The following is a 115,343-nucleotide window of genomic DNA, read 5'->3' on the forward strand; positions in this document are numbered from 1 at the left end:
ACTTTCATTTTGAGCCCTATCCCTTTTGGCTGATTTATACTCAAAGTTTTCACTTAGGTCCCCATGAGCACGTGCTTCTTTAAGATCTCCATTTATTTTACGCCTTACTACCACCTTGCGATATTCTATTTCTTCTTTAAGTTTATTTATGGCCTCAATTGTTAGGTAGTTGTACAATTTTATCATTCTCTCTTTCTACAGATATATCATATATACTATGATAACACTTATAAAAATATATTTCCATATATATGAATTATTACAATTTAATTTATACTTATCCTAATTATAGAAGTAAGCAATCTATAGTATATAATATTCTAATTTAAATATGCTTAATGTTTAGAAAAATGGTAATAATATAAATGAAAATAGTTAGAAACACCATATAGGAAAATTTGGTAAAAATTAATGTTTTCCATATTGGTATTTGGTACTATTTAATTTTTGAATAAACTTTTGGAAAGGAGAAATGTTACAATGCCCGATAAAAATATAATTTGCAAGGATTGTAATAAGGAATTTGTATTTACTGAAGGAGAGCAGGCTTTTTATAAGGAAAAGGGGTTTGAAAATGAGCCACAAAGATGTCCAGAATGTAGAAAAGCCAAAAAACAGCAAAATAATAATAGAGGCTTTAGAAGATAATTCAGTAAGTAGTAATCCTATAGGAAGTAATTCCTATAGGATTTTATCTTTAATAGCCGTAACTTTTATTAGAATGGATATTTGAATATTTGCGTTCTGCACGGAAGAGCATACCTTCCATAATATCCTTATATCTTTGAGATACTTGAGGGCATACTGTAAGTATACTATCTATAACATAATCTATATTACTATCGTTTACTTTTTTTACATTAATATTTTGAATATCTTCATTATCTTCATCACAAATTGTAGTTTCCTCATTCAAGGAATTGTATATAGTACTTACAATAGGTGATTGCATAATTTCATCACTTTCTACACAATTTTGTGAAAAGTACAATTCTCCATCAATAACCACAAATTGCCCATAAACATATTCCTTTTTACATGTGCCTACCTCCCCCTGTGAATTACAGGGACAATCGTATTTTGTATGCTCTACATGTTTTATGTCAACTATATAATTAACCTCTTTTCTCGTTAAAACACACCTTACCTCAAGATCTAGCAATCTTTTCTTTATGTGCTCCGAGAAATCTTCTCCTAATTCTGAAATAAAGCGCTTCATCGATATTGTTTTTTGCATCCTATAATTTTTTTTCAATGTATTATTCTCCTTTTCTTATAATATTTTTGTATGAAAATTCACAAAGTTTGCATTGAATGAATTGTTATAAATGTAGTTTTGAAGATTAATATAAGACAAAAACCACCTTTATAAAGATGGTCACATTTGATGTATATATTAAGATTCGTAATGTATTTATTATTAAATAAAAATATAATTATATTTGCTATGTTTTCGGCTTGAAGATATTTATATTTCTTTTCTACATCGAACTGAACTTTTGCACCCTTCTCAAGATTCTTTTGAAATTTTTATACCTATACTATTAGTATATCACTATAATCAAAAATTAACAAAAAACTTTTATTTTTGTAACAATTGTTACCGATTAAAGTGGATTAAATAAGTATAATTTAAAATGTAAACAGGAGATAAATATAAAATTAACTTATATAAAATATTAAATTTTTAGGAGGAATGAATAATGAGTATGTTTTGTTATCAATGTCAAGAAGCTGCAGGATGCAAGGGTTGTACAATAAAAGGAGTTTGTGGTAAGACTGAAGATTTAGCAAAAGCACAAGATTTATTGATATATATATTAAAAGGAATATCAGTGTATAGTGTCAAAGGAAGAGAAGTTGGTTTAATTAATAAAGAAGTAGATAAATTTATAACAGAAAGTTTATTTGCTACTATAACTAATGCTAACTTTGATAGAAATGTATTTATAGAAAGAATTAAAAAAGGATTAATATTAAGAGAAGAACTAAAGAAACAAGTTATTAAGGCAGGAGCAGATTTAGGAAATTCAAATTCAAATGAAAATTGGTTAAATAAGATGCTTTCATTTGTAGGATTAAAGAGAGAAGAAGAGGCTAAGCTTCCAGATGCAGCTACTTGGTTTGCAGATAATGCAGAAGAATTAAATAAAAAGGCAGAAACAGTTGGAGTATTATCAACAGAAGATGAGGATATAAGGTCATTAAGAGAACTTATAATATATGGAGTAAAGGGTTTAGCAGCTTATGTTAAACATGCAAATCATTTAGGATATGAGGATAAGGAAATAAGTGGGTTTATGCATAAAGCATTAGCGGCTACATTAGATGACACTTTAACAGTTAATGATTTAGTAGCATTAACATTAGAAACTGGTAAGTATGGTGTAGATGGTATGGCACTTTTAGATAAGGCTAATACAGAAAGCTATGGGCATCCAGAATTAACAAAGGTTAATATAGGTGTTAGAAATAATCCAGGTATATTAATAAGTGGACATGATTTAAGAGATTTAGAACAATTATTAAAACAAACAGAAGGAACAGGAATAGATGTATACACACATAGTGAAATGCTTCCTGCTCATTACTACCCAGCATTTAAGAAATATTCACATTTTGCAGGTAACTATGGAAATGCATGGTGGAAGCAAACGGAGGAATTTGAAAAGTTTAATGGCCCAATTCTTATGACAACAAATTGTTTAGTGCCACCAAAAGATTCATATAAAGATAGAGTTTACACAACAGGGGTTGTAGGATTTGATGGAGTAAAGCATATAAATGGAAATAATAAAGGAGAAAAGGATTTTACAGTTATAATCGAACATGCTAAAAAATGTGCAGCTCCAATTGAATTAGAAAAAGGAGAAATAGTTGGCGGATTTGCACACAATCAAGTATTTGCATTAGCGGATAAGGTTGTTGAAGCAGTAAAGAGTGGAGCAATAAAGAAATTCTTTGTTATGGCGGGATGTGATGGACGAGCAAAGAGCAGAAATTACTACACAGAGTTTGCTGAAAAACTTCCAAAAGATACAGTTATTTTAACAGCAGGATGTGCTAAGTATAAATATAATAAATTAAATTTAGGTGATATTGGAGGAATTCCAAGAGTGCTTGATGCGGGACAATGTAATGATTCATATTCATTAGCGCTTATAGCATTAAAGTTAAAAGAAGTATTTGAATTAGAAGATATAAATGAATTGCCAATAGCTTATAATATAGCTTGGTATGAGCAAAAAGCTGTAATAGTATTGCTTGCATTATTACACTTAGGAGTTAAAAATATTCATCTAGGACCAACATTACCAGCATTTTTATCTCCAAATGTAGCTAAAGTTTTAGTAGATAACTTTGGTATAGGCGGAATAACAAATGTAGATGATGATATTAAAATGTTCTTAGGATAAACAGAATTCTAAGCTTCAGAGGGAGTTTTTACTCCCTCTGAAGCTTAGAAATCGTTATCCAGGGACGTAGCCGCTCTTTACTTCCACTTTGAAGAAGATGGGAGTATTAGAGCGGGTAGTCATCGGATAAATAATTAAAAGTGCTGTTTCAAAATTTTATTTTGGAACAGCACTTTTGTTATTGAAATAGCTTAATTTTTATTTCTAGTTCCATTTTCAGCATATTGTTTACTGGAATTTCCTCTATTCATATAACCGTTTTTAGCGTTTCTACTATTATTAGTTGAAGACTCTGCAGCTTGATTTATGGTTTTCATAGTTTTTTTAACTGACATAAATATTCCTCCTAGATTTTAATTCTAATAGAATTTCTATATTATTATTCCGTATATAAGATTTATTTATTCCTAGGATATTATCTTTAACATTGCTTGCTACGGCATTACCAAGAATTTCTTCATATTATTAGATATTAAAATAAAATGGAAATTAAATATTTAATTTCATAAGAATATAAAACTAAATTGTGCAGAGTATATGTTATATAAAGAAAATTTTATGGCATGGAGCAGAAAAGTGATATGAGAATAGGATTAGTAAGACATTTTAAAGTAAATTTAAAGAGAAAAAGTTTTATGACTTCAGAGGAGTATAATCAATATAGTGCTGAATATGATATAGCAGAGGTTTTAGAAAATGAGATTGTTATAGATAAAGAATGGGATAAATGCTATTGTAGTAGTTTGCCAAGAGCTGCTTATACAGCAAAAACCATATATCACGGACCAATTATTAAAACAGATAAATTAAGAGAAATCTCTGCAGCAGCTTGGATAAAAACTAATATACCATTACCATATCAACTTTGGTCACTATTAAATAGGGTAGCATGGATTAGAAATAGTATCTCTCAACCAGAGGGAAGAAGGGCTAGTTTGAAGAGAATTAATGAAATTGTTGATGAAATATTAAAACAAGAAGATAAAAATATACTTATTGTAAGCCATGCTGGTACAATGTATGAAATAAGAAAGATACTTATTAAAAAAGGATTTGAAGGAGAGTGGTTTTTAAAGCCTAAGAATGGAAGACTATATATTTTAAAAAGATAAAAATTATAAATAACTAAAATATAAGTAAAAGTGAGAATCACTCACTTTTACTTAAGATATAGATTCAATTTTGCATATCTCTGTACACATGTTACTACAATTACTACATATTTCATCACAACATTCTAAATGAATCAATACATCTGAATTTTGAATTCTTTTTTCGATACTATTTTCTATATTATCACATATTTTATGTGCCATCTTAACTGACATGCTTTCTGGAACTACTAAGTGTAAATCAATATATTTTGAATTACCAGCTCTTCGGGTTCTTAAATTATGAAAGTTACAGTATAGAGAATCATGTAAAGATATTTCTTCTTTTATAATATTAATTTCTTCATCTGATAATTTAATATCTAATAAAGGATTAAAAGCTTCTTTTAATAAATCTATAGCTTCTTTTAAAATAAAGATTGCTACAATTATTGCAACAATAGGATCTAAAAAGTTTAATTTAGTTATCCATATAAGGGACAATCCTATTCCAACTCCTAAAGAGGTATACACATCTGCCTTTAAATGAAGAGCATCTGCTTCCAAAGCAATAGAATCTACTTCTTTTGCTACTTTATAGAGTTTTTTAGAAACTATAAAATTTATAGCTGCAGCAACAAACATTACTACAAATCCAAGACCGATAGACTCAACTTCTTGTGGATGAAGTATCTTTTTTATGGCCTCAAAGATTATCCACATTGAAGCTATGAATATAAGTAAGGCTTCTATAACCCCAGATATATTTTCAACTTTTCCGTGTCCATAAGGATGATCTTCATCGGCAGGTTTGTCCGATAATTTAACTGAAAAATAAGCAATAAAGGATGCTATTAAATCCATAGTTGAGTGTATGGCTTCAGAGATAATACTAACAGAGCCAGTAAAAAATCCTACTATAAGTTTTAGCACTATTAAGCAAGTGTTAGAGAGTATGGATAGCCTTGCCACTTTTATTTTAGCATTCATTTTTTATACCTCGCTTTTATCATTTGATAATAAAACACTCATATAATATCTCAAAAATACAGTAATGTCAACAGTTTTATACGAATATTGGTATCAATTGATAATGAAATTCGTTATTGGTATTTAATGTGAAAGCGCTTTTGTGTGAATAAGGAAAAGTGTAAGAAATAGTATTAGAGAATAGATCTAAATATTAAGTAGAAAATAGATATACAAGCAACGGATAGTTTTAAAACAATTTTATAAAAAGGAGATAAGATATGAAAAAACATAAGATATTATTAATTATTGGTTGTATTATTTGTACTATAGGATTTAACTGCCCTAAAAGTATTATAATGAATTGTAAAAGTATAAGTGTAAACAATATGCTAAATTTAAAAGGAAGTAATGATAAAAATATAATGAAATTTAACAGTGTAGATAATATAGACTTATCTGAGGTCACATATTTTATTTCGGAAAGTACTAGAGATCCAAGACTCAATGAAGCTATTGCTAAAGCATACAATTTGGAAAAGGGTAAACACAATATTAGGTACTATTTTAATAGAGTTCAACTTAATAATGATATGGAACCAGAAACTTTTGTTTATTTTATAGGATCAGAACTTTGTGGAACGGGTGGATGTAGTGCAGCGATTTTTTCTTGTAAAAATGGGGAGTATGAGTTGCTTTCAAAATTTACATTAGTTAATAATCCAATATTAATAACTAATAATTTTACTAATGGATATCGAGATATTATAATGTTTGTTTCAGGTGGAGGAATAGAAGACTCCTATAGAATTATGAAATTTGATGGAAGCAGGTATCCTGAAAATCCATCCATTCAACCTAAAGTGAAGCCAGGAACAAAGTTAATAGGTCCAGCTATAATTGCAGATGATATCACGAAAAATTTAGGAATAGAATTTTAGATAACTATAAATTTACAAGTGTTTTATGGAAGTATAATTTTGAAAGATAAAAAATTAATAGTTATTGTTTTCTCTACAATAAAATTTATTTTGAATTATTATTAGGAGTTATGATAAACTTATGTCTAAAATAAAGAAATTGTGAGATTAAAAATTAGGAGGAAAATATGATCAAAATATGGGGGAAATTAATTAATAATAATAAAATCATAAAGGATGAAGTAGCTATATCTGATATTGATGGAGATTATCAAGAAAATTTAAAGATTTGTATTACAGAGCTGTGTAACAGGTTTGATATCCCTAAACCATATTGGTTACCAAGTAATATGGATGAATTTAATAAAAGAGGGAAAACATCTTTTGATGAAGATAATTTTATAGAAGAATTAAATTTTGATAAGTTTACTATAGAAGAGTTAGAAGTAGAAGAATAGTATTTTTCATTTTATATATAATAAGTATACATAAAGATGTCTTTGCAAATAATAAAAATAAAATAGAGTTGTTTTCTACAAAGAAATGGAGGACTTAACATGTATACTGGAATAGTTAAGTGGTTTAATAATGAAAAGGGGTATGGATTTATTTCAGCTAATGATGGAAATGATGTATTTGTACATCATTCTCAAGTTAAGGAAAAGGGACATAATAAAGATTTGCATGAAGGACAACAGGTAACTTTTGATGTAGTAGAGAGAGAGAAAGGACTACAGGCTATAAATGTTCAGAAAGTAGAATAATAGTAAAAATTTAAAGCCATATGTGAATTAAGTTTACATATGGTTTTTTATTTGTTTAAAATTATAAGAAATATTTAGTATTTTGTTAACATGTATGAATTTTAAAATATGATATAATTTAAATTGGCTAGTATTAATTTTAAGTAGACAATTTGAAAAAATATATGATCTTCATTAGGAGGAATACTATGGAATTGGAAATGTTTGATTTTATAGAAAAATCAGGAAAATACTTAGAAAATTGCAGAGATGAGTTGGAAATTGCTTGTAATAATATAGAATTATATTTTCAAGAAATATTATTATCAAATAATGAAGGATATTTAAATATAAATTCAAGAATAAAATCGATTTCAAGCTTAGAAGAAAAGATACTTAGAAATAACTACTATAAAAAATATAAATGTCCAGAGGAACTTTTTTCAAATCTTTCTGATTTAATTGGGGTTAGAATTGAATGCAGATTCATTGAAGATGAGAATAAAATATATAAGATGTTAAAAAAACATTTTGATAAAGTAGATTCAAAAGGGTACTATTATAATTTAGAAAAGGATACTATAAAATTAAAGTTAAGTGAAAAACAGCCACAGAATCAGAAAAATGGATTTAAAATATTTAGAATTGATGGAGTGTATGAAAGTACTAATAAAACCATAAATTTTGAATTGCAAATTAAGTCGCTAGTAAATATATTTTGGGGAGAAATTGAGCATAAAATAATATATAAAAACAATAGCTATATTCTTGTAGATGAATTTTTTAAGGATATGATGAGTTCTATTAAGAAGAATCTTTCTATGATAGATAACCAACTTTTAATTATGTATAATCAAGCTAATAAATTAAATACTATTGACCCAATTATTAGAAAGGCTCAGTTGGAATCTGTAGTTTCAAAAATAATTTATGATATATTTTCTGTAAAGATGAAAAAGAGTATAGGATTTATTGTGGACTTTAGAAAGTCTTGCGATGCTATAATGAAGTATATTTTTCATACAAATAATACTGAAAATATACAGGACTATAACAAAGCTCTATTAAATATATTATCTAGAATAAATGATATAGGAAAAAATCCAATGGATTTCAATAATGAAATAAAGTTTGAAAAAGAAGTTTATTTTGATGATAACTTTAGCGATATTATTGGAAGCAATATATTGGAATTAATAAATAAGGATTTCCAATGGAATATATTTTTTAGAATATTATTTGAAATAGAACTTGGAAATAATACTGAAGATTTTCAAGCTTACATAAAATTTATTAGAAGTAGGTTTTATTATAATGATTGTTTCCTAGAATTATATAAATTATTTAAATCAGAGGAAGCAGAAATAATAATAAATACTTTAATGGAAAACGTGGCTTATAGTTTTAAGGATGTGGATTCCATAGGCTTTATATATGATTGTAACATAGAGAAAATAAAAGATGGTATAGAGGATATAGTAAAATTAATATGTGCAAATATCAATTCGTTTGAGGAATGGGATAAATTCAAGAATATTTACTTAGAGCTACTAAAATTAAAAGTATTATCAGTATTTCATTGTAATGTTAAAGTAGATAAAGTAAAGGATTATATGAAGAAGATTAAGCAATATCCAAATACTAAGATAGAAATAAGGACAAGCATTCTAGAATGTTTAGACAAGTTAGAAACATCCGATGAAATTGAGGCTAAAGAAGTAATAAAAATATTTAAGATTTAATTCAGGGGACAGTTCTCAATTTAGTTATCAAAGCGTTGTATTGATAACTAAATTGAGAACTGTCCCCTATTTTTGAAATAAAAAATTTTATAATATAGCTTAAGATAATAAAAATGATATATACTATATAATGATAAAATTTATTTGTATAGGAGAGAATAGGATGAATTATACACTAATTGCCACATCAACTTTTGGCCTGGAAAAGGTAGTAGCAAATGAATTAAAAGAATTAGGATATGAGGATTTAACTATAGAAAACGGTAAGGTAACCTTTGAAGGGGATGAAATGGACATAGTTACTTGTAATATGTGGCTTAGAACGGCAGATAGGGTGCTTATAAAAATGGCAGAGTTTAAAGCTGAGAGTTTTGAGGAACTATTTCAGGGAACATTAGCAGTAAATTGGGGAGACATTATACCTATAACAGGTTTTATGCATATAGTTGGAAAGTCCGTTAAATCAAAACTTTTTAGTGTTCCAGACTGTCAATCTATAGTAAAAAAAGCTGTAGTTGAAGCTATGAAAAGAAAGTATAGAAGGGACGTATTTCCTGAAAGTGGGGCTGAGTATAAAATAGAAGTTGGGATACTTAAGGATATAGTAACTTTAACACTTGATACAACAGGTCCAGGTTTACATAAAAGAGGGTACAGGGAAATGGCAGGAGTAGCCCCAATGAAGGAAACTTTGGCCGCTGCCCTTGTACTTTTAAGCAAATGGGAGCCATCAAGAACACTTGCTGACCCTTTCTGTGGATCAGGAACAATTGCAATTGAAGCCGCTATGATAGGTAAAAATATAGCGCCAGGACTTAATAGAAGTTTCGTATCTGAACAATGGGATATAATTTCCCAAGATTTATGGGAGGATATAAGAAGATATGCTAAGAATTCTATTAATGACAAGGAATTTAGAATAATGGCTTCAGATATTAATGGAAGAGTGTTACAGACTGCAAGGCAGAATGCCAAAAAGGCAGGAGTAGAGGAGTATATCGCTTTTCAAAAGCTTGATGTAAAAGACTTTTCTTCTAAGAAAAAGTATGGATTTATTATAACAAACCCTCCTTACGGTGAAAGAATTGGAGAACTAAAAGAAGTTGAATGTTTATATAGGACTATGGGGGAAGTGTTCCAAAATTTAAATGATTGGTCATACTTTGTAATAACATCTCACCCGGAATTTGAAAAGTGTTTTGGTAAAAAGGCTGATAAAAATAGAAAGCTTTATAATGGAAGACTAAAGTGTTACTATTATCAGTATTTTGGAAAAGGTCCAGAAAAAAAGAAAACATATTATGAGAAAGTATGATAAAAATATATGAGGTAAAAGAGATATGAAAGAATGGAATTTCAAGTATTTGAATTTAAGTGAAGAAATATTAAAAGCTTTAGAAAAATTAGGATATGAAAAACCATCAGAGGTACAAAAAAAAGTTATTCCTGTTGCCTTTGAAGATAAGGATATTATAGTAAAGTCACAAACTGGTAGTGGAAAGACAGCTACTTTTGCTATTCCTATCTGTGAAAAGATAGAGATTGAACAAAGGGAGCCACAGGCATTAATACTTACACCAACTAGAGAATTAGCAGTGCAAGTAAAAGAGGATATTTCTAATATTGGAAGGTTTAAAAAGATAAGATGTGCTGCTGTTTTTGGTAAACAACCTATGACTACTCAGGTAAGAGAATTAAAACAAAGAGTTCATGTTGTAGTTGGTACACCAGGAAGAACTTTGGATCATATAGAAAGAGGCAATGTAAACTTAGGAGAGATAAAGTATCTTATTATAGATGAAGCAGATAAAATGTTAGATATGGGTTTTATTGATCAAGTTGAGGCTATTATAAAAACTTTGCCAGGCAATAGAGTAACTATGTTATTTTCTGCAACTATGCCTAATGAAATCGAAAAATTATGTGATAAATATATGGTTAATCCAATGAAAATAGAGATTAGTGGTAAAAGTTTAACTACGGAAAAAATTCATCAAGTATATTATGAGGTTGAAGAGAATAAAAAATTTAGTCTTCTAAATAAGATAATTTATTCTGAGACACCAGATAGTTGTATAATATTCTGTGATACTAAGGAACAGGTTGATGTAGTGGCTAAAAGTATGGCGGATAAAGGTTATTCTTGTAGTGGATTGCATGGGGGCATGGAGCAAAAGGATAGATTAGATACCATGGAAAGATTTAAAAGAGGGGAATTTCAATTTTTAGTAGCAACTGATGTAGCAGCTAGGGGAATTCATATAGATGATATAACTCATGTTATAAATTATGATGTTCCTATGGAAAAGGAAAGTTATGTTCATAGAATTGGAAGAACTGGACGTGCAGGAAATGAAGGAATGGCTATAACTTTTGTATCGCCTAGGGAATTGAAATTTTTAAATCAAATTCAGGAATACATAGGATATAACATACCTCAAAGGGAAGGCCCAACAGAAGCGCAAGTTGAAGAAGGTAGAAAGACTTTTGAGAAAGAAATTAAGTTTAGGTCTAAGAAAAAAGTTACCAAAGACATAGAATTAAATAAGGAAATCACAAAATTATATATTAGTGCTGGAAAGAAGAAAAAGGTAAGACCTGGAGATATACTTGGAGCAATTGCAAGTATTGAAGGGGTCAGTGGAGAGGATATTGGAATTATTGATGTACAAGATAACTTTTCATATGTTGATATATTAAGTGGAAAGGGAAAGTTAGTTTTTGAAAAACTTCAGAATATGACGATAAAAGGGAAAAAAGTAAGGGTGGAGAAAGCAGAAAAATAAGCATTATTTTATGCAGGATACAGTTGAAAAAATAATAGCATTTGCTATTGATTATTTTATATAAAGATGTTATTATGAATAAGTAGTTGTAATTAAGCAGCTGCAGAGTAAAAGATTTAATATGATGAACAACATTCCCTTCTTTTAGGAAAGTAATGTGAATCGGATTTTAAATCTTAATTATAAAAGGAGGAATGTTGAAATGGCAGATAAGACATTAGTTTGTAAAGATTGCGGAAAAGAATTCATATTCACTGAAGGAGAACAGGCGTTCTACAAAGAAAAAGGATTCGAAAATGAACCACAGAGATGTGCTGATTGCAGAAGAGCAAGAAAGCAACAGAACAACAATAGAGGATTCAGAAGATAGTATAATTTTGTACTATATGCCCTATAAGAAGAAATTCTTATAGGGTTTTTTGTTTTTTGATTTAGCTAGTTAGTAGGTTAGTAGGGACAGTTCTCAACTATTAGTATTAGAAATATAACAGTAATAATAGGAGATGATAGGCAGTAAAGGTAAGGTAACGGGGACAGTTCTCAGTTATTGATGATATTTGAATATGGGACGGTAGTTTTGGCAATAATATTAGCTAAAAACTTAAAAGGAGAGATTGCATGCCAAGAACCGCACGCATTAAAAATAATAACTGTATTTTTCACATAATGGTAAGAAGTATAAGTGAGATTTCCTTATATAAGGAGGATGAAGATAAGGATAAATACTTAGACTTGATAAAAAGATATAAGAATATATTTGGATTTAAACTATATGGATATTGCTTGATGAGCAATCATGGTCATTTAATAATAGATGTAAATGGATCAGATATCTCTAGAATAATGCATTGTATAAATCAGTGTTATGCTCAATACTTCAATAAAAAATATAAAAGGCGAGGTCATGTTTTCCAAGATAGATTTAAAAGTAAAATAGTAAAAGATAATAGATATTTAATTACACTATCAGCATATATCCATAATAACCCTTTAGATATAAAAAAATATGAGAAGTGTCCTGAAAACTATAAGTATTCAACATTAGGCATATATCTAGGCATTAAAAGAGATATACTCGAAATAGTAGAAGAAGATTTTATAATGCAAATGTTTCATGAAAATGTGAAAAAGGCAAGAGAAAAGTATATTAAATTAGTCTATAAATGTGATGACAAGTTTATAAAGTCTGATGTAGAATTTAAAAATGAAAAAAGTGAATATAGAAGTGAAAGGGCTATATTGGCACGTAACCACAGCCCCCAAGAGATAATAAATTTTGTAACAGAATATACAGGAATTGAAAAAAGAAAGATACATTTTAAAAATTTAAGGGAAGCAACAGAAAGTAGAGCGTTAAGTGTACTATTAATGAGATATTATTGCAATTATACTTATAAGGATATATGTAAAGTTATAGGAAATGTAACTTTATCAACAGTTTCAAGGTTATGCTCTATTGCCGTTGATGCTATTTATGGTAGTGAAAAGTATGCTGATATGATAGATAATTTTTTGGAAAGTCAAGGTGCATAAAAAACGCATAAAAGAATCATGTGAATATTTAACAAATAAAGCGATATAAAAGAAAATTTTTTGGAAAAATAAAACATAAAAATTTAATAATTAAATGGACAAGCTATCCTACATTTGATTTTATCACACTAAATGGGTTAGCTATTTTTATTATATATAGAATATAAAAGATAATATACAAAATTTGTAGAAAAATATACTAATTTATTAAGATTTAAAACAATAAAGAACTGTCCCTTATTGACAGAAGAAAATGTAGATGTTAAAATCAATTTGTATGAACGATGTAAGAAATATATAAATTAATATTCGTATTGTAACGAAAAATCAGAAATAATATATAGAAAATTGATATGATATGAAGGAGGATACAAATGAAAAGAAAGTTGTCTTATGTTTTAATTATTCCAGGATTGTCTATTATATTATTTTTTTTAATTATGCCTCTTATAAATACAATTTTTCCGACATTTTTAGCAAATGAGAGTTTCAGTTTGGAAAAATACAGTAAATTTTTTAATGATAAGTATTTTATGCAAATTTTTAATAGAACCTTTAGGATATCTTTAATATCTTCTTTTGTATGTATGATGTTAGGTGTACCAGTTGCTTACTTCATTTCAAGAAGTTCAAAGAAGGCAAGGGGATTATTAATAGCATGCACTGTATTTCCTATGCTAACCAATTCTGTTGTTAGATCTTTTGCATGGATGAACATTTTAGGAAAGAATGGTTTGATAAATAAAATATTAATGGATTTTAATATTATAGAACAACCATATAAACTTCTTTATACAGAATTTGCAATCATAGTAGGATCTGTGTATTTGTTTTTGCCATTAATGATCGTATCCCTAGTTGGAGTTATGGAAAATATAGATAATGATTTGTTGGAAGCTGCAGAAAGTCTTGGAGCTAACAGATTAAAGGCTTTCTTTAAGATTATATTTCCTTTAAGTATTCCTGGCCTTATAGTTGGAACAGTACTTGTATTTACAGGAGCTCTAACTGCTTATACTACACCACAACTTCTTGGTGGAAATTCAAATATGGTTCTAGCTACCTTGATTTATCAAAAAACTATGAGCCTTGGAGATTGGAATGGGGCAGCAGTAGTATCCACTGTAATGATATTAACAACTCTTTTAGTAATAGGTACTATAAATAAATTAGCATCAAGACTAAATGAAAGAGGTGTATAGTATGAAAAAAAGCAAGTTTTTATTAGTTTTTTCTATATTAGTGTACATATTTTTATTTGCACCATTAATTATAATTGGTGTAACAGCTTTTGGGGGAGAAAGTTATATAGCATTTCCACCAAAAAGCTTTAGTATAAAATGGTTTGTTAATATATTTAATTCAGAAACTTTTATGGCTACACTAAAAACTAGTATGGAGATATCACTTATTGCAACAGTTTGTGCGTTGATTTTAGGAGTGCCTGCTGCTTATACATTAAGCAGATTCAATTTTAAAGGAAAGAGTATTTTAAAAAATTTCTTTTTTTCTCCAGTCATTATACCTGGAATTGTAGTAGGATTTTCACTGTTTCAGTTTATGATAATAAAACTAAAATTGCCTATATATATAAGTTTATTAATAGGACATACCATAGTCATTATTCCATATATCATTAGAGTTATAGGATCAAGCCTTGAAGGATTTGATTATGCAATAGAAGAAGCTGCCATGAGTTTGGGTGCAGGAAAAGTTGAAACCTTTTTTAAAGTTGTATTTCCTAACATTACTTCTGGAGTTATTGCAGCTTTTATGTTAGCTTTTATTAACTCATTTAACAATGTTCCGGTATCAATATTTTTAACAGGACCTGGTATCAGCACATTGCCTATAAGCATGATGAACTATGTAGAATATAATTACGATCCTACAGTATCTGCTCTTTCGGTTTTATTAATGATTATGACTATAATTGTAATGTTTATAGTAGAAAAAACTTTAGGATTAAGCTATTTTTCAAAGTAATATTTGGAGGTAATACTATGGAATTAATTAATTTAAAAGATATAACTGTTTCTTATGATGGAAAAAATAATATTTTACAAAATTTAAATTTAAAAGTAGAGAAAGGACAACTAGTTTCACTTCTTGGACCAAGTGGATGTGGAAAGACTACCACACTTAGGGTTGTAGCTGGATTTATAGAACCAAATTCAGGACAATTTATTTTTGATAATACGGACTATACAAAAATACCTGTACATAAAAGAAACTTTGGACTAGTTTTCCAAAGTTATGCATTATTTCCCCATTTAAATGTTTTTGATAATGTAGCCTTTGGATTAAAGATGAGAAAAGTAGATAAAAAATCTATTGAAGAGAATGTAAATAGAATTTTAGAAGTAGTAGATATGAAGAATTTCGCAAAACGATATCCAAAGGAACTCTCAGGAGGACAAAGACAGAGAGTAGCTATAGCAAGATCTTTAGTTATACAGCCTAATTTATTACTTTTGGACGAGCCTTTAAGTAATCTGGATGCAAAATTAAGATTAAAAATGAGGGTTGAAATAAGAAAGTTACAACAAGAATTAGGTATAACAACTTTATTCGTTACACATGATCAGGAAGAATGTTTTTCTATATCAGATAAAGTAGCGGTTATGAATAAAGGAGTAATTGAACAATTTGATGCTCCTGAAAATATATATTCAAATCCAGCTACGGAATTTGTTGCTAGATTTGTAGGGTTTGAAAACTTTATAGACTTAAATCCTTTAGGGGATAAAAGCTATCAAGGAATGGGTGGCAGCAAATTTAAAGTTGAATGTGAAGCGAAAAGGAATGAAAACATAAAGGGAACTATTAGACCAGATGATATACAAATCCTTCAAGAAAATAAAGATGAAAACACAATAGATGGTGTTATCGAAATAAGAACTTATTTAGGAAAGGCTTATCAATATAATGTAAAAACAGAAATTGGTACTTTAGTTTTAAATGAGACAAATGATGTAGTTTATAAACAGGGAGATAAGGTAAAGCTTTATCTACCATCAAATAAAATAATTTTAGTTTAAATTTAGGAGGATAATTATGAAAAGAAGATTTATAGCATTATCATTAGCCTTAACTACTGTATTAACTTTTACTGGTTGTGGTTCATCAGGAAGTAAAAAAGAAGGAAAAAGTGAAGAAAAGAAATTAGTTATATCTACTTGGGGATTAAATGAGGACAAACTTAAAGAAAATGTTTTTAAGCCTTTTGAGGAAAAGAATAATGTAAAAATAGTATTAGAAACAGGTAATAATTCAGAAAGATTAACAAAATTAAAAAATAACCCTAATTCAGAAGTTGATTTAATGTATCTTGCAGAATCATTCTCAGAGCAAGGTATACAAGAAGGATTGTTTGATAAAGTAGATTATAGTAAAGTATCTAATTCTGAAAAGATAAATCCAAAAGCAAAATCAGTAATAGAAAGCGGATATGGTCCAGCTTATACACTAAATAGAATAGCTATAGCTTATAACCCAAAGAAATTAGGATTTGAGATAAAATCATGGAAGGACTTATGGAGACCAGAATTAAAGGGAAAGATTGCAATACCAGATATAACAACAACTTTTGGTCCAGCAATGGTTTATATAGCAGGAATGAAGGCTGGTGTTGATGTTAAAAAAGATAAAGGTGAAGCAGCATTTAAACAGTTAGAAGCGTTGAAGCCAAATGTAGTAAAAACTTATAGCAAATCTTCAGATTTAACTAATATGTTTGCTAGTGGAGAGATTGTAGCAGCAGTAACAGCAGACTTTGTATATGGAAATATAAGCAAGGTAGCTCCAGATGTAAAATATGTAAATCCAGTTGAAGGAGCTTTTTTAAACTTCAATACAATAAATATAGCTAAAAACTCAAAAAATAAAGAACTAGCTGTACAATTTATAAACTATGCTTTAAGTGCAGAAGTACAAAGTAGAACAGCAAAGGGACTTGAAGAATCTCCAGTTAATGTGGACGTTAAGCTTTCAGCAGAAGAAAGTAAAAATTTAACCTATGGAGATATAGTAGGAAAATCAAATACTATAGACTATAAATTTGTTAATCCATTAATGAAAGATTGGATGGATAAATGGAATAGAATATTAAATTAATACTCTATAAGGAGAGAAAAATGGAAGTAGATTTATTAATTAAAAATGTAAAAGTATTTAATGTTTATATGAAAAAATTTATAAGTGAGGATGTAACAGTTCTAGATGGAAAGTTTTTTTATATAGGCAAGGACCAGGAGAATAAACTAGAACCTAAAGAGATAATCGATGGGAAAGGAAACTATTTAATTCCTGGATTAATAGATATTCATATGCACATAGAAAGTTCTATGACTACTCCATTTCAATTTTCTCAAGGGGTAATACCTCATGGGGTCACCACTATAGTGGCTGACCCTCATGAAATTGCCAATGTATTTGGAATTGAAGGAATAAAGGCCTTTATGAATAATGATAAACAAGTTAAGATAGATATTTTTTATGGCATTCCAAGCTCAGTGCCTTCCACATCACCTTACCTTGAAACTACAGGTGGAATTATAAATGATAAGGAAGTAATTGAGCTTTTAAATTATAATAAAATTCAATGCTTAGGAGAGGTAATGAATTTTAAGGAATTAATAGAAGATGAAAATTCTATAATAAATAACATTATAAAGGCTATAAAAGAGAAAAAGCCCTATCTTCCTTTAGAAGGACATTGCCCTAAAATAGAAGGGGTAGAACTTGCTCAATATATTTACAGAGGAATTGATGGAGATCATACTCAGCAGACCCCGAAGTCTTTAAAAGAGAAAATAAAAAATGGAATGTTTATGGAAATTCAAGAGAAGTCTATGACATATGAAAACTTAAATTACTTAATTGAAAATAATTTATATGAACATTTTTGCTTTGTTACTGATGATGTTATGGCCGACAAACTATTAGATGGTCATTTAAACAAGTTGGTGAAAAAGGCCATAGAAATGGGAATGAAACCTGAGTTAGCTATATATGCAGCTACGTATACTCCTGCTAGAAGGATGGGATTTAAAGATAGAGGAACAATTGCACCTGGAAAAATTGCTGATTTTATTATTCTTGACAATTTAAAAGAATTTAAAATTGAAAAAGTATATAAAGAAGGACAAGCTATTTATAACGGATGTGTAGAATATAAAGAAGAAAAAGGAAGCTTTCCTGAGTATTTTTATAACAGTGTAAATTTGAAGAAATTATCTACAGAAGATTTTAAAGTAACAGCACCCATAGAAGATGGTAAAATAAAATGCAAAATAATTAATGTGAAAAATAATACCACTTTTACAGAGGAAGAGGATGACCTAATAGAAGTAACAGATGGGATATTAGACTGGGAACAATCATCATATTGCCTAATTGCGGTTTTTGAAAGGTATGGAAAAGGTGAAGGAAAAGTTTTTGGATTAGTTGAAGGAGACGTAATAAAAGAAGGAGCCGTTGCTACTACATGGGCTCATGATCATCATAACTTAATGGTTATGGGAAGAAATATAGAAGATATGATGCTTGCTGCAAATCGCATTATCCAAACCCAGGGAGGATACTGTGTAGCAAATAATGGAGAAGTTTTAGCGTCTATAGAATTACCTGTAGGAGGAATTGTATCAGAAGAAAGAATTGATATATTTGGAGAAAAGCTTAAGAAAGTGCGAAATGCATTAAAAACATTAGGGTATAACCATAATAATGAAATAATGTCATTTAGCACACTATCTTTACCAGTTAGTCCAAGTATTAAAATTACAGATAAAGGATTAATAAGAGTAAAAACTCAGGAAGTAGTTCCTTTATTTTGTCAATAATAAATAAGGAGATAACTATGGATAAAATTTTAATTAAAAACGTTACAATTCTTACTATGAACAAGAACAAAGAAATTATAGAAAATGGAGTAGTTGTAATAGTAGGCAAAGAGATAATAGATATAGGGGACAGTTCTCTAGAAAGTAAGTATAAAGATTTTTTCATCATAGATGGCAATGGGGGTATATTAATGCCTGGAATGGTAAATTGCCACAGTCATGTATCTATGGTACCCTTCAGAAGTCTGGCAGATGATGAGGCAGACAGACTAAAAAAGTATATATTCCCTCTTGAGAAAAAATTAGTAGATAAAGATTTGGTATATAATGGGGCAAGATATGGAATATGTGAGATGTTACTATCTGGAGTTACAACATTTTGTGATATGTACTATTATGAAGATGAAGTAGCTAGAGCGGCAAGCAGATTGGGGATAAGAGCCATTGTTGGAGAAACAATAGTGGATTTCCCATCTCCAGATTCAACTGAGCCTTATGGAGGGCTAGAATATTGTAAGGAGTTTATAGAGAAATGGCATAAAGATGAATTAGTAACGCCTGCGATAGCTCCTCATGCTCCTTATACCAATGACAGTGAGCATTTAATTGAAGCACATATGCTTTCTCAAAAATATAATGTACCGCTTATAATGCATGTAGCAGAAATGGATTATGAATATAAAAAATATAAAGAAGAGTATAATATGACTCCTGTTGAATACTTGGATAGCTTAGGTATATTAGATAAAAACTTTATTGCAGCACATTTAGTTTTAGTTAATGATAAAGATTTAGATATATTACAAAAAAGGGAAGTAGGAGTATCACATAATGTTGGTGCTAATTCAAAAGGAGCTAAGGGAGTAGCGCCAGTTGTAAAGATGTATGAAAGAGGAATGAAAGTAGGTCTTGGAACTGATGGACCTATGAGTGGAAATACTCTTGATATAATAACGCAGATGCCATTAGTTGGAAAGGTACAAAAGCTTTTTAATAAGGATAGAACCCTATTACCATCCAAGAATATTGTAGAAATGGCTACAATAGGAGGGGCGAGGACACTTAACATGGAACATTTAATTGGAAGTATAGAGGTAGGCAAAAGGGCAGATTTAGTTATTTTAGAAACGGAATCAGTTAATATGCAACCTATATACGATTATTATTCTACTATAGTTTACTCTGCTAATCCATCTAACGTTGATACTGTAATTGTGGATGGTAGAATTATAGTAAGAAGTAAGAAAATTTTACGTATAGATTTTAACGATATTAAAAGAAATTTGTTGAACATGAAAGATAAAATACTTTGTATGATTAAAGAAATTTAAAGTGGTGTATCAGTTATGATTGCCAATACACCACTTTGTATATAATAGATTTAAATATAGGTATGTGTAAAAAGTATGAATCAAATTTTTAAGTATGAGAACACATATTTAAAAAGTATTTGTGAAACTCTAAATTATCTGTAAGTTCCGGGTGAAAGGATGTAGCTAACATATTATTTTGTCTTGCAGCTACAACATTACCATGAATTTTGTGTAATACTTCCACATTATTGAAGGTATCTGTGATAAATGGGGCTCTTATAAAAACTAAAGGTATAGGATCACAAGAAACTTCATGAATAATTTCTGAGGTCTTAAAGCTATCAATTTGGCTTCCATATGCATTTCGTTTTACCTTTATATCCATAACTTGAAGATGCTTATTAGTTGAATCTTCAATATCCCTTGCAAGAAGTATCATACCAGCACAGGTACCCCATACAGGAAATCCAGAAAGAATTTTTTCTCTTAAGGGTTGTAGCATATTTGTTTCTCTTAAAAGTTTTCCTATAGTTGTGCTCTCACCACCTGGAAGAATGATTCCTTGTATATCTTTTAATTGATCAATATTTTTTATTCCAATTCCTTCATGACCAAGTGCTTCTATGTGATGGATATGTTCAATTACTCCTCCTTGTAGTGCTAATACTCCTATTTTCACCTTTACCAACCTCTTTGTGCAAACTTATCTTTAATCTCGCTTAATTCTAAACTATTCATTGCTTCACCTAGGTTTTCTGAAACTTCCGCAATAATTTTTGGATCATTATAATGAGTTGTAGCTAAAACTATTGCTTTTGCCATAACTTCAGGATTTTGAGATTTAAATATTCCCGAACCTACAAATACACCTTCTGATCCTAGTTGCATCATAAGGGCTGCATCTGCTGGAGTAGCTATTCCGCCTGCGGCAAAGTTTACTACAGGAAGTTTACCATTTTGCCATACATATTCTATTAGATTTAAAGGTGCGCCCATTTCCTTAGCTAATGACATTAATTCTTCCTTAGGAGCATTCTTTACTTTTCTAATTTCATCCATCATACATCTCATATGTTTTACAGCTTCCACTACATTTCCAGTACCAGCTTCTCCTTTTGTTCTTATCATTGAGGCACCCTCACCAATTCTTCTTAAAGCCTCACCAAGATTTCTTGCACCACAAACATATGGTACCTTAAAATCCCATTTGTTTATATGATAGGAGTCATCGGCTGGAGTTAGAACTTCACTTTCATCTATAAAATCTATTCCTATTTCCTGTAATATTTGTGCTTCTACAAAATGACCTATTCTAACTTTAGCCATAACTGGTATAGAAACAGCTTGTTTAATTTCTTTAATCATTTTAGGATCAGACATCCTAGCAACGCCACCTTGCTTTCTTATATCAGAAGGCACCCTTTCAAGAGCCATTACTGCACAAGCACCTGATTTTTCTGCAATTATTGCCTGCTCTACATTTACCACATCCATGATAACTCCGCCTTTTAACATTTGAGCTAAATTTTTATTAAGTTCATATCTTTCCATAAAAAACCCTCCCAAAACATAACTTTGTATTGTTATAATCTAATTATAGTAAATATTCAGAGAATAGAGTAGTGTATCGATACATTGTATTGTGATATACAGCAAAGTTAGTATGCAAATGATAGTGTTAATTTTTATCAAGTTTTTTATGAAGATTTGTGTTAATATTAGTTATAGTTATTTTGAAAGGATTGGTCACATGAGTAAGATATTAGTATTAGCTGAAAAACCTTCTGTTGGAAGAGATTTAGCTAGAGTTTTGAACTGTAATAAAAAAGGTAATGGTTATTTAGAAGGAGAAAAGTATATAGTTACTTGGGCTCTTGGACATTTAGTTACATTGGCAGATCCTGAGGCTTATGATGAAAAATATAAATCTTGGAGAATCGAAGACTTACCAATGCTTCCTTCTAATTTAAAGCTTGTTGTTATAAAGCAAACTGGTAAGCAATTTAATATAGTTAAAGAACAAATGAATAGAAAAGATGTAAATGAGATTGTTATTGCTACAGATGCTGGACGTGAAGGTGAGTTAGTAGCTAGATGGATAATAGAAAAAGCTCATGTACATAAAAAAATAAAACGTCTTTGGATTTCTTCTGTTACAGATAAAGCTATTAAAGATGGATTCAATAAATTACGGGACGGTAGGGAATATGAGAACCTCTATGCTTCTGCTGTTGCTCGTTCGGAGGCAGACTGGATTGTAGGAATTAATGCTACTCGTGCGTTAACTTGTAAATTTAATGCTCAGCTTTCTTGTGGAAGAGTTCAAACTCCAACCCTTGCTATAATTGCTAAAAGGGAAGAAGAAATTAAAAACTTTAAACCTAAAACATTTTATGGCATTACAGCCGTAGCTAATGGTTTAAAATTAACTTGGCAGGATAGTAAAACTAGAGATACAAAAACTTTTGATAAGGGAAAATCCGATAAAATAATTCAGACATTAAAAAATAAAAATGCCGAAGTTATAGAAGTAGATAAGACCCATAAAAAGAGTTTTTCTCCAGGATTATATGATTTAACAGAACTTCAGAGGGATGCTAATAAAATTTTTGGATATTCAGCAAAGGAAACACTTTCTCTTATGCAAAGACTTTATGAAAGTCATAAGGTATTAACTTATCCAAGAACGGATTCAAGATATATTTCCACAGATATAGTGGATACTCTAAAGGATAGAGTTAAGGCTTGTGGTGTAGGACCTTATTCAAAGGTAGCTTTTAAGGTTTTAAAGAATCCAATAAAGGGAAGCAAATCTTTTGTTGATAATAGCAAAGTATCGGACCATCATGCTATTATACCAACAGAACAGTCAGTTTCTCTAAGTTCATTAAGTGATAAGGAAAGAAAAATATATGATTTAGTAGTTAAAAGATTCTTAGCTGTGTTATATCCTCCTTTTGAATATGAACAGACTACAATAAAAGCTAAAGTAGGAGAGGAAATGTTTATTGCTAAGGGAAAAACTGTTATTTCTCAAGGTTGGAAAGAGGTTTATGAAAATAAATTTGATGATGATGATTCAAAAGAGGGTATTTCAGAACAAATGTTACCAAGCATAAATAAAGGTGATGTTTTGAATGTATCTACGATTTCTCAAAGTAAAGGGGAAACTAAGCCGCCAGCTCCATTTAATGAAGGAACTCTACTCTCTGCCATGGAAAATCCAATAAAGTATATGAGTAATGAAAGCGAAGCCTTGAAAAAAGCTATTGGAGAAACTGGAGGACTTGGAACTGTGGCTACAAGAGCTGATATTATAGAAAAATTATTTAACACCTTCTTAATTGAAAAGAAGGGTAAGGATATTTTTATAACTTCTAAGGGTAAACAGCTTTTAGAGCTAGTACCTGAGGATTTAAAATCCCCAACATTAACTGCACAGTGGGAGCAGAACCTAAGCTCTATTGCTAAAGGTTCTCTTAATAAAAATGCATTTATCAATGATATGAGAAACTATGCAAAAGTAGTTGTTAACGATATAAAAAATAGTCATGAAAAATTCAAACATGATAACCTTACAAGAACTAAATGCCCAGAATGCGGAAAATATATGTTAGAAGTTAACGGTAAACATGGAAAAATGCTTGTGTGCCAGGATAGAGAGTGTGGTTATAGAAAGCCAATCTCTAAAATTACTAATGCAAGATGTCCTAATTGCCATAAAAAATTAGAACTTCAAGGAGAAGGTGAAGGAAAGATATTTGTGTGCAAGTGTGGCTACAAAGAAAAACTTTCTGCATTTAATGAAAGAAAGAAAAATGATAGTGGTAAAGTTACCAAAAGAGATGTATCAAAATATTTAAAGGAACAGAAAAAGGCAAATAACGAGCCAATCAATTCAGCATTAGCAGAAGCTCTTGCTAAGTTAAAGTTTTAGTTAGGAAATTAGGGGACAGTTCTCAATTAATAAGCAATAAAGTTATAAATATGAATTTTAATCATATTAAGAGAAAACTAATGAAATGTTTTTAGAAATGAAAAAAGCTTAAGGTAAGATAAACCCTATAAGAAAGTTTATATTCTTATAGGGTTTTTAATTTTATTCGATACGAGGTTTTGCAGGGTCACATCCAGGATGTTTTACGGTAGAAGATTGAGATAGTTTAAATTGATAGTAACATTCCTCGCGATACATATGATCTAGCACAAGAGGTGCTAAGGTTCCAAGTACTTTTTTCTCTAGAACACCTAGCTTTAAGTTCTCTAAAAATTCTTTAAAGCAATTCATTTCAGAATTAGCATTTTCATTGAGAGCATCTAAAGCCGGAAATTTACATAAACCTGTCCTCATATAGCCTTTAAATTCAATGGCTTGTAAGTATAGATTATCAAAAGTTACAGCAAATTTTTTGCTAGATTCAATTAATTTTTTTTCTGTCATATCAAGGGAAGCTGAAATTGAACTAGCATGCCCAGAACCATCAGGAAGCCATAATAGATGATAATGTATAGGACCTGTTAAAAAGGTTCTGTTGTTAAAATAACAATTTAATACATGTAAATACTCTTCTAGCTCATTTATCATATGATTTAGAAAAGTTGGGGGCATATTAAATGTAATTTTACCAGCTATTTTTTTAGAAAGTAGATGAAGTTTGAAAGCTTTTAATTCTTGAGTAGCTGTATAAGCTGATTTTGTTAGCTCATCTAAGTTTCTTCCAGGTAAAGTATTTCTAGCAATGTTTAATAGGTTATCAAATAGACATTTAAAATATTCGGTTTTCTTAACCAAGCTTGCTTCTGTACAGGGTAATGCATTAATTATGAAGCGAGTGTGATCTCCTAAAATTTGTAGCCAAAAGCGATGTTCAAATAATATTTCGTTATTATAGGTATTCAAATTACTCCTCCTAATAAATATCCACTATCTATGTTATGCAAATTATTAAAAATTGTGCATTTCTATTGTTAGTGCTTATCTTTTTATTGACTTTTTGGTATAGGTAATTTACTATAATATAGTTAATAAAGTTAACTATTAATAGAATTAATTATTAATAAAATGTATTATTTTAATTATATAATTTTCAGGGAGGAAGTAGATATGGAAGATAAAAATTTAGAAAATATGGTGGATAATATTTTTAGTATTTATCCTATGATTTATAAAAACTTAATGAAAACAACTCATGAATGCATGAATATAAGCATGCCTCATGCCCACTATCAAATAATATTCATTTTGGAGAAATTTGGGGACCTTTCAGTTACTGAAATATCTAAAAAAGTTTGTATATCTAAACCACAAATGACTGTACTAATTGATAAGCTCGTAGAAGATAAGCTTGTAGAAAGAAAACATAGTTCAAATGATAGAAGAGTAATAAATATATCATTAACAGAGAAAGGTAAACAATTTGTTCAACAATATAAACTTGCAGCTAAAAGCAACATGAAAAATAAATTAAGAAGTCTATCCGAAGATGATTTGAAATCTTTATATTCAGCTTTAGATGTAGTAAAGAATATAACAAATAAAATAAAGGAGAATACGTAATATATGAATAATTTAAGCAAAAAAAGAGTTACATTTGTTTTAATAGGAGTTATGCTTAGTGTGCTTTTAAGTTCATTAGATAGTACAATTGTAGGTACCTCTATGCCTAAGATTATAAATGAATTGCATGGAATGGATCAGTATACTTGGCCATTTACAGCATATATGCTTTGTTCAACTATAACTATACCTATTTTCGGTAAGTTAGCAGATATATATGGGCGTAAACCAATTTGGTTTATAGGTATAAGTATATTTCTTATAGCTACAGCACTTTGCGGATTATCTAAAACTATGATGCAGCTTATTATATTTAGAGGGCTTCAGGGTTTTGGTGGTGGTATATTAATGTCTAATTCATTTGCCATTGTAGGAGCTATGTTTTCACCAGCAGAAAGGGGAAAATATATGGGGTTGGTAACTGGAGTCTTCGGATTATCTAGTGTTATAGGACCTGCTGTTGGAGGATATATAACTGATAATTTAAATTGGAGATGGGTATTTTATGTAAACTTACCTGTAGGAATACTAGCTATGGTAGTTATGTTTTTCGCATTACCTAATGTAATTGATAAATCTGTGAAAAAGGTTGTAGATTATTTAGGAGCATTAATGCTTATACTTGGATTAGTTCCTATGCTATTAGCATTTACTTGGGCAGGTAAGGATTATTCATGGGGTTCAGTGCAAATAATTGGAATGTTGGCATTTTCAGTAGTCATGTTTATAGTTTTTGGATTTGTAGAATCTAAAGCAGTTGAACCAATAATACCACCAAGTTTGTTTAAAAACTCTACATTTAATATATCTACTTTTGCAGCATTTTTAACTAATGGTGCTATGTTTGGAACAATAACATTTATACCACTTTTTGTTCAAGGAGTTATAGGAGCTAGTGCTACTAATTCAGGAATGGTTACAACTCCAATGACTTTAGCATTAGTTATCGCAAGTATAATAAGTGGACAATTAATTTCAAGGACGGGAAAGTACAAAGTTTTAGGGTTGATAGGATTTTTAATTGCAGCAGTAGGAATGTTTTTTATGGCATTAATGGGTACAAGTACTACCAATTTACAAATAGTTATAAACATGATTATATTGGGGGCAGGTCTTGGAGTAACTATGCCAATATTTAATATAACTGTACAAAATGCTTTTCCATCAAATAAACTTGGCACTGTAACATCAGCAGTTCAATTCTTTAGAAACATAGGAGGAACAATAAGTTCAGCGGTATTAGGAACTGTAATGTCCAATGCTATGAATGATGGTTTTACAAAGATGGACTACAGCAATGTTCCAACTCAAATGAAAGTTATATTTAAAGATGCTCAAGCTTTTACCAATGCAGATGCTATAAAAGCAGTAAGGGATCATTTACCACAACAAGCTAGAGTATTTTTTGATAGTATGATGATACAGGTTAAAGAAGTAATTGCCAATTCAATTCATGAAGTTTTTGTTATATCAATATTTATATTAGTAGCTGCTATAGTTATAACTTTATTCTTAAAAGAGACTCCTTTAAAAGGATATTCACAAGATAAGGAAGAAGCGGCATAATTATTATTTTATATAGCATCTCATAGTTATTTTGATATGAGGTGTTTTTTCTTTTTTAAAAGTTAAAAATTTAAAGGAAACTTAGAAAATAAATTTCATATTATGGCAATAGAGAGTATTTTTATAAAAGGAGAAAAATAAGATTTATGCTAAATTGTAATTTTTATAACCCCAGCATACTTTATGCTAATATAAAGAAAGGACGTATAAAGGTAAATGGAATTGGTGTAGTAAAGACTCAGCCTAACATAGCTATTATAAGCTTGGGAGTTGTAACAGAAAATAAAAATTTAGAGGTTGCGCAAGGAGAAAATGCTGAAATATCTACAAAGGTTATAAATGGACTAAAAGATATGGGCATACCTAATAAAGATATAAGCACAAAAAATTATACCATTGAACCTCAGTATGATTATGTTGAAGGAAAGCAAATATTTAGGGGATACAAAGTAACAAATATTTTGAATGTAACTATAAGAGACATTAATAGGGTGGGAGAGATAATTGATACTTCAGTTAAAAATGGAGTAAATGTTATAGATAACATAAAGTTTACTATAGATAATATGTCTACTTATTACAGCAAAGCATTAAATTTAGCAGTAAAGGATGCTATGAGAAAAGCTGTGGAAATTGGGAATACTTTAAAAGTTAATGTGAATGAAATTCCAACTAGTATTGTAGAAGAAAGCTACGAAGAAATTATTCCACAGGCAACTATGGTTAAGATGTACTCAAGTTCTACTCCTATAATGCCTGGAGAAATTAATATTACAGCAAAGATAGAAAGTATTTTTAACTATAGCTCATATATGTATTAAATCTAAGAAAAAATTTAAAATATTATCAAAAAGATAGTAAGTTAAATCTAAGGAGAGGATAAGATTTTTAATTTTATACAATCCTTAGATTTTTGCAGGCTATTACGGAATTATTGAGAACTGTCCCTGATAGTATTAACATTACTGTGAGGAGCTATTTGTTAACATACTTTTAATATAGCAGTTTAACAGTTGGCAATGAAATATTATATGTAGTAACATATAATAAGAATATAAATACGTGAAAGGTGGCTTTAAATGGACCAACTTAAATCTATTAGTCTAAAGTTTCAAGCTGTGGGTACATTACCTAAATTTGTATTAACTATAATTTTATTAATAGGGCTTTACATTATCAATAAAGCTGTAGTTAACTTTATTAATAATATAAATTGGAGTTCACAAAGAACAATAAAATTTAAAAAGGCATGTTCTGCTTTTATAAAGATAATATTTTTTGTATTAATAACGCCTATTTGGGTATATGAATCTAAAGATATTTTAACATTCCTAGGACTTTTCTCAGCAGGTATGGCTTTTGCTTTTAAAGATTTGGTATCCAGTTTTTTAGGATGGGTAATAATAAATTCTCATAAGCCTTTTGTAGTAGGAGATAGAATTAAAATCGGGGATAGTGTAGGCGATGTGTTACAAATAGATTGGTTTTATACTACTATAATAGAAGTTACTCAAAATAATAAGATTTATGGACAAAGTACTGGAAGATTAACTAATATTCCTAACATAAAAATACTTTCAGCAGAAGTAATAAGTGAAACTAGCACGTTTCCATATACTTGGAATGAAATACAGTTCAATCTTTCGTTGGATAGCAATTGGCAAAAAGCTAAAGAAATAATAATTAATGTAGCAGGCAAGGAAATTGGGAACATACAGGATGAAGTAAAAGAATCTTTAGATGTAGCTTCTAAGACTCATCCTATATACTATCAAAATCTTTCTCATACTGTGTATACTTCTATTGATTTAGGAAAGATAGTACTTACTTTGAGATTCATTTGTGGATCTAGAAATTTTAGAAATTTGGAGCATAGTATAGTTGAGAGTGTACTTATAGAGTTTAAGAAATATGATGATGTACAGCTTATATAACTAGTAAAATATAGAGTCCATTTTAAAGTTATATAAAAGTTATATAAATATAGAGAGTGAAGAATTATGAATACAAATAATATGATAAAAAACTATTTTCCTGCATTAACGCACAAAGAGTTTAAAAATTTTTGGATAGGATGTATGATATCCCTAATTGGTACATGGATACAAAATACTGGTCAAGCGTGGTTAGTGCTTACACTTACTAATTCCTCATTTAAATTAGGAATTGTAAGTGCGTTGCAATTTACACCTGTACTAATATTTTCTCTTTTTGCAGGAGCAGTAATAGATAACATTCCAAAAAGAAAAATTTTGCTTTTTACACAAACTGGTTTTATGATATTAGCATTTATTCTTTGTTTCTTGGTATTAACAAATAAGGTACAATATTGGCATGTATTGGTTTTAGCATTTCTATTAGGTTGTATAAATACATTGGATATGCCTACTAGACAATCATTTATGATAGAATTGGTAGGTAAAGAAGATTTAATAAACGCTATAGCATTAAATTCTTCTGTATTTAATGGTGCTAGGCTTATAGGACCTGGAGTTTCAGGGATTATGATCCATTATTTTGGATTTACTTTATGTTTTTTTCTAAATGCTTTAAGTTTTATACCATTAATATATAGTATATATAAAATAAATATAAAAGAAAATAATAAATTCTTTGATAAGAAAAAAAATATAATGAAGGACGTTAAAGAAGGTATAAGATATATATGTAAAAATCCAATTATATATAGAACGGTTATAATTATTGCTATAGTGGGTACTTTTGCCATGAATTATAGTGTACTTATTCCGCTTCAAGCAAAAATGGTTTTAAATCAAGGCTCAAAGGAATATGGATATTTGATGTCTTGCATGGGAGCGGGTTCATTTATTGCAGCGGTGTTTGTAGCAGCTAAAAATAGATCTGGACCAAAAAGATTACTTCTGTATTTTAGCGGAACCGCAATTTCTTTATTTTTAGTTGGAATAGGGTTTACTAAGTCATTTACGGTAAGTGCAATACTTCTTTTCTTAATAGGAATATTTAATATTTTGTTTACCACTACTGCTAATTCAAGAATACAATTGAATGTTTGTGATGAGTATAGAGGAAGGGTAATGAGCGTTTATTCATTAGTATTTACTGGGGTTACTCCTATAGGTAGTATATTTACTGGGTATGTAAGTACTAAATTCAATGTTCCCTTTACCTTTATATTAAGTGGAATTGTCACAGTCATTTTTATATGGGTACTCTTTGTTATACCTAAAAAAAATTCTGATTCGAAAACAGTAAAAGCATAGATTTTCTATATAAATTATTAAGTCATCACATTTATTAATAAGTGTATATAATATATTTCGTGGTTCTTATTATACAAGGGAGGAAATGCAAATGCGTAAAAGTATAATAAAGGAATTTAAAGAATTTGCAGTAAAGGGAAATGTTATTGATTTAGCAGTTGGTGTAGTTATTGGAACAGCCTTTGGAAAAATAGTTTCATCTTTAGTAAATGACATTATAATGCCTGTAGTAGGAATTTTAATTGGAGGAGTTGACTTTACTAAATTAGTAGTAAAAGTAGATGGAGTAAATGGAAAAGAAGTACTAATAAAATATGGCCAATTTATTCAATCTGTAGTAGACTTTTTAATTATATCTTTTTCAATATTTTTATTTATTAATATTATAAATAAATTTAAAAAGAAAGAGGAAGAAAAACCAAATGTTGTTGAGCCTACAAAGGAAGAAATATTATTAACTGAGATAAGAGATATTTTAAAAGAAAAAAGTGATATAGAATAATAATTTTTATATAAGAAAGAATGAATAGAGAAAAATTTTTCTGTTGTAGTTTAGAAAAATATCAATATTCATTCTTTGTTTTTGTTTTCAAAGTAAGGGATTTTATATTGTTGCACCAGATAAGTTTTCTATGAGTAGGGTAAGTAATTCATCTGTAATTTGAGGAAAATCTTTATAATATAATCCTACAGCATAAAATTCTTCGGGAGCAATTAAGTATATAACTTCATCAACCATGCTTTTCAATTTATAAAGGGTACTTTTAGGTAATACAGGTATAGCTATAATAATTTTTTTAGCTCCTTGTTTTTTAAGAGACTTTATCGCAGCCATAATAGTAAAACCTGTAGCAATTCCATCATCCATTATTATTACTGTCTTATTTCGTATATCTACAAAAGGTCTATTACCTCTATAATCTTTTATTCTTCTGTGGATTTCTGTTTTTTCTATTAGCACTTCATTTTTTATGTATTCTTTGGATATATTAAAAGTTTTTTCATAATTTTCGTCTACAAAATAAGTTCCATCAGAACATACAGCTCCTATAGCAAATTCTTTATTATGAGTTGCTCCTATTTTTCTTGTAATAATAAAGTCCCAAGGAAAGTGAAATTTTCTTATAGATTCATAGGCTACTTCTAGACCGCCTCTTGGTATTGCTAATATGATTGGATCTTCTTCTTTAAATTTTTCAATTTTTAATGAAAGTTGCTTACCAGCATCTTCTCTATTTAAAAACATATTATCAGCTCCTTAATATCATATAGATAGTGTAAGTTAATTAGTATTTTTTATTCTACTGAGGGGGAAAAGATAAATTATTAGACTTCTTTTTATAAAAACTGAATTTTTAAAATTATTGAAAAAGTGCAATATATGTAATAAAATTATATATAAGGTAAAATTTATAAAATGGATAGGGAGAGAAAATTTAAAATGAGTATAAGGGAAATTAAGAGTAAGCTTCCAAATGAAATTATGGATATGTTGTATGAATTATATTCCCCTATTGAAGTAGATGAAATTTTAAGAAGTTATAAAGATGGAAGAAGAACAACCTTAAGAATAAATACATTAAAAAATTCTATGGGACAGGTTCTACAGGAATTAAGAAAAAGAGGAATAAAGTTTTCAAATTGCAGTTTTATAAAGGATGCACTAATTGTCGGTGATTATAGGGAATCTGATATAAGTAAGCTTCCATCATATAAAGAAGGAAGAATATATCTTCAGAATTTATCTAGTATGCTGCCGCCTATGTTTTTGGATATTGAAGAAAATATGGATATATTAGATATGTGTGCATCACCAGGAAGTAAGACTACTCAAATGGCAGCTTTAATTAATAATAAAGGTATAATAGTAGCTAATGAAATAAATCCAATTAGAAGAGAAAGATTAAAATATAATGTGGATAAACAAGGAGCAAAATGTGTACAAGTTATAGGAGAGGATGGAAAAAAGTTAGGTGGAATTTTTAAAGAAAGGTTTCACAGGGTACTTTTAGATGCACCTTGTTCTGGTGAAGGAACGATATATATAAAAAAACCAGAAAGTTATAGAAAGTGGAATAAAAGGACTATGATGAAAAATTCTAAATTGCAAAAAAGACTATTGGAAAGTGGCGTTAATGCATTAAAAAAAGGTGGAATTTTAGTATATTCAACCTGTACATTATCTCCAGAGGAGAATGAAGAGGTAATTAATGAGATAATGTATAGATATACTAATTTAAGAATTATGGAGATGAATTTCAAATTAAAAAACTCTAGTATGGGCATTACAAGTTATAAAAATAAAGTATATCATCCAAGCTTAAGTAATGCATTAAGGGTATTACCTAATAAGGACATGGAAGGTTTTTTTGTATGTAAAATAAGAAAAAATAGAGATTAAATAGAAATATAATTAATAATTAAGTATCAAAACCTTGGAAGTATAAGTTCAAATCTTATGCCTCCAAGGTTTTTTTATTCAAAAAAACTTTTTCTTAACATATATTTATATAGAAAGAAGTAAATAAGGAGAGGAAATTTTAAATGCATGTCTATTGTAAAAGTGAAGGACTAATAAAGAAGAAAAAAGGTATTGAGAGAAATTATTATATAGAACCAATATGCTGTAGAAATTGCGTAATGCGAAAGGCTTGTGATGAAAACTTATTATTTTTATATATAATGAATGGATTAAAATCCATTACGGAAATTTATAGACACATGCAGGATGAAAATATAAATGTAAATCTTGAAAAGCCAAAGGAGTTTACCTTAGAAGAGCTTTCTAAATATGATGGCACTATGGGGAAACCAGCCTATGTAGCTGTAAATGGAACGGTATATGATGTAAGTAACGAAGCTAGTTGGGGAGGAGCTAGCCACTTTGGACTTATTGCAGGTAAAGATTTAACAGCTCAATTTAATGGATGTCATGGTAACGCAAGCATATTATCTAATTTGCCTAAAGTAGGTACATTAAAATCTTAGGAATGATTTTAGGGGGAATCAAAATGAAAGAAGAAATAGGTTGTCCATTAATATCTTATAAGGAAGTTACTGCTAAGGTACTTTCAGAAGAGGCCATAAAACTTATGAGAGAAGGAAAGGCAAAAAAAATTAATGCAATGTGGCTAGAAGTAACAGGATGCTCTGGAAACATCATTTCATTTTTAAATGGAGAAAATCCAGGATTAATTTATGTATTAACACAATTGGTTAACTTAACCTATAACAATAGCCTTATGGGAGAAGAAGGAGAAAAGGCATTTCAAATATTTTTAGATACCCTAAATACTGAATTTATTTTACTAGTGGATGGAGCAGTTTCTACTAAGGAAAATGGACTATATAATATTGTGGCTAAATATAAGGGAAACAGTATCACTGCTTTGGAAGCAATAAAAATGGCAGGAGAAAAGGCAAAATATGTAGTTGCTGTGGGTACTTGTGCTTCTCACGGAGGAATTTCTGCAGCAAGACCTAATCCTTCAGGCAGCAAAAGCGTAAAGGATGTATTAAATAGAGAAGTTATAAGATTACCTGGCTGTCCATGCCATCCAGATTGGGTAATAGGAACATTAGCTCACCTGGTGGCTTATGGTAAACCAAAATTAGATTCACTAGAAAGACCTGTTATGTTTTATGGAGCTACCATTCACGACTCTTGTACAAGAAGAGGATATTTTGAAAAGGGTATATTCGCCAAAAAACTAGGAGAAAAAGAATGCATGTTTAAACTAGGATGCAGAGGTCCAGTTACAAGAACGGATTGTCCAAGAAGAAAATGGAATGGATATGTAAATTGGCCTATAGGAGATAATACACCCTGCATTGGTTGTGCACAGGCATATTTTCCAGATGGGATGGAACCGTTCGTTAGATATTGATTTTTGAATCAATATCTAACAATGAAGAGTTAAGAGTGAATAAAGAGGGGGGTTCTATGAGTAAAGTTATAAATGTTGATCCTATAACTAGAATGAGTGGTTTTTTGGAGATAACTGCTAAGGTAGAAGAAAATACAGTTATAGATGCTGCCACTAGTGGATTACTATTTAGAGGATTTGAAAAAATGCTTAGAGGAAGATCGCCTCTAGATGCCATATATTTTACTGAAAGAATATGTGGTATCTGTTCTACAGCACATAGTATGGCATCTACTTTAGCATTAGAGGATGCCCTGAAGATATCTCCTAATGAAAATGATAAGTATATTAGAGATATATTACATGGTTTTGAATTTTTACAAAATCATATAAGACATTTCTATCTGTATATTACACCTAGCTATGTTAAACTTCCAGACATCAACCCTATTTCACCTCAAGATTCTAAGGACTTTAGATTACCAAAAACTTTGGATGAAAAAATAAGTAAAAATTATATAAGAGCTATAGAATACAGTAGACTAGCCCATGAAGGTTTAGCAGTTCTAGGAGGTAAGGCTCCTCATAACCACGGAATTTTTGTAGGTGGAGTTACAGTAAATATTGATGCTTATAAATTAGAAAAGATAAGGTCTATTATTTTAGCAATAAAAGAATTTACTAATTTGATGTTAGAGGATGCGTATACTATTGCAAAATATTATCCTGATTATTTTAAGAAGGGCATAACTTATCCATATTTTATGACTTATGGATCATTTAATAATTATTATGAAAAGGACTTAATTTATGTAAATCCTGGAGTAAGCATTGATGGAAAAGTTTATTCATTAGATTCAAATAAAATCACAGAAAATATACGATATGCTTGGTATATAAGTGATAAAAATGTAAAAAAACCTGGACAGGATGCTATAGAAGAAGTAGATATTTCGAAAAATGATGCATATAGCTTTATTAAGGCACCTAGATATGAAGGTTTGCCTATGCAAGTAGGACCTTTAGCTAGGCTTGTCATAAATGGAGAATATAAAGGTGGTAATGGAACTATGGATAGAATAATTGCCCGGGCAATAGAAACTAAAAGAATTGCGGAGATTATGGGAAAATTATGTCAAAGGGTGCAGCTTAAAAATAATAATCAAGGAATTTATTCTATCCCTGATAAGGCATATGGAGTAGGACTTATAGATACTACCAGAGGAGCTTTAGGGCATTGGGTATCTATAGAAAATAAGATAATCAAGAATTATGATCTCATTACTCCTACTATGTGGAATCTTTCGCCTAAGGATGAAAAAGGATTATATGGAGTAACAGAAAAAGCCCTTGTTGGGACGGAATTAAAAAATACAGAGGATCCTATAGATTTAGGAAGAATAGCTAGAGCCTTTGATCCCTGTGTTTCTTGCGCTACTCATGTAATGGTAGATGGAGAAAAAAATATGGGAATTAGGATATTGTAATATGGCTATAAAGATTATTGCTATAGGGAACATACTGATGGGAGATGATGGGGTAGGAATTAGAATTGGAGAAAAAATAAAGAATGAATTGAAAAAGATAAATATAGAAGTAATAATAGCAGAAACAGATTTTCAATATTGTGTTTCGAGAATACAACAGGGGGATTTTTTATTTTTATTGGATGCTTCTATAATGGGGAAGAAGCCAGGGGAAATTACAGTTATACCAATAGAAAATTACATTTATAAAGGAGATTTATATTCTCAGCATGGGTGTAGTTTGCTTACACTAATTAATTTATATAAGAAAGAAGTAAAAGGATATATCATAGCTATTGAGGTAGAAGAAATTAAATTTAGTTTAAATCTTAGTACAACATTAGAAAGTAAATTGAATAACATAACAGAAGAAATCATAGAAATAATAAAAGAAGTTTTAAAATGTAATAATTTGTGGGAGGAATTGCTATTAAACCGCAGGGATTATTAAATTTATTAACTAATGTACCACAACAAGTATTAACTAAATTAGTTCAGTTATCAAAAAATGAAGAAGTATTGCAGGGCAAGGTTGAGTTAACAGTTATTTATGCGGCAAGACCTGAGCAGGTAGCTCAATCTGTAGGAAGATTAGGAGGAAGTTTTGAAGACTTAGGATATAATTTTGGCATAATTACATTGAATGCAGAAGATGTAGAAAAGATATCCCAAGTACAAGGTATACAATATGTAGAGTTACCTAAAACTGTTTATACCAGTGATGCAAGCAGTAATAGAGCTGCTTGCGTAGATACATTACAAGATTTATATGGATTAACAGGTGAAGGAGTATTAGTTGGATTTATTGATTCCGGTATAGATTATACTCATCCAGCATTTATAGATGACAAGGAAGAAACGAGAATAGATTATATTTTGGATTTTTCTCAAGGGGGAAAGGTGTGGAATAGAACGGATATAAATAACGCTCTTAAATCTCCCAATCCACTTAGTGTAGTTCCAGAACAGGATACTTTAGGTCATGGCACTCATGTAGCAGGTATAGCTTGTGCTGGAGGAAAAATAAACAAACAGCTTTATGGAGTAGCATATAAAAGTTCTATAGCAATGGTTAAAATAACTCCGGGAGGAAAGGTTAGTTACTCAAAAGATACCTTAATTATGAGAGGAATAAAGTTTTTAGTAGAAAAAAGTAAAGAATTAAAAAAACCACTAGTAATAAATTTAAGTTTTAGCACTAATGATGGTTCTCATGAAGGTAGCAGCTTATTTGAACAATATATAAATACAGTATGCAGGTTGGAGGCTATTACATTTGTTATAGCCTCAGGAAATGAAGGAGATAAGGCACATCATGTAGGAGGAACTGTACAGGAAAAGCAAAGCATTCTTATGAACATTGCATCAGATGAAATAGGGATAATACTGCAAGTATACAAGGATCTTCAAAATAATTTTACACTTGAAATAGTAAATCCATCAGGAGTAAGCTCTGGTGAAATTGCATTGGATCAAGGATATAAAGAAGGAAAAATTGGAGAAGACAGATATTATATATATAATACTGGTCCAAAACCATACAATATAAATGGGGAGATAATTATAAGTTTGTTGCCAGTAGGAAATTATCTTACTTCCGGTGAGTGGAAGTTAAACATTACTTGTACAGATGAATATAAGGGCAATTATAATATATGGATGCCTATAAGTGAATCTTTAAATCCCAATACTAAATTTTTACGTCCTAATGTATTCAATACGTTAGGTATTCCTGCCACAGTTAGCAATGTGATTTCTGTAGGAAGTTATGATTATAGAACAAATAATATTTCTTCTTTTTCAGGTAGAGGAGCTTTATCATCAAATACAATTAAACCAGATTTGGTAGCTCCAGGGGATGAAATATTATCCACAGTACCAGGCAAAACTACAGATACTAAAAGTGGTACTTCTATGGCAACACCTCATGTAACAGGTATATGTGCACTATTTGCTGAATGGGGAATGGTAAAAGGCAATGATCCATTTTTATATGGGGAAAGACTTAAGTATTACTTGCTTAAGGGTGCTAGAAGAAACAGGCCTGGAGTAATTTATCCAAATCCAACTTGGGGATATGGTGAAGTATGTGCTAGAGATGCTTTTGAGTTATTAAAACTTTCAAGGGGGGATATTTCCCATATGAATTATATTAATAGAGAAATGAAAAATGGAGATAAAGAATATAATAATTATGTAATTGAATATGATGGAGATATAGTAAAAGCAATTCAAAATATAGATTATGCTAAGGTATTTATATTAGATGAAGACTTCGCAATATTATCTGTGGAAAAAGGAAGAGAAACAGAAGTGTTAAATAATGTTCCTCAGATAGTGTATGTAGATAGAACGTACATTTTTACATTGATGGAGACTCAACCAGTAGATGCAGCAAATATTACAGAATTTCATAGTAGTCCATATTTAAATTTAACAGGCAGTGGGGTCTTGGTTGGCATAGTAGATACAGGTATTGACTATTTAAATAGTGAATTTACTTATGAAGATGATACCACAAGAATCGAAAGAATGTGGGATCAAACTGATGATAAAGGACCATCACCAATAGGGCTTCCATATGGAACAGAATATAAAAGAAATCAGATAAACGATGCTATTAAGGCATCAAAAGGGGGAAGAGATCCGTATAGTATTGTAGGGATGAGGGATACTGTAGGACATGGGACACAAATGGCTGGACTTATAGGAGCTAGAGGTAAGAGTAGAGAAGTCATAGGAACGGCACCAGATTGTGAATTTGTAATAGTAAAGTTACGACCTAATAGTCCAGAGCAGGTAACTAAAATGATGGGTTATAATTTTGATAAGGTACCTACTTATGATACAACTAATATAATTACAGGTATAAAATATTTGACTCAGGTAGGAAAAGAACTTAATAGGCCTATGGTTATATATGTACCATTAGGAAGTAATAGAGGTCCTCATGATGGTAATACTGTTATAGAAAGATATATAGATAACATATCAAAGGTTAGGGGATTAGTGGTAGTAACTGGCTTAGGAAATCAAGGAGATACAGATACTCATACATCAGGAATTTTAGAGAAGACTGGAGATACAAAAACTATAGAAATAAGAGTAGCACCTCTTCAAAGACATTTAACTTTTGAAATATGGACTAAAAAGCCTAATAAAATTTCACTAGGAATAGTTTCACCTTCAGGGGAAAATGTAGAAAGAATCCCCGCAAAGCTGAAGGAGCAGGAAGAAATAAGTCTAGTTTTTGAGGGAAGCAGGATATTTGTAGAATACTTTTTACCAGAAGAGCTTACAGGAGATGAACTTATAAGAGTTAGAATTGATAATATAAGAGAAGGAGTATGGCAGTTTAAACTTACAGGGGATTTTATAGTAGATGGAAGATTTGATGCTTGGTTACCTCAGTCACCTTTATCTGAAAGCGGTACTAAATTTTTAAGTCCATCGCCTTTTACTACATTACAAACTCCCTCTACTAGTGTAGATGTTTTATGCTGCGGATTTTATAATCAAAGCAATAATTCAATTGTGGCCCAATCTTCACGAGGATATACTAGGGATGGAAGAATAAAGCCTGATGTAGCTGCTGGTGGTATAAATGCAAAGACTACATCTATAGGTGGTGGAGTAACAACAGTAAGTGGTAGTAGTGTAGGGTCAGCTATTTATGCAGGGGCATGTGCATTACTTTTTCAATGGGGTGTAGTGGAAAAAAATGACCCTACTATGTATGCAACAAAAATGAAAACTTATTTTATAAGAGGGGCTACAAGAAGAAAGGGAGATACTTATCCTAATTCAGAATGGGGTTATGGAATATTAAATTTACGGGGAGTATTTGAAAATATAAGACATTTAGATGAGAAGATGAGAGGGTATAAGAAATTTAGTACAGGAGAGGTATATATAAATATTCCTTTAGAACTTCTATGATTTTAAAATTTAATTTGTAATTGTGATAAATTAAATTATAGTGACAATAAAATAAAACAAAGCATACTATATTATGATAATAATATTGAAGGAGCACTTTCTTTAAATGGCAAAAGGAGCATTAAAAGTTCAAGTATGGAAAGGTGATTCCTTTGTACCTGTGGAGAATACAAAGGTAACAATTGTGCAATCGGGAAAAACTCCTCAATCAACTATAGAGAAAACAGATAGAACAGATTCCTCAGGATTAACTGAACCGGTAGAGTTAAACGCGCCACCTATAGAGGTATCTCAAAGACCCAGTAATCAATTACCCTATAGTCTAGTAGATTTAAAAGTAGAAGCTGATGGATTTGTTCCAATAGCTATAAGGGGGTGCCAGGTTTATCCTGAAAGGGTTGCTTATCAGGAATGTAGGTTAGTTCCTAGAAGTTCCCCTGCTGCATCTAGATTAAGACAAGGAGAAGAAATAATAAATATACAACCTAATGCTTTAGTAGCTAATTTTCCACCTAAAATACCAGAAGATCCAGAAAAGCCTCTTCCACCTCCTAGTAGTGGTTTTGTTGTGTTGGACCAACCTGTAGTACCAGAGTTTATTGTAGTACATCAAGGTCTTCCGGATGATCCTTCAGCTGCAAATTATACTATGCGATATAAGGACTATATTAAAAATGTAGCATGTTCTGAAATATTTTCAACTTGGCCTGAAAGTACAATAAGAGCTAATGTTTATGCAATTATATCCTTTACTTTAAATAGAATATACACTGAATGGTATAGGGCAAAAGGAAAAGATTTTGATATTACAAGTTCAACTGCATATGATCACGCTTTTAGTTATGGAAGAAATATTTATGAAAATATAGTTAGAGTAGTAGATGATATATTTTCTACTTATATAAAAAGACCAGGAAAGAAACAACCTCTTCTTACCCAATATTGTGATGGAGTAAAGGTTCAATGTCCAGGGTGGATGACTCAATGGGGAAGCAAATATTTAGGAGATCAAGGTAAAACACCTTACGAGATACTTACTAATTTCTATGGCAGTGATTTAGGATTAGAAACAGCTAAAGAAGTAGCTGGTATGCCAAGATCTTGGCCAGGATATATTCTAACTGAAGGAACAAGAGGAAGAGATGTAAGGACTGTTCAAACTTATTTAAATAGAATTTCCCAAAACTATCCTGCTATACCTAAAATGGCAGTAGATAGTGTTTATGGTCCTTCCACTACAGCTTCGGTAAAGGCTTTCCAAGAAATATTCTCATTACCGCCTTCAGGTAATGTAGACTATGCTACTTGGTATAGAATTTCCGATATATATGTAGGGGTAACAGGTATAGCAGAACTAAGAGGAGAAGAAAATTGCAGAGATCATGAATACTGTAAGGAAAAAATTTTTATTCCACCGGTACCATTCAAGGACAGGGATAGTAAGGATATGCCGTACACATACTATCCAGAAGATTGATTCAGATTACAGAGGACGGAGCGCAGGTTATAGATTGTGGGGCCAGATTTTTGCTTAACAAAAACCTGGCCCTATAATTTAAATTAAATAGGTTCATACATAATCTCAAAGTAACCTTGTGGATGATGACAAGCTGGACAAATGTTAGGTGCTTCTACGCCTTCATAAATATATCCACAGTTTCTACATTTCCACTTTCTAGAGGAGTCTTGTTTATAAAGTTTATCATTTTTTAATCTATCCAATAAATCTAAATATCTTTTTTCATGAGCAGTTTCAATCTCAATGATTTTTCTAAAAGCCATTTCAATTTCAGGAAAACCTTCTGCTTTTGCAGTATCGGCAAAGGAAGGATAAGCAGTTCCCCATTCTTCTTTTTCACCTTCCGCTGCATATTGAAGATTTTGTTCAGTATTTCCATATCCTACTGGATACTCTGTATCAACCTTTATATGAGCTTTACCTAGTCCTTCTACTAAAAAATTAAAAAATGTTTTAGCATGGGCTTTTTCATTATCGGCTGTTTCTAAAAATATTGCAGCTATATGCTTATGCCCTTCTTTATCAGCGACTTTAGCATAATATGTATATCTGTTTCTAGCTTGAGATTCTCCAGCAAAAGCTTTTGCTAAATTATCGGCAGTTTGTGTTCCTTGTAAATTTTTCATTATAGGTTCCCCTTTCATATTCTTTTTTAATAATTAAGTTTAGTTTAGCCAAAATGTGTATTAATTATTATTTAAGCTTTTCTGTAGTGGCAACGGAGGAAAAGTATCCTTATTTGTGATCTATACTCTATAATCTGTACTCTGAAAAAAGTGTATTGCACTTTTTTATGTTATTATAGTGAATAACAAATTGAAGTATTGTGGATAAAATAATACAATTGAAGTAAGAGATTAGGCACATTAAAATAAATAGCCTAGCATACTGACTTATTTATTTTTTAAATGTGGCCTTATATAGTGGAGAGTTGAAAACTATGGATAGAGTTATTATGCATGTGGATATGGATGCTTTTTTTGCATCAGTAGAACAAAAAGATAACCCGAATCTTAAAGGAAAGCCAGTAATTGTAGGGGGGATAGGAGAAAGAGGAGTAGTAGCTACTGCTTCTTATGAAGCTAGAAAATATGGAGTACATTCTGCTATGCCAATGTATATAGCTAGAAAAAGGTGCCCTTTTGGAGTATATCTTCCCACGAGGCATGAAAGGTATAGAGAAATTTCAAGAGAAATATTTGAAATACTTTATTCTGTAACATCTATAATAGAGCCCTTGTCCATAGATGAAGCATACTTAGATATAACAAATGTATCAATTGACCCAATAGAGGTAGCTTTATGCATAAAGCAAAGAATAAAGGATAAGATTGGATTGACTATTTCTGTGGGGATTTCTTATAACAAATTCTTAGCTAAACTTGCATCTGATTGGAACAAACCTAATGGAATAAAAATGATAACAGAAGAAATGATCCCTAATATACTAAAACCTTTACCAATAAGTAAGGTTTATGGAATTGGTCAAAGATCTGTTCAAAAGTTACATAATATAGGTGTGTTTACTATAGAAGATATGTATAAATTATCAAAGGAATTTTGTGTTGAGTATTTTGGAAAGTTTGGGGTAGAAATATATGAAAGAATAAGAGGAATAGACAAAAGGGAAGTTAAGATTGATAGAGAAAGAAAATCTATTGGGAATGAAGTAACCTTAAAGAAAGATATAAAGGATAAAGAAGAAATGAAGAAATATTTAAAACACTTTGCTCATAATATAGATATTAGCTTAAGTAAAAAGAATATGATAGGTAAAACAGTTACAGTAAAAATAAAGACTGCTAATTTTATTAGCCATACTAGAAGTAAAACATTAAATTATTATATAAAAAATGAAGATGATATTTATTGTATTGCCTGTGAAATATTGGATGATATAGAGTTTGAGGATGATATAAGATTAATAGGACTTACTTTATCAAGTTTAATGGAAAATAAAATTAAGCAATTAACACTAAATGATTTTCTGTAAAATAAAAAGTATGTTTGATTATATTTTAATTTTTAAATATAATATTAGTACATCACATTATAGTGATGTGGGAGGGAGAGGGAAAAATAAAAAAGGAAGAGAGAATTGAGCAAAAAACTTAATAATTTATTTAATTTAAAGGAACAAAATGCTACAGTGAAAGGAGAAGTAATAGCCGGACTTACAGCTTTTTTTGCCATAGTGTATATTATTGCTGTTAATTCATCTATACTTTCAGATGCAGGATTACCTGTAGAAGGTGCTATTATTGCTACGGTATTATCTTCTTTTGTAGGATGCCTGATTATAGCTTTTATGAGTAATGCACCAGTTATTATGGTACCAGGTATGGGAGTAAATGCATTATTTTCATACACTATAGCAGGAGTAATGGGATTATCTTGGCAGCAGGCTTTGGCAGCGGTTTTTATATCAGGAATTGTATTTTCTATAGTAACTTTTACAAAATTAGCTACTACTTTAACAGAATCTATTCCAACTTCTTTAAAAGAAGCTATAACCGTTGGAATTGGACTTTTAATCACTTTTATTGGTTTACAGAAAAGTGGAATTATAATTGGTAGTCCAAAGACCTTTGTTGCACTAGGTCATTTTAATGAGACTCAGGTTTATGTAACCTTTATAAATTTAGTTGCTACTTTAGTATTATTTATTATGGAGGTACCTGGTAACTTTCTTATAAGTATGGTAGGAGGAACTGTTATTGCTTATTTATTTGGCCTTGTGGATATTTCACAGATTACATTCTCTAACTTTTCTTTAAGTAGTTATAAGCAAGTATTTTTAACTATGGATTTTAGTAAAATTGCATCATTATCTTTTTGGATAGCCGTATTTTCATTAACTTTAGTATTGGTTTTTGAAAACTTAGGATTACTTCATGGACAGATTAATGTAATGCTAAAGCAACCACATAAGTATAAAAAAGGTTTTAAAGCTTGCGCGCTATCAGCTATTACCTGTGGAATATTTGGTACAAGTCCTACTGTAGCAACTATAGAAAGTGCAGCAGGAATAGCAGCAGGTGGAAAGACAGGGTTAACGTCTATTGTTACGGGAGTTTTATTTTTATTATCATTATTTTTTCTTCCAATAATAAGGATAATACCTAATTGTGCTATTTCACCTATATTAATAATTATAGGTGGTTTAATGATGAAAAATACATTGAATATAGACTTCAATGATTTCTCAGAAGGTTTTCCAGCATTTTTAACTATAATTATGGTACCGCTTACATTTAGTATTGTGGATGGTATGGCTTTTGGATTTATTGCATATCCAATTGTTAAAATAGCTAATAAAAAAGCTAAGGAAGTTTCTATTCCTATGTATATAATTTCAATTATATTTTTTATTAACTTTATATTACATGGGATTTCATGATTTAAAAAAGTGCGAAGCAATCTTTTTAAACTGCAGCGCACTTTTTTTATTTCGATAATTTGTAATTACATTGCTAATAGTTTTGAATTTAAATTGATTTTTTAAGTATAGATATTTATAATGGTAATTGAATGGATAATGGTATAATATGTAGAATTTATTATAATATTATCCAAATTACTATATAAAATTGCTAGGGGGAAATTTATATGAGTTTTTTCAAAACAAATGACAATGTACAAATATACTACGAAGTTAAAGGAGAAGGAAAGCCAGTTTTATTTATTCCAGGATGGTCATGCAGTATACATTTTTTTGATAGAAATATAAATGAATTAAGTAAAGAATATAAAGTCATTGCAATGGATTTGAGGGGCCATGGTGATTCAGAGAAACCTGGGCATGGTTATAGAATTTCAAGATTTGCTAAAGATATAGAAGAACTTTTAGAATACTTAAATGTACAAGGTGTTACTGCTATAGGTTGGTCTATGGGAGCTTCAATATTATGGAGCTACTTAGAGTTATTTGGTAATAAGAGAATTTCAAAATTAGTATCAGTTGATCAATCTCCAGCTCAATATATAGGACCAGATTGGAAATGGGGACAAACTGGATGCTATGATGTAGAGGCTTTTGTAAGATTATGTGGAGATTTAACTTATGCAGAAAAGGGAGCAGCTGAAGGTACTGTAAGAGCATGTTTGAACCATGAACCAACAGAAGAAGAATTAAATTTCTTGGTAGATGAAATTATGAAATGTCCAGCAAGAGTAAAAATAGAAATAATGAGAGATCACACAAATCTTGATTGGAGGGATTTCTTACCATATATAAATATACCTACTTTAGTGTGTGTTGGTAGAAAGAGTCAGGTATTCCCATGGGAAGGTAGCGCTTATGTAGGAGAAAAAGTAAAGGGTGCTAGAACAGAATTCTTTGAAAATTGCAGTCATATGCTTTTCTGGGATGAAGCAGAAAAGTTTAATTCCTTAATAAAAGAGTTTGTTGGATAAGATTTTTTAGAGCAAAGAGCAAAGAGTACGGATAAGGATAATTTTTCTCCATTGGCATTACGAAAAATTTTAAATTATTTAATAAATACGCTATCCGTAGCATGAATGGATTATTAATTTAAGGTTTTCTGTAGTGTTAACGGAAAAAAAGCCTCCATGATCTGTACTCTGTGCTCTATAATATGTACTCTAAAAAAAGTGTGTCGCACTTTTTTTGATTGCGGCACACTTTTTTATTATCTAGAGCTAATATCAATACTTCCATTATCATTATATATTTTTATAGGTAGAGTGCTATTTCCAATAGTTTTATCTACAGACTCTTTATTAGTTTCAGATTTATCTATAGGCAAATCAAAGTCGTTGTTTATTTTGCCAAATTTAGTGTTTAACATAAAATGACCAGTTTGTTCTTTAGGAAATGATAAATTAACATTTCCGAATTTACTAGTTAAAGTTATATCTTTATTTATAGTTTTTGAACTTTCAAGTTTTGTGTTACCATTATTATTAGATACATCTATTTTTCCGGATATATCAGATACATCTATAAGACCAAAAGAATTTTTCGCATTAAGAGATCCGTTAACTTTAATTACTTCTAAGTTTCCATTTTTAGATTGAGTAGTTACATTTCCGTTTATATTGTTTATAGAAGTTTCTCCAAAGGAATTTTTAGCGTCTAAGGATCCAGTGATATTAACTGCTTCTAGATTTCCATTTTTAGATTGAGCAGTTACATTTCCCTTTATATTGTCTATAGAAGTCTTTCCGAAAGAGTTTTCTGTAAGTAAATTTCCAGAGATATTTTCTACTAATATAGAACCATTTTTATTTGTTACTTTTAGTCCTTTAGATAAGTTTTTAACTTCTGTATTTCCAAATGAATTTAATACTTCAGCATAAATTTTTTCTGGCACTTTAATATGAAGATTTAAATTAACTTGAGCAGAGTTATTGTTAAAATTGTCATATCTATTATCAGTAGTTATTCCAATAGTATTGCCTTCAGATATTTTAACTAAAGAATTAGGTAGAGTTTTAATAAGCTTTTCATCATTACATGCTATAGTTCCGTCTGCTGTAATTTCTATATTGTTGCTTGAAGATTTATCAATAGATACATTTGCAGATCTAGTATTTATAATTAATCTACCAGAGTTTTTAGGGTTTACTGTATAGTTTTTAGTGAATTTAGATTGATGCGTATACTTTAAGTTATAGAAATCACGAATTTTCATTCCATCTTTGGTAAAGTCTATAACCATATTACCTATAAAAAAGCATCCACATAGAATAAATATTATGAAAAACATAAAAATACTAATTCCACCGAGTTTAAGCTTTTCATTGCCTTTTTGGGCCAAACAACTAGATACTAAAATTTCTATACCAAGTAATATAAATATGATAGGCCAAAATTTTATAACTTTTCCCATCAGAGTCATATCCACTGTATTACCAATTATAAATATTATTCCTGTAAAAATTAAAGTTAAACCTAAGGTTAAGGAACCTACTCTCCATTGACGCATTTTATTTTAAGTCCTCCTTTTTACCAGGCAATAGTAGTCTTTTTTTTCCCATAAGAAGTTTAATACCAACACCTATAAATATCAATGAACATACAATAGTTTTAAAATAGTGAGTTACTTCCCAACTTATATAGACACCTGTAATAGGAAGGATTACATTTCTTAATAAAGACATAGCACCTATAAATATTAGAATATAAGCAAAAGTTTTATTTCCATTTATATTTAATGGAATATTAAAATTTAATGTATCATCTGGAATAACTCCTGAGTTTAAAATTTTTCTTACATCAAAAATACTATAGAACCAGATTACAGGTATAAATATTGTAAGTAAAGGAATGTCAATCCAACTACATAAGGTTATCAATAGAAAAAACGAAACCATAAGTTGTACGCCTTTTCGTTGTAATCCAATATACATATGACCTGCTCCAGGAATTAGAGAAAAGAAAAAGGCCAAGAATTTTTTATTTTGCATAATAAACATCTCCTTATAGATTTAATTTTTCATTTGTAAATATCATACTTGAAACTTCTTAATTAAAAGTTAGATATATTATTAATTTTTTCTTAATTTCTTCATAAGATTTTTACATTAAAAATTTATTACACAAATTGGGAACTGGCGAATAAAAAATAAAATTTTGTAGTAAAATATTAAAATTTGTCGTATTTGTACGATAACATACATTGATGGAATATAAACCAAAATCATAATACAATTATAGAATAGAGGGAAAATATGAAACTAGTACTTGTTAACGAAAAACTAATAAATAAAGTTCTTGCTACACCAATATACAATCAGGATGGTAAGGTATTCCTAAACAAAGGGTATGTTTTTACAGACAGTATGATAGAAAGAATCAAAAATTTTGGAATTAATACTACATATATAGAAGATGAAAATAACGACTTAAGTGTACAGCATGTTTTAGATATGTCTATTAAGCTAAAAAATATCGGCATTTTAAAGCAGGTTTTTGAAAGGGCAAAGAAAGAAAGAAAAATAGAAGAGAAAATTATATCTTCTATGGTAGATGAGATGATTGATAATGTTAATTTATCTGAAAATGCCTTTATATTTAATGATATTATAAAAAATAGTGGTGATATAGATATATATATACATTCTATAGATGTTTGTATTTTATCTATTATTATTGGTATTAACAGAGAGTATAATAAAAAGCAACTAAAAAATTTAGCAATGGCAGCGCTTCTACATGATATAGGAAAGATGTTTTCAGATGGAGAAAAGCATGCAGAAGAAGGATATAAATTTATTAAAGGTGTAAATGCTTTTCCAACTACAGTATATATGACAATATGTCAACACCATGAAAATGAGGATGGTAGTGGATATCCAGAAGGAATAACTGGAGAGAAAATATATGAATTAGCAAAAGTTGTGCATATATGCGATTATTATATAAATCTTATAAGTGACATAAATAAAAATTTAATAAATGAAACCATAGAAAGAATAACTGCTCAAGCAAGTTCAAAGTTTAGTCAGAATGTATATAAGGATTTCATAAAATCAATTTATTGTTATCCTAATGGTCTACCTATAAAACTTAATAATGGATTGAATGCAACAGTAGTTATGCAGAATAAGAATTATCCTTTAAGACCTATTATAGGAGTTTTTATAAATAATGAACCTAAATTAATAAACTTAATGGATCATCTAACCTTATTTATAGATAAAATAATATTATAAACAGAGTTCTTGGCTTCAGAAGGAGTTTTTACTCCCACTGAAGCTTAGAAATCGTTATCCAGGGACGTAGCCGCTCTTTACTCCCACTTTGAAGAAGATGGGAGTATTAGAGCGGGTAGTCATCGGATAAAAAATAGCTGCTGATAAATATTTATCATCAGCTATTTAATTATAAAATTTAATAGGAGATGCTAGTTTTGGAAGAAATCTTCCTGAATCATACTATCTATAAGCTGTAAATTATATTCTTTTATAATTTCAGTAAGAAGATCAGCATACATATTTTTACCGGTCTCGTCTTGTTTTGTACTATAACCTGCTTTATCAATTGATTTGGCTTGGCTTATATAATCAACAGCTTTAAAAACACCATTTTCTTTATATCTTTTATTATTTTTTAGAAATTGTGCATAATCATCTAAAGATTCCTTTTTAGATGCGTATGCCCTAAAAGTAGCTACTATAGTATCATTATAGTTTTCAGAGGTTTTCATTTTTACGGTTTTACCTTTCCAAGATTTTGTGGATTTTATTCCAAATAAATTATTATAATCTGCAGAAAGGTCAGATTGTCCCCAACTAGATTCTAAAATAGCTTGTCCGATTGCAACAGAAGGAAGAATATCATAGTTTTTATATATATTTATAGCAACAGGAGTTAGCTCCTTTATAAAGTTTATTTTATTTTCAGTTACATCTACTAAGTATCTATTTTTTAAAGTATCTAAATATTTGTAAGTTTTTTCTTTTTTCTTATTATCATAGGAAAGTTTATTCATGACTTCTTCTAAGGATAGTAATTTATAATTAGAATTTTTAAATTTACTTCCAGTATTGTTTATTTCAATAAATTCACTTGCTAATTCCTTTGCATTATTTATATTAGTCTTTGAAAAATCATTATCAATATTAACTGCATCTAATGCTGCTACGTATTTCCAATTTACCTGAAGTTTATCTTTACTTATTTCATCGGAAGCATTAATGTAAATTTTCATGGCAGAATTGGGCAGAATAGTTTTTTTAGGGCTAAACACATTTATAACCTTAAATATAAAAACTATAAATATTATAAAGAACATTAATTTAAATAATAATCTTTTCAATAATCTCATCTTATCACTTACCTTATTTAAAATTTATATACCTATTTATTATAACAAACATTTATAAAAATAGAATTAAGTATTATCTTAATAAATTCTTAATAATTTTGTAAACTGGTTTGTAATTCTCCATATATACAATTTAATATATATAAAATAAGAAAAGGAGGGGGAAAAATGACATTTGTACACGAATATAGATATAGTAAAGAGTAGATGCTTATGGAGGAGACTATGAAAAATAATGTTTTAATCGTAGACGATGAAAAAGAAATAAGAGATGCAATAGAAATATATTTAAGAGGAAGCAACATAAGTAGTTTTAAGGCAGAAGATGGAATAGAAGCTTTGGATATACTGGAAAGAGAAGAAATACACCTTATAATATTGGATGTAATGATGCCAAAATTAGATGGTATAAGAACTTGCCTAAAAGTTAGGGAAAAAAGAAATATACCTATAATAATGCTTTCTGCAAAGTCAGAGGATAATGATAAAATTTTAGGCTTAGAAATAGGGGCAGATGATTATGTTACAAAGCCATTTAACCCATTAGAATTAGTGGCTAGAGTAAAATCTCAACTTAGAAGATATTTAAATTTAGGAGATGGAAAAATAAATAGTGAGGAGATAAAAATAGGAGGATTAGCTATAGATAAGGGGGCAAAAACTGCAAGTATAGATGGGGAAGAGGTAAAGTTAACTCCATTAGAATATAAAATAATATTATTTTTATCAGAAAATGCAGGAAGAGTTTTATCTATAGAGCAGATATATGAAAATGTATGGGAGGAACCATTCTACAATAGTGAAAATACTGTAGCGGTTCATATAAGAAGAATAAGAGAAAAAATTGAAATAAATCCTAAAGATCCAAAATACATAAAGGTGGTGTGGGGACTTGGATACAAAATTGAAAAGTAGTTTAAATAGAATATTGTTTGGAACCTATTTAAGAAGAATAATAATTATGGCGATATTTTCCGTAGTGGCTTTTACAGCTATGGGGTGTTTTGTAAATGATGGAATTTATATTCTAAGAGATAAAAAAACTTTTATAAAAATAGAATTTATAAGGGATGCTAAAGCAGTTAGCTCATATATTTATAGCTATACAGACTATATGAATAAAATTAGAAATGAAGAAATAAGTAGTGGAACTTTTAAAAGACAATTTATGCACCATCCAGTGAGCATTTATATAGTGGATAATAAAACGGGAAAAACATATACCAATATCAATACAAATATAAATAAAAATGAAATTGAAAACTATATAAAAAATAATTCATTTGATTACTATAAAAAAGGTAATGAAGATATAGCACCATTTATTTTAGATGATAATGAGCATTTGAAATATTTAAAAACAGCTAATGAGTTTACGGAATACTATTGGTATGATATTAATTATGAAAATTTAGATCAATCTATACCAAGTATAATAAATAGAATAAATGTAGCTAAAGAACAGTTGAAAATTATAGTAGTATGGCTTGTATTTTTAATCATATTTATATTTGATATTATAAGTTACGTAGGTAAATATGATAAGAAAAAGTTTCAAGATAATATAAAAAGTTCTACTATATATAAGTTGCTTAAAAAAGTATGTAGTGGTGTAAAGAAAATGCTATCTATAGTTAATACTGATAGAGGCACCAATGGTTTAGTTATGTTGCTAACTATCTCATTGATTGTATTTGCAATAGTTGTTATGGTTACAATGCATTACTTGGATTGTTATGGGAATAGCAATTGGGTCTTTTTCTCTGGTATTGTATACATGATAGCTTATATATCTATAATCACGTATATTTTATCCAAAAAATCTAGGTACTTTCATCATATTGTAAAAAACACAGAATTAATATCAAAGGGGGATTTTTCCATAATCATAGAAGAAAATGGAAATAGCCCATTTGCAAAGCTGGCTAAAAATATAAATACTATAAGGTATGGTTATTCAAAAGCACTAGAGGAAAGGATACAAAACGAAAGATTGAAAACTGAGCTTATATCCAATGTATCACATGATTTAAAAACTCCATTGACTTCTATAATAAACTATATAGATATTTTAGGAAGAGAAGATATATCTGAAGAGGAGAAAAGAGATTATCTTAAAATTTTAGAAAATAAGTCATTACGACTTAAAACTTTAATTGAGGACTTATTTCAGATATCTAAAATTAACAGTGGTAATATAGAAATTCATAGGGAAGATATAGATATAGTAGAGCTTATACAACAGGTTTTGGGGGAATATTCCAACTATTATAGTGGAAAAAATATAAAATTTAAATTAAATTCATTTAAGGATAAAGTTATACTTTGTGTAGATGGTAAACAAATTTCAAGGGCAATAGAAAACTTAGTTTCTAATGCGTTGAAATATTCTATGGAAAATACAAGGGTATATATAGATATATCAGAAAAGGAAGGAGAAATATTAATTTCATTTAAAAATATAGCATCTTACGAAATGAATTTTGATGTAGAAGAAATATTTGAACGTTTTAAAAGAGCAGATCAATCTAGAAATTCCCAGGTGGAAGGTTCTGGACTTGGACTAGCAATAGCAAAAAGTATAGTAGAAATTCATGGAGGAAGTATGTATATAGATAAGGAAGGAGATTTATTTAAGGTATTTATAATTTTAAATAATAATTAATCAATATAGTCCCTAGAGATTTTTAACTACTTAGGGACTATACTTTTCCAATTATCAATGTAAGAAACATTTATTTTATAAAAGTTATAAATTGTCCTCGAGAAGTTATTTCAACTATATTAGTGGATAATTCATTGCAATTTTCAAATAGCTTATCTTTAAACTTTTTAGTAATAGAAGTTTTAGCCCAAAAGTGCATTGGAATAAACATTCTAGGGTGAACTTTATTTATAAAATATTCTCCACCAATATGGCTAAACTCATGTAATCTTGGATCTACAGGGAAAAATGCAATATCTATATTGTGCTCACAAATTCTATTCATTTCTTTTTTAAAATCTAATTCCATTTTTACTCTATTTTCTATAGGTTCATCTGTCCAATTCCACCAGTTAAAATCACCAGAATGAAATAAGGTTATACCATCTACTTGAACTAGAAAGGCTACTCCAATATCTGTGGAGTGAAAGGTTCTTATATAAATATTTTCTAATTCTAAAGTTTTATTTTCCCAAACTATATAGTAATTGTTTTTATATTCAGGTAGAGTTATATCGCTGCTTAAAATATATTTTATATTAGGATTATATTTTTGCCATTCCAATATAACAGGGTTAAAATGATCGCGATGACCATGTGAGGAAAATACGAATACATTTTTTTTGTTGTTAAGATCTTCAGAACCAATTACTCCATTTGATAAGTTCATTTCTCCACCAATAGGTTTATTATTATAGTAATCAAATATTAAAAAACAATTTTTAGTTTCTACTGCAAAACCATCATGATATAAATAGTGAATTTTAGCGTCTATTTTTTCCATATATAAAACACCTCATAAAAATATTTTCATAGTAGCTTTACAAATTATTATATCATTTTAAGTGTCTTTAGTATAAATAAAGTTTTAGGCTTTAGCATGAATATATATAATAAAATTTATTGACATGAATTGTATACTTATGCTAAATTTAATCATAAATTGTTATTTATTTCATAGGTAAAGTTTGGGTGAAGCAGAACTTTAACTAAGGGAAGTTTTAATTGATTGTTTATTAGAAAGGAATGGGGAAATAATGAAAGAGAGAGAAGAGGTGGATTTAAAAAAGGGATTAGGGCTTATATCTACCACGGCCATAGTAACTGGGAATGTTATGGGATCTGGTATTTTTTTGTTAGTAGCATCCTTATCACGAGAGTGTAGTCCAGGTTCTGCTATGCTAGGTTGGATTATAAGTGGATTAGGAGCAATTTTTATGGGGTTATCTTTTGCAAATTTAGGAGCTAAAATTCCCAAAACAGGAGGACCTTATGAATATGTAAAAGAAGCTTTTGGAAACTTTATGGGATTTACAAATGCTTGGCTGTTTTGGAATTCCTATTGGATAGCTATTATAGCATCTTTAGTATCAGCAACAGCTTATGTAGCTGCGTTTATACCATTTTTAAATGAAAATAGACTAGCAGCATTTTTATTTACAAGTGCGGTATTATGGGTGTTTACATATATAAATATAAAGGGAATAGAGGAAGCAGCAATGTTTCAAACTATATTAACTACAGCAGTAATAATTTTATCTATAGTGTTTGTTTTTGTAACAGGATCTAAATTTAATATGAAAAACATAACCCCTCTTTTCCCAGAAGGAAAAGGACTTGGATCAGTAAGTGCAGCTATCTCAATAACATTATGGGCATTTTCTGGATTTGAAGCAGCAGCAGTTTCAGCTGGAGAGGTTAAAAATGCAAAAAGAAATGTAAAGCTTGCTACTATATTGGGTATAGGTATAAGTATTATATTATATTTTACTTTAAGTTTCTCAACTATGGCAGCTATAAGTCCAAAGGATTTGGCTAAAGTGGATGAAAATTATGTAGAAATATTAGCGCCTTACTTTGGTAATACATTTGCATATATAGTTATTATAACGGAACTTATAGGCATATTTGGAACGGCCTTTGCTACCATATTAACTACAGCTAGAATGTCTTATGCAGCAGCTAAAGATAATATGTTTCCAAAGATATTTCAAGGAATTAGTCCTAAATATCAAACACCATCATCATCACTAATAATAGCAGCAGTTTTAGGAAATATATTGCTTGCAATGAATTATACAAAAAGTTTATCCCAACTATTTACTTTCATGATACTTTTATCAAATCTATCATGTTTGCCTATATATGCTTGCACATCATTAGCAGATATTAAGTTATGGAAAAAGGGAAATAGAAATTCTACATTTCTCCAGTTGCTAAAATACTCCTTAATACCAATGTTAGGGTTTGTATATGCAGTATGGGCAATATATGGATCAGGTTTAGAGAGCATAATTTATTGCTTAGTATTAATGGGAGCAGGAGTGCCAATGTATTTTTATCAGAAAAGAAAGAACATATCTGTTATGGGAAACAAAGATATGTATATTGATTTATTAGAATAATATTATAATTTTAGGCTCATATTTTAAATTTGAAATAAATTTAAAATATGAGCCTAAATTGATTTTTACTTAGAATTATTGATGAATTTTCTTATATCAGTATCCAATTTATCAAGAATATAAATTGATGGAATTAAAAATCCTATTATACCAAACAAGGTAGTATTATCAAATTTAGAACCAATAAATACACCTATAAGTGCAGTTACAAGTGATAACATAATAAACATTCTTATACCCCCACCATATTTATTAAACTATAATGTTATTATACAATAAAAAATTATATGTTATGAAAAACTTTATATTATAGAGGAATGTTTAAGGAATTTAAAGGTCTGTATAGGGAATATTAATTAATGAAAAAATATTTAGATACAGTAAAAAGTTAGAGATAAATCAGGTGGGAAATAATATGTCAGAAATTATAATAAGACCGTGTAAAAGTAGTGATGAGAATGGAATATTAGAGGTGTGCTATAAAACAGCATGGAGAATGGTAGACAGATAACTAAATTATTTAGTGTGCATGAAATGAGGTTTTTATATGGAAGAGAATAGTTTAATAAACAAAAGAAGCTATAAAGAAATAAGAAGATACAAGTGGTACAAATTATTTATTATAGGGCTTATAACTTATATATTAGGATTAATAGTTTTGATATGGACTGGAAATCCTATACTATTTCCCTCAATAGTTATGTTAGGAAATTTTCTTATACCTGTAACATATGTGGCTTTTTTTTATGAAAAAAGACGTTTAAGTAATATAAACATGACAGATACTGTGGCAGCTTTCTTTTATGGAGGTTTTCTAGGAACTTTTGCAGCAGCTATACTAGAACCTATTTTTATTCATGGCTTAAATTTTAAAGACGCTATAATAGTTGGAGTTATTGAAGAGTTTACAAAAGCTTTAGGAGTATTATTTATATATAAACGTAAAAGACATAAGTTAGAGATAGACGGTATAATATTGGGGGCGGCAGCAGGTATGGGATTTGCAGCATTGGAAAGTATAGGATATGCTTTTACATTTTTCTTGAATAGCAAAGGAAGCTTATCACTTACTGTTTATATTACTATGCTAAGAGGAATATTAGCGCCTTTAGGGCATGGGACTTGGACAGCTATTTTAGCTGGAATATTTGTTAGGGAGAATAGGATTGGACATTTTACTATAAACAAGAAGGTTATAAGAGCTTATATAGTAGTAGTTTTATTACATGGGCTTTGGGATGGGATACCTTCTATTATGCAAATTATTATGCCAACAGCAGTAGCTGTCTTTATAGGACAATTTATAGTAGGCTTTACAGGCATTTTTATTCTTATAAGATTATGGCTCCAAGCCAAAAGACAGGCAATAGAGGATATTAAACAATAGAAAACTTCTTATGTACAAATAAAAGAGGCACTTTTTTCATATATATTATTAAGAACGTGTATGAAGAAGGTGAAACTTTGAGTAAATTTAAAGATAAAAATACCAAATCAAATATGGATATAAAAACCAATTATAAAGATAAAAAATATAAAAAAGTTGTTAATGGTATAGAGTTGCAAAAGGCTTTAAATGATAAAGATACAGAAATTATATTTTTAGAGGATGGGGAATATAATTTATTGAATAATAAAATAACAATATCACTAGATAATAAGATTATAGTAGGAAGTGATGGAGCTGTTTTTATAGATGAAATAGTAATTAAAGCAGATGCTTTTTTACAAAGAGTAAAATTTATTAATAAATCTAAAACATATAGAAATGATGTAATTATACATATTTTAGGTGGGGCAGAGGTTGTTTTGGATGGAATAATCATTGATGGATGCAATTTGGAAGAAACTGTTGGAATAAATTTAGAAAAGAATAGTGGAAGTAAAATTACTTTGATGAATTCGTATATTAATAATGTAGATACAGGAATAGAAGTTAACGAAAATAATATTTTAGGTAAAATAATAAATAATAAGTTTAGTAATATATTGATAGGTATTAAAAATTTAGGACAGGGATCTGTTATAGAAAATTTATACAATGTAATTTATAATACTTTTGAATTTAAAGAAAAAGGCATAGCTATAGCTTTTTCAACAGGAGTAAATTTAGGTAAAGATAAGGTGAGGTTGGTAACAGATGGCATAAATTTTGCAAGGATATTAAGTATAAATAATGGATATGCACTAGTAAAGGGTTATGGGATATTTAATCATATTAGCACTAAAACTTTCAAGGTTAGTAATGGAGAAGAATTAGATAAGGCTATACAGAATAGTGATAACGGAAATATAATATTGCTTTCTAAAGGGAAATATTATGGCAATATATGTATTACTAAAGAGATAGCTATAATAGGTGAGGATGATGTATCAATAATTCCAAGTGAAAATTATGATGAGGATTTTACTCAATATGGACTAAGGATCAATAGCAGTAACTTATTTATAAAGAATTTAACTATAGATGGAAAGGGAAATGGTAAGTTAAGGAAAGATATATGTTATTTTAGAGATGGAATTAGATATGAAGGAGAAATAAATAATAATAATAAATTTGTAAATATACACATTAAGAATATTAGAAGAAGAGGAATATCCATTTGGCCTGAAAATATAAGAGGTACAGAAATAAGGAATTGCATTGTTGAAAATGTATTAGAGCAGCAATACATATATATGAATGGATCAGGAAAAATAAAGAACTGCATATTAAATAATGCAGTTGTTAGCATTTGCCAAAGCATGGACTATGCTAAAAATAAGAAATAAAGTGTACTTTTATATAAGACACACACTAAATTTAATTGGTGTGTGTTTTTTTACTTGCTGTAATAGATAGAAGTAATTTAAGGAACGTATTTCACATTAACAGTGACAAATTACATTTGATAAGCATAATATAAACAAGGAATATAATAAATTAATTATTTGTATAATTATTAGACAAGTAATTAAGGGGGAAAATATATGGTCCAAGGAAGTTCAATGGGGTAAAAGAAATTTACAAAGGCTATGAAAGTGAAATGCAGTTATTAGTAATACCAAATGGGACAAATATTAACTCTAGAATTCCTGTACATTATTTAGGAAGTAATGGTATTAAATATTTAGAAAATACGAGAGAAATTCAATTCTTAGATAAAGGAACTTATGAAATAAAATTAAAGCTTCTATTAAGTAGCCTAAATGAAGCAGATAGTATAGGAGTAAGGCATGGAGAAGATTTAATACAAAAATATACAATTCCAATAAGAGGAAATGCAGAAGTCACACTTGTATTTACTATAAATATAGAAGATATAAATATAAAAATGACTATTGTAAATACATCCGATGATAAATTAATAATTAATTCAAGTAAAGGAGGATTATATATGGAGAGTACAGAAACTCTTATAGCCCAAGGTACAACGCCGTTACAAATTCAGGCTATAAATGTCAATAACAAAACTGTAACTATATTAGCAAATCAAGTTTTTAGTGGAAGCGAGATTTTTAAAGTATACAAAGACAATATTACACAAAATGTTGAAGTTACAGCTGTAAATGATTCAGTTGAACCTGCTAACAATAAAAAAGTATTAGTAGCTAATGGCAGATTTGAAACTGATGTTAAATACAAAGTAAAACTTAAAAAAGGATCTGAAGAAGCAGAAACAGAATTTACAGTTGGCTTATCTACAGAGCCACCATTAAAAATAACCACAGGGGTTTTTGGAGACAGAATACTAAATGTAAAATTTAATGTGCCAATCCAAAATTTAAGTTATATAAAAGATGACATATTGGGTAACTTTTATATAGTATACTATGATAAGGACGTAATTGGCATAAATAGTACTGAGGGGGCACTATGGTATGGTAGCATTGAAAGCACAATAGAAGAAGATGGAGCAGATAGTTATGAATCAATAGTTAGGGTTGCTAAAGACTATAGATCTATGGAAATTCAATTTAATAAAATATCTATGCCAATAGGAACCCATTACGTAATAGCAAATTTTAGTAAAGAGCAAAGTTTTTTAAATAAAGAAAATATGTTAAAGGACTTTTCTGATGAGGGAAGAATTGTTCCAATAATGGCCGGAGAATTCGCTCCTCAAAAAGGTGCTAATGCAGCTATTCCTCAAAATGTAACTGTTATTAATGTTAATGAAATTATTGTAAAATTTGATAAACCAGTATTAAATTTATATAGTGAAAGAAATGTGATATATGTTAATAACAATATGTACAATATTGAATCAGTAACAAGAGAAGGAAATGCTTTTGACACTTTAAGATATAAACTTAATAGTTCAAATCATTTACCAATTGGAAAAGTAGATATAACAATAGATAGAATAACTGATGCTAATGGATATAAAACAATGAAAAAACCTTTTCCTGGTATTGAAGTTATAGAAGTACCACCTAAGATGGTTAAAGCTGAACAAGTTCTAACACTAGGAAATGATGAAAAAACTGGAGTAAAGGTTACCTTCTCAAAAGCTATGAAGGATACTGATGGTGATGGAGGAGTAAGAAATTCAAAATATTATAAAATTAAAAATTTAGACGGAAAAGAATTTTTAATAGATAGCACAATACAATATAATAATAATGACTTCTCGGCAATATTAACTACTAGCAAATTGGATGAAGGAAAATATAAATTATTTGCCAGTGGAATACAAGACACCTTAGGACTAGTTATGGATGAGCAGGAAGAAGATTTTGATGTTATAGATAATACTGCACCAAAGGTATTAAGTATTACATTTAGAAATAGAGCAATGATTATAAAGTTTGATGAAACAATGCAACTTTTACCTCCTCATTCTATAATAGAAAGAGAAAATTATTTAATTGAAGATAGAAGAGTTAATGGTCCGCAGAGTAAGAAAGAAGTTCTACCAACAGATACTACTATGTTAGCTATGAATGATAATAAATGGGTTAGAATTACATTACCAAGCAGTTTCAGTATGCTGCCTTTAGTAGTAGATCCAAATTATTTAGTTCATATAGGATATTCAAAACTTAAGGAACCAGTGTATGTACAGAATATAGCTAATAATATCTATCCATTAGAGGAGTTGCAGCAAATAAAAGAAAAAATTGAAGAGTTTGATATTTCCAATGGAGTAGTTGCTGTATTCTCAGATTCTCAACTTTTGTATAAATATTTAGGTAAAAATGAGCTAGATAAGGCTTTATTAGATCCAAAGGACTTTATAGTAATATTAGGAACAAATCCAGGCAAGCCAATCATTCCTTTACAAGTTATAGCAAAGGAAGATAATATTATAGAATTTAATTTCGCTAAAGATACCTTTGATGCATCAAGTAATACAGTATTTATAAAGACCAAGGATTCAGATATAGTATCTAAGGATATTTATGGATATCCAATAGCTAGTGGCAAATCTACTGACGGAAAAGCTATAAATAAATTAAAGGCTGAATTAGAGGCTATTAGTTTAGTATTTAGCGATAATAAATCAGCTGTATTAAGAATGGTATTCAATAAATCTATAGGTACTTTTGATGCAAGTGATTTTAGATGTACATTGAATGATGAAAATACTATATCAATAAAGTGGGATGGACAAAGTTTTGATAATGATAAAGTATTTCAATTGTTGTTAGAAATGAATCAACAACTGTATTATAATGATAAACTACAAGTAAGCTTAGCAGTTCCTGAAGAGCTAATAGGAACAAAGGATACTGATGGAAATACAATTAAAGTATTTGAGCCAATGGAAGTATCAAAATTTATAGCAAAATCAATTATATGGGGAAGAAGCAGTTCTGTAGGATTGGCTAATAATAAAGTTACTATAGAATTTGATAATGAAATTGATCCAAAAACATTAATTACTAATACCACATTTGAAACTGATCCTTCAAGCTATATTCCATGGGATGGAAAAAATCCATTTGACATACCAGCTGGCAAATTAAATATAGTTAAGGATACGTCTAATATTTATATGATAATATCAGGAAATGAATCTTTTGGATCAGTTGATATAATGAGTAAAACTGAAAATGGATTTATTAGCGCACCATACACTAATAGCAATAAAGTAACACTAGCTCTGGTAGAAAGCAAAAAAGTTGTATTAGAATTCAGCAATGATGAAACAGGTTCAGCTAATACTTCTGAAATAAAATCTGTAAAATATATACCAGGTATAGATAGTAAATTTAATACAGTAAAAGATATAAGAAATATTTTATTCTTATATGCTAGTTATAATCCAACGGGTGTACCAACCGATGTGTGAAACGTTACCTAATAAACTAATTATAGTGAAATAGGTAGGAGATGAATCCCTAATTTCTTATGGAATTAGGGATTTATTGTATCCGAATTGCTTTGCTGAGATGATAGATGAAAATTCTATTTATAATTAATAGTCTTTTTTAGGTTATACCCTAATACTCCTACATGCATTTAAAACTAACTATTTAAATGTATGAAGCTAGGTGAAGTCGTAATCTATTATGATGCGGGGGTCTTTAAAAGGTTTCTATGGCTAGGAAATCGAACCCATGATTGAAGCATATTAAATTTATTTAAGCCATTGTCGGGTTGGTTTAAATTCTTTCTTTTGAAATATAGAAATGAGAATAGGAATAATTTAGACTATTAAACCTATTTAGTTTAATATGTATAGTGGGGGCCTAAGGAAATCAAAAAAAGGGATAGGCAAAGTGAAACGTTTGAGATTTTGTATATGGAAGAGGGTTAGCTCTAATGAAGTATATGAAAAGTCAGCGAATCCATAGTAGCTATGAAAGTCTGCCTCTATTATATTTAATAAACACATGGAATTATAGATAATGAGGAAAAAACAGACAGAGCCAAGGGATTCAGTCCATAGTATAGAAAAACCCCATTGATTTTTGCTATATATGGATGGAACGCCGTGTGATGGAAAACTATCATGCACGGTGTGGACTGGGGGAAAATCCGTATAGTTTGATACTAACAAGGATTACCTATCAGTATAATATAATAGTTGTACAGCCGTTAGAAAGAGCAGAAGATAATCCGTTTAAAGGTGGAAGGTTAACTGGATATAATTATATATTATTAGTAAAAGATAATCAGTTATATATAAATTATGGACTAGAAGATGAAGTAACAGAAATTATTGGAGATGTAAAAGTTACAGGCAAGCTATCCAGTGGACAGCAAGTCAATTTATTAAGCCTAAATATAATAGGAACTTTGTATTTGGACGTTTATCAAGGAAACGTTGATATAGATGGAAGTACTCCATCTGATATGATTACTGTATAATAAGAGATATACCCTTAAACTCGTTAGTTTTTAGAGTTTAGGGGTATATTTTTACCACATAGGAGTTTGATTTATTTTAATTAAATAATATCCATCGGGAACATTTTCATCATCAATAGTTTTCAAATTTATATCTAAAACAATATCTTGATTTTCATAATAAATGCCGCTGCCCTTTAATGAAATAGAAGAGTCTTCTGTATTTATATCTCTACATATAATAAAAGGCTCAGACTCTATATTAAATTCTTCACCATTTATAGAAACAATCTTAAACTTATAGGTTCCAGACTTATTATCTGGAAGTTTAAAGCTTAAATCTGCTTTTCTATTAACAAAATATTTAGAAAAGCAAAGTTTGAATTTATTGGAATCATAATTATCATTAATAATTTGTAAAGATATAAAGTCATTTGGGTTAAATGAATTTAAAGGTATGATTTTATATTTTCCACCAAGTCCCGAACTTTCATCGTGTAAATTAAATGATGTGAAAGGTACATCATTTAATGTTAATTTAACATCATCCATACTCAAATTTGGTAAAGGAGGATTTAGTGATATCAACAATGAATTAATGTCTATATCTAATACGCTTAAATCTAATAAATTCTTAGACATAATAATCATTCCTTTAACAAAGCCAGAAGACTAAGTCTTCTGGCTATTAAGCATACTATTGAAGATCAGCGGCAAAGGATACTTCATAATTTCCTTCTACAGCATCACCAGCAGCGTTGTTTAAGGTTACTGTAGCGGTTATTATACTTCCTGCATACTTAACTAGATAATTTTTTGGAAGAGTTATTGAGCTATGAGCTGTATCAGGAGCATTACCAGATCTAAATTGAGCACTTTGAACAGCACTAAAATCTTGGCCATTTACTTTATCTAATGTTAATTTATAGTCACCAGTTTCAGCTGGCATTTCATAACTATAGCTAGCATCATGTCCAGTATAATCTTCAGCAAAATCTAATAATATTCTATCAGATTTACCATTTGCATCACTTATTTGAATTAAGAAAATATCAGTTTGTGAAAAATCTACTGTTGGATCTATTGTTGCAGTAGTAGCTGTTGGAGCAGGATCAGCAGCTAAATCAAAAGCTGTAAAATTTTCAAAAGCACTTGTACCTGAATTATATTTTCTTATTATAACATCTGCTTTTACTAAAGCGTCACCAGTTCTACTTCCTACTGTAATTGCTACTTTATCTAAAGCTATGCTAGTCATTGACAAACTATAAGCATTTGCCATAAAAAATCTCCCCTTATTTTAATATTATTAAGAAGAATAAATTCTTCCTAAGTATTAAAGCTTTTGTGAAAATACAATTATAGTTAACATATCTTTTGTTCTCTAATAATATAGTATTCAAAGGGGAGATTTTGGTTCATAGTTATTTTGGGTCCTTTAATATTTTTACTTCAACTTTTTCTCCTATTAAAATATCTTTACTTCCATTATTGATTGCACCTGTTAAATAGTACATTCCTTCATTAGATATTCGAGTTTTTAGTGTTCCTAAACCATTTTCAAATTTAACATATTCATATATTCCTCTTATTTTTATATTAGAAATTCCTTCAGCATTCTTAATAGTTTTATTTATAGAGGAACTTTCACCTTCTAAATAAACTTTAGAGTTAGCTTTAAGTTTACCAATAGAAGTATCAGATTCTAATTGAATAAGAGTATTATTGGCAGGTTGTTGGATTACAAGTTCACCAATAAGTCCATTACATTTTATATTTGTTGGTTTATCTACAACAATTGTTGTGTTTAGAAAATTCCCATTAAGATATATTGTACTGCTAGAATCAATAGGCGATATTTTTAATATTAAGTTTTTAGGGGGAAGAGCATCACTGGCAAAAATATTAGAAGTTTTATTTAGCACTATCCCATTTGTTTGAGTGAAATTCCCCATTAATACTACAGTATCTGAAGAAGTAGTATTTAAAACTATTGGAAGATTTATTTTAAAATTAGTATCAGCCTCTAGTGTACATGAAGTATTTAAATTTATATTGGAATTATTAAAATTACCAGATAACTTAACGTATGATTTTTGGAGATTATCACCAGAAAGACATACATCTATATTATCAATATTAACTCCATCACCAATCACTTGAATATTAATAGGATTATCGCCTTTAATAAGGAGTTTTTTTGTAGTGAAATTGTTTTTAAGAATTATATTCTTAAAAAATGACATTAATATAATCTCCTTTCTATATAAACAGAGTTCTTGGCTTCAGAAGGAGTTTTTGCTCCTACTGAAGCTTAGAAATCGTTATCCAGGGACGTAACCGCTCTTTATTCCAACTTTAAAGAAAAGCAGAGAACCCAAATCTTTGATTTGGTGTGAATCGCTTTCACAGAGTGCGATGGGAGTATTAAAGCGGGTAGTCATCGGATAAATTTACTGTATATATTCATAATATGATTAAGTTAAAAATAATTACCATAATAAAAAGATGAAAAATAAAAAAGCTGAACTTTAATACAATTATTTTCAAAGTTCAGCTTTGTTTCATTTAAATTATTATAAATTAGTTATTATGCAAAACCTAGTGCTCTAAAAAAAGTTGTTACTATAAAACATATTAATAATCCTGCTGTTGTGGGAACTAAAAAGGAAACTACTGTCCATTTTAAACTTTTAGTTTCTCTTTTTATAGTTAAAAGAGTAGTGGCACATGGAAAATGCATTAAGCAAAATAGCATTACATTTATTGCTGTAAGCCAAGTCCAACCATTTGAGATTAATAAGTCTCTTAGAGCTGATAAATTTTCTAATTCCAACATTGAGCCTGTAGCCATATAGCTCATTATCAAAATAGGCATAACAATTTCATTAGCAGGAAGTCCAAGAATAAATGCCATTAATATATATCCATCCATACCAATTAAATAGGCAAAGGGATTTAGAAATCCTGCAGCATGAGCAAGTATACTCATATTACCAACTTTAATATTTGCAAATAACCATATTATAAGTCCAGCTGGTGCTGCAACTATTATAGCTCTTCCTAATACAAATATAGTTCTATCTAGAATTGAACGTACAATTATTCTACCTATTTGAGGCTTTCTATAAGGAGGAAGTTCTAATGTAAAAGATGAAGGAATTCCTTTAAGTAAAGTTTTTGATAAAATTTTTGAAACTAGTAGAGTCATAATAACACCAAGTATGATTACTGCAGTAATAGATAGAGCAGCAATTATGCTTTTTTGTTCATTTCCTGCGGATCCAGCTATAAATATAGTAGTAATAGCAATTAATGTAGGAAAACGACCATTACATGGTACAAAAAAGTTAGTAATAATGGCAATTAACCGCTCTCGTGGAGAATCTATTATTCTACATCCTACAACTCCGGCAGCATTACAGCCAAATCCCATGCACATAGTTAATGCCTGTTTACCGTGAGCGCAAGCTTTTTTAAAAAAGTTATCTAAGTTAAAAGCCACTCTAGGTAAATATCCCAAGTCTTCTAGAAGAGTAAACAATGGAAAGAATATAGCCATAGGAGGTAACATAACAGATATAACCCAAGCTAAAGTTTTATAAATTCCCAGAACTAAAACTCCATAAAGCCATTCAGGCCAACCATTATTTAAAAATAAATAAGTAAGTTTATCTTCTATAATGCCAAACATATTAGCAAGTGCTTCTGAGGGATAGTTAGCTCCTTTAATTGTAATCCAAAATATTATAGCTAACATACATATCATAATAGGAATACCAAAGATTTTAGAAGTTAATATGTTATCTACTTTTCTATCAAAATAATTATAGTTCTCATTTTTAAATGCAACTACCTTGTTACTTATTCCTTCTGCTAAAGTAACAATACTTTCTACAATTTTATCTCTTAAACTGGTATTTTTAACATCACAATTTAAACAAGCTGAACAATTATAATCTATTTTAGAATAAGCATTATTTAAAAGAGATAATTTTTTTTCTATGTCAAATCCTATATATTTATTTATAGAATTCATTATAGTTTTATCATTATCTAAGAGTTTTAGACATAACCATCTAGTATTTACCTTATTTTTTACTAATGGAGATACTTCTTTTTCTAAGAAACTTATTTTATTTTCTATAGATTCATTATATTGAACCTTTAATGGAATAGTTTCAAGTTTCCCTTGGGAAACTTGAAGCACCGCTTCCATTAAATCATTTAAACCTTCACCATCTCTTGCATTAGTGCCTATTACAGGTACTCCTAAAAGTTTTGACAGCTTATCAATATCTATTTGAATTTTTTTCCTTTTAGCTTCATCCATTAAATTTACACAGACTACTACCTTATCAGTCATTTCAAGTATTTGAAGTACTAGATTTAAATTGCGTTGTAAGGAAGTAGCATCTGTTACAACTATAGTAGCATGGGGATTAGCAAAACATATAAAGTCCCTAGCAATTTCTTCTTCTGCAGAATTAGAAAGTAATGAATAGGTTCCAGGTAAATCTACTAAAATAAAATTGTTATCTTTAAATTTGTAATTACCTTGTGCCGTAGTTACTGTTTTTCCTGTCCAGTTCCCAGTATGCTGATTTAATCCAGTTAAACTGTTAAATACAGTACTTTTACCGGTGTTTGGATTGCCAGCTAAAGCTACAACAATATCATTTGGTGAAGTTAGTTTTATATCTAGCATTTCTTTTAGAGCACCTGCTCCAGTAGATTGACTAGTTAGGCCCATGATTTAACCTCCAAAAAAATTATTACATTAATTGAACTAATATTTTACTCGCTTCTTCAGAGCGAAGAGCAATTACAGTACCACGAATTTCATATGCTATTGGATCTCCTGAGGGGCTTTGTCTTAAAGATTCAACTTCTGTACCTGCAATAAGACCAAGATCTAACATTCTTCGTCTAGAAATTCCTTCAGAAGTTAGTTCTGTTACTTTAGCAGTGCTTCCTATAGGAATAAGATTTAAAGGGATTATTGGATTTTCCATAAAAAATACCTCCATAAATATTACATAGTATAATTCATATTCTTATTAAAAGTTAGTCCTGTGAAAGTTTTTAATATATCTATTTATAATATATTACTAATTAATGGATTTGGTTACACATATATTTATAAAGAGGAGGTGTTTTATATTGAGCAAGGGAGATTTCTATACTGTTCGAGGATATGAAATTTTAGAAAAGGAAAAGAATGTTTTAACCCATAGTATGGAAGATTATTTGGAGATGATTTACAGAAAAAGTTTAGAGGAAGGATATACACGCATTAACGTTCTTGCAGAATCTCTTAATGTGCAACCACCTTCTGCCACAAAAATGGTACAAAAGTTAACCAAGTTGGAGTTCGTTAACTATGAAAAGTATGGAATAATTCAATTAACACAAAAAGGAGAAGCTATGGGGGAATTTCTTTTAAATAGACATGAGATAATAGAAGATTTTTTTAAAACTATCGGAGTCAAAGAGGAAATATTGGTCAATATTGAGCTTATGGAACATAATATTACTAATGATGCCTTAAATAAAATTGAGAGATTAAATTATTTCTTCAAAGACAATTATGATGTTAAAAAAAGATTTTTAGAATATACAAAGAATAAATGATTCATAATTGAGGTAAGCAGAGTTAATTAACTCTGCTTATGCTTTTTCAATGATATAAAATCTTTCATAGCATTAAATTTATAGTAATTTATAGATTTCATAGTTTCTAATATAGCAAAAATATTAGAATAGAGAAAATGTATATTATCTATATTATTGCCCAAAGTTTTAGATAGGGGAAGAGCAGCCAGAGCAACATTATAGAGCACCATCTGAAAAATGAAGAATGATTAACATTGCGTTGGATAAGTTTCCTTGGGTAGGATAAGTCAATTACAATCATACATACCTCTACATAAGTGTTTAATATTTATTATATGAAAAATGTTAAGTTTTTGTGAAGAATTCTTGACAAGTTGTTAATAAAAATATAAGCTAATAATATAGCCTTCCTAACGATAGGTAGTTAAAGGAGACGTAAAATGTATACAAAACAAAAATTATTAGAGTCAGCTTTTCGACTTTTTGCAGAAAAAGGTCCGGACTTTTCCTTAAATGAGGTGGCGGAAGAAGTAGAAATTAAGAAACCATCTATTTATGCACATTTCCAAAGCAAGGAGGATTTGTTGCATAAGGTTATAGAGGGAGAAATAGACAAGTACTTTTTAAAAATAAATGAGGAAATCGATAGCTTTTCTGAAAATGAACATAGTATAGAAAAAATATTAGAAAAAACATTTGTAGCTATACTAAATTACTATGATTCTTTGGAAAAGTTATATTTTTGGAAGAGGATAACGCTTTTACCACCTAAGGGATTTGAAGTAGCGTTAATAGAAAAAGCTAAGCAACTATTAAATGACAGATATCATGCAGTTGAGGGCCTTATTTTAAAGGGTATGGAGGAAGAGATAATAATAAAACAGTCTGTTCAGCCTATTGTATTAAGTTATTTTGCTACTATTCATGGGATATTAGATAGTGTAATAATTTACAAAGAGGAAGATTTAACCCAGTATTATCATAGTATATGGGAAAATTTTTGGAGGGGAATTAAAAAATAGGAGGAGTATAGTAAATGTTCACACCAAAGTTGTTTTCTATTGTTAAAGAAGAAGGACTGCAAAAAGAACAGTTAATGAAAGATTTTATTGCAGGAATAATTGTGGCAATCATTGCGTTACCATTATCTGTGGCTTTAGGTATTTCATCAGGAGTATCTCCTGAAAAGGGGCTTATTACAGCCATAATAGCAGGATTTATTATATCACTTTTAGGTGGAAGTAGAGTTCAAATTGGAGGACCTACAGGAGCATTTGTAGTTATCGTATATGGTATAATCGAAAAATATGGTATTCAAGGGCTGACTATTGCTACTATTATGGCAGGTGCATTTTTAGTAGTATTTGGATTATTAAAATTTGGTGATTTAGTTAAATACATACCTTATACTATTACTATAGGATTTACTGCTGGTATTGCAGTAGTATTATTTTCTACACAAATTAAAGACTTTTTAGGATTAAACATAAAAAATGTTCCTTCAGAGTTTATACCTAAGTGGTATAGCTACATTACACATATAAACACAATTAATCATTCTGCTTTGTTAATAGGACTTATATCATTATTAATTATAATTTATTGGCCAAAGATTAATAAAACAATTCCAGGTTCATTAATAGCCTTAATTTTTGCTACTATAGCTGTAAAGGCATTTAATTTACCTGTAGAAACTATAGGAAGTCGTTTTGGAGAGATATCTTCAGCTATTCCTAAACCAGTTATGCCTATAATGGATATGAATGTAATTAGGCAATTAATGGGTCCTGCAATTACTATTGCTATTTTAGCAGGAATAGAATCACTACTTTCAGCAGTAGTAGCAGACGGAATGATAGGGGATAAGCATGATTCAAATGCGGAATTGATTGCTCAAGGAGTAGCAAATATTGCCTCAGGACTATTTGGTGGAATACCTGCCACAGGAGCTATTGCAAGAACAGCAGCCAATGTAAAAAGTGGAGGAAAAACTCCTATAGCAGGTATGGTTCATGCTGTTGCACTTTTATTTATTATGTTACTATTTATGCCTTTTGCAAAATTAATTCCAATGACTGCTTTAGGAGCAATACTTATGGTAGTATCTTACAATATGAGCAATTGGAGAACTTTCAAAGCGCTTTTAAAAGCTCCTAGGGGAGAAGTTACAGTACTTATGCTTACATTTACTTTAACAGTAGTATTTGATTTAGTAATGGCCATTGAAATAGGTATGGTATTATCCATGTTTTTATTTATGAAGAAGATGTGTGAACATACAAAAATATCTTCTGTAACTTCGGAAAGAGAATTAGATGATAAGGTATTATTATATGAGATAAGTGGACCTTTCTTTTTTGCAGTGGCGCAAAACCTTAAAGACATTGCTCATGAAATAAAGGATGAAACAGAAGTTGTAATATTAAAGATGACCAAAGTTCCAGTTATGGATGCATCTGCATATAACGCATTGAAAGATATTCATGCTCATTGTAAAAAGCATCATGTTAGGCTTATTTACTCTGAAGTACAAGAGCAGCCGTTAAAACTTATTAAGAGAATGAATATTCATGGAAGACATGATGAAAAGAGATTTTTCCATAGCCATGGCGAGGCACTTCATGAGGCGTTATGTCAAGCTAAAGCAATAGTAAAATAGTGAAAGATGAGCAGTGAAGAATAAGGAAAATAATTTTTTATTGGTATAAAAAATATTATAATTAACAGCCTTGCATTATGCAAGGCTGTTGTTATTTGGTATTAAATATTGATTTTTTATAAAATAAATTAGCCATTAACAATTTTTCCACCATTAACGTGAACTATTTCTCCGGTAATAAAAGAAGCATCATTGGAAGCTAGAAAAACGTAGGTTGATGCAAGTTCTACTGGTTGAGCAGGTCTGCCCATAGCTGTATCCGTTCCAAAAGTAGCAACTTCACCTACATCAAAAGAAGATGGTATTAATGGTGTCCACACAGGTCCTGGAGCTACTGCATTAACCCTTACTCCCATTTTTGCCAAAGAAAGAGCCATAGAACGTGTAAATGTAACTATAGCACCTTTGGTACAGGAATAATCAATTAATCTTTCATCACCTTTATATGCAGTTATGGAAGCAGTATTTATTATTGAGCTACCTTCTTTTAAATAAGGGAGGGCAGCTCTTACTAAATAAAACATACTAAATATATTAGTTTTAAAGGTTTTTTCAAGCTGCTCATCTGTAATATCTAAAATGCTATTTTGAGCATATTGTACCGCTGCATTATTTACTAAAATATTTAGTTGTTTAAATTCATTAATAGTTTTTTGTATGGCATTATTGCAGAATTTATTATCTGTTATATCTCCAGGAATTAATAAACATTTTCGTCCTAAACTTTCTATTATTTTTTTAGTTTCTTCTGCATCTTCATGCTCATCGTAATATACAATAGCTAAATTTGCGCCTTCCTTAGCATAGGCTACAGCTACAGCTCTTCCGATACCACTATCTCCACCAGTGATTAAAGCAACTTTATCATTTAATTTATTTGAAGCTGTATAATTAGGATTGTCAAAAATTGGCTTTGGATTCAGAGTACACTCCATGCCAGGGTGTTTACTCTGATGCTGGCCAGGCAAGGATTTTGGGAAGCTTTTAATAAAATCTAATTCCTTATCCATATGTAATATCATCCTTTCAAAAGTTTACTCTCAAGATTTATTATTAGTAATTTGTTATAGAAAAATACTTTTATTTAGATTATAAGTTTCAATATTATAAATAAAAATAAGGAAAACTCAATATAAATTTTCCTTATTAAAAGTTTAAATTAAAAGATTTTCTAAAGAACAACGAAAGAAAATCTTTCGTATTTACTCTTTATATCTTATAATCGTTCTGTCCTCAACGAGTAAAGTATCTGTGAATTACAGAATCATTTCTTCCCTTAGCAAATACGTCAATTCTATTAGGATTCCAGGATACTGAAGCGGGTTCAGAAGTTAGATATCCGCCAAGGTTTCTCCAGGTACTCCATGTAGATCCGTTCCAGAATCTATAAATAAGCTGATTATTATTTCCTCTAGCAAAACAATCAATTCTATTAGTTCCTCTAGAGGAAGCGCAAGGAGCTGAGGATAAAACACCACCAAGATCTTCCCAATTGCTCCAACGGGAACCGTCCCACCATTTATGAATCAAGGTATTTTTAGTGCCTCTTGCAAATACATCAATTCTATTAGGGCCCCAAGATACTGAACCAGGAGCTGAAGTGAGTTTTCCCCCTAAGGCCTCCCAATCACTCCATCTACGCCCATCCCACCATTTGTGGTATAATTGATCATCAGTACCTTTTACAAAACAATCCAATCTATTAGCTGCCCAAGAACATATTGAAGGGGCAGAAGTAAGTACTCCACCTAGGGATTCCCAGTCACTCCATTTACGGCCATCCCACCATTTGTGGTACATAGCATTATCAGTACCTCTAACTACTACATCAATTCTATTAGGGCTCCAAGATACAGCACTAGGAGAAGAAGTGAGTTTCCCAGCAAGATCCTCCCAGTCGCTCCATCTGCGTCCATCCCACCATTTGTGAATTAATTCATTTTTCCTCCCTCTTGAAAAAATATCTAATCTATTTGGTTTCCAAGAAGCTACACCTAGACCTGATGTAATAGTTCCAGGGATTGTTTCCCAATTGGACCATGCTCTAAGCAAAGTATCATCATTTATTATATCTAGTTTGGATCTGTAGTCCCAAGGCATTGTATGCCAATAGTCTTCATACAAAGGTCTTCCGTAATACCACATATAAGGTGGTCTAAAGTTATAAAATGGATATACATCAATAAAGAAATTAGGGTAATAACCATAGGGGCCAAAGTCATAATAAGGATTAATTTGATAAGGATAAAACATAGGATAATTATAGTTTTCCATAATATTCCTCCATATAATGCTATTATATTATATTCAATTTTTTAAAATGTGTTACAAAATTAACTTATCGTCAAGGTTTGATAGATATTAGTCGAAAATGAAATGTGATGTAAAAATATATATTAAATGGAAGGAAAGTAAAGATGAAGTTGTATAAGAATGAACAGTTATATTCAAAGGAAAATGGTTGGCTAAATACTATGCTTGAAGGTTTTGATAGTGTAGCTATTTTAATTTTGGATCAATCATATAAATATATAATGCTAAATAATGGCCACAAAAAATTTATGAAAAGGCTATTGGGCATAGATGTTAAAATAGGAATGAATATTTTAGATATAATTGAAAAGTATGAAAAAAATAATATGAAAGAAAATTTTATAGGCAGAATTAAAGAAAAAGTATCAATTGCTTTTAAAGGAAAAAGTATTATTACTAATGAAGAAGTATTAGTAAAACAAAGTGAAATAGAATATTATCAAATAGAGCTAGTACCTATTAAAGATGAAAAGGGGAATATTATACAAATAGGTATATGTTCATTAAATATAACAGATAACATTAATACTATGAAGTATTTACTTAAAAGAAAATTAGATATTTCAGAGGAATATAAGGAGAAATACAATTTTTTAAGAAATATAAGCCATGAAATAAGGACGCCGATGAATGGAATCGTTGGATTAACAGATATTTTATTAAAGGATGATTTAGATACTAAGCAAAAAAAATACATGAATGCCATTAAAGATTCAGCAACTGCCTTATTGGAAAATGTAGATAACATATTATATAACTGTAAAACTGGAGTAAATAAGTTACCAGTAAACTATAAAGAATTTACTGTTCATAAGCTTATGAATAGTATTCAAAATATGTTTTCAGCTAAACAACAAGAAATGAAACTTAATATAAATTATAACATTGATAAGAATGTTGATAAATGTGTTATTGGGAATGAACTAAAATTGCAACAGGTGCTGATAAATATAATGTCTATTGCAATAAATTTGAGTGCCTGTAGTCAAATTCAAGTTAATGTAAAAGTTCAAGAGAAATTTATGAATTATAATAATAAACATGGAATTAAATTGAAGTTTGAAATACTATATTTAGGGAAAAAAATAAATGAAAGAAAAAATAAAGAGTGTTTTAATTCATATGAGGTAACTAGACAATTAATAAAAGATATAAATGGAGACATTGGTATTAGCAATGATGATTGCTTTAAAAATAACATCTATATCATCATTCCATTTATATTGTGCGATAAAGTTAAAAAGAATATTAAATGTATAAATAATGATGATCAGATTAAAATGAAGTCCATAGAATTAAAAAATGAAAATAAAATAAAAATATTAGTAGCGGAAGATAATTTAGTTAATCAGATGGTAATTAATGAATTAATAAGAATGTTTGGTTGGAAAAGCAATATTGTAAATAATGGTAAAAAGGCAATAGAAGCATTAAAAAATGATAACTATGATTTAATACTTATGGACATTTCCATGCCGGAGATGAATGGAGTGGAGGCAATGAGGGTAATTAAACAAGAAAAAAGGTTTAAGAAAATACCTATAATTGCATTAACAGCATATGCATTAGAGGAGGATAAGGAAAAGCTCATCCAATTGGGTATGGATGATTATTTGTCTAAGCCAATAGATAAAGAGAAATTATATGAAATGGTAAACAAGCATTTAAAACTTAGCTATGAAGATGTTATTAAACAAGATGATATACATTTAAATGATGAATATTCTAATGGATTTAAAAGATTAGATAAAGTTTTAGGAGGAAATACACAATTAATATTGGAATTGGGTAATAAAATAATAGAAATGTTTTCTAAAGAACAGATGGATGAGATAATAGAGTTTGCAGGTAGTGGGAAAATAGTAGAACTTAGAGAGGTAATACATAAATTAAAAGGAGCCATTTCAAACTTTAAGTTAACAAAAGTTACAGAAAACTTAAATACAATTAAAGAAATGGCTATTGCAGGAGATATAAATTCTATATATAATTTAATAGATGAAATAAATGGAGACATAGGAGAATTTAAAAAGGAACTTATAAAGTATTGTAATAATTAAAAGACTATATATGTTAATTTTCTGAAAAATTGACTTTTAAGTAGTTATAGTGTAATATTTTAGTATAAAAACAAGTTATATGTTATCAATAAGACTAATAGAGAATAAGTAGTTATTTTGCTATAAGTATATTGATAGTTTGTTAAATTATTGTGATAAAAAATATAAAATAACTGGTATGATTGATAGAGAGTAAGTGTTTATTCTGCTAGATATAAGCCAGCGTAGTTAGTTTTTACATATTTTAAAAACCAACTACGCTGGCTTTTTTATTTGACCTGTCAATTAGCTTGTATTAACTTGTTAATTAAAAAATTGGTCACAGTTTTTTTATGGGGGGAGTAATGGTGAAAATGAACTATTTATTAAATACTAATTTTAAGGTTGTTAAGGGTGAGAATATAAATATAGAAACTTTTTTACATAGTAAGAGGGTAGCTGCTTATACAAAAAGGATAGCTCAATATATGAATTATTGTTCTAAACAAACTAATACTTTAATTTTAGCTGCATTAAGTCATGACATTGGAAAGTCAAGAATACCTTCAAATATACTTAATAAAAAAGGTAAACTAACAAATTTTGAATTTGAAATTATTAAACAGCATGCTAAATATGGAGCAGATATATTAATAGAAAATAAGCAGTGTAAAGACTTTTGCGATATTATTAAATTTCACCATGAAAACTACGATGGAAGCGGATACTATGGTTTATGTGGCGAACAAATACCAGTTTATTCACGCATAATTCGTATAGCAGATGTTTTTGATGCATTAACCACAAATAGACCTTATAGAAAGGCATATAGTATAGCAAGTGCATTAGAAATTATGGAGTGTGAAAAGTATATGTATGACCCTAAGTTATTTGAAATATTTATTAATCTTGTAAATAGAAATATAAAGGAAATGTTAATTAGTAAGAATATATCATAAGTTGCACAGAAATTATAACATAAAAGAGAAAATAAGATTTAAAGAAATAACTTAAGATAAAAATGGAGGAATGTATATGAAACTTTTAAATAATTTAAAGATATCTTTAAAGTTAATATTAAGTTTTTTATTAGTTGGATGTTTAATGATTGTTATTACTGCAATAGGAATAGGAAGTATGACTAAAATTAATAAGGCTGCTGATGGATTATATTATGATAATATAATAGGGATAAATACAATAAATGATATAGATAAAGATCTATCGAAAATTTATATTGATATGCAATTAATGTCCAATAATGAAAATAAGGGTAGAATAAATGAGCTAAAAAGTGAAATTGATAAATTATCAGCAAACTATAATAAGGATATTCAAGTATATAGAAATGCTATTACAAAAGAAGAAGATAAGAAACTTTTAGATGAATTTGAAGTAAAATTAAAACAATACGAAGAGGTTAGGGAAAACTATATAAATTTGATGGTACAAAATAAAATCGTTGAAGCCAATGAAAAATTTACTCAATTAAAAAATTCACGAGAAAATATGGGAGCTACATTACAGAAAATAGCTGAATTGAATAAAAGTTGGGCAGAAGATGCTGTACATAACAACAAAATTACTTTTAATAATTCACTTAGATTAACTATTATTATAATTATTATATCATTTGTATTGTTAATAGCATGTTCGATTTTAATAATAAGATCTATAACTGTACCATTAAATAAAATAAAGGATTTTTCAGATAGGTTAGCAGAGTATAATTTTTCAGAACCATTAATGGTGCAATCAAATGATGAATTTGGACAAACGGCTACAGCTTTAAATAGGGCACAGGATAACGTAAGCTTTCTTATAAAAGATGTCATGAATAGTTCACAAGATATGAGTGCATCAAGCGAGGAATTGTCTGCAGCTGTTGAAGAGATGACATCAATGTTTGAAAATATAAATGGGTCTACAGCAGAGATAAATTCAGGAGTACAGGAAACAAGTGCAACAGCCGAAGAAGTATCAGCATCAGTACAAGAAATAGAATCAAGTATTTCCATGCTAGCAGGTAAAGCAGTTGATGGAAGTAGTAATGCAATGAAAATAAAACAGAGAGCAGTTGACATTGAAAAGGATACTAAGGAAACAAGCCGAAGTACAGAAGAAATTTATAATGATATAGAAAAAAATATGCTAAGAAATATTGAAAAAGGTAAGGTTGTGCATGAAATTAAGGATATGGCAAATATAATTGGAAACATAGCAGAACAAACAAATCTATTAGCTCTTAATGCAGCTATAGAAGCAGCAAGGGCAGGTGGGCAAGGAAGAGGTTTTGCAGTAGTTGCAGAAGAAGTAAGAAAATTGGCAGAACAATCTTCTTTAGCAGTTGAAAATGTTAAAGCTACTGTAGATGAAGTTCAGGAAGCATTTAATAATATATGTGAAAATAGTAATGAATTATTAAAATTTATGAATGAAAAGGTATCTACTCAATTTGATAATTTTGTTAATGTAGCAGAACAGTATGGACAGGATGGGAACTTTTTCAATGATATGTCAGAAGAGTTAGCATCTATGACACAACAAATTACAGCAACAATAAATCAAGTTAGTGAAGCAGTTCAAAATGTAGCGGAAATGGCCCAAAACTCATCAGGAAATCTAAATGGAATAAAGGAAAATATTAATGAATCAACTGAGGCTATGGAAAGTGTTGCTAATACAGCACAAAATCAGGCAGAACTTGCACAAAAACTTAATGAATTAGTTCAAAAATTTAAGGTGTCTTAGAAATAGTTTATTTTTATATGAGAAAGTATTAATATATTAAAAGGATATATTTTGGAATAAAATGTATCCTTTTTCATTTATTAAATAATATTTGAACATTCTTTATAAATTTGATAAAATTATGTTGGATAATGGAATTTGTAGCAATAGCCCATTCATAAAATCCTTGAATAATATGTTAAAATTGAGGTGTTTATTGGGGAATGGACAAAATTAATAAAATAATGAATAATATTAAGCTTTTATATGTAGAAGATGAAGAAATAACAAGAATTATAACTAAAAAAATGTTAAAAGAATTCATCGGGAAATTATTTGTAGGTAAAGATGGGAAAGAGGGACTTGAATTATTTATAAAAAATAGACCTCAAATAATTATATCAGATTTGAGAATGCCTAATATGAATGGTATAGAAATGATAAAAAAGATAAGGGATATAGATCAAGAGTGTGGAATTATTATAAATACTGAAGTAGAAGATATAGAGTATATAATAAAGAGTGTAGATATAGGAATTGATAAGTATTTAGTAAAACCTATAGAAAAGGAAGAAATGTTACAATCTTTAAATAAAGTTTTATTAAAGGTTATTAATAGAAAAAAGAGTAATAATAAGTTATATGAAATTTCTCAACTTAGCAAGGTTGAAAGGAAAATTATTGAGGATGAGATAAAAACTAAAATTTCTTTTCTTCTAAAGAAACTTACAGGAAAAGGACCTAAGGATGTCCAAGTGTTTTTTATAGGCAGTGTAGTAGAAGTTAAGACATATGATGCACTAACTCTTATGGAAAAAACGTTGTTAAATAATAGGGATAATTTCATGTTAGTAGAATACTATAGGAAATTATTTTATAAAGAAATAGATAATTATTTAATAGAGATAATCTCTAAGACTATAGGATTTGTAGTAAAATTGAATAAAATAAACATAAACGTAAATGAAAATATGGAACATATAATTTTTGAAATTCAATTTGATAAAGTAGTTGGAAGCGGTAATAATAATTTAAAAGACGTGGAATAATTCCCACGTCTTTAAGTTTAGTTATCTATGTGAAATTATAAAATTTAAAAACTTAGAATAATTTTAAGTTTTTCCTAATATTAACGGAAAAGCATTATCCATGGATGTTCAATTTTTAACTTTTAACTGTCCTCTATAAACTAAAAAATAAAACTGTAGATGAAAAAGGAGAGGTTAGATTTGGAGAAAAAATATAATGAAATATTAAGTATAGTTCAAAAAGAATTATCTTGTTCAGCCCATGATATAGATCATATATTAAGGGTTTATAATTTATGCTCGTATTTATCAAAATATGAGGAGAATGTAGATGAAGAAGTACTATCCCTTGCAGCGTTACTTCATGATATTGCAAGGGCAAAGGAAGATTCAGATTCAACGAGAACTATTAAACATGAAGTTCTAGGTAGTATAATGGCAGAAAAAATACTAAAGGATAAGGGATATTCAGAAGAAAAAATTCAAAAAATAAAACATTGTATATTGTGTCATAGATTTAGAAGTGGAAATGAACCAAAAACAATAGAAGGAAAAATTTTATTTGATGCTGACAAGCTAGATGCTATAGGAGCTGTAGGTATTGCAAGAGCTTATATGCTGGCTGGAGAATTTGGACAAAGTATATATTTAGATATGTCACCAGAAGAATATAAGTCAAAAAACATAATGGAAAATGGCATAATTAATGATTTTAGTAAGCATACTGTAAATATGGAATATGAATTAAAATTAAAAAACGTTGGTAAAAAGTTACACACAAAAAAGGCTAAAGAAATGGCAGAGGAAAGATTAAAATTTATGAATGAGTTCTTTAATGCACTTAAAAGAGATATATTTAAATAGAGTGGAGGAGAGAATGGTATGAAAATGGAAATTACCGAAAATGCTATAAAATATATGGAAAAGAAAAAGTCTAAAGCTTTAGTAATAGATATGGTTATAAATCAAATTAAGGTTGGATGAGGAGGTGGAAGTACCAGGAGGTACTATAGTCCAATTTTAAGAATACAGTATAATAATGTTGAAGAAAAGCAAGGATATGATGTATACAATGTTAGAGGAGTAAGAGTATTTTTCCCTTGCAACATAAAATTAGACAAAAATATAGTTATAGATACTAAAAAAATATTTTTTATAGAAAAGCTTGTTTTAAAAGATTTGGATATAATTTGGGTTATTTAAGAATGTTGCTAAAATGCAACACGTTGCATTTTAGCAATTTTGCCCATTAGTTCATGATTTTAAGCTTACGATAACAACTTTTTTATTTTAATAAATTAAAAAAAATAGGTTTTGTTGCAGTTTAACAACAAAACCTATTTTTTTTTACCTTTTAAGGGTGGTATGATTTTTGCTATATATATTTATCAAGTGATTCTTAGGTTCAGGTGGAGTTTGCTTAAGAGAACTACTCTCTCCATCTGAACCTTAGAAGAACTTATCAAGGAGCGTAGCTATCGGATAAAAAAATTAAATTGTTTGGAGGTATATTAATGAGCAATATAGATAAACTTAACAAAATACTTTGTGATGTATTTAATATAAAAGATGATTCATATACAAAAGATGAACTAGGCCCAGATGAGATAGAAGGTTGGGATTCTTTAGCACATGTAGAATTGATAACAGCTTTAGAAGAAAATTTCGGCATGGCTATAGATGTAATAGATGTATCGAGAATGTATAACATTGGAGATATAAAAAATGTACTTAAAAAGTATGGAGTGGTACTATGACTTTTGCAGATTATATATTTGAGTTCTCCAAAGAATTAGATAAAACTGCGATAATAAGCAAAGAAGAAATATCCTATAAGAAAATATATTCCAAAGTAAATGCCATAGAAAAAATGTTAAAAGATAAGGGACTAAATAGTAAGGACGTAGCCTTGCTAATTTCGGAAAACTCTACATTTTTTATACAGTGTTATTTTGGCATAATTAAAAATGGAACAATATGTGTTCCAATAAATCCAAATTCCTCAAAGGAAGATATAGATTATATATTAAAATCTCTAAATATAAAAAATATATTTATTCAAAAAAAATTCATGAAAAAGCTTAGTGAAATATCAGGTATTGATATTTATAACGAAGAAGATATAGATAAATTAGAAATAGTTATGTATAACCAAACTAATAAAGAAGCAGACGGTGAAGATGTGGCAGTAATATTATTTACATCTGGTTCTACTGCTAAACCTAAAGGAGTAATGTTAACTCATAATAATTTAATATATAATACTAATTCAATTATACAATATTTAAATTTAAAAGAAGAGGATAGGATGGAGGTAGTACTCCCTTTTTATTATTGCTATGGTACATCCCTTCTTCATACTCATTTTAGGGTTGGAGGAAGTTTAGTTATAAATAATAGATTTATGTTTCCTGAAACAGTATTAAATGATATAAATCATTATAAGTGTACAGGGTTTGCTGGGGTACCAAGTAATTTCCAAATACTTTTAAAAATGAGTGATATAAAAAATAGAAAATTCCCTTCTCTAAGATATATTACTCAGGCAGGAGGAAGGATGGCTAATATTTTTATAAATGAATTAATTGAAATATTACCTAAAGTTGATATTTATATAATGTTTGGACAAACAGAAGCTACTGCTAGGCTATCATATCTTCCTCCCAATTTATTAAAAGAAAAAATGGGTTCTATAGGCAATGGTATCCCAGGTACAAAACTTAAAGTATTAAATAAAGAAGGAAGAGAAGTAAAGTTGGGGGAAATTGGGGAAATAGTAGCTCAAGGTAAGAATATAATGAAGGGATATTTTAATGATGAAGAAGAAACAAAAAAAGTTTTGAAAAATGGATATCTGTATACAGGGGATATAGGTACTGTAGATAAAGATGGATATATATATATTCTTTCAAGAGAAAAAAATATTATAAAAAGTGGTGGCAATAGAATAAGCCCAAAGGAAATAGAAGATATAATACTTCAAATAGATGGAGTTATTGAATGTGCTGTGGTTGGAGTCGAAGATGACATTTTGGGGGAAGCGGCAAAGGCTTTTATAGTATCAAAAAATTCCAATTTAAATAGTAGAGATATTATGGAATACTGTAAAACTAAACTTCCTAGCTATAAGATACCAAAGTATGTAGCTATATTAAAAAATCTTCCTAAAAATTCATCAGGCAAGGTAATGTTAAAAAAACTTAAAGAGATGAATTAAGGCACATTAAAAAAATAAATAAGTCAGTATACTAGGTTATTTTACATCTTTGACTTGTTATTTGTTTTAATATGCCTAAAAATGTAGCAAATAAAGTAGGTGAAATTCATGAAAAATTATAACTTGTTAGAAAATCTAATTTTTAATAAGCCTTTTAGATTAAATAAAGATGAAAAAGAAAGAATTCTTCTAGAAATTTTTAAAGATCAGTTGGGAACCAATAGGCTAAATGCAAATATAGGTGCTATGTATGATAAGTTAGGCTTTGATATTAAGTATTTTAATCGTTTAGAAGATATCCCTTATATCCCAGTAAATATGTTTAAGAAATTTGATCTCTATACCTGCGATAAAGAAGAGATAGTTAGGATATTAAATTCCAGTGCCACTACTACTGGAAGTGCAAGTAAAATATATATAGATAAAAAAACTTCTATAAGACAATCTCAGGCACTTATTGCTACACTAAGAGATTTTTTAGGAAATAAGAGAAGACCTTTGCTTATTATAGATAGTGAAGATGTAAATAAAAGTAGTTCCATATTGACGGCAAGAGGAGCCGCTATTAGAGGCATAAGCAATTTTTCTAATAAAACAGTTTATGCCATGGATAAAGTAGGAGAAGAATTAAAATTAAATATTGAAAGAATTAAAAAGTTCCAAGAAGAATTTGGAGAAGAGGATGTATTGGTATATGGATTTACCTATATTATATGGTCAAGATTTGTAAGGGAACTAAGAGAGAATAATATAAAGTTAAATATTCCCAATGTAAAAATAGTACACAGTGGGGGATGGAAAAAATTAAATTGTCAAAAAGTAAGTAAAGAAGAATTTTCAAAAACTTTAGGGGAATTATTCAATACAAAAGAGAGCAATGTATTAGATTTTTATGGCATGGTAGAGCAATTAGGAGTAGTATTTATTGATTGTGAATGTGGATACAAGCATGTTCCAGATTTTGCAGAAATCATAATAAGAGATTTAGCTACATTAGAAGAAGTAAATATAGGAGAGATAGGTTTAATACAAATAATGAGTACATTATCTTCTAGTTATCCAGCTCAGGCGATTTTAACAGAAGATATAGGAACATTGATTGGAATAGACGATTGTAAGTGTGGGAGAAAAGGAAAGTATTTTAAATTTAAATCCAGAGTAGAAAAAGCAGAAATAAGAGGCTGCGGAGATACTTTTGCTGAAGGAGAGAAGAAAAATGGTTAAATGCTATACACTAAATGGTGAGTTTTATGGGGAAGGTTTATCTTTTAATGATTTTAACCATATATGTGAAATGTTAAAAAGAAATGAAGAAGAACTTCGGTATTTCCCAGTAGAGGCAATTTTACTTATAATAAATGAATATAGTAAAATTATATCCAAAGATAAAAACATTCTAAAGGAAGAAGGAGTACCTTTTTTATGTTTTTATTTAAAAAAATCTAATTTAGATAAGATAATAGAACTAAATCTAAAAAATAAAAGTTATTTAGATAGATTTATAGAAGTTGAAAATAAAAAATTTATTAAAGCACAAAAAAGAGGACTAGCATGCCATTGGATGGCAGCTAATGTTGGGACTTTGGGCATTTACTCCATACTACAATCTATAATATGTAGAAATTCTAATCTCGTTAGAATACCAGAGGATTGCATAGATTTAATCATAAAACTTTTAAAACCTTTAAAGGATATAGAAATAAGTTATGAAGAAAACATATACTTTGGAAAAGACTTATTAAAAAATATTTGTATAGTGAATTTTCCTAGTTCAAATTTGGAACTTAATAAGTGTATGTCTATAGAAGCAGATTGTAGAGTGTTTTGGGGGGGAGAAGAGGCTCTAAATTCTATAAGAAGTTTACCTCAAAGGACTAATTGTAAGGACATAATATTCGGACCTAAGTATTCCTTTGCAGTATTTGATAAAGATGCTATAGAAAGTATACAGTTAGAAAAGTATCTTGAAAATTTAGTTATAGATATAATAGCCTTCAATCAAAAGGCATGTTCTTCTCCTCATGTATTATTTCTAGAAAAAAGTTCTATATCTATAGAAGAAGTAACTCAAAGACTTATAAAAGTTTTTAAAAAAGTTACTAAAAGATATGAAGTAAATTTTTTAGGAGAAAGAACAGTGGCAGATATAATAAATAAAAGGGGAGAATATGCTTTAAGCTTAGATAAAATGCTTCATTGCAGCAAAGGATTTGAATACACTATTTTAATAGATAATGAATTTAAATTAGAAGAACCCATAGGAGGAAGAACTATATTTTTAAAAGAAGTAGATGATGTATTTGAAGTTGAAAAACTTATTACTTCAAGAGTTCAAACTGTTGGTATAGCTTTTAAAAATGAAGATAGAGCAATAAATTTTGCAGAGAAAGTTACTAAAATAGGGGTAGATAGAGTAGTAAAGGTAGGATATATGAATCTTTATGATTCTCCTTGGGACGGAAGTTTTGTAATTAGTGATATGGTTAGATGGTGTTCTCTAAATATTAATGGAATGATTTAAAAAGATTGCGATGCAACTTTTTAGATAACAGAGTACAGATTACAGAGAATAGACAAGGAGAATTTTTCTCCATTAATATTACGAAAAATTTTAAAATAGTTGTTTAAAAAAATAAATTAAAGTATTAATATATTAAATTATATTTCAAATTGAAAAAATAGCTCGTAGGTTGTAAGATTACCTAATCTTTAGCTTTAATTTAATAGTTACTGTAACATATAGCTATAGTAACATTAAGTTAAAGCTTTTCTATAGCAAAGCAGAAGAAAAGCCTCATTATATGTGCTCTATACTCTGTTATCTGTGATCTGAAAAAATTGAAAACAATTTTTTAAAATGGGGGTAAAATAATGCCAGATATAAATAATTATTATATTGGTCAGTCAGCAGAATATATAAAAGAATTAGGTGAAGAAGAAGTGAATCTTTATGCTAAAGCAACGGGGGACTATAATTATATTCATATGGATGAGGAAAGGGCCAAAAGGTCTTTTTTTAAAGGGGGGATTGTCCATGGAATGTTAACAGCAGGTCTTATATCTGCAGTAATAGGCACAAAACTTCCAGGAGAAGGAAACATATATCTTTCTCAAAGTTTTGAATTTATAAAGTATGTTAGAATTGGAGAAAAGATAAAAGCTAAAGTTACAATTAAAAAAATTGACAAGAAAAAAAGGATTATTTATTTAGATACAGTGTGTTGCAATAAAAAAGAAGAAATAGTATTGAATGGGGAGGCAAAGGTATATTTATTGCCAAGATAGGACAATAGAGGTTAAATATTTGGAATTTTTGAAAAAATATTGATATAATTATAATGTGAATTTATAAACAGGTTATGTATAAATTAAAGTATTTCTCAGAGATTTTAATAATATTAATTTGGGGGTGCTTCAAAATAGTAAAACGGGAGTCCTTAATGGATTTTGATCTGGTGGAAAATAAAATTATGGAGGGCAATTTTCAAAAGATTATAACTCAATTAGAAAAAACACGGATACTATGTAGTGAATTAGATGCAGTTATAGAATGTTCTTATGATGGTATATATATTACAGATGGCGAAGCAAATACTTTAAGACTTAATAAATCCTATGAAAAAATTACTGGACTTACAAGAGAATATATGATTGGTAAAAATATGAGGCATTTAGTTGATGAAGGTGTTATATCGAAATCTGGAACCTTATTAGTATTAAAACATAAAAAACCAATTACCATTGAGCAAACTTTTAAAACTGGAAAAAAAGTATTAGTATCAAGTAGCCCTATATTTGATAAGAAAGGTAACATAACTATGGTTGTTACTAATGTAAGAGATGTTACCCAACTTTATGAACTAAAGGAACAATTAGCAAAAAATGAAGAATTGACAAAAAAATATTATTCGGAAATTGAGGCTATGAGAAATCAGTTATTAAGTTCTTCTGATATAATAGCTCAGGACAAGCATATGTTAGATACTTTAAGAATGGCTAAAAGGGTAGCAAATGTTGATACTACAGTACTTTTGTTAGGAGAAACAGGAGTAGGAAAAGAAGAAGTAGCAAAATATGTACATAAGAATAGCAAAAGGTGCAATAAACAATTTATAAAGGTAAACTGTGGTGCTATACCAGAAAATTTAATTGAAAGTGAATTGTTTGGATATGATAAGGGAGCCTTTACTGGAGCGAATAAAGAAGGTAAGATGGGGCTTTTTGAAGTAGCTGATAGGGGAACTATATTTTTAGATGAGGTTGGGGAATTACCATTAGACATGCAGGTTAAGCTTTTAAGAGTATTGCAGGAGAGAGAAATTGAGAGAATAGGTGGTGTAACCCCTATAAAAATAGATGTTAGAATATTGGCTGCTACTAATAGAAATTTAGAAGAAATGGTTTCGAAAAAACTATTTAGAGAGGATTTATACTATCGCTTAAATGTAGTTCCTATTATAATACCACCACTAAGGGAAAGAAAAGAAGATATAGAGCCATTGTTTCAACATTTTTTAGGAGAACTAAATAAAAAGTATGGATTAAATAAAACATTTGCTCCTTCAGCAGTAGAAGTCATTATACAATATAATTGGCCTGGCAATGTAAGAGAGTTGAAGAATATTGTAGAGAGAGTAGTGATAATGAGCAATAGTGATACTGTATTAAGAAGTGATTTACCAATAAAAAATAATTTCAATTCATTAGATATACAAATAGATGATAGTGATGAAAAAGTAAACTTAAAGGAACTAGTAGAAAAGCTGGAATTACAGTTTATCAGCAAAGCTTTTGAAAAATATGGAAATGTCAGGGACGCTGCTAAATATCTTGGTATAGATGCATCTACCTTTGTAAGAAAGAGAAAAAAATATTGCGGAAAATATATGTTGCAAAAGTAAAATTTGTTGCATTATTGCAAAATCAAATATTTTGGGGCAATTTACTATAAGATTATTAAGAATAAAAGGTTTACAATTACTTAAAGTAAAATCTGTTGCATAAAATCAACAGATTTTACTTTTTTTATTATAACAAATTAAATTAACAGATTTGAGAGTAGTCTTTAAGGCCAATGATTTTCAATGCTTTTAAAAAAATTTATTTTTTAGTATATATATGGCACAGTAATTGCTTCATATATAAGCGTAGATAAAAAATAAAATACAAATACATTTAAATATGAAAGGGAGATGGTCTTAAATGGCATTAATGACAGGAGAACAGTATGTAGAAAGTCTTCGTAAACTTAATTTAAAGGTGTATATGTTTGGTAAAAAAGTGGAGAATCCAGTAGACAACCCTGTAATTCGCCCATCAATGAATTCAGTAAAAATGACTTATGATTTAGCTCAGATGGCTGAATATGAAGATTTAATGACAACTACTTCTAATTTAACTGGAGAAAAAATTAATCGTTTCTGTCACATTCATCAGAGTACAGAGGATCTTATTAAAAAGGTAAAAATGCAAAGATTATGTGGACAGAAAACAGCAGCATGTTTCCAAAGATGTGTAGGTATGGATGCTTTTAATGCTGAATACAGTACTACATACGAGATAGATAAGGCGTATGAAACAAACTATCATGAAAAGTTTAAAAAGTATTTAGAGTATGTACAAAAAAATGATTTAGTAGTAGATGGTGCTATGACAGACCCTAAGGGAGATAGAGGACTATCACCAAGTAAGCAGGCAGACCCTGATCTTTATTTAAGAGTTGTAGAAAGAAGACCAGATGGAGTTGTAGTTAGAGGAGCTAAAGCTCACCAGACAGGTATTTGTAATTCTCATGAAGTTTTAGTTATGCCAACAATAGCTATGAGACCAGAAGATAAGGATTATGCAATTTCATTTTCTATTCCAACAGATACTGAAGGAGTATTTATGATTCTTGGAAGACAGTCTTGTGATACTAGAAAGCTTGAAGAAGGTGCAGATATAGATGTAGGAAATAAAAACTTTGGTGGAGTAGAAGCTTTAACAATATTTGATAATGTATTTGTACCAAATGAAAGAATTTTCTTAAATGGAGAAACTGAATTTGCTGGTATGTTAGTTGAAAGATTTGCTGGATACCATAGACAAAGTTATGGTGGATGTAAAGTTGGAGTTGGTGATGTTCTTATAGGAGCTGCTGCAGTAGCCGCTGATTATAATGGAGCAGCTAAGGCATCACATCTTAAAGATAAACTAATAGAAATGACCCACTTAAATGAAACATTATATGCTTGTGGAATTGCTTGTTCCGCTGAAGGATATAAGACTGAATCAGGTAACTATATAATAGATTTATTGCTTGCTAATGTCTGTAAGCAGAACGTTACAAGATTCCCATATGAGATAGCAAGACTTGCAGAAGATATAGCTGGTGGAATAATGGTTACTATGCCATCTGAAAAAGACTTTAGAGATGAAAAGCTAGGAGCATATGTTGAAAAATATTTAAAGGGTGTTGCATCTGTACCAACAGAAAATCGTATGAGAATATTAAGACTTATAGAAAATATAACTTTAGGAACTGCAGCAGTAGGATACAGAACAGAATCAATGCATGGTGCAGGCTCACCACAAGCTCAGAGAATTATGATTGCAAGACAAGGAAATTTAGCTCATAAGAAAGCATTAGCAAAAGCTATTGCAAGAATACAAGAATAATTAATTATAAATGGACAGATTATAGAGTAAAGAGCATAGATAATGAAGATTTTATTCTGCCGCTCTACAGAAAATCTCTAAATTTAAATTTTTCGTAGTTTACGGAGAAAAATTATCCTAATCTGTGATCTGTGATCTGTCCTCTATACTCTGTAAAAAAGGGGTGATTACAACAATGATTAAGGAAATAGAAAATGTAATAGATAGCGAAATTAGACCTTACCTTAAAGAACATTATGGTGATATAGAATTATTAGGTGTAAAGGACGGGGTTGTTGAAATAAAATTGATAGGTCAATGTAGTGGTTGTCCATCTGCTAAATATACTGTAGAAGATGTAATAGAAAGTAACTTAAAAGAAAAAATCCCTGGAATAAAAAAAGTTATTTTGGTAAATGAAGTTAGCCAAGAGTTGCTAGATATGGCTAGGAAAATATTAAATGGAAATATGCAGGTAGTGTAATGAGAATAGGTATAAAGTATTGTGGTGGTTGCAACCCTAGATATGATAGAAAAGACATTATTGAGAAATTAAAAAGTGAGTATAGCGATTTAATTGTAGAGTTAGTGAAAGAAAAAGAGATTTATGATTTAGTAATAATTTTATGTGGATGTACTAGTTGTTGTGTTAATCACCAAAACTTAAATGGAAAGTACGGGAAAGTAATTGCTTCAAATGATAAGGACTATGGCGAAATTTTAAAGATAATAAATAAAATAAAGGAATCAGAATTTTAAGGGGGAAATTTAATTGAATTGTGAGGAGATCTATAGAAGTAAAGTTATTTCAGTAAAAGAAGCCGCTAAAAAAGTAAAATCTGGGGACAGAGTTGTTTTAGGGCATGCAGTTGGAGAACCAGCTGCAGTTATTGAAGAAATGGTAGAAAATAAAGAAAACTACAGAGATGTAGAAATAGTTCATATGGTTGCTATGGGAAAAGGGGGATATGCGCAACCAGGTATGGAAAAACATTTTAGACATAATTCCATATTTGTTGGAGGTACTACAAGGGATGCTGTAAGCTCAGGAAGAGGAGATTTTACACCATGCTTTTTTTCAGATGTACCTAGATTATTTAGAGAAAACTTACCTGTAGATGTTGCTTTAATCCAAGTTACTCCACCAGATGAACATGGATATTGCAGCTATGGCGTATCAAATGATTATACTAAACCAGCGGCAGAATGTGCAAAGCTAGTAATAGCAGAAATAAATAATCAGATGCCAAGAACTATGGGAGATTGCTTTATTCATATTTCTGATATTGATTATGTAGTTGAAAGTTCACATCCAATAATAGAACTTAAGCCAGCTAGAATAGGTGATGTGGAAAGAGCCATTGGTGAAAATTGTGCATCTTTAATAGAAGATGAATCTACACTTCAATTAGGTATAGGGGCTATTCCAGATGCAGTGTTATTATTTTTGAAAGATAAAAAAGATTTGGGGATCCACTCAGAAATGATATCTGATGGTGTGGTACAATTGGTAGAATCCGGAGTCATAACTAATAAGGCTAAAACTTTTCATCCAGGAAAAATTGTTGTTACTTTCTTGATGGGAACAAAGAAACTTTATGATTTTGCTCATAATAATCCTATGTTAGAAATGTATCCTGTAGACTATGTAAACGATCCAACAGTAATAATGAAAAATAGCAAAATGATTTCAATAAATTCATGTGTTCAAGTAGACTTAATGGGACAAGTTGCATCTGAAAGTGTAGGACTAAAACAGATTAGTGGAGTTGGAGGACAAGTGGATTTTGTAAGAGGATCCAATATGTGCAAAGATGGAAAATCAATTATGGCTATGCCATCTACTGCAGCAAAGGGCAAGGTATCAAAAATAGTTCCATTACTTGATGAAGGTGCTGCTGTAACTACATCAAGAAATGATGTTGATTATGTGGTTACAGAATTTGGTATTGCTCATCTTAAAGGAAAAACTTTAAGACAAAGAGCTAAAGCGTTAATAAATATAGCACATCCTGATTTCAGAGAAGGGTTAATAGAAGAGTATGAAAAGAGATTTCATGATAAATTTTAATGTGAAGTAATGATTAATATAGTTTATAAACTAGGTTATCAATTATTAAAATAAAGTATTTAAATTTAATAAAATGAGGAGGAAAACTTATGGCCATGCAAAGAGAGTATGGAAAAGAACAACCTTATTTATCAGCAGGTCCATTTAAGATTCGTATACCTTTTGTTCATTACAAATTTGAGTGGGCAGATTATATTCAGGGACTACTTATGTGTGCAGTTTGCTTGGGAGCTATTCCAATGTTACAGGATTCTTTAGGAATGCCTTTTGAAGTTGCTATTGCCGTTGTTGTATTAAATGGTATATTGTATTGTGTTCACGTACTTTTGGGAGATCCTGTAGTACCAGGATGGGTAACTCCTGCTATACCATTACTTATGCTTTATGTAGCTGATTTTCCACAAGGGCCAGAAAGAATTCAAGCATTAATAGCTTTTGAAATAACCCTTGGACTTTTAGCTCTAATATTAGGTGCAACTGGTTTAGGTAAAAAAATAGTATCTATAGTACCTAATGCAATGCAATCAGGTATTATTCTTGGAGCAGGCATTGCAGCAGTTAATATGATATTTGTTAAGGGTGCACGTTTTGATAATTTCCCAATTTCTATAGTTATATGTATAGGACTAGGTTTCTATCTATTATTTTCAAATCATTTTAAAAGCATTAGGAATAATAATAAATTCTTAAAAACTATATCAAACTTGGGAATACTACCAATTATAGTTCTTGCTATAATAATAGGACCATTAGTTGGAGAAACTCAATGGCCACAAATTCAATGGGGATTTACTAAACCTGATTTCGGAACCTTATGGAGAGAATGGACTTTCTGGGCTGTAGGTTTTCCACCAGCTCAAATGTTTATAAAGGCAGTTCCAATGGTATTTTCAGCGTATATAGTATTATTTGGGGATATGATTCAGTCTCAGGCTTTACTTGAGGATTCAGCAAAATTCCGTCCAGATGAAAAAATAGATTATAATCCAAACAGATCTCATATAATATTTGGATTAAGAAATATAATAATGTCAATTATAGGACCAGATATAACTATGTGTGGACCTTTGTGGGCAGCAATGCAGGTTGTTGTATGTGAAAGATATAAACATGGTCGTGAGGCTATGGACTCCATAAATGGTGGAGCAGGATCATTCCGTTTTGGAACACTTACAGGATATTTCTTATTACCAATAGTAAGTTTAGTTAAACCAATACTTGGTATAGCTCTTGCTTCTACAATGTTGATTCAAGGTTTCGTTTCTGTTAGAGTTGGTGTTATGAAGGCTCGTACATTTAATGATTTAGGAATAGCAGGAGTAATGGCATCAGTAGTTGCAACAAGAGGAGCGGCTTGGGGACTTGTAACAGGTATAGTACTTTGCCTTTTAATTCAACTTGGAAATAAACCTGAAATGGATATAGTAATATTTGATGAAGAGAAAGCTAAAATAGCAGATTAATAACCCCACTATGAATTAATATAATAAAAGCTTAAAGAATATAATTTCTTTAGGCTTTTTACATTGTGTAAATTGTTTTAAAATTTTGAAATTTATGTTAATATATATTTATAAAGACTTATTATGGGGGATTAATTAATGTGTAAAGAAGCCTTAGAAAAGTATTTGAAAAGTTTTAAGTTATTTTTACCATTTATTTTAGTAAAGTTAGCATTTGAAATTTCAACTTTTAAAGTTACAAATGGGAATGCATTATTGGATAAGTATGGTTTCATAAAAAAAGGAAATTCATTACCTAATATGGCATCTTCTATAGGGAATAGCATAGGCATATTGTTAGTTTCTTTATTTTTAGCACCTTTATTTTATTCTTTTTTACAGTTAATTACAAAGAATATAATAAAAGAAGAGGAAGTTGACTATGAGAAAGTTAATTATAAGGATAGTTTTAGGGAAAGTTTAAGATTTTATCTAAGATATTTGGGATTAACTATTATTATTATTTTTATATTTGGAGGAATAATGCTTTGTAGTTTACTTGTTATGATCCATCCAATTTTCATAGTTGGTGTAGTTATTTTAGCAATTTATATAGGGGTAACAATAACACCTTGTACCTCATATTTAATACATTATGATACTTCAGCAGAAGAGGCATTAAGTAAAGGAAGAGCACTAGGTAAAAAGTATTTTTGGTCTATATTTTTTGTGGGTTTAATATCTGGAATAATAAATTCTATTGTAAACGCTATTGCAAAAGGTAGTTCCAATACTAACATAATAACTTTTGCAGTAGTATCTTTTATATCTATTACTATAGAACTTTATATGTATGTGTTTACTATGTATATTTGTAGAGAAGAAGAACCTCTTTCAAAGGACAGATTACAGAGTGCAGAGGACAATTAACAGATAACAGATAAGGATACTTATCTGTGCTCTGTACTCTAAAAAAGTGCGGTGCACTTTTTTTAATTCTGCATATATTGTTATAGAGGTGATATTATGGGGGTTAAAAAATTAGCTGATGGAGTTTTTGAAGGAGGAGGAATAAAGGCTATAGGCTTTGCAGGGGCACTAAAGATTATTGAGGAAGATGGATATGTGTGGAGAAACTTAGCTGGAACTTCAGCAGGAGCTATAGTAGCTTCTTTAGTAGCAGTAGGATATAAGCCATTGGAAATTAAAGAATTGTTGGATACAACTGATTATAGAAAACTAGTAGATAAAAGTAAAATAGATATTCCTATAATTACGCCTGGATTAAATTTTATAATTCACAATGGATTTTATAAAGGAGACTACATAAGAAATTGGATTGATGAATTACTTTATGAAAAAATGAATGTAAAAATAAAAGAAAAAAGAAAAGTTAAATTTAAGGATCTTATTATACCTGGAGAGAAGGATATATTAATTGGCAATCCCAAATATAAAAGAAAATATAAGCTGCATATAATTGCAGCGGATATTACCAGAGAAAAAATGCTTATATTGCCTGAGGACATACAAGATTATGGTGTGGATCCAGATGAGTTGGAGGTAAGTTTGGCTGTAAGAATGAGCATAGGAATTCCTATTTTTTTTACTCCAGTAATAATAAAAGATATTAAAACTAAAGAAAAGTTCTATATTGTAGATGGAGGGCTTTTAAGTAATTATCCTGTATGGCTTTTTGATGTGAAAGGAGAACCTGAATGGCCTACTATTGGCTTTAAGCTTATAGATAGTGATGAAAAATGTAAGAGAAATAAAATAAACTCAATATTTAGTTTATCCAAGGCCCTTATAGAAACAATGCTTAAAAGTGAATTAGATATGGGTGTAATAAAAATGAATAATTTAAGAACGGTAGAAATAGATACATTAGGAGTGAAAACTACTGAATTTAAAATGTCTAGAGAAAGAATGATGGACTTATATAATTCAGGAGAGGATTGTGCAGAAAAGTTTTTAAGAAATTGGAATAGAAATTACAATGAATATCTAGTTTTTAGAAGAAATTACTGTGAAGGCTATAATGAAAAATTGGAGGTATAAGCTATGTAATGGCATTAAATTTATAAAAATTATAAATTTAATGCTTTTATTTATTTATTGTTAGCGTAATAAGTTCTAAGCTTGCTTAAAATTTGCAATACTTCTCCTCCAGATAGTTCAGGATTAAGATTAGATAAAAAACTATATATTGCCCCATTAGATAATTTAATGGGCAGAAGACTAATTTCCTTTGATTCATCATATTCTTTATAATTACTTAGAATTTCTGTCCAGTTGTTATTTTTGGAAAATGATAATTTTTTATATATAACTATAGCTTTACCAAGGTCTGTGCAAATAACATTTATATAATTTTTCGTTGATATACTGTTGGTATATACAATTAAAGAAGAGAGTAAGTCATTTATCTTATCAATATAAATATTGCAAGGAATCTCCTCTTTTGATTTGTTCATAAGATTATATATTTTTTTAGGATCTTTATATTCCATAGCTAAATAACATTTTGCTAATATATTAAAATAATCCTTAATCATTTCTAATTCTTTTTTACTAGGATTATAAGAAATAAGAGGCAGTTCAATATCATTAATTAAATTTTTAGTAAATAAATCCAAACTTTCTATATGAATATTCTTTTCAACAGAAATTATTAACTTTTCTAAAGGTATACCTTCTAGAGGACCAGTTCGAAAATAGGTAACAATTTCTTTGCAAGAAGGTTTTTCTTCATGTCCTAATTCATATAAAACTTCAATTAAGTTCATATAGCACATATCTAGAAGTAATATATCTATATGAGTATTTAAATCCTTTTTTATTGAATTTATAGCTTGGCACATCTCTGGTATACCCATAATATAAAATTCATCTAAGGTTGTATCTGTAAGACCACCAATATATGATATGCCGTGACCAGATAGTATGAGCATATAATGTTTAGCAGGAAATTTTTCTACTCCCCATTTTATAAAATTATATAGATTTTTGGGATGAGCCATATTGGGAAAGCAGTCATCTTCTAAAAGTATGGCTTCCCCACTATCTATAAGGTATCGCCTAACTCCACACCAGTCATTTGCATCTTTAAAAATAATTTTTGATGGGTTTATTAGTTTAACTAAAGTTTTATCAGCTCTTCCTATTTGCATAACTACATTTATATTTTTAGTAGAGGGAGCTTTTTTAGCAGAAAGAAAACTATTAAAAATTTCCGGTTCCATTTCATTATTACCATTAGCATAAATTAACAAAGTCCAATTCTTCATATATATTCAACTCCAGTAAAACACCCCAGCCACCTCTGGGGTGAAATTTTTACTATTTATTCAGTTATATCTATGTCTGTAATATTAGAAAAATCTATTCCTCTTGGCGTTGGTGGAGTTGTTTGTGTGCAAGTTGGACCTTGTATAGTTCTAGGATCGCAGTCGGGACCGCCCTTAATAGCTGCATTAATTGAACCAATTTCATAACATCCTGCTAAGGTAAAGTCATATTGACCTACATCTGGATCAGTATTAGGTTGAACATCTGCATTACTTAAGCCTTCCCATTTTATTACTCTAATGTTTTGCCCTGACTGAAATAAGCAGGAAGCATTACCATTAGGAGGATAAAATACTTTTATATTTAAAGTTGATGCATCACTAATAGGTACTACATTACCATTTTTTGAAACACTTAGTACCTCATGATTATCACAAAGTTGTATTTCAAAATCACTTATTTCTGATCCTTGGGTAGGGCCTGTTTGAGTAATAATATATACCCATGTCTGTTCAAATTGACCAGTTTGAGAGTTGAATGCACATTGAGGAAAACCAGCTTTTAGATCTATGCTATAATTAGTAGCCATAGTATCACCTCTTTTTTATAGTAATAGTTAGATATTTATCCTAATTCATTATATTAATTATGTATAGTATAAGTTACTTGTATTTATTAAATTATGACTTATTTATAATGTAACAAATGATATTTCGAAACATATATTATATTAGGTGTGAAAGCTTTTATGGGGGAAATGAGTTTGAAAAATAAATTAAATCGCTGTAATTACGGGTGGAGTGAAAAAATAATAGAGGTCAAACCCTGTGAATCTTGTAAAAAAGTAGATATGCATATTAAACTAGCTCCCCCTATATCATGTTGCAAGCCTTGTATAGATATTGATGAAATATTAATTCTTATAGCATTGTTTATTATTTTAAACAAGTGTTATTCAAGAAAATGCTGTTTAATGAATTGTTTTTATTAGTTTTAATTAATCCTTAAATTATTTTATAGCTTTTGTAGGAAGCTAAGTACTTATTTGTATTACTTAAATAATTTAATGTTAAATATTCATAATAATTTAAGGAGTGATATCATGGCTGATGAATTAAAAGATGTAAGACAGGCTGCAACCTGTAATACTATAACTGTAGAACCTTGTGCAACTTGTTCAAAAACAACTTTAAGTGCTATTAATTTAGAGAATTTTTTACAGATAACAGTAACTGCTACTGTAAACAATGTATGTGCTAATAAGGCATTAGTTATAGGAGCTGTATTATGCGAACAACTAGGTGATGTAAGTAATATAATTTCTACTCAGATATTTACAAGACCTGCTGGTACTGGAACTGGATGTGGAAGTGTAACTCATGACTTTGTATTTGTTATTCCAGATACATGTCGTACGGACAATAGGATATTTAGAGCAACAGCAGTAGCTAATTACATTTTAAATAATACCAACTGTGTATGTCCATGTACTAGTGCGTAATAGGTCGAAATTTGATAGGATAGGGTAAATCCCTATCCTAAACTATTATTAATATAGATTATCAATCATCTGTAGTTAAATTTAACTATTTTGAAACCTTTAAATCTAATAAATGTTGTACTATAATATTAGGTGCTGCCAAAATTTATTCTTAAGAAGGTGAATACATGCAATTAGAAACAAATAATACAGTTAACTCTAGAAGACGAAGCAAGGCTCATAAGAGAAAGATTCATAGAAAAAGAATAGGGATCGTTGCGCTAACTTTTCTATTTTTAGGGGTAGCAATTATAGGAGGACTTCAGGCTGTAAAAATTTATAACACTGTTAAAAAATATGATAATTTAATTTATCCTGGGGTATTTATTGAAGGGGTAAATGTAGGAGGGAAGACAAAAGATAAAGCTATATCTTTACTATCACAAAAGTATACAGATGTAAATAAGAAAAGAAACATTGTTATTAAAGTAGCAGATAAGGAATATACCTTGAATTTTTCAGAACTTAACATAGAATATAATTATGATGAAGTCATTAACTCTGCTTTTAATATTCATAAAGATGGCAGTACATTAAATAAATATAAAAACATAAAGGAACCAAAAAATCACGAATTAGATTTAAACTATAAATACAGTATGGCAAAAATAGATAATATCATTAAAAAGATAAAGGAAGAAAATAATAAAGAAGCTATAGATGCATCAATACAAAAAACTAATTCTGGAGACTTTTTTGTAAAGGGAGAAAGTTATGGACAAGTAATCGATGATAAAAATATAAAAGAACAAATACAAAAAAGTATGGATATTAAAGGAAATGGTAATATAGTTGTTAATTCAAACATAAAAGAAATAAAACCACATATTACAGGAGGACAGTTAGGAAGCATAAATACAATAATATCTACTTTTGCAACTAATTTTGCTGGATCAAATGAAAACAGAGTAACAAATATAACTTTGGCAGCAGATGCTATTAACGGAAAAGTAATGATGCCTGGAGATACTTTTAGTTTTAATGATGTAGTAGGACAAAGAACTGCTGAAAAAGGATACAAGCCAGCTAAAGTAATAGTGGGAGATAAATTTGTGGATGATTTTGGAGGGGGAGTATGCCAAGTATCTTCAACTCTGTATAACGCAATAATGAGGGCAAATATACCATATACAGAAAGAACTCGTCATACAATGATGTCTACTTATGTTCCAATGGGTATGGATGCAACAGTAGACTTTGGTAATATAGATTATAAGTTTAAAAATACATTAAACTATCCAATATATATAGAGGCAGTAGTACAAAATAAAAACATAACCTTCAATGTATATTCAAATAAAAGCCTAACTAATAAAACTTATGACTTGGTTAATGAAATAAATGGAAATAAGGTAAAGGTATATAAAGTAACTTTACAAAATGGGAAAGAAATTGCTAGACAACTAGTAAGTACTGACTCTTATAAACAGTAAGTTCAAAGGTGAGAATGGAGAATTGAGAGTGAAGGATAATTTTCTCCATTCATATTATAAAAAATTTAGAAATTAAATTTTTACCTTACCCTAAGGGTAAGGTTTTCTTATTTATTATTTCCTATTTTCAGTTTTTTAGTGATGAAAACGAGAAATATTTTGACTCTTAACTTTCAACTCTAAATTCTCAACTAACAATTGCTGTAGAATTGTTCCATTTTCCACACCTATCTCCAAAGCAGCCAACTACAGAGCCATCTCCTAGTATTTTTACTACTTCGCATCTATTAGCACAACCAGTGCATTCAAAACTTTGCGATGAAAAGTTCACATCTGCAGTATCAAACCCTTTAAAGTTAGTTTTCCTATTTTCCTTTTTTAAAGTTTCCATAGCAATTATAGCAGCACCAATGGCTCCCATAACCATATGGTGAGGTGGAACTATAAGTTCTGTGCCTAGGGCCTTTTGAAAGGCAGCTTTTATTCCTTTATTAGAAGCTACACCACCCTGAAAAAATATTGGAGCTTTAATATCTTTTCCCTTAGCTACATTGTTTAAATAATTTCTAACAAGGGCTTCACAAAGACCACTTATAATATCTTCTTCACTATAACCTAATTGCTGTTTGTGTATCATATCTGATTCAGCAAAAACAGCGCATCTTCCAGCAATTCTTATAGGAGTTTTGGATTTTAAAGCATAGTCTCCAAATCTTTCAATAGGAATTTCTAATCTTTCAGCTTGCCTATCAAGAAATGATCCAGTACCTGCAGCACAAACTGTATTCATAGCAAAATCTGTAACAATTCCATCATTTAATATTATTATTTTAGAATCTTGACCACCTATTTCAATTATAGTGCTTACTTCTTTATTTAAGTTTAGAGAAGCTATAGCATGAGCTGTAATCTCATTTTTTACCGCATCTCCTCCGATTATAAATGAGGCAATATGTCTACCGCTGCCTGTAACTCCAACCCCATCTATCATATTATCTTTGTACTTTTCTTTTAATATTGTAAGGGCTTCTTGCATAACATCTATAGGTTTTCCCTTAGTTCTAAGATAAAGACTCTCTACAAGATTTAAGCTTTTATCTAAAAGTATTATATCTGTACTAACAGAACCTACATCAACACCCATGTAATACATTATCTTTTCTCCTTTCAAGTAAATCTAAAAATGCTTCTATTCTAGTTTCATAGCCGCCTTCTCCTGTCATTTCATCTACAACCAAAGTCATAATAGGAAAATTTTCATCTTTGGAGATGGTAGGAAGTATAGATTTTGAAACTATCTCTGGCATACATCCCATTGGTAAAATTTGAATGGCGCCATGAAAACCTTGTTTTTTAGCCAGCACTGCTTCTCCAACACATTCTCTTCCAAAACCTCCTATGTAATAAGAAAGATATTTTTTAGAGGCTTTTCGTATATCTAAGGAGTTTAAATTTACTATAGATAAAGCAGCATCCTTAACCCACCAGCTAGGATATAAAAATCTTTTACTACTAACACCATAATCCATAAGTTTATCCTCTATATAAAGATTAGAGAACGGCTCAAGTAATGTATATATTTCTCCTATTATAGCTACTTTTAATGGCTTTATGGTTTTATTTAAAGTTACCATGTCCAACATGTTGTTATATCTTTCTAAGGTATATATCATTTCGTCAGGTTTTTTAGTAAGAACACATTCCTTTTTACATTCATTAAAAAGTTTTTTACATTCACCTTTATTTATTTCATAGCCTGATTTAATCTTGGCCTTTTGTTCTATTCTATCTATTAACTTTATAACTTTATAACCTGCAATTAAAGCTTCAATTTTTTCTTTATTGCTTTTAGGACTGTTTGAGGATATTTTATTAATTCTATTTAATAATTCCTTTACTCCTATATCCTTGGGCAAATCTAATACGATAATATCTACGTTATAACCTAGTTTTTTTAATATTTTCATATGCAATTCACAATATTCTCCATATCTGCAAGGGCCGCAACTACCAGGAATAAGTATAGTATCTGCTCCATTTTCTATGCTTTGAATGAAACTACCTAACATTATTTTAAAAGGAAGACATATTTCCTCCGGAGCATAATAAGAACCGATTTCTAATGAGGTTCTACTGCTTATAGGAGGAAGAATATAATCTATTCCCAAACCATCAAAAACCGATTTAGCAGCAAGTGCGCTATTTCCAAGATGTGGAAATGTTAAAACCATAATTAATTACACCTCTTTTCTTATTTAAAAAGCTTTTCAGTAGTGTGAATGGAAGAAAAGCCTCCATTACTCTTCACTCTTAAATATTTACTCTTCACTTTTATAAAGCTCTTCTTTGAAGCATATCAACAAAAGCCTCAATTCTTGTGTCAAAACCAGCTTCACCAGTATGCTCGTCTATTTTTAAAACCAATATGGGAAATTTGGGTAGTCTATCTTTTATAAACTCTATAGTTACAGAATCCGTTCCGCAGGCAAAGGAAGAAAGATAAATGATTCCTTCCACCTTTTTATTGATTCCTACATAAGAGGAAAAACCATAGGAATTTCTGGTGAAAGTCCAAAAAGGTCTTTTAAATAAAGTTTTTACTTCTTTATCTATGAAATCTTCCTCTATATATTCTTCTGTAATTACTCCCACACCTATTTTGTGAAGTTTGGACACTAGTTCCATATTTACAAAATTATCATATATGTTGTAAGGATGGCCCACTAACGCTACTTTTAGTTCATAATCTGTATCATTAATTCCTGGTAAAAAATTTTTTTGAACAGATAAAGCATCAATAAAACATTGCTGAATTTTTAAGTAATTTTTAGTAAATAAAAAACCAGTTTTAACAGCCCACTTTTTTAGGCTTTTTTGAGAGAAAGCATAAATAGGAAAATTAATAGTTTTGGGCATATTTGGTATGTTGTTTATAACCATTTCAGGTAACCCACAAAACTTTGGGCATATATATTCTCTTTTTCTTAACTGCATTACTCTAGGAAGAAATATGATGTCACACTTATTTCTTAGATAGGCCACATGACCATGAAAGACCTTTATTGGTAAACAAGCTTCATCAACAGAATATTTACTTCCCAAATTTAATATCTCCTTGTCTGTTTCTGGAGATAATACTATTTCGCAACCTAATTCTTTAAAAAAGGTTGTAATGAAGGGATAATACTTATAAAATAATAATCCTCTAGGTATACCAATTCTCATAAAATTTCTCCTTATAAAATATCATGTGTTTATAAATACATTTCACATTTTAGCCAATTGGAAAGATATTATTCACTTATGGTATAAATTTAGGTGATAATGTATGGATAATAGAATGGATATGGTGAAGGGGTTGCGCAAAAAAGGTGAAGTGAAATTTTAAATAAAATAGTCACTTGGTGAAAATATTTCACAAGTGACTATTTATGATTTGCAGTATATGTTAATAAGTACTTCAATTTTTTTTTCTAATAATTTATAAACATCATCACACTGTTCATTCATATCGTAAATCAGCCTAAAAGTATCTTTAAGTTTAGACTTGTTTGGTTTTATTAGATAGGAAGAAGATAATATATTAGCTGAGGTGGATAAATCAACTGAAGTTGTTGCTAACTGATATAAAATAGTAAGAAGGGGAACTATATCATTATTAAAATACAACCTTCCTTCAGGGTTTAGTTCTAGTTTTATAAGCTCTTCTCTAAGAGTATTTATAGTTTGAAGTTTTGAAGTGAGTTTTGTTAGTGAATCGTCTATAGTAGTAGCAGAGGTATTAGAAGTAGTATCATTAGTAGAATCTTTACTAGTGTCCTCTGGAACATTTTCTATGATATTTTCGTTTATATTTTTATCAGCCATATAAGTTATTTCCTAAACATTAGTATCACTTTATTATATGATGGACTGCCACAAAATAGGAGTTATAAAAAAATGACATGCAATTTTTTACGAAATAAATGCCTGTAGTATTCCATTTAGAAATTTAATATTTTCCTCTTTTTCGTTATGATGAGAATTGATGATTAAAGGAATAGCTAGTAAAAAAGTTTCTGCTAGTTTTTCATTTATTCCTGTAGTATTTTTAAAGTCATCCTTTTTTTCTAAGCAAGATATATATGATTCTAAATTTTTTATAAGCTTTTCTCTAAACTCTAAAACCCTAATATCTTCACTTAAATCTTTTGCATTTTTATTTAATAGCTCTTTTCCAAGCCCCTTTCTTTTTTCAATGTCCTCATAAAGCACTAATAAGGCTTTTCCTACTTTTTCTTTAGGGCTTAATGACAGAGTTTTTAATTCCTCAAATTTATTAAAAGTGTTATCCCAACTTGATTTTAATGTAGCTATATAAAGTTCTTTTTTATTTGGATAATAATTATAAAGTGTGCCTACAGCTATGCCGCATTTTTGGGCAATCATTTTCATATCTACTTCTTCATATCCTTTTTCTGAAAATAATTTCATAGAAATATTAAAGATAGTACTTTCTAAGTCTTTTATTATCTTTGGCAAAAAAAACGCCCCCCTTTGTAGTAGGTATTATTGACGCTATGTGAATAATAATTCATTTTAGAACAATACCAGACCAATGTCAATATATAATCAGCAAATAAGTAAAATGCCATATCAATTATGGGTGTAAATGTGAGAGTTTACATAGAATGTATGATAGTATTGTATATGTAAATATTATCACATAGAGCAAAAGGGGAGAAATAAATGAAGAAAAATTTTTTTACTAATTCAATGAATTTGGCAAAAGAGATATGCAAGATAAAATTAAGCAGAGGGGATATTGTAGTTGATGCTACAGCTGGAAACGGCAATGATACTGTGTTTTTAGCAGAATTAGTAGGAGAAGATGGAAAGGTATATTCCTTTGATGTTCAAAAAAGTGCTTTAGAAAAAACTAAAGAAAAACTAAAAGAAAAAAACATGAAACATTTTGTTCAACTAATTTTAGATGGACATGAAAATTTGGACAAGTATGTAAAAGAGGATATACAACTTATAATGTTTAATTTGGGGTATTTACCTAATGGAGCACGTAATATAACTACTAAAGGCGAAACCACAGTAATAGCTGTGAAAAAAGCATTACAGATTTTAAAAGAAAATGGAATAGTGATTTTAGTTATATATCATGGTCATGAAGAAGGAAAGGAAGAAAAGATACTTTTAAAGGAGTTTACTTCTTCGTTAAATCAGAAGCAATATAATGTAATAAATTTAAGTTTTACGAATCAAATAAATAATCCTCCTGAATTAATATGTATAGAGAAAAGATTGTAAATCAAATTTTATTAATTTGTAAGGTTTTTGTTACTAATTTCGTAAATATAAATGTTAATATAAAAGTACAAAAGAAGAGAACAAATAATAGGGGGATGAACCATGAAAAGGACTAGAAATAGGAAAAGGAAAAAAAGTAAATTTAAAGGTATGATGTTTTTTGTAATATTTATAGCAGTATCTGCCATACTAGGATATAAATTTTTTAATAGCAGCAATCATACTTTAACTACATTTTTAGGTGGAAATAAAACTGTTTCTCCTACTAATAGTGTAGATGCAAATAAAAATACTGCAAGTGATGTACAAGCTAAAATTGATGAAAGTAAAAAGGAACAGAACAAGACAGAGGAAAAGAAAGGGAAAGATACCGCTGAGATAGATAAGGTTAAAGAAGAAAATGAAAAGAAAGAAGCCGCAAAAAAGGAACAAGTTGAAAATAATAAAAACAAAGAAGAAAAGAAAAAGAATGAAGCAGTGAAGAATGAAAATAGTGAAGGAGATAAAATAGCTTATTTAACCTTTGATGATGGACCAAGCTATAAAATAACTCCTCAAATATTAGATATTTTAAAGGAAAAAAATATTAAGGCTACATTTTTTGTAATAGGTTCTATGGCAGGAGAAAATCCAGGACTTTTAAAGAGGGAAAAGAATGAGGGACATGTTATAGCAAATCATACTTATTCTCATGATTATAAAAAGATATACTCTAGTACATCAAACTTTATTAATGACTTAAAGAAAGGTGAAAATGTAGTAACATCGATTATAGGGGAATACAATTCAAAACTTATTAGATTCCCAGGAGGTTCTTTTGGAAGAACAGCTTATAAGAATGCAGTAACTAATGCAGGTTACCACTATGTAGATTGGAATGCGCTAAATGGTGATGCAGAAGCACCATATGTAAGAAAAGAAAAACTTATAGCTAGACTTAAGGAAACAGCTGCAGGGCAAAAGACTTTATATATTTTAATGCATGATGCACCTGGAAAACAAAGTACAGTAGAAGCTTTACCAGAAATAATTGAATATTTAAAGGCTCAAGGATATGAATTTAGGACATTACAGTAAATTAAAAAATTATTTTAAGAATAAGAGTGGTGAAATATCATGAAAAGAAAATATTTAATAAAATTAACAGCTTTATTTTTATTTATATTTGCTACTACAAGTGTAATATTTCCTAGTCAAAAGGTAAATGCAAATACAAAATCTAAAAAGATTGAAATAAAAAAATACAGTAAAGTATATTGTAAAAATGCAAGAACGTATTTAAGAATACCTACTTATGATGGGAGTAATCAAAGCAATCATCCTAAAGTATTATATATACCTAATAGCTGGAATGGATATAAATATTGGATGACATATACTCCTTATCCTAATACTATACCTGATTATGAAAATCCATCTATAGTAGCTTCAAATGATGGATTTAATTGGACAATGCCTAAAGGGTTAAAAAACCCTATTATTCCAACACCAAAGGATGCAAAAATGGGAGGCCATAATAGTGATCCTCATTTAGTACTAAATTATAAAAATAATTCTATGGAACTTTGGTATAGGGTAAATAAGGGTACACCAAGAAGAAATCCTAGTAGTCAGGATTATATATATAAAATTACATCTAAGGATGGAATAAAGTGGAGCAAGCCAGTTTTTGTATATAGTGATAAAAAGCTGTGCATATCTCCAGCAATAATATATGAAAATAATATATACAAGATGTGGTATGTATCTTATACTAAAAAAGGTACAATAATAAAGTATGCAGAAAGCAAAGATTCAATTAAATGGCAAAATATTAGACAAGTTAATATAAAACTAGATGAGGGCTGCTATCCATGGCATATTGATGTAACAAAAACAAATAGGGGATATGAAATGCTAATATCTAATTATTATAAGGCTTTTGGAAAAAATTTATTATTATCACATGCTATTTCTAATGATGGACTTAATTTTGGAAAAACTATAGATGTAGTAGTTCCTTCCAAAGGCATATTTAGTTGGGACAATAGTATAATTTATCGTTCTTCTCTAGTACAAGTAGAAAATAAATATAAAATTTATTATTCAGCTCAAGATTTATGGGGAAGATGGCATATAGGAGTAACAGAAATGAATGGTGTAGCTAATAATATGCAATCTATATAAAAGGCTAGAAATGGTCTTTTTATATTAGTGAAAATAGAAGAGTGAATATAAAGAAAAATCCTCCTTATTCGTACTCTGTGATCTGCGGTTTGTACTCTAAAAAAATGACCGTGTCAAAATTTTATTTTGACACGGTCATTTTTTCTTGGCTATCATCTATAAGCAAAGGAGAAGAAATATAAAACTCAGGGTATTAAGTGATTAGGAATTATTACTTACCACAGCAATTTTTATATTTCTTACCACTACCACAAGGGCAAAGTTCATTTCTACCTATTTTTTTAGGAGATACTAAAGTTTTTTCATCTCCATAGGTAAGCTTTAGTTCTGTTATTTTATCTTTTCCAAAAATAAGATTCCATTCTGGCAAATTATAAAGATATTCTGTTCCAGCTTGAAGCATATTTATGTATAATTTTTCAAAATTTATATCTAACGCTATTTCTGAATCTTCAGTTATGTCTTCTAAATTTATCGGATTATTTAGAGAAGAATTTATACCATCAATAAAACCAACAAAAGAAATTAAGGATACATCAAAGTTTTTAGCTAAGTCTTTAATATTTCCTTTCATAGTAGTTTTGTAGTTTTTAATAATTTGAGGTGTTATTTTTTCTTCAATAGAAGCATATTCATTCCAAAACTCCTCTTCGCCGGAAGTCTTTACAAAATATACAACTAAATTTTTCCATTCATTATATAAGCTCATATCTTATTCTCCTTTTACTAAGTATAATTCCATTAATCATTATAATATAAAGCTTCATGGATTTTCAACTTAATTATTTGAATTAAAGAAAAACATTAGTATTGAAATTAAATCATAAAATTAGTTTAACATAATATTAGAAAAAATCAATAAATAAAAGTAAATTACTATATGATATAATAGCTATATTAAGAAAAAAATGGAGTGTGGTGATAAATTTGGGACGAAAGACTACTATTATGGAAATAGATGCGGGAAAAGCACTAGGGGCTGTAGCTGTAGTTTTAATTCATGTGTCAGCCTACACCATGGCCAATATTAAAATTTTTGATTTTACATATAAAATAGCCTTGATATTAAATCAGATAGCTAGATTTTCTGTGCCATTATTTGTTTTATTATCAGGAGTAGGATTAGGTTTAAGTTATAAAAAAGACGATGGATATTTAAAGTTCTATAAGAAAAGATTAAGTAAGTTAGTACCTGAATATATTATATGGGGAATAATATATTTAGTAATAATAAATAAAAATTACAATTATAATCTTTGGCCAAATCTATTTTTAAAAGGGGATAAAATTTTTTATCATTTGTATTTTATGCCCATGATTATCAAACTTTACATTATTTTTCCCGTATTATATATAGGTATGAAAAAAAAAGCTGGGCTTTTTATAGCGTTTTTAATATCAGTAGGAATAACTACAACAGCGCATTATTTTAATAATCCTAATTTAGCCTTGGATTTTTACTCTAAAAGAAATGTAGTGTTTTGGTTTTTTTATTTTGTATTGGGTGTATATTTAACCTCAAAATTACAGTATTACATTAAAAAAAGTAAAAAGCATAAAAAGTTATTGGGAGGCATATTATTACTATGCACAATTGTAATATTGTGGGAAAGTTTCTATGGACTTAAAATAGGGAAAAACTTAGATTATTGTACCACTTTCATAAGACCATCTATAATACTTTATTCTATAATATTTACCATTTTTGTTTTTTCTTTAAATTATAATAACCAAATTTTATTTAAGCTTTTAAAAAATATAACGAATAATTCTTATATAATATATCTAGCACATCCATTTATACTCTACTATTACATGAAGTGGTTTAGAAGTTTAAATTTAAAAATAGGGAGTATTTATTTTCTTATATCTGCTGTAATATTTTGTACGATTATGCCAATAATTTTTGCAGAGCTATATAAGAGAATAAAGTCTAATATATTTAAGGTTTTTAACAACTAATGTAAAAATGGGGGGGACTTAACTTTAAAGATTCTAGATTTTACAAATAAATATTGATGTTTAGAAGGAATTATTAAGTTTATGTAGAATAATTAAGCTATCAAAGTAAAATTAAGTAAAATAATAAAACCAACCATGGTAATTATGGATACAATTTCTAAGGAAAAAACTATAGAAATATTGTAATATGTGTTGTATAATAGTACATGAGGTTAAAAATACTAGGGAAAAATTAATTTTCAAATTAATGAAAAATGTGGAGTACATAATTTATATCCGGATGTATTACAAAAATAAAAAATGAAAATCTTTTTAGAAAGTATAGAAAAGCTTGCAGCTTTATGCTATAATAACCATTAAGTTTAAAATTACCATTTGGTGAATAATAATCATATTATAAGATATTATTCATCAGGTAGTGTTTTTAACCACAAGGTTAGTTATATATAAATATATAAAAATTTTTTATATATACAAATTAAATTAATTTCACTTAAATGAGGAGGTTATCATAATTATGAGTAAAAGAAGCCACAAAGCACTAGCAAGTGCTACAGTTATGAGCTTAATATTAACTTCAACTTTAACTGCTACAAATGTACAAGCGGCAGCTACAGTTGAAAGAGCAGGGGGTAGCGATAGATTAGCTACTGCTCAGGAAGTTGCAAAACAGATATTTGGAAAGGCAGAAACAGTTGTATTAGTTAATGGATATGGATATGCTGACGCAGTAAGTGCTACACCACTTGCTAAAGCATTAAATGCACCAATACTTTTAACTAATGATGCTGAAAAACCATCAGCAGACTTATTAGCTAGCTTAACTTCATTAGAAGCTAAGAAAGTAGTTATAGTTGGTGGTACTGGAGTTGTTAAGACAGCTTTAGAAACTGAATTAGCAAAATCATTCACAGTAGAAAGAATTTCAGGATCAAACAGATATGCAACAAACGCTAATGTAGCTAAGAAAGTATTAGAACTTACAAAAGCTACTAAAGGTGTTCTTGTAAGTGCAGCAGGATACGCTGATGCTTTATCAGTAGCTTCCATAGCAGCAGCTAAAGGAATGCCAGTATTATTTGGAAACGCAGCAGAAGTTCCAGCAGAAGTTAAAGAAGCTGCTAAAGGATTACAATTAGTAGCAGTTGGTGGAGCAGGCGTTTTACCAGACAGCGTTATATCATCAGTAAGTGCTACAAGAATAGCAAACGGTGCTGATAGATTTGATACTAACTTAAAAGTATTAGATTACTTCAAAGAAGATTTAAAAGATGTTAAAAATATATTCATGGCAGCAGGTGGAAGATCTGGAGACAGAAACTTCGCAGATGCTTTAGTTGCATCAGCAGCAGCTGCTAAATATGGTGCACCAGTTGTTCTTACTGGATATGGTGCAAATGATACTCAAGTATCAGCAGCTACTAAATACGTAAAAGACCATATGAAAGATGATACTAAGGTTACTATCGTTGGTGGAGAAGCTTCAGTAAGCAAGGACATAGAAAATGATGTAAAAGGTGAAAAAACAGACAACAAAACAGAAGTTGGCAGCATGGAAGCTTTAAACTTAAATCAGGTAAAAGTTGTATTTGATTCTAAAGTTGATGAAGATACAGCTGAAAGTGTAGCTAACTATGAAATAGATGGAGAACAGTTAAATTCAGATAAAGCTGTAGCTGATCTTCAAGATGATGGAAGAACAGTTATAATAACTTTAGCTAGGGTTGAGTCACAAGAAAAGACTAAAACAATTAAAGTTAGAAAAGGTATTTTAAGTGAAGATAGATCTAAACTTGTTCCAGAAGCAGAAAAGAAAGTTACTTTCAAAGATACATCTGCACCAACAGTAAAGAGTGTATCAGCAAAAGGTAACAGCAAGTTAACAGTGGAATTCTCAGAAGCTGTATTTGCAGAAGGTTCTACTGAAGAAGCAGCTGTTAAAACCTTAGCTCAGCAGTTAGAAGTAAATGGAGAAACTATTGATTCAATAGGATATAATACTGATATGAAAGATGGTAAGTTATTATATACTAAATTAAAGAATTCAATAAAAGCTTCAAATGGAACAGCTGGATACTATGTAAATAAAGTTGAATTCTACTTTGATTCAGCTTTAGAAGATGGCGATAATAAATTAAAGGCTCCAGAAGGAAAGAAAGATTCTTACCTAGTAGATGCAGCTGGATGGATCATGAAAGAATCTACAACAGAATTCAAAGTTGAAAAAGTAACTGGAAGACCACAGGTTAAATCAGTAACAGGTTCAACTGATGGTAAAGTATACATCAATTTTGATAGACCTATGGACAAGAAGACAGCAAGTGATGTAAAGAACTTCCAATTAAATGGTAGTGATTTAAGTGGTACTGACGTTAAAGCAGAAACTAAAGAAGGAGATACTCAGATAAAATTATCAGGAGTTGAGAAGATTTTAACAGGATCAAATACTGTTACAATACTTGACAAAGTTAAAGATGCTTATGGTAATAAAGTAGATGATAATACAAGAGTATCATTCACTGCTGAAAAGGATAGTGTTAAACCAAAAGTTAATTATGTATTAACTGTTGATGATTCAACTATAAGAGTTATATTCAGTAAGGATGTAAAGAAGAGCGTTGCTCAAAATACATCAAATTATACATTGAAAGATTCAAAGGGAAATAAGGTTTCTATTGAAGAACCAAAGCAAGTTGCCGGATGCGATGATATGTATGATATCACATTAAAAGATGGTAAAAAATTAGGTGGATCAAAATATACACTTAAAATTGAAAATATCATCGACTTAGCTGGAAATATTATGGATGAAGCAACATTCCCAATAAACGGATCAGATGTTGTTCCAACTATAAAGAAAGTTGTAACTGTAAAGGGAGAAAAGAATAGACATAAAGCAGTTGTTATATTTGATCAGGAAATGAAAGTATCAACTATAAATAAACTTGAAAGTTACAAATACAAAGATGCAGATGACAAAGTTAAAGTATTACCATCAGATTCAAAAATATCAGTAGCATCAGATAATAAGACTGTAACAATTGAATTCCCAGAAGATAGTTACAAAGTTCTTACACCTGATACTAATACTAGCAAATCCAATACAGTAAAGAGCATAATTATTACAAAAGATGTTGAATCCATAAATGGAGTTAAGATGGATGCTGATGAAACAGTGAAAATACAAGAAGCTGATAGTAAATCAACAGTTAACTTAGCAAGCGATCCAGTAACTCTTAAAGACAATGACGGTGGAGATGATGCAATAGTTCAACTTAGATTTGATGGTGCTGTTGATAAAGTTGAGAGTAAAACAAGCTTCACATTTGTAGATGGAAGTAAGGAAGATGCTGTTCCTGGTAGAGCTGTACCAACTAGTGTGACTGCAAGAGGTGAAATTGTTGAGTTTAGATTTACAGATAAAGATGCAGAACTAGTTAAAGCTTTTGGTGTAGACTTAAAGATGGATACACAAGGAACAATTAGAGATTATGCAGGACAACCAATAGACTTTACTTCCCCAACAAAAGTTGATACAAATGAAATAGCTCCAAGATTATCTTATGCTAAGAGTAATGACTATATTAAAATTAATGAACAAGATGAGTTTAAGACTTGGTTTACTGATGCAGATCAAGATACAGTAACTATAAAGTTCAATACTAAAATAGATCCATATAGTATAAATAAAGATGACTTTACATTTGTAAGCAATTCACAATCTAAATTAAAAGTAGCTGGTCATCCAATAGTAAAAGGTAATACAGTAACTTATGAGTTCGAAGAGGACATAAAAATTAATGAAGAAATAACAATAAAAGTTGCTGATAGCCAGAATATCAAGAGCGATGAAGATGATAATGGCGATAAAGTTAAATACGTTCCTCAATCAGCTGAAAAGGGAGAAGGACTTAAATTTAAAGTTGTTAAAGGAACTTTAGTTAACGCAGAAAAAGTAACAGTAGAAGGACCTAAAGAAGTTGTTATTGGTCAAAATATAACATTAAAAGCAACAGTAACTCCAGATAATGCTACAGACAAAACAGTTACTTGGACATCAAAGAATAAGGATATAGCTACAGTTGATGAAAATGGTAAAGTTACTGGAGTAAAAGAAGGAACAGCTATTATTGTTGCTAAATCAGGAGATGCAGAATGCCAATACACAGTATCAGTTAATAAAGCTGTAACAGATAAAGATATAGCAGATAAAGTAACAGCAGCAATAACTGAACTACCAGCAGTAGATAAGTTAACAGTAGCTGATAAAGATAAAGTAGTAGCAGCAAGAGCAGCTTATGATAAATTAACAGATGCTCAGAAAAAATTAGTAACAAATCTTACTGTCTTAGAAGCAGCAGAAAAGAAAATTGCTGATTTAGAAAAGCCAACTACTCCTACAGAAGTAACAGCAACAGTTGTTAAAACTGAGAAGAATGTACCTATGCTTGGATCAACAAAGGTATATGTAAAATTAAATGGAGCTACTGATTTAACAAAGTATACTGTAACAATTAAAGGAGAAAATGCAACATTAGAAGGAGATATGTTCTCAGCAGCAGTAGTGGGTACTTTTGAAGTAAGCGAGATTGTTGTAGCTAGTGATGTAGTAGTTACTCCAGTAAAATAGTTTATAAAAATTAAATTGTTAGGTTTTGGAGATTTGTATATAATCTCCAAAACTTAAAATTAAATAAACTAATATAAAGGATGATATTGTGATAAAAAGTATAAAGGCATCTATAATATCACTATGTTTGGCATTATTAACAATAAATCCTGTTTTAGCAGCTTCAACAGATTTACTTGTTGAAACTAAGGCAGGACAACATTATCAATATAATATGGTTCAATTAATTAGATCATATAATAATGATAAAAAGCTTTTTACTGATTTCGAAGAGAAATTAGCAATTGGTCAAGTAAAGGCTTATTATGATAATAAAGTAAATGAATATGTAGATTTCTCAAAAATAGTAAGATCATATAATGAAAATAGAGATCAATTTGACTTAAATAAGTTTACTGAAAATGCAAAATATGATGATATGATATTTATAAGTGATATGATCCAGACCATGATAGAAGAAAATGGTGAAGTAAAAGAAGGACAAATTATAAAAAACGAAGAGCGTTTTGATGTAATGAGAATTTATTAGAGAAATCTGACCCTAAGGGTTTTCTAAGATCCGTGGGGGATGTGAACAAGAGATGGATAGCCTTTTGGGTATCCTTCTCAAATTTAGATAAATGAGCGGAAATTAAATAATTGACAGTTAAGAATGGACAATAAAAACCTATCAAATCCGAAACCTATCAAAATAAATTCAAATCAAAAATCATAAAATAGTCAGTTCACATCAATGACTGAAAAATTTAATACATACATTTCATAGGGAACTAATCCTTTTTGGGGGATTAGTTCTTTTTGTGTTGTATATACAACGGACAGTGAAATTAATATTTAATAAAATTGAAATCATATATTTTAAAAGAGAAAATTTAAAATCACAGTGGTTATAGATAAATGAGTTTTATTGAAATATGATGAAAAATATGTTGATTACGGGGTAAATTTATAATAATATATATAATGGTTAATTATGCTAAAGATGAAACGTGGAGGAGAGAAGAGAATGAAAAAGAACTTTCAACTAATGTTATTAATGCTATGTATGACTTTGATTTTAAGTGTACAAGTATCAGCAAAAAGTTTTGTTATAACCGACGAAAAGCATAGTGTGGCTTCAAACAAAATATGGACAATAGAATTTACTCATGTAGTAAAGTTTGATGAACAAACTAAGGTAAATATTACAGTAAAGGATAGCAAAGGACAGTCTGTTCCTGTAACATTAAAACTTGGGGAAGATAAAAAAACGGTATTAGTTTTACCTCCGGAAGGTGGATATAAAATGGGAGAAAGTTATATACTATCATTAAATGATAATGTTAGAAATGATAAGGATGTAAAACTAAAGAGAAATGTATATTTGAATTTTATAATAGAAAATTCTGCAGCGATAGAACAGGATGGAATATTTGGAAATACAATTGGAAATAGTATAAATGATTCTTGGGTAGCTGAAGATGCTAATAATGTTTACTTTATATGTGGACAATATTCAAATACATTTGAAGGATATATAGGCAAATATAATAAAAATACTAAGGAAGTAACTAGATTTACTGATAAAGAGGTAACGGATGTATCAGGAATAAATGTGGTTAAAGATAATATATATTACAAAGTTTATGAACAAGATATAAATGGTATAAATCCAGATAATTCATATATTTATAACTTATATAAAATGAGTACAAGTGGTGGAGAGGGTAAAAAGATAGTTGAAGGTGTATGGCAGTATATAGCTTCAGATAAAAATATTTATTATGTAAGTATGGTTGATAATTATAAGCTTTGTAGATGTGATATAAATGGACAAAATAAAGTTGTAATTACAGAAGATCCTGTAGAATTTTTTAATGTGGTAGGGGATAAGATAGTTTATACTAAAAGAGAAAGAAAAGAAATACATAATGGATTTAATTCAAAATTTTTAGGAGCTATTTATAAAATAAATTTAGATGGATCTAATAAAATAGTACTTACAGAAAAAGAAGCACATAATATAATTACTGTAGGTAATGATGTTTATTACATTAACTATTCAGATAATAATAAAATTTATAAAGTATCATTAGATGGTAGTAATGACATAAAAGTAAGCGATAATAAAGCAGAATATATGAATATAAATGATGGATGGATATACTTTGCTAATGAATCAGCTTCCAAAACTATTTATGTAGGAAGTGAATCAATTCCAAAACAAGTAGGTACTTTATATAAGATGAAAATAGATGGAACAGAAAGTACTGAATTAAATAAGGAATATTTTAGAGGAATAAATGTTTTAAATGATGCCATATATTATAATTTATATGATGATAATGGAAGCATGAATTGGGAAATTAGAATGAGAATAGGAAAAGATGGACAGAATCAACAAGAATATTGGAAATATTTAAATGGATCCAGTAATATAAATATAGATTCTGTAGTGAAACTAGAAAGTGGAATAATAAATATACATTATAAGAATCCTGGAACAGAACAAAGTGCAACAGTTATGGATTTAGAT

General features: G+C 29.4%; 102 protein-coding genes (2 of these 102 only partly in view). 73 read left to right on the plus strand and 29 right to left on the minus strand.

Annotated elements, in window-relative coordinates; all coding sequences use genetic code 11:
* Window positions 1-186: the start of a transcription elongation factor GreA gene (greA, locus tag T514_RS0105165; protein ID WP_242850553.1), read on the minus strand. The gene continues 291 nt to the left of window position 1, outside the view; only the first 186 of its 477 coding nucleotides appear in the window; it begins with the start codon at window positions 184-186; the stop codon falls past the left edge of the window.
* A gap of 294 nt (window positions 187-480) precedes the next feature.
* On the opposite strand from greA, the gene T514_RS0105170 reads away from it, so the two are divergent.
* The gene (locus T514_RS0105170; RefSeq protein WP_027623819.1) at window positions 481-648 is read left to right on the plus strand and encodes a zinc-ribbon domain-containing protein; all 168 of its coding nucleotides are present in this window, start codon (window positions 481-483) and stop codon (window positions 646-648) included.
* Window positions 649-697: 49 nt separating this feature from the next.
* Here T514_RS0105170 and T514_RS0105175 read toward each other — a convergent pair whose 3' ends face one another.
* Window positions 698-1,255 (minus strand): hypothetical protein, encoded by a 558-nt coding sequence (locus T514_RS0105175; RefSeq protein WP_027623820.1) that lies wholly within the window; start codon window positions 1,253-1,255, stop codon window positions 698-700.
* Between the two features lie 448 nt (window positions 1,256-1,703).
* Between T514_RS0105175 and hcp the strand changes: the two genes are divergently transcribed.
* On the plus strand, window positions 1,704-3,416 hold the full coding sequence (gene hcp, locus T514_RS0105180; RefSeq protein ID WP_027623821.1) for a hydroxylamine reductase: 1,713 nt from the start codon (window positions 1,704-1,706) through the stop codon (window positions 3,414-3,416).
* Window positions 3,417-3,607: 191 nt separating this feature from the next.
* Here the strand turns inward: hcp and T514_RS26915 are convergent, their stop codons facing one another.
* Window positions 3,608-3,751: a hypothetical protein gene (locus tag T514_RS26915; RefSeq protein WP_169735799.1), complete on the minus strand. Its 144-nt coding sequence runs from the start codon at window positions 3,749-3,751 to the stop codon at window positions 3,608-3,610.
* Between the two features lie 228 nt (window positions 3,752-3,979).
* Between T514_RS26915 and T514_RS0105190 the strand changes: the two genes are divergently transcribed.
* Complete coding sequence (locus T514_RS0105190) at window positions 3,980-4,528, plus strand: histidine phosphatase family protein (RefSeq protein ID WP_084284306.1); 549 nt, start codon at window positions 3,980-3,982, stop codon at window positions 4,526-4,528.
* Between the two features lie 51 nt (window positions 4,529-4,579).
* On the opposite strand, the gene T514_RS0105195 is transcribed toward T514_RS0105190, so the two are convergent.
* Entirely contained in the window at window positions 4,580-5,497 is a 918-nt protein-coding gene (locus T514_RS0105195) for a cation diffusion facilitator family transporter (protein ID WP_027623823.1), read from the minus strand.
* Window positions 5,498-5,757: 260 nt separating this feature from the next.
* On the opposite strand from T514_RS0105195, the gene T514_RS27250 reads away from it, so the two are divergent.
* From T514_RS27250 to T514_RS0105265, 14 genes are all read left to right on the plus strand, one after another.
* Entirely contained in the window at window positions 5,758-6,417 is a 660-nt protein-coding gene (locus T514_RS27250) for a hypothetical protein (protein ID WP_027623824.1), read from the plus strand.
* A 167-nt stretch (window positions 6,418-6,584) separates the two neighbouring features.
* Entirely contained in the window at window positions 6,585-6,854 is a 270-nt protein-coding gene (locus tag T514_RS0105205; protein ID WP_027623825.1) for a hypothetical protein, read from the plus strand.
* Between the two features lie 99 nt (window positions 6,855-6,953).
* Window positions 6,954-7,160: a cold-shock protein gene (locus T514_RS0105210; protein WP_027623826.1), complete on the plus strand. Its 207-nt coding sequence runs from the start codon at window positions 6,954-6,956 to the stop codon at window positions 7,158-7,160.
* A gap of 188 nt (window positions 7,161-7,348) precedes the next feature.
* Entirely contained in the window at window positions 7,349-8,881 is a 1,533-nt protein-coding gene (locus tag T514_RS23815) for a GTP pyrophosphokinase (RefSeq protein WP_051541782.1), read from the plus strand.
* A 163-nt stretch (window positions 8,882-9,044) separates the two neighbouring features.
* A complete protein-coding gene (locus T514_RS0105220; protein WP_027623827.1) occupies window positions 9,045-10,196 on the plus strand; it encodes a THUMP domain-containing class I SAM-dependent RNA methyltransferase in 1,152 nt (383 codons plus the stop codon).
* A gap of 25 nt (window positions 10,197-10,221) precedes the next feature.
* Window positions 10,222-11,667 carry a DEAD/DEAH box helicase gene (locus T514_RS0105225; protein ID WP_027623828.1) on the plus strand — a complete coding sequence of 482 codons (1,446 nt, stop codon included), beginning with the start codon at window positions 10,222-10,224 and terminating at the stop codon, window positions 11,665-11,667.
* Window positions 11,668-11,869: 202 nt separating this feature from the next.
* Complete coding sequence (locus T514_RS0105230; RefSeq protein ID WP_027623829.1) at window positions 11,870-12,037, plus strand: zinc-ribbon domain-containing protein; 168 nt, start codon at window positions 11,870-11,872, stop codon at window positions 12,035-12,037.
* 248 nt (window positions 12,038-12,285) lie between these two features.
* Complete coding sequence (locus T514_RS0105235) at window positions 12,286-13,200, plus strand: transposase (protein ID WP_027623830.1); 915 nt, start codon at window positions 12,286-12,288, stop codon at window positions 13,198-13,200.
* A 374-nt stretch (window positions 13,201-13,574) separates the two neighbouring features.
* Window positions 13,575-14,402 (plus strand): ABC transporter permease, encoded by an 828-nt coding sequence (locus T514_RS0105240; RefSeq protein WP_027623831.1) that lies wholly within the window; start codon window positions 13,575-13,577, stop codon window positions 14,400-14,402.
* Window position 14,403: 1 nt separating this feature from the next.
* On the plus strand, window positions 14,404-15,186 hold the full coding sequence (locus T514_RS0105245) for an ABC transporter permease (protein WP_027623832.1): 783 nt from the start codon (window positions 14,404-14,406) through the stop codon (window positions 15,184-15,186).
* A 17-nt stretch (window positions 15,187-15,203) separates the two neighbouring features.
* On the plus strand, window positions 15,204-16,241 hold the full coding sequence (locus T514_RS0105250; protein WP_027623833.1) for an ABC transporter ATP-binding protein: 1,038 nt from the start codon (window positions 15,204-15,206) through the stop codon (window positions 16,239-16,241).
* Window positions 16,242-16,257: 16 nt separating this feature from the next.
* Window positions 16,258-17,316 carry an ABC transporter substrate-binding protein gene (locus T514_RS0105255; protein WP_027623834.1) on the plus strand — a complete coding sequence of 353 codons (1,059 nt, stop codon included), beginning with the start codon at window positions 16,258-16,260 and terminating at the stop codon, window positions 17,314-17,316.
* A 20-nt stretch (window positions 17,317-17,336) separates the two neighbouring features.
* Window positions 17,337-19,043, plus strand: coding sequence for an adenine deaminase (locus tag T514_RS0105260; protein WP_027623835.1), 1,707 nt, complete (start codon window positions 17,337-17,339; stop codon window positions 19,041-19,043).
* Window positions 19,044-19,060: 17 nt separating this feature from the next.
* A complete protein-coding gene (locus T514_RS0105265; RefSeq protein WP_027623836.1) occupies window positions 19,061-20,374 on the plus strand; it encodes an amidohydrolase in 1,314 nt (437 codons plus the stop codon).
* Window positions 20,375-20,462: 88 nt separating this feature from the next.
* On the opposite strand, the gene pdxT is transcribed toward T514_RS0105265, so the two are convergent.
* Together pdxT and pdxS are read right to left on the minus strand one after the other, a co-directional pair.
* Window positions 20,463-21,035 (minus strand): pyridoxal 5'-phosphate synthase glutaminase subunit PdxT, encoded by a 573-nt coding sequence (pdxT, locus tag T514_RS0105270; RefSeq protein WP_027623837.1) that lies wholly within the window; start codon window positions 21,033-21,035, stop codon window positions 20,463-20,465.
* 2 nt (window positions 21,036-21,037) lie between these two features.
* On the minus strand, window positions 21,038-21,907 hold the full coding sequence (gene pdxS / locus T514_RS0105275) for a pyridoxal 5'-phosphate synthase lyase subunit PdxS (protein ID WP_027623838.1): 870 nt from the start codon (window positions 21,905-21,907) through the stop codon (window positions 21,038-21,040).
* Between the two features lie 199 nt (window positions 21,908-22,106).
* Here pdxS and T514_RS0105280 point away from each other — a divergent pair, with 199 nt between their 5' ends.
* Window positions 22,107-24,293: a DNA topoisomerase III gene (locus T514_RS0105280; protein ID WP_027623839.1), complete on the plus strand. Its 2,187-nt coding sequence runs from the start codon at window positions 22,107-22,109 to the stop codon at window positions 24,291-24,293.
* Between the two features lie 162 nt (window positions 24,294-24,455).
* On the opposite strand, the gene T514_RS0105285 is transcribed toward T514_RS0105280, so the two are convergent.
* A complete protein-coding gene (locus T514_RS0105285; protein WP_027623840.1) occupies window positions 24,456-25,256 on the minus strand; it encodes a DUF2935 domain-containing protein in 801 nt (266 codons plus the stop codon).
* A gap of 204 nt (window positions 25,257-25,460) precedes the next feature.
* On the opposite strand from T514_RS0105285, the gene T514_RS0105290 reads away from it, so the two are divergent.
* From T514_RS0105290 to mscL, 6 genes are all read left to right on the plus strand, one after another.
* Window positions 25,461-25,913 carry a MarR family winged helix-turn-helix transcriptional regulator gene (locus T514_RS0105290; RefSeq protein WP_027623841.1) on the plus strand — a complete coding sequence of 151 codons (453 nt, stop codon included), beginning with the start codon at window positions 25,461-25,463 and terminating at the stop codon, window positions 25,911-25,913.
* 3 nt (window positions 25,914-25,916) lie between these two features.
* On the plus strand, window positions 25,917-27,479 hold the full coding sequence (locus tag T514_RS23820) for an MDR family MFS transporter (protein WP_051541785.1): 1,563 nt from the start codon (window positions 25,917-25,919) through the stop codon (window positions 27,477-27,479).
* A 146-nt stretch (window positions 27,480-27,625) separates the two neighbouring features.
* Window positions 27,626-28,300, plus strand: coding sequence for an SIMPL domain-containing protein (locus T514_RS0105300; protein ID WP_034868173.1), 675 nt, complete (start codon window positions 27,626-27,628; stop codon window positions 28,298-28,300).
* Between the two features lie 258 nt (window positions 28,301-28,558).
* Window positions 28,559-29,413: a mechanosensitive ion channel family protein gene (locus tag T514_RS0105305; protein WP_034868174.1), complete on the plus strand. Its 855-nt coding sequence runs from the start codon at window positions 28,559-28,561 to the stop codon at window positions 29,411-29,413.
* Between the two features lie 66 nt (window positions 29,414-29,479).
* A complete protein-coding gene (locus tag T514_RS0105310; RefSeq protein ID WP_027623844.1) occupies window positions 29,480-30,721 on the plus strand; it encodes an MFS transporter in 1,242 nt (413 codons plus the stop codon).
* A 91-nt stretch (window positions 30,722-30,812) separates the two neighbouring features.
* Window positions 30,813-31,223: a large-conductance mechanosensitive channel protein MscL gene (gene mscL, locus T514_RS0105315; RefSeq protein WP_034868176.1), complete on the plus strand. Its 411-nt coding sequence runs from the start codon at window positions 30,813-30,815 to the stop codon at window positions 31,221-31,223.
* 102 nt (window positions 31,224-31,325) lie between these two features.
* Here the strand turns inward: mscL and T514_RS0105320 are convergent, their stop codons facing one another.
* Complete coding sequence (locus T514_RS0105320) at window positions 31,326-31,967, minus strand: phosphoribosyltransferase (RefSeq protein ID WP_027623846.1); 642 nt, start codon at window positions 31,965-31,967, stop codon at window positions 31,326-31,328.
* Window positions 31,968-32,162: 195 nt separating this feature from the next.
* On the opposite strand from T514_RS0105320, the gene T514_RS0105325 reads away from it, so the two are divergent.
* From T514_RS0105325 to T514_RS0105355, 7 genes are all read left to right on the plus strand, one after another.
* Window positions 32,163-33,122: an RsmB/NOP family class I SAM-dependent RNA methyltransferase gene (locus tag T514_RS0105325; protein WP_027623847.1), complete on the plus strand. Its 960-nt coding sequence runs from the start codon at window positions 32,163-32,165 to the stop codon at window positions 33,120-33,122.
* 143 nt (window positions 33,123-33,265) lie between these two features.
* A complete protein-coding gene (locus tag T514_RS23825) occupies window positions 33,266-33,709 on the plus strand; it encodes a cytochrome b5 domain-containing protein (RefSeq protein WP_207640916.1) in 444 nt (147 codons plus the stop codon).
* 23 nt (window positions 33,710-33,732) lie between these two features.
* Complete coding sequence (locus T514_RS0105335) at window positions 33,733-34,608, plus strand: hydrogenase small subunit (RefSeq protein ID WP_027623848.1); 876 nt, start codon at window positions 33,733-33,735, stop codon at window positions 34,606-34,608.
* A gap of 56 nt (window positions 34,609-34,664) precedes the next feature.
* Window positions 34,665-36,074, plus strand: coding sequence for a nickel-dependent hydrogenase large subunit (locus T514_RS0105340; protein WP_027623849.1), 1,410 nt, complete (start codon window positions 34,665-34,667; stop codon window positions 36,072-36,074).
* A gap of 1 nt (window position 36,075) precedes the next feature.
* Complete coding sequence (locus tag T514_RS23830; protein WP_051541787.1) at window positions 36,076-36,564, plus strand: hydrogenase maturation protease; 489 nt, start codon at window positions 36,076-36,078, stop codon at window positions 36,562-36,564.
* Window positions 36,528-40,052, plus strand: a complete 3,525-nt coding sequence (locus T514_RS0105350) for a S8 family peptidase (RefSeq protein ID WP_169735802.1) — start codon at window positions 36,528-36,530, stop codon at window positions 40,050-40,052. The genes T514_RS23830 and T514_RS0105350 overlap by 37 nt, the downstream gene beginning before the upstream one ends.
* A 106-nt stretch (window positions 40,053-40,158) precedes the next feature.
* On the plus strand, window positions 40,159-41,529 hold the full coding sequence (locus T514_RS0105355) for a peptidoglycan-binding domain-containing protein (protein WP_027623851.1): 1,371 nt from the start codon (window positions 40,159-40,161) through the stop codon (window positions 41,527-41,529).
* Window positions 41,530-41,612: 83 nt separating this feature from the next.
* On the opposite strand, the gene rbr is transcribed toward T514_RS0105355, so the two are convergent.
* Window positions 41,613-42,197 carry a rubrerythrin gene (gene rbr / locus T514_RS0105360; RefSeq protein ID WP_027623852.1) on the minus strand — a complete coding sequence of 195 codons (585 nt, stop codon included), beginning with the start codon at window positions 42,195-42,197 and terminating at the stop codon, window positions 41,613-41,615.
* Window positions 42,198-42,511: 314 nt separating this feature from the next.
* Between rbr and T514_RS0105365 the strand changes: the two genes are divergently transcribed.
* The 3 genes from T514_RS0105365 to T514_RS0105380 all read left to right on the plus strand — a co-directional run bounded on the left by T514_RS0105365 (window position 42,512) and on the right by T514_RS0105380 (window position 45,987).
* Window positions 42,512-43,564, plus strand: coding sequence for a DNA polymerase IV (locus tag T514_RS0105365; protein WP_027623853.1), 1,053 nt, complete (start codon window positions 42,512-42,514; stop codon window positions 43,562-43,564).
* A gap of 105 nt (window positions 43,565-43,669) precedes the next feature.
* Window positions 43,670-44,971, plus strand: a complete 1,302-nt coding sequence (locus T514_RS0105375; RefSeq protein WP_027623854.1) for an NCS2 family permease — start codon at window positions 43,670-43,672, stop codon at window positions 44,969-44,971.
* A gap of 209 nt (window positions 44,972-45,180) precedes the next feature.
* Window positions 45,181-45,987, plus strand: a complete 807-nt coding sequence (locus tag T514_RS0105380) for an alpha/beta fold hydrolase (protein WP_027623855.1) — start codon at window positions 45,181-45,183, stop codon at window positions 45,985-45,987.
* Window positions 45,988-46,223: 236 nt separating this feature from the next.
* Here T514_RS0105380 and T514_RS0105385 read toward each other — a convergent pair whose 3' ends face one another.
* Together T514_RS0105385 and T514_RS0105390 are read right to left on the minus strand one after the other, a co-directional pair.
* Window positions 46,224-47,522 carry a DUF4097 family beta strand repeat-containing protein gene (locus T514_RS0105385; protein WP_027623856.1) on the minus strand — a complete coding sequence of 433 codons (1,299 nt, stop codon included), beginning with the start codon at window positions 47,520-47,522 and terminating at the stop codon, window positions 46,224-46,226.
* Between the two features lies 1 nt (window position 47,523).
* On the minus strand, window positions 47,524-48,003 hold the full coding sequence (locus T514_RS0105390; RefSeq protein ID WP_027623857.1) for a hypothetical protein: 480 nt from the start codon (window positions 48,001-48,003) through the stop codon (window positions 47,524-47,526).
* Window positions 48,004-48,267: 264 nt separating this feature from the next.
* On the opposite strand from T514_RS0105390, the gene T514_RS0105395 reads away from it, so the two are divergent.
* On the plus strand, window positions 48,268-49,251 hold the full coding sequence (locus T514_RS0105395) for an HD-GYP domain-containing protein (RefSeq protein ID WP_027623858.1): 984 nt from the start codon (window positions 48,268-48,270) through the stop codon (window positions 49,249-49,251).
* Between the two features lie 191 nt (window positions 49,252-49,442).
* Here the strand turns inward: T514_RS0105395 and T514_RS0105400 are convergent, their stop codons facing one another.
* Complete coding sequence (locus tag T514_RS0105400) at window positions 49,443-50,366, minus strand: glycoside hydrolase family 73 protein (RefSeq protein WP_027623859.1); 924 nt, start codon at window positions 50,364-50,366, stop codon at window positions 49,443-49,445.
* A 225-nt stretch (window positions 50,367-50,591) separates the two neighbouring features.
* Here T514_RS0105400 and T514_RS0105405 point away from each other — a divergent pair, with 225 nt between their 5' ends.
* Together T514_RS0105405 and T514_RS23835 are read left to right on the plus strand one after the other, a co-directional pair.
* Window positions 50,592-51,281 carry a response regulator transcription factor gene (locus T514_RS0105405; protein WP_027623860.1) on the plus strand — a complete coding sequence of 230 codons (690 nt, stop codon included), beginning with the start codon at window positions 50,592-50,594 and terminating at the stop codon, window positions 51,279-51,281.
* Window positions 51,259-53,031: a sensor histidine kinase gene (locus T514_RS23835; protein WP_051541789.1), complete on the plus strand. Its 1,773-nt coding sequence runs from the start codon at window positions 51,259-51,261 to the stop codon at window positions 53,029-53,031. Before T514_RS0105405 ends, T514_RS23835 begins: the two co-directional genes overlap by 23 nt.
* 70 nt (window positions 53,032-53,101) lie before the next feature.
* On the opposite strand, the gene T514_RS0105415 is transcribed toward T514_RS23835, so the two are convergent.
* A complete protein-coding gene (locus T514_RS0105415; protein WP_027623861.1) occupies window positions 53,102-53,854 on the minus strand; it encodes an MBL fold metallo-hydrolase in 753 nt (250 codons plus the stop codon).
* A gap of 253 nt (window positions 53,855-54,107) precedes the next feature.
* Between T514_RS0105415 and T514_RS23840 the strand changes: the two genes are divergently transcribed.
* Entirely contained in the window at window positions 54,108-55,475 is a 1,368-nt protein-coding gene (locus T514_RS23840; protein WP_034868179.1) for an APC family permease, read from the plus strand.
* 65 nt (window positions 55,476-55,540) lie between these two features.
* On the opposite strand, the gene T514_RS26925 is transcribed toward T514_RS23840, so the two are convergent.
* The gene (locus T514_RS26925) at window positions 55,541-55,705 is read right to left on the minus strand and encodes a hypothetical protein (protein ID WP_169735803.1); all 165 of its coding nucleotides are present in this window, start codon (window positions 55,703-55,705) and stop codon (window positions 55,541-55,543) included.
* A 317-nt stretch (window positions 55,706-56,022) separates the two neighbouring features.
* Here T514_RS26925 and T514_RS0105435 point away from each other — a divergent pair, with 317 nt between their 5' ends.
* The 4 genes from T514_RS0105435 (at window position 56,023) to T514_RS0105450 (ending at window position 62,775) form a co-directional block, all read left to right on the plus strand.
* The gene (locus T514_RS0105435) at window positions 56,023-56,862 is read left to right on the plus strand and encodes a PrsW family intramembrane metalloprotease (protein ID WP_027623862.1); all 840 of its coding nucleotides are present in this window, start codon (window positions 56,023-56,025) and stop codon (window positions 56,860-56,862) included.
* Between the two features lie 77 nt (window positions 56,863-56,939).
* Window positions 56,940-58,247, plus strand: coding sequence for a right-handed parallel beta-helix repeat-containing protein (locus T514_RS0105440; RefSeq protein ID WP_156939798.1), 1,308 nt, complete (start codon window positions 56,940-56,942; stop codon window positions 58,245-58,247).
* 254 nt (window positions 58,248-58,501) lie between these two features.
* Window positions 58,502-61,753 (plus strand): hypothetical protein, encoded by a 3,252-nt coding sequence (locus T514_RS0105445; RefSeq protein ID WP_027623864.1) that lies wholly within the window; start codon window positions 58,502-58,504, stop codon window positions 61,751-61,753.
* 698 nt (window positions 61,754-62,451) lie between these two features.
* Complete coding sequence (locus T514_RS0105450) at window positions 62,452-62,775, plus strand: hypothetical protein (protein WP_027623865.1); 324 nt, start codon at window positions 62,452-62,454, stop codon at window positions 62,773-62,775.
* Window positions 62,776-62,826: 51 nt separating this feature from the next.
* Here T514_RS0105450 and T514_RS0105455 read toward each other — a convergent pair whose 3' ends face one another.
* The 5 genes from T514_RS0105455 to T514_RS0105475 form a co-directional block, all read right to left on the minus strand.
* On the minus strand, window positions 62,827-63,396 hold the full coding sequence (locus tag T514_RS0105455) for a hypothetical protein (RefSeq protein ID WP_027623866.1): 570 nt from the start codon (window positions 63,394-63,396) through the stop codon (window positions 62,827-62,829).
* A gap of 55 nt (window positions 63,397-63,451) precedes the next feature.
* Window positions 63,452-64,036 (minus strand): hypothetical protein, encoded by a 585-nt coding sequence (locus T514_RS0105460; RefSeq protein WP_027623867.1) that lies wholly within the window; start codon window positions 64,034-64,036, stop codon window positions 63,452-63,454.
* A gap of 142 nt (window positions 64,037-64,178) precedes the next feature.
* Window positions 64,179-65,000 (minus strand): hypothetical protein, encoded by an 822-nt coding sequence (locus tag T514_RS0105465; protein ID WP_027623868.1) that lies wholly within the window; start codon window positions 64,998-65,000, stop codon window positions 64,179-64,181.
* Window positions 65,001-65,344: 344 nt separating this feature from the next.
* Window positions 65,345-67,507 carry a ferrous iron transport protein B gene (feoB, locus tag T514_RS0105470; protein ID WP_027623869.1) on the minus strand — a complete coding sequence of 721 codons (2,163 nt, stop codon included), beginning with the start codon at window positions 67,505-67,507 and terminating at the stop codon, window positions 65,345-65,347.
* 22 nt (window positions 67,508-67,529) lie between these two features.
* The gene (locus T514_RS0105475) at window positions 67,530-67,769 is read right to left on the minus strand and encodes a FeoA family protein (RefSeq protein WP_027623870.1); all 240 of its coding nucleotides are present in this window, start codon (window positions 67,767-67,769) and stop codon (window positions 67,530-67,532) included.
* Between the two features lie 103 nt (window positions 67,770-67,872).
* On the opposite strand from T514_RS0105475, the gene T514_RS0105480 reads away from it, so the two are divergent.
* The 3 genes from T514_RS0105480 (at window position 67,873) to T514_RS0105490 (ending at window position 71,029) form a co-directional block, all read left to right on the plus strand.
* Entirely contained in the window at window positions 67,873-68,388 is a 516-nt protein-coding gene (locus tag T514_RS0105480) for an iron dependent repressor, metal binding and dimerization domain protein (protein ID WP_051541792.1), read from the plus strand.
* A 422-nt stretch (window positions 68,389-68,810) separates the two neighbouring features.
* Window positions 68,811-69,392, plus strand: coding sequence for a TetR/AcrR family transcriptional regulator (locus tag T514_RS0105485; RefSeq protein ID WP_027623872.1), 582 nt, complete (start codon window positions 68,811-68,813; stop codon window positions 69,390-69,392).
* A gap of 14 nt (window positions 69,393-69,406) precedes the next feature.
* Window positions 69,407-71,029 (plus strand): SulP family inorganic anion transporter, encoded by a 1,623-nt coding sequence (locus tag T514_RS0105490; protein WP_027623873.1) that lies wholly within the window; start codon window positions 69,407-69,409, stop codon window positions 71,027-71,029.
* Between the two features lie 128 nt (window positions 71,030-71,157).
* Here T514_RS0105490 and T514_RS0105495 read toward each other — a convergent pair whose 3' ends face one another.
* Both T514_RS0105495 and T514_RS23845 read right to left on the minus strand, forming a co-directional pair.
* Window positions 71,158-72,039 carry an SDR family oxidoreductase gene (locus T514_RS0105495; RefSeq protein WP_027623874.1) on the minus strand — a complete coding sequence of 294 codons (882 nt, stop codon included), beginning with the start codon at window positions 72,037-72,039 and terminating at the stop codon, window positions 71,158-71,160.
* A 223-nt stretch (window positions 72,040-72,262) separates the two neighbouring features.
* The gene (locus T514_RS23845) at window positions 72,263-73,303 is read right to left on the minus strand and encodes a PLL family lectin (RefSeq protein ID WP_242850554.1); all 1,041 of its coding nucleotides are present in this window, start codon (window positions 73,301-73,303) and stop codon (window positions 72,263-72,265) included.
* A gap of 143 nt (window positions 73,304-73,446) precedes the next feature.
* On the opposite strand from T514_RS23845, the gene T514_RS25545 reads away from it, so the two are divergent.
* From T514_RS25545 to T514_RS0105595, 18 genes are all read left to right on the plus strand, one after another.
* Entirely contained in the window at window positions 73,447-75,402 is a 1,956-nt protein-coding gene (locus tag T514_RS25545; protein ID WP_051541794.1) for a response regulator, read from the plus strand.
* A 353-nt stretch (window positions 75,403-75,755) separates the two neighbouring features.
* Window positions 75,756-76,340 carry an HD-GYP domain-containing protein gene (locus T514_RS23860; protein ID WP_242850555.1) on the plus strand — a complete coding sequence of 195 codons (585 nt, stop codon included), beginning with the start codon at window positions 75,756-75,758 and terminating at the stop codon, window positions 76,338-76,340.
* 76 nt (window positions 76,341-76,416) lie between these two features.
* Window positions 76,417-78,132, plus strand: coding sequence for a methyl-accepting chemotaxis protein (locus T514_RS0105515; RefSeq protein ID WP_027623875.1), 1,716 nt, complete (start codon window positions 76,417-76,419; stop codon window positions 78,130-78,132).
* Between the two features lie 224 nt (window positions 78,133-78,356).
* Entirely contained in the window at window positions 78,357-79,160 is an 804-nt protein-coding gene (locus T514_RS23865; protein ID WP_242850556.1) for a Na-translocating system protein MpsC family protein, read from the plus strand.
* Window positions 79,161-79,340: 180 nt separating this feature from the next.
* Window positions 79,341-80,003 carry an HD domain-containing protein gene (locus T514_RS0105525; protein WP_027623876.1) on the plus strand — a complete coding sequence of 221 codons (663 nt, stop codon included), beginning with the start codon at window positions 79,341-79,343 and terminating at the stop codon, window positions 80,001-80,003.
* Between the two features lie 650 nt (window positions 80,004-80,653).
* On the plus strand, window positions 80,654-80,896 hold the full coding sequence (locus tag T514_RS0105535; RefSeq protein ID WP_027623877.1) for an acyl carrier protein: 243 nt from the start codon (window positions 80,654-80,656) through the stop codon (window positions 80,894-80,896).
* Entirely contained in the window at window positions 80,893-82,356 is a 1,464-nt protein-coding gene (locus T514_RS0105540) for an AMP-binding protein (protein WP_027623878.1), read from the plus strand. The genes T514_RS0105535 and T514_RS0105540 overlap by 4 nt, the downstream gene beginning before the upstream one ends.
* 108 nt (window positions 82,357-82,464) lie before the next feature.
* Window positions 82,465-83,580 carry a LuxE/PaaK family acyltransferase gene (locus tag T514_RS0105545; protein WP_207640917.1) on the plus strand — a complete coding sequence of 372 codons (1,116 nt, stop codon included), beginning with the start codon at window positions 82,465-82,467 and terminating at the stop codon, window positions 83,578-83,580.
* Window positions 83,573-84,877, plus strand: coding sequence for an acyl-CoA reductase (locus T514_RS0105550; protein WP_027623880.1), 1,305 nt, complete (start codon window positions 83,573-83,575; stop codon window positions 84,875-84,877). Before T514_RS0105545 ends, T514_RS0105550 begins: the two co-directional genes overlap by 8 nt.
* Before the next feature lie 350 nt (window positions 84,878-85,227).
* Window positions 85,228-85,641: a MaoC family dehydratase gene (locus tag T514_RS0105555; RefSeq protein WP_051541801.1), complete on the plus strand. Its 414-nt coding sequence runs from the start codon at window positions 85,228-85,230 to the stop codon at window positions 85,639-85,641.
* Between the two features lie 155 nt (window positions 85,642-85,796).
* The gene (locus tag T514_RS0105560) at window positions 85,797-87,257 is read left to right on the plus strand and encodes a sigma-54 interaction domain-containing protein (protein ID WP_027623882.1); all 1,461 of its coding nucleotides are present in this window, start codon (window positions 85,797-85,799) and stop codon (window positions 87,255-87,257) included.
* 301 nt (window positions 87,258-87,558) lie between these two features.
* Window positions 87,559-89,013: a 4-hydroxyphenylacetate 3-hydroxylase family protein gene (locus tag T514_RS0105565; protein WP_027623883.1), complete on the plus strand. Its 1,455-nt coding sequence runs from the start codon at window positions 87,559-87,561 to the stop codon at window positions 89,011-89,013.
* 175 nt (window positions 89,014-89,188) lie between these two features.
* On the plus strand, window positions 89,189-89,476 hold the full coding sequence (locus tag T514_RS0105570; protein WP_027623884.1) for a NifU family protein: 288 nt from the start codon (window positions 89,189-89,191) through the stop codon (window positions 89,474-89,476).
* Window positions 89,476-89,751, plus strand: a complete 276-nt coding sequence (locus T514_RS0105575) for a hypothetical protein (protein ID WP_027623885.1) — start codon at window positions 89,476-89,478, stop codon at window positions 89,749-89,751. The genes T514_RS0105570 and T514_RS0105575 overlap by 1 nt, the downstream gene beginning before the upstream one ends.
* A 13-nt stretch (window positions 89,752-89,764) precedes the next feature.
* A complete protein-coding gene (locus T514_RS0105580) occupies window positions 89,765-91,063 on the plus strand; it encodes an acetyl-CoA hydrolase/transferase family protein (RefSeq protein WP_027623886.1) in 1,299 nt (432 codons plus the stop codon).
* 89 nt (window positions 91,064-91,152) lie between these two features.
* On the plus strand, window positions 91,153-92,526 hold the full coding sequence (locus T514_RS0105585) for a membrane protein (RefSeq protein WP_027623887.1): 1,374 nt from the start codon (window positions 91,153-91,155) through the stop codon (window positions 92,524-92,526).
* A gap of 138 nt (window positions 92,527-92,664) precedes the next feature.
* Window positions 92,665-93,435 (plus strand): hypothetical protein, encoded by a 771-nt coding sequence (locus T514_RS0105590; RefSeq protein WP_027623888.1) that lies wholly within the window; start codon window positions 92,665-92,667, stop codon window positions 93,433-93,435.
* Between the two features lie 96 nt (window positions 93,436-93,531).
* A complete protein-coding gene (locus T514_RS0105595; protein ID WP_027623889.1) occupies window positions 93,532-94,566 on the plus strand; it encodes a patatin-like phospholipase family protein in 1,035 nt (344 codons plus the stop codon).
* 50 nt (window positions 94,567-94,616) lie between these two features.
* Here T514_RS0105595 and T514_RS23870 read toward each other — a convergent pair whose 3' ends face one another.
* Window positions 94,617-95,795 carry a clostripain-related cysteine peptidase gene (locus T514_RS23870; protein WP_051541803.1) on the minus strand — a complete coding sequence of 393 codons (1,179 nt, stop codon included), beginning with the start codon at window positions 95,793-95,795 and terminating at the stop codon, window positions 94,617-94,619.
* Between the two features lie 56 nt (window positions 95,796-95,851).
* On the minus strand, window positions 95,852-96,385 hold the full coding sequence (locus T514_RS0105605) for a hypothetical protein (RefSeq protein WP_027623890.1): 534 nt from the start codon (window positions 96,383-96,385) through the stop codon (window positions 95,852-95,854).
* Window positions 96,386-96,559: 174 nt separating this feature from the next.
* Between T514_RS0105605 and T514_RS0105610 the strand changes: the two genes are divergently transcribed.
* From T514_RS0105610 to T514_RS0105620, 3 genes are all read left to right on the plus strand, one after another.
* The gene (locus T514_RS0105610) at window positions 96,560-96,787 is read left to right on the plus strand and encodes a hypothetical protein (protein WP_027623891.1); all 228 of its coding nucleotides are present in this window, start codon (window positions 96,560-96,562) and stop codon (window positions 96,785-96,787) included.
* Window positions 96,788-96,898: 111 nt separating this feature from the next.
* Window positions 96,899-97,297 (plus strand): hypothetical protein, encoded by a 399-nt coding sequence (locus tag T514_RS0105615; RefSeq protein ID WP_027623892.1) that lies wholly within the window; start codon window positions 96,899-96,901, stop codon window positions 97,295-97,297.
* Window positions 97,298-97,464: 167 nt separating this feature from the next.
* A complete protein-coding gene (locus T514_RS0105620) occupies window positions 97,465-98,769 on the plus strand; it encodes a VanW family protein (protein ID WP_027623893.1) in 1,305 nt (434 codons plus the stop codon).
* A gap of 187 nt (window positions 98,770-98,956) precedes the next feature.
* Here the strand turns inward: T514_RS0105620 and T514_RS0105625 are convergent, their stop codons facing one another.
* The 5 genes from T514_RS0105625 to T514_RS25550 all read right to left on the minus strand — a co-directional run bounded on the left by T514_RS0105625 (window position 98,957) and on the right by T514_RS25550 (window position 103,290).
* Window positions 98,957-99,922, minus strand: a complete 966-nt coding sequence (locus T514_RS0105625; protein WP_027623894.1) for an acyl-CoA dehydratase activase — start codon at window positions 99,920-99,922, stop codon at window positions 98,957-98,959.
* Entirely contained in the window at window positions 99,903-101,000 is a 1,098-nt protein-coding gene (locus T514_RS0105630) for an acyl-CoA dehydratase activase-related protein (protein WP_027623895.1), read from the minus strand. The genes T514_RS0105625 and T514_RS0105630 overlap by 20 nt, the downstream gene beginning before the upstream one ends.
* A gap of 100 nt (window positions 101,001-101,100) precedes the next feature.
* Complete coding sequence (locus T514_RS0105635) at window positions 101,101-101,994, minus strand: acyl-CoA dehydratase activase-related protein (RefSeq protein ID WP_027623896.1); 894 nt, start codon at window positions 101,992-101,994, stop codon at window positions 101,101-101,103.
* A gap of 204 nt (window positions 101,995-102,198) precedes the next feature.
* On the minus strand, window positions 102,199-102,636 hold the full coding sequence (locus T514_RS0105640; protein ID WP_027623897.1) for a hypothetical protein: 438 nt from the start codon (window positions 102,634-102,636) through the stop codon (window positions 102,199-102,201).
* 87 nt (window positions 102,637-102,723) lie between these two features.
* Window positions 102,724-103,290, minus strand: coding sequence for a TetR/AcrR family transcriptional regulator (locus T514_RS25550; protein WP_051541805.1), 567 nt, complete (start codon window positions 103,288-103,290; stop codon window positions 102,724-102,726).
* A 207-nt stretch (window positions 103,291-103,497) separates the two neighbouring features.
* Between T514_RS25550 and mnmM the strand changes: the two genes are divergently transcribed.
* The 3 genes from mnmM to T514_RS23880 all read left to right on the plus strand — a co-directional run bounded on the left by mnmM (window position 103,498) and on the right by T514_RS23880 (window position 106,236).
* Window positions 103,498-104,070, plus strand: a complete 573-nt coding sequence (gene mnmM, locus T514_RS0105650) for a tRNA 5-(aminomethyl)-2-thiouridylate-methyltransferase MnmM (RefSeq protein WP_027623898.1) — start codon at window positions 103,498-103,500, stop codon at window positions 104,068-104,070.
* A 102-nt stretch (window positions 104,071-104,172) separates the two neighbouring features.
* Complete coding sequence (locus T514_RS0105655; RefSeq protein ID WP_027623899.1) at window positions 104,173-105,147, plus strand: polysaccharide deacetylase family protein; 975 nt, start codon at window positions 104,173-104,175, stop codon at window positions 105,145-105,147.
* A 39-nt stretch (window positions 105,148-105,186) separates the two neighbouring features.
* A complete protein-coding gene (locus T514_RS23880) occupies window positions 105,187-106,236 on the plus strand; it encodes a glycoside hydrolase family protein (protein WP_051541808.1) in 1,050 nt (349 codons plus the stop codon).
* A gap of 211 nt (window positions 106,237-106,447) precedes the next feature.
* Here T514_RS23880 and T514_RS0105665 read toward each other — a convergent pair whose 3' ends face one another.
* Window positions 106,448-106,945 (minus strand): SEC-C metal-binding domain-containing protein, encoded by a 498-nt coding sequence (locus tag T514_RS0105665; protein ID WP_027623900.1) that lies wholly within the window; start codon window positions 106,943-106,945, stop codon window positions 106,448-106,450.
* Window positions 106,946-107,184: 239 nt separating this feature from the next.
* Between T514_RS0105665 and T514_RS23885 the strand changes: the two genes are divergently transcribed.
* From T514_RS23885 to T514_RS0105685, 4 genes are all read left to right on the plus strand, one after another.
* A complete protein-coding gene (locus T514_RS23885; protein ID WP_169735804.1) occupies window positions 107,185-108,198 on the plus strand; it encodes an acyltransferase in 1,014 nt (337 codons plus the stop codon).
* A 517-nt stretch (window positions 108,199-108,715) separates the two neighbouring features.
* Window positions 108,716-112,828, plus strand: coding sequence for a cell wall-binding repeat-containing protein (locus tag T514_RS25555; protein WP_027623901.1), 4,113 nt, complete (start codon window positions 108,716-108,718; stop codon window positions 112,826-112,828).
* An 88-nt stretch (window positions 112,829-112,916) separates the two neighbouring features.
* Window positions 112,917-113,357: a hypothetical protein gene (locus T514_RS0105680; protein WP_027623902.1), complete on the plus strand. Its 441-nt coding sequence runs from the start codon at window positions 112,917-112,919 to the stop codon at window positions 113,355-113,357.
* A gap of 477 nt (window positions 113,358-113,834) precedes the next feature.
* A protein-coding gene (locus tag T514_RS0105685; protein WP_027623903.1) for a DUF5050 domain-containing protein crosses the window boundary here: on the plus strand, window positions 113,835-115,343 show its 5' portion. The gene runs 246 nt beyond the window's last position; the window shows 1,509 of its 1,755 coding nt (coding positions 1-1,509); its start codon is at window positions 113,835-113,837; its stop codon lies beyond the right edge, outside the window.

Source organism: Clostridium lundense DSM 17049, from assembly GCF_000619945.1.
In the GTDB taxonomy this organism is placed as follows: Bacteria; Bacillota; Clostridia; order Clostridiales; family Clostridiaceae; genus Clostridium_AO; species Clostridium_AO lundense.

Bases quoted from the DNA above. Each gene is read 5' to 3' on its own strand.
- T514_RS0105170 (WP_027623819.1), top strand. From the start codon at position 481: ATGCCCGATAAAAATATAATTTGCAAGGATTGTAATAAGGAATTTGTA.
- hcp (WP_027623821.1), top strand. From the start codon at position 1,704: ATGAGTATGTTTTGTTATCAATGTCAAGAAGCTGCAGGATGCAAGGGT.
- T514_RS26915 (WP_169735799.1), bottom strand. From the start codon at position 3,751: ATGTCAGTTAAAAAAACTATGAAAACCATAAATCAAGCTGCAGAGTCT.
- T514_RS0105190 (WP_084284306.1), top strand. From the start codon at position 3,980: ATGGAGCAGAAAAGTGATATGAGAATAGGATTAGTAAGACATTTTAAA.
- T514_RS0105195 (WP_027623823.1), bottom strand. From the start codon at position 5,497: ATGAATGCTAAAATAAAAGTGGCAAGGCTATCCATACTCTCTAACACT.
- T514_RS27250 (WP_027623824.1), top strand. From the start codon at position 5,758: ATGAAAAAACATAAGATATTATTAATTATTGGTTGTATTATTTGTACT.
- T514_RS0105205 (WP_027623825.1), top strand. From the start codon at position 6,585: ATGATCAAAATATGGGGGAAATTAATTAATAATAATAAAATCATAAAG.
- T514_RS0105210 (WP_027623826.1), top strand. From the start codon at position 6,954: ATGTATACTGGAATAGTTAAGTGGTTTAATAATGAAAAGGGGTATGGA.
- T514_RS23815 (WP_051541782.1), top strand. From the start codon at position 7,349: ATGGAATTGGAAATGTTTGATTTTATAGAAAAATCAGGAAAATACTTA.
- T514_RS0105220 (WP_027623827.1), top strand. From the start codon at position 9,045: ATGAATTATACACTAATTGCCACATCAACTTTTGGCCTGGAAAAGGTA.
- T514_RS0105225 (WP_027623828.1), top strand. From the start codon at position 10,222: ATGAAAGAATGGAATTTCAAGTATTTGAATTTAAGTGAAGAAATATTA.
- T514_RS0105230 (WP_027623829.1), top strand. From the start codon at position 11,870: ATGGCAGATAAGACATTAGTTTGTAAAGATTGCGGAAAAGAATTCATA.
- T514_RS0105235 (WP_027623830.1), top strand. From the start codon at position 12,286: ATGCCAAGAACCGCACGCATTAAAAATAATAACTGTATTTTTCACATA.
- T514_RS0105240 (WP_027623831.1), top strand. From the start codon at position 13,575: ATGAAAAGAAAGTTGTCTTATGTTTTAATTATTCCAGGATTGTCTATT.
- T514_RS0105245 (WP_027623832.1), top strand. From the start codon at position 14,404: ATGAAAAAAAGCAAGTTTTTATTAGTTTTTTCTATATTAGTGTACATA.
- T514_RS0105250 (WP_027623833.1), top strand. From the start codon at position 15,204: ATGGAATTAATTAATTTAAAAGATATAACTGTTTCTTATGATGGAAAA.
- T514_RS0105255 (WP_027623834.1), top strand. From the start codon at position 16,258: ATGAAAAGAAGATTTATAGCATTATCATTAGCCTTAACTACTGTATTA.
- T514_RS0105260 (WP_027623835.1), top strand. From the start codon at position 17,337: ATGGAAGTAGATTTATTAATTAAAAATGTAAAAGTATTTAATGTTTAT.
- T514_RS0105265 (WP_027623836.1), top strand. From the start codon at position 19,061: ATGGATAAAATTTTAATTAAAAACGTTACAATTCTTACTATGAACAAG.
- pdxS (WP_027623838.1), bottom strand. From the start codon at position 21,907: ATGGAAAGATATGAACTTAATAAAAATTTAGCTCAAATGTTAAAAGGC.
- T514_RS0105280 (WP_027623839.1), top strand. From the start codon at position 22,107: ATGAGTAAGATATTAGTATTAGCTGAAAAACCTTCTGTTGGAAGAGAT.
- T514_RS0105290 (WP_027623841.1), top strand. From the start codon at position 25,461: ATGGAAGATAAAAATTTAGAAAATATGGTGGATAATATTTTTAGTATT.
- T514_RS23820 (WP_051541785.1), top strand. From the start codon at position 25,917: ATGAATAATTTAAGCAAAAAAAGAGTTACATTTGTTTTAATAGGAGTT.
- T514_RS0105300 (WP_034868173.1), top strand. From the start codon at position 27,626: ATGCTAAATTGTAATTTTTATAACCCCAGCATACTTTATGCTAATATA.
- T514_RS0105305 (WP_034868174.1), top strand. From the start codon at position 28,559: ATGGACCAACTTAAATCTATTAGTCTAAAGTTTCAAGCTGTGGGTACA.
- T514_RS0105310 (WP_027623844.1), top strand. From the start codon at position 29,480: ATGAATACAAATAATATGATAAAAAACTATTTTCCTGCATTAACGCAC.
- mscL (WP_034868176.1), top strand. From the start codon at position 30,813: ATGCGTAAAAGTATAATAAAGGAATTTAAAGAATTTGCAGTAAAGGGA.
- T514_RS0105320 (WP_027623846.1), bottom strand. From the start codon at position 31,967: ATGTTTTTAAATAGAGAAGATGCTGGTAAGCAACTTTCATTAAAAATT.
- T514_RS0105325 (WP_027623847.1), top strand. From the start codon at position 32,163: ATGAGTATAAGGGAAATTAAGAGTAAGCTTCCAAATGAAATTATGGAT.
- T514_RS23825 (WP_207640916.1), top strand. From the start codon at position 33,266: ATGCATGTCTATTGTAAAAGTGAAGGACTAATAAAGAAGAAAAAAGGT.
- T514_RS0105335 (WP_027623848.1), top strand. From the start codon at position 33,733: ATGAAAGAAGAAATAGGTTGTCCATTAATATCTTATAAGGAAGTTACT.
- T514_RS0105340 (WP_027623849.1), top strand. From the start codon at position 34,665: ATGAGTAAAGTTATAAATGTTGATCCTATAACTAGAATGAGTGGTTTT.
- T514_RS23830 (WP_051541787.1), top strand. From the start codon at position 36,076: ATGGCTATAAAGATTATTGCTATAGGGAACATACTGATGGGAGATGAT.
- T514_RS0105355 (WP_027623851.1), top strand. From the start codon at position 40,159: ATGGCAAAAGGAGCATTAAAAGTTCAAGTATGGAAAGGTGATTCCTTT.
- rbr (WP_027623852.1), bottom strand. From the start codon at position 42,197: ATGAAAAATTTACAAGGAACACAAACTGCCGATAATTTAGCAAAAGCT.
- T514_RS0105365 (WP_027623853.1), top strand. From the start codon at position 42,512: ATGGATAGAGTTATTATGCATGTGGATATGGATGCTTTTTTTGCATCA.
- T514_RS0105380 (WP_027623855.1), top strand. From the start codon at position 45,181: ATGAGTTTTTTCAAAACAAATGACAATGTACAAATATACTACGAAGTT.
- T514_RS0105385 (WP_027623856.1), bottom strand. From the start codon at position 47,522: ATGCGTCAATGGAGAGTAGGTTCCTTAACCTTAGGTTTAACTTTAATT.
- T514_RS0105390 (WP_027623857.1), bottom strand. From the start codon at position 48,003: ATGCAAAATAAAAAATTCTTGGCCTTTTTCTTTTCTCTAATTCCTGGA.
- T514_RS0105395 (WP_027623858.1), top strand. From the start codon at position 48,268: ATGAAACTAGTACTTGTTAACGAAAAACTAATAAATAAAGTTCTTGCT.
- T514_RS0105400 (WP_027623859.1), bottom strand. From the start codon at position 50,366: ATGAGATTATTGAAAAGATTATTATTTAAATTAATGTTCTTTATAATA.
- T514_RS0105405 (WP_027623860.1), top strand. From the start codon at position 50,592: ATGAAAAATAATGTTTTAATCGTAGACGATGAAAAAGAAATAAGAGAT.
- T514_RS0105415 (WP_027623861.1), bottom strand. From the start codon at position 53,854: ATGGAAAAAATAGACGCTAAAATTCACTATTTATATCATGATGGTTTT.
- T514_RS23840 (WP_034868179.1), top strand. From the start codon at position 54,108: ATGAAAGAGAGAGAAGAGGTGGATTTAAAAAAGGGATTAGGGCTTATA.
- T514_RS26925 (WP_169735803.1), bottom strand. From the start codon at position 55,705: ATGTTTATTATGTTATCACTTGTAACTGCACTTATAGGTGTATTTATT.
- T514_RS0105435 (WP_027623862.1), top strand. From the start codon at position 56,023: ATGGAAGAGAATAGTTTAATAAACAAAAGAAGCTATAAAGAAATAAGA.
- T514_RS0105445 (WP_027623864.1), top strand. From the start codon at position 58,502: ATGCAGTTATTAGTAATACCAAATGGGACAAATATTAACTCTAGAATT.
- T514_RS0105455 (WP_027623866.1), bottom strand. From the start codon at position 63,396: ATGTCTAAGAATTTATTAGATTTAAGCGTATTAGATATAGACATTAAT.
- T514_RS0105460 (WP_027623867.1), bottom strand. From the start codon at position 64,036: ATGGCAAATGCTTATAGTTTGTCAATGACTAGCATAGCTTTAGATAAA.
- T514_RS0105465 (WP_027623868.1), bottom strand. From the start codon at position 65,000: ATGTCATTTTTTAAGAATATAATTCTTAAAAACAATTTCACTACAAAA.
- feoB (WP_027623869.1), bottom strand. From the start codon at position 67,507: ATGGGCCTAACTAGTCAATCTACTGGAGCAGGTGCTCTAAAAGAAATG.
- T514_RS0105475 (WP_027623870.1), bottom strand. From the start codon at position 67,769: ATGGAAAATCCAATAATCCCTTTAAATCTTATTCCTATAGGAAGCACT.
- T514_RS0105480 (WP_051541792.1), top strand. From the start codon at position 67,873: ATGGATTTGGTTACACATATATTTATAAAGAGGAGGTGTTTTATATTG.
- T514_RS0105485 (WP_027623872.1), top strand. From the start codon at position 68,811: ATGTATACAAAACAAAAATTATTAGAGTCAGCTTTTCGACTTTTTGCA.
- T514_RS0105490 (WP_027623873.1), top strand. From the start codon at position 69,407: ATGTTCACACCAAAGTTGTTTTCTATTGTTAAAGAAGAAGGACTGCAA.
- T514_RS0105495 (WP_027623874.1), bottom strand. From the start codon at position 72,039: ATGGATAAGGAATTAGATTTTATTAAAAGCTTCCCAAAATCCTTGCCT.
- T514_RS23845 (WP_242850554.1), bottom strand. From the start codon at position 73,303: ATGGAAAACTATAATTATCCTATGTTTTATCCTTATCAAATTAATCCT.
- T514_RS25545 (WP_051541794.1), top strand. From the start codon at position 73,447: ATGAAGTTGTATAAGAATGAACAGTTATATTCAAAGGAAAATGGTTGG.
- T514_RS23860 (WP_242850555.1), top strand. From the start codon at position 75,756: ATGAACTATTTATTAAATACTAATTTTAAGGTTGTTAAGGGTGAGAAT.
- T514_RS0105515 (WP_027623875.1), top strand. From the start codon at position 76,417: ATGAAACTTTTAAATAATTTAAAGATATCTTTAAAGTTAATATTAAGT.
- T514_RS23865 (WP_242850556.1), top strand. From the start codon at position 78,357: ATGAATAATATTAAGCTTTTATATGTAGAAGATGAAGAAATAACAAGA.
- T514_RS0105535 (WP_027623877.1), top strand. From the start codon at position 80,654: ATGAGCAATATAGATAAACTTAACAAAATACTTTGTGATGTATTTAAT.
- T514_RS0105540 (WP_027623878.1), top strand. From the start codon at position 80,893: ATGACTTTTGCAGATTATATATTTGAGTTCTCCAAAGAATTAGATAAA.
- T514_RS0105545 (WP_207640917.1), top strand. From the start codon at position 82,465: ATGAAAAATTATAACTTGTTAGAAAATCTAATTTTTAATAAGCCTTTT.
- T514_RS0105550 (WP_027623880.1), top strand. From the start codon at position 83,573: ATGGTTAAATGCTATACACTAAATGGTGAGTTTTATGGGGAAGGTTTA.
- T514_RS0105555 (WP_051541801.1), top strand. From the start codon at position 85,228: ATGCCAGATATAAATAATTATTATATTGGTCAGTCAGCAGAATATATA.
- T514_RS0105560 (WP_027623882.1), top strand. From the start codon at position 85,797: ATGGATTTTGATCTGGTGGAAAATAAAATTATGGAGGGCAATTTTCAA.
- T514_RS0105565 (WP_027623883.1), top strand. From the start codon at position 87,559: ATGGCATTAATGACAGGAGAACAGTATGTAGAAAGTCTTCGTAAACTT.
- T514_RS0105570 (WP_027623884.1), top strand. From the start codon at position 89,189: ATGATTAAGGAAATAGAAAATGTAATAGATAGCGAAATTAGACCTTAC.
- T514_RS0105575 (WP_027623885.1), top strand. From the start codon at position 89,476: ATGAGAATAGGTATAAAGTATTGTGGTGGTTGCAACCCTAGATATGAT.
- T514_RS0105585 (WP_027623887.1), top strand. From the start codon at position 91,153: ATGGCCATGCAAAGAGAGTATGGAAAAGAACAACCTTATTTATCAGCA.
- T514_RS0105590 (WP_027623888.1), top strand. From the start codon at position 92,665: ATGTGTAAAGAAGCCTTAGAAAAGTATTTGAAAAGTTTTAAGTTATTT.
- T514_RS0105595 (WP_027623889.1), top strand. From the start codon at position 93,532: ATGGGGGTTAAAAAATTAGCTGATGGAGTTTTTGAAGGAGGAGGAATA.
- T514_RS23870 (WP_051541803.1), bottom strand. From the start codon at position 95,795: ATGAAGAATTGGACTTTGTTAATTTATGCTAATGGTAATAATGAAATG.
- T514_RS0105605 (WP_027623890.1), bottom strand. From the start codon at position 96,385: ATGGCTACTAATTATAGCATAGATCTAAAAGCTGGTTTTCCTCAATGT.
- T514_RS0105615 (WP_027623892.1), top strand. From the start codon at position 96,899: ATGGCTGATGAATTAAAAGATGTAAGACAGGCTGCAACCTGTAATACT.
- T514_RS0105620 (WP_027623893.1), top strand. From the start codon at position 97,465: ATGCAATTAGAAACAAATAATACAGTTAACTCTAGAAGACGAAGCAAG.
- T514_RS0105625 (WP_027623894.1), bottom strand. From the start codon at position 99,922: ATGTATTACATGGGTGTTGATGTAGGTTCTGTTAGTACAGATATAATA.
- T514_RS0105630 (WP_027623895.1), bottom strand. From the start codon at position 101,000: ATGGTTTTAACATTTCCACATCTTGGAAATAGCGCACTTGCTGCTAAA.
- T514_RS0105635 (WP_027623896.1), bottom strand. From the start codon at position 101,994: ATGAGAATTGGTATACCTAGAGGATTATTATTTTATAAGTATTATCCC.
- T514_RS0105640 (WP_027623897.1), bottom strand. From the start codon at position 102,636: ATGGCTGATAAAAATATAAACGAAAATATCATAGAAAATGTTCCAGAG.
- mnmM (WP_027623898.1), top strand. From the start codon at position 103,498: ATGAAGAAAAATTTTTTTACTAATTCAATGAATTTGGCAAAAGAGATA.
- T514_RS0105655 (WP_027623899.1), top strand. From the start codon at position 104,173: ATGAAAAGGACTAGAAATAGGAAAAGGAAAAAAAGTAAATTTAAAGGT.
- T514_RS23880 (WP_051541808.1), top strand. From the start codon at position 105,187: ATGAAAAGAAAATATTTAATAAAATTAACAGCTTTATTTTTATTTATA.
- T514_RS0105665 (WP_027623900.1), bottom strand. From the start codon at position 106,945: ATGAGCTTATATAATGAATGGAAAAATTTAGTTGTATATTTTGTAAAG.
- T514_RS23885 (WP_169735804.1), top strand. From the start codon at position 107,185: ATGGAAATAGATGCGGGAAAAGCACTAGGGGCTGTAGCTGTAGTTTTA.
- T514_RS25555 (WP_027623901.1), top strand. From the start codon at position 108,716: ATGAGTAAAAGAAGCCACAAAGCACTAGCAAGTGCTACAGTTATGAGC.